Below are 115,343 nucleotides of genomic sequence, written 5' to 3' on the forward strand. Positions count from 1 at the left end.
GCAACACCAAATCCGGGAATAATAAAAATCTCAGCTAATAATAATCCCAAACCAATTACGAAAAGTAATATTTCTAATATAGAAGCTAGCTGTAAAATATATGCTGATCCAAAAAACAAAATTAATGCGATAAGTCCAACCGTTCCTCCAACTCCCCAACCTGGGGTTTTAATCTCTGCCATCAATCCAAAAAATCCAATCATAATAAGTATTGATGAAACAATAGCATTGTTAAGAAACTTTACCACATCTTCTGCCCAGTTAGCAGTTACTACAACCTCTTTAGCACTCTTTAATCCGAAATAATTTAAGGCAGCCTTAAAATCAACAACTACTGTATCAGCAATTTTGTACTTTAAAGCTTCTTCAGATGTAAGTGTAATTAACTTTGTACTATCCACTAGACCAGGGATTTCAACTCTTTCATCAACCATACCTTCAGCAATATCAGTTCTTCTTCCATTTCGTTCCGCAGTAGAACGCATTTCTGAACGCATGTAGGATTGATATTTCTCTCCAACTTTCTGTCCTGATTGGTCAACCACAGTTGCGGCCCCGATTGAACTACCCGGAACCATCACAATTTTATTACACGACAATGCAATTAATGCTCCGGCAGAAATTGCACGATTGTTAATAAACGCTATTGTTAGAATTTTACTTGATATAATTGCATCTTTAATTTGTGTTGCCGCGTCAACTCTGCCACCAAACGTATTAATTTTAAATATTATTGCATCGGCTTTATTTTGTTCTGCTTCGGAAATTACACGAGAAATGTATGGTGCTAAACCTAAATCGATTTCACTGTCAATGTATGCCACATAAACAGTCTTTTGCTGAGCGAATGAGGTTAATACAAAAAGGAGTGCAATTATAAATTTCATTTTATCTTCTCATTTTAATTTTCAAAAGAATTGAATAATTCTTAGTTGAAAATAATGAAATTCAGATTGAGCGGAAAGAGCGGAATAAATGTGAGCCCAAGTACTACTGCAAAATAATATGACCCAACTTATCACGTTTTGTCTTTAAATATTTTTCGTTGTTTGTGTTTGGTAAAATTTCAATTGGAATTCGTTCAATAATTTCAAGTCCGTAGCCATTTAAACCAATAACCTTTTTAGGATTGTTTGTAAGAAGATTTATTTTTTTTATTCCTAGATTTAGTAAAATTTGTGCGCCAATTCCATAATCTCTTAAATCAGCTTTAAAGCCAAGTTCTTCGTTTGCTTCTACAGTGTCTTTGCCTTCATCCTGCAAATGGTAAGCTTTAATTTTATTCTCAAGTCCAATTCCTCTTCCTTCCTGCCGCATATAAACTAATGCACCGGAACCATTTTGTTCAATCAAATCAAGTGCACGATTTAACTGATCGTGGCAATCGCATCTTAACGAGTGGAAGACATCGCCTGTTAAACACTCTGAGTGCATACGAACAAGAAATGGTTTTTCAGAATCAGGTTCACCCTTAACCAAGGCAACTTGTTTTTTCTTATCTAAAAGATTTTTATAAAGATGGAGCTTGAACTTACCATGATCAGTTGGAAAATCTATTTCTGAAATTTTTTCAATTAGATTTTCATTTTTAATTCTATACTTAATCAATTCCTGAACAGTAAATATTTTAAGATTAAACTTTTTCGCTATCGCAATCAACTCGGGTACGCGAGCCATCTCCCCATCTTCTTTTAATATCTCACACAAAACACCAGCAGGATTTAAATTTGCAAGATTACATAAATCAACAGCGGCTTCAGTATGCCCTGCTCTTCTTAAAACACCTTCTTCAAATGAGCGCAACGGAAAAATGTGACCCGGTTTTGCAAAATCATTCGATGTGGATTTTGGATCAATAAGCTTTTTGATTGTATGTGCTCGATCTGCTGCAGAAATTCCTGTAGTTGTTCCTTCAATAGCATCAACGGTAACAGTGAATTGGGTTCCATGTAAAGCTGAGTTTGATTCAACCATTAGCGGAAGGTTTAATTCGTCTAAACGTTTTCCATTAATAGCAACACACAGCATTCCTCTGCCGTGTGTTACCATAAAATTTACAATATCCGGAGTAACATATTCAGCCGCACAAATAAAATCGCCTTCATTCTCACGGTCTTCATCATCAACAACGATAATGACTTTACCGTTCTTTATTTCATCAATAGCTTCTTCAGTACTGCAAAACATAAATAAAATCTCTTAATTTATTTTACTACGCTGCCAATTCCAGAGCGTTCAATTTTAATTTTAACATTAGGAGCAATTTCGATAAGAACAGTTTTTTCTTCAATTCCAACTATAGTAGCATGAACGCCACTGCTTGTAATTATTTTATCGCCCTTTTCAATATTAGAAAGCAGTTTTTCTCTCTCTTTTGCTCGCTTTTGTTGAGGTCTAATAATCATAAAATAAAAGATAGCGAATATTGCACCAAACATTATTACAGTGCTGATTAAACTTCCGCCACCGCCTTCTCCACCTTGTGGCGCCATTGCTAATAATATATCCAATTTATTTTCTCCTTTTGATTTTAATTTTTAATTGATATTTCATTTACAGTTTTATTTTTCCATTCAAGAAAATTTCCATCAATAATAAATTTTCTTGCTTGAGTTACTAATTCAAGATAAAAATACAAATTATGTATCGATGCAAGTTCGAGAGCAAGAATCTCTTCAGCGATGAATAAATGTCTTAAATAAGCACGCGTATAATTTCTACAAGTATAACACCCGCAATTTTCATCTAATGGAACAAATTCATTTTTATACTTTGCATTCCGCATTGAAAGTGTTCCGTTCCATGTAAATACATTGGCATTACGTGCATTGCGTGTTGGCATAACACAATCAAACATATCAACACCACGAGCAATTGATTCCAAAATATTTTCAGGTTTACCAACACCCATTAAATATCTTGGTCTATCTTGAGGCATAAAATCAGTCGTAAAATTAACAAGCTCATACATTTGCTCCATCGGTTCACCAACAGCCAGCCCGCCAATTGCATAACCATCAAAATCTAATTTCAATAAATCATTTACAGATTTTTCCCGCAAGTCTTTATATATCGATCCTTGAATTATGCCAAACTGATATTGTTTGTGTCCAAATATTGGTTTAGATTTTTCAAAAGCTTCTTTATTTAAAACAGCCCAATTACTAGTAAGTTGAACAGAATTTTTTGCATAATCATAATCACACGGATATGGTGCACACTCGTCAAGAACCATCATAATGTCTGAACCAATGCTTCGCTGAATTCCAATTACCTTTTCAGGTGTAAAAAAATGTTTTGATCCATCTAAATGAGATCTGAATTCAACTCCATCAGATTTAAGTTTTCTAAGTTCAGATAAACTAAAAACCTGATAACCGCCGCTATCGGTTAAAATTGGCTTTTGCCAATTCATAAATTTATGAAGTCCGCCGGCCGCTTCAAGAATTTCAGTTCCTGGTCTTAAATACAAATGATAAGTATTTGAAAGAACAATTTGTGCTTTTATTTCATCCGCAAGATAACTTTGATTTACGGCTTTAACGGTACCTTGTGTGCCAACAGGCATAAATATTGGAGTTTCAACTTTTCCGTGATCTGTTTCAAACCATCCCGCGCGTGCTTTACAATTCGTATCTTTTGAATCAATATTAAGCTTTAACAATATGCCTTTTACTCTAATTTTTGTGAGGCAAATTTAACCTAAAATAATGTTTATCCCAATTAGGATATTGTTGAATAGGTTAGAGAAATTTACTTTTTTCTTCTTTTGTCGGGATTCGGCAAGATTCTTTTTTTCCAAAAATCTTATACCTATTCCTCGCAATAAAATTATAAAAAAAATCTGTGAATACAACTGGTAAGTATTTTAGTGGAAAAAGTATTTTAATCAGACCGTTTAGGTGCTTTAATATTTCAAACGCAGCAGTTGATTTTTTATAAATGTTGTTTTCAGAGATCAGAATAAAAGAATCAAAGTCATCCTTTGGTAGATCAAATTTATCAATCAGTTCTTTACCTTTTTCTGATTGAAGAGCAGCAAATTTAAAGAAATTTTGTTTATCACGATCGATAATAAAATTAACCCAGTAGTTGCATAAATTACAAACGCCATCAAATAATATTATTTTTAAATCCGCATTATTGGTTGCTGTCATCAGACTTATAAATCAGTTTAATTAAATCAATCCTAACATTATCAGCTCGAATAACTAAAATAGAATAATTGTTAATAGTAAGTGTTTCATTTGGTTTTGGAATGTGACCAATACTATCAATTATAAATCCTGCAATAGTCTCATAATTTCCTGTAGGGATTTCGAGCTTAAACTTATCATTCAAATGATCTATTTCAACCTTGCCGCTTATTATAAACGAATCTTTAGAAATTTTTCTGCAAATTACTTCATCAACATCATACTCATCTTTAATATCACCAAATAATTCCTCAATTATATCTTCCATAGTAACGATGCCTGCAGTGCCTCCAAACTCATCGATTACCACTGCTATCGAATCATTATTAGTTAGAAACTCATTTAATATTTCTAAACTTTTTTTAGTCTCCGGATAAAATTGAGTATTACGAATAATATCTTTAATCTGTTTCGGAGTGCTGAACAAATCTTTTGCTAAGATAAACCCTTTTATATTATCAAGATCATCTTCATATATAATAACTTTTGAGTAACCTGATTCAATAAATAAATCCACAGCATTTGAGACAGAATCATTAATAGACATTCCAGTAATTTCTGTTCTCGGACGCATTGCCTCATAAACCTTCTGTTCACTAAAATCAAAAACTTTTGAGATGAAAGAACTTTCTTCATCCTTTGCTAAACTGGTTGAGTGAACTTCATCAACAAGAATTTTCATATCTTCTTTATCAAACAGATGAGCAATGTTTTCAGCAGAATCTTTTTTACTTTCGGTGAGCATTTTTGAAAGTTGTGTAGTAAGCTTTATAAACGGATATAAAATTATTGAAAGCAATCGCAGAGGGATTGATACTATTAACAATAGGGAATCAGCACTTTCTCTTGCAATATATTTTGGAATCAATTCGCCAAATACTAACGTAATTACAGAAACAAATAAAAGTATTTTGTAATCACTCCACCCAAACTCACTTGCCAATATTATCGTTGAAATTGATGCAAAAGCGATATTAATAATATTATTGCCGATTAAAATTGTTGAGTAAAACTTTTGCGGATCCTTTACGAAGTAAAACGCAGATTGAGCAGCGATATTTTTTTTTCTGGCTCTTACTTCAATTTTGAGTTTGTTCGCCACTATATAAGCCATCTCGGTGCTGGAAAAGTAAGCACTAAATAAAATCAACACTACTAAAAATATAAAATCCTGAAACATCAATAAGCTCGTGTTACATAAATATTGTTTTTTATTTTCTCAATTGAACTGCCATCAAAATCATATATCAACTTAACTTCTATCTTTTCAACTGTTCTAATCATCTCATTTAATTTTAAACCCGGTTGGATGTTGAATCTATATTTTATTTTTTTGATGTTCTCTCCAGCATGTGATTCATTACTAAAATCAGCAGAACTTATTTCATAAATAATTTTGTTTTCAGAATAAACTGTAATTTTTGAAAGTGATAGATTAATATTTTCAGTTCCATCAAATTCATACTCGCCAGATAAATGAAAAGAACCTGGACCGCCAGGCATTAGATTTATCCATGCCTGCATATCAATAATATCTATTTGCTTTTCAATTTTATTCTTTTGGACCTGAGAATTTGAACATGATATGAATATCAAAAAACTTATGCTGAATAAAATTTTTATTTTGATTCGATTCATTTAAGCTTAAAATATTTTGTAAACAATTAATACAGTGGTAGCGATATAAAGAATTACAGTTAAAATCATTGAAGTATCAGTTAACATTATTTGAGTCGTATTTTCACCTTTTTGATTTAGATATTCTAAATACATAAATCTAAAAATTCCAAAAACAACAAACGGCGTTGTAAAGATTAAATTTTCAGTACCAAATACCGAAACAGTTCTTGCGGATACCGTGTAAAGCGCATAACAAATAATAACACCAGCAGCAGCTACAGTTGCCATTTGATTTGTAAATGTAAGTGAGTACTCCGCCAACACTTTTCTTGTTGGAGTTTTTTCTAATTCAGTAATTTGTTCAAGTTCAGAGTGCCGTTTCATTACTCCAAGAAACAATGAAATAAACATTGTAGTTAAAATCAGCCAACTTGAAACAGGAACATTAATAATTGCAGCACCGCCTAAAACCCTGAGCGTAAATCCGGCGGCGATACTGAACACGTCTAATATTACAATATGTTTAAAATAGAGTGAGTATAAAATATTCAAAAAAATAAAACTTGCTAGAAAATAAATAAATTCGCTTGGTGAAAGGAATGAAAGTACAACCAATAAAATAAATATTACAATTGCAGTTATCCATGCCAATTGTTTTGAAATTTTTCCTGATGGTAACGGTCTATATTTTTTTTGTGGATGAACAGCATCTGCTTTTATATCTATAATATCATTTATGATATAAATAAAGCTTGATGCAAGACAGAATATTACGAATGCCTGTATTGTGGAAATAAAATAATTCTCTTCAAAAAGATGAAGTGAAAACATTAATGGCACAAAGACAAAGAGATTTTTTATCCACTGTGGAACACGCAATAATTGGATATAATCTTTAAACATTAGAAAACTGCTGTTTCTTCATAAGTACCGAACACTTCTTTTAACTCCCCAATCATTTCTCCTAATGTAACATAATTATGAGAGGCTTTTAAAAATTCCGGCATTAAATTTCTTCCATCAACAGCGGCCGATTTAATCGAAGCTAAGCTAGCTTCAACTTCTTTGTGATTTCTGCTTTGTCTTAATTCCGCTAATCTTTTTACCTGCTGTTTTTGAACTTCAGGAGATACGGTTAAGATAGGAATATCAACTTTTTCATTCTCCTCAATAAATTCATTTACGCCTACAATAAATTTTTCTTTACGCTCAACTTCTTTTTGATAACGGTAAGCTGCATCAGCAATTTCTTTTTGGAAGTAACCTGTTTCGATTGCGGCTACTACTCCACCCAACGAATCTATTTGATCAAAAATTGCATTAGCTTCTTTTTCCATTTTATCAGTTAACGCTTCAACAAAATAACTGCCACCTAACGGATCAACAGAATTTATAACTCCGGTTTCATAAGCTATAAGCTGTTGAGTTCTTAAGGCAATCTTAACAGCTTTTTCACTTGGTAAAGCTAAAGTTTCATCCATAGAATTTGTGTGGAGCGATTGTGTCCCGCCGAGCACACCTGCTAATGCCTGAAATGCGGTACGCACAATATTATTTTCCGGCTGCTGTGCGGTTAAAGTACAGCCTGCGGTTTGTGTGTGAAATCTTAACCACCAGGAGCGTGGATTTTTTGCCCCGTATCTTTCTTTCATTCGCTTTGCATAAATTTTTCTTGCTGCTCTAAATTTTGCAATCTCTTCAAAAAAATCTAAATGAGAATTGAAGAAAAAAGAAATGCGTGGTGCAAATTCATCAACATCCATTCCACGTTCAATGCATGCTTCAATGTATGCAAAACCATCAGCAAGCGTGTATGCAAGTTCTTGTACTGATGTTGAACCGGCTTCACGAATATGATATCCGCTAACTGAAACAGGATTCCATTGCGGAACTTCATTTTTGCAATATTCAATCATATCTACAATAATTCGCATTGAAGGTGTTGGAGGATATATAAATTCTTTTTGTGCTATATACTCTTTTAATATATCATTCTGTAGTGTGCCACGTAAATTATTAAAATCAACACCCTGCTTCTGTGCAACTGCAAGATAAAAGGCAAATATCATAGCAGCGGGTGAATTGATAGTCATCGAAGTTGAAACTTTATCCAGCGGGATTTTATCAAACAAAATTTCCATATCCTGCAAAGAAGAAATTGCAACACCGCAAATTCCAACTTCGCCATCACTGATTGGTGCATCTGCATCCCATCCCATTAAAGTCGGCAGATCAAATGCAACTGACAAACCTGTTTGTCCGTGATTTAACAAGTAATGGAATCGCTCATTTGTATCCTCAGGCGAGCCAAATCCGGCAAACTGACGCATCGTCCAAAGCTTACCGCGGTAACCGTTTGAATGAATACCGCGTGTGTATGGATATTCACCAGGAAAACCGATTTCACTTAAATAATTAATATTCTCAACGTCATCGGGACCATAAAATGGTTTTATGTCCTGCCCGCTAACAGTTGTAAATTTCATTCCATTTGTTTTAGCAGATTTAGCTTTTTCATCATAACTTTTTCTTTGTTTTAGATATTCTAAATCAGACATAGGCTCCCTTTAATTATTTAATTAAAAATGATTTCACAATATTTTTATGTTCTTCCAAATCTTCTATCAAACTCTTCCAAAGATATTTTGATTACAATTGGTCTGCCGTGAGGACAAACATAAGGCATTGAAGTTGCAAATAACTGATCAATTAATAACCGCATTTCTTTTTCAGATAACTTATCACCGGCTTTAATGGCTGCTTTACACGAATACGATTTTGCAATATTATCTTTTTCTTCTAACTGCTTCTCGGTTTGATTAGTAACATATTCAGAAACAAACTCGCGTAATATTTTTTCTTCAGATCCGTTTTTAATATCATCAGGAACACCCTCAATCATCAAATAGCTTTTAGGAAGATATTTTAATTTGAACCCAAGTTTTGTTATAACCGGATTCAACTCTTTTAATATTTCATAACTGGCAACATCAAACTGAATCTTTAACGGGAAAAGTAATTGCTGAATAAAAGGCATGTTAGCATCTAATCTTGATAACACTTTTTCATAAAGTATTCTTTCGTGCGCAACATGCTGATCAATTATCATCAGTCCGCTTTTGATCTGAGATAATATATATTTGTTATGAAGTTGAATCAAAAAAGACGTTTCAATTTCTGTTGAAGCTGAATGTTCAATCTGTTTATCAAATTTATTTTCAGCAGTTTCATAACTTGATCCTGAATTCGAATCCGAACTTGGCAATATATTTTTTGTTAACGAACTAAAAACTAAATCAATATCTTCATCAGTTACCGCAGTACGCTCACGCCTTTCTCGACTACTAAAATCAGGTCTATCCGAAAAATCATTTTGCTTAATATTGGTAAATGCATTGAAAGATAATTTTTCAGTTTGCTGAGTTGAGTTTTCAAACGACATTGTTGGAACTAAATCATGACTGCCAATGCTTTTGCGAACAACTGATAAAACAAAGTTGTAAATATCTTTTTCATCATCAAATTTTACTTCAAGTTTTGATGGATGAATATTCACATCAACTTTTTTTGGATCCAATGTTACGAACAATATAAAAAACGGGTAATCACCTTTTTCCAAAATATTTTCAAAGGCAGTAAAAACAGCGTGATTAATATTTTTATTTATCACAAATCGTTTATTAAGAAATAAAAACTGTTCCCCTTTGCTCTTTTTAAATATTGACGGTTTCCCAATGTAGCCTTTAAGCGAAAGATAATCGGTTTCTTGTGTAACTGGAATAAGCGCATCCATCATATTATCTGCAAAAATCTGATCGATTCGTTCTTTCAGAGATCCTTTTTTATAATCAAAGACTAAGTTATCTGAATTGTAAAACTTAAAAGATATTTCCGGATGTGCCAAAGCGATTCTGTTAAATGTATCTATAATATGTTTTAACTCAGTGCTGTCGGATTTTAAAAATTTTCTTCGGGCTGGAATATTATAAAAAATATTTTTTACAGATACGCAGGTTCCTTTTTGAGTTGAAATTTTTTCGGTGGTGATTTCATTTTCGCTTTCAACTTTTAATAAAGTACCTATTTCACTTTCACGAGTTTCGGTTTTAATTTCAAGCTGGCATACTGAAGCGATTGAACTTAGAGCTTCACCGCGAAAGCCAAGCGTTTTAATCGATTCAAGATCTTCCATTGATGAAATTTTACTTGTTGCATGTTTATGAATAGATAAAACAACTTCTTCTTCAGTCATTCCTGTTCCATTATCACAAACCTGAATAAGCGACTTGCCTGCTTGTTTAACTATCAATTCTATTGATGTTGCATTGGCATCGACAGCATTTTCTAAAAGTTCTTTTACAACAGATTCCGGTCTTTGAACTACTTCACCCGCTGCTATTTTACTTGCAAGATTATCGGATAATATTTTAATTCTTGATTGCATTAATTCTTTCTTACGTATCTATATATTTCAAACAATTCGTGATCATTTATTTTTTCAATATTCCATTCATCGTAATTAATTTTGGGAAATTTAACTTCCCCTTCCGCTTCAAATTTCATGAAAGTGATTATCATTTCATCTACAAATAAAATTGCCTGCTTATATATTTCACCACCGCCTATTATAAATATTTTTTCCGGTTTAACTGATTTGCAATACTCAGCAGCCTGGTCAATTGATGTTTTAATCACAACATCATCAAAACTTGTTTTGTAAGATTTATTTCGAGTTACAACAATATTCAATCTGCCTTTTAACGGCTTGCCAAGAGTTTCAAAAGTTTTTCTTCCCATAATAATCGGGAAGCCTAAAGTAGTATTTTTAAAATGCTGAAACTCTTCTTTAACGTGCCAGGACATTTCTCCGTTTGCTTTACCAATCACACCATTTTTTGCAATCGCAACTATGATACTAATGATCAAACCGCAACCTCAAATTTTATTTTGTCTTGAAAATTATAAGCAATAAGCTCAAAATCTTCAAACATTAATTCATCAATTGGTTTCTTTGCGATTTTTAGTTTTGGCAATGGTAAAGGACTACGGGTAAGCTGTAATTTTAATCCTTCAAGATGATCATACTTTTCCATTGCTGAACCTTTTTTAGCATAATAAATATGCGCATCAACAATCGTGTGAGCAAATGAACCAAGCTCTAAATTAGTTTCTTGTGCTATAATTTGAGTTAACATTGAATACGCAGCAAGGTTGAATGGAATTCCCAAAGCTATATCGCCGGAACGCTGTGTTAAATGACAATTTAATTTTCCATCATTAACATTAAAAGTAAAAGTATAATGACAAGGCGGCAATTTGCTAATCACAGCATTTGCCGGATGCCAAGCAGAAATAACCAGCCTTCTGGAATTAGGATTATTTTTAATTTCATTTATTACCCAGCCAACTTGATCAAAAGTCAACGAACCATTTTTTTCACGATGAACAAACGGATTTTTTTCATCAACAAAAACTTCTCCATCCAATATAGCATTTGATTCCGGAACAGGAAATCTTCTCCAGAATCTTCCGTATGCGGTTTGCAATCGTCCATCCTCATCTGCCCATGCATCCCAAATTTTTGTGTGCTGTCTTAAATTTCTGATATGATTTTCACCGGATAGATACCATAGAACTTCTTTCAACAATGATTTCCATTCAACTTTTTTTGTGGTTAAAAGTGGAAAACCTTTTTGTAAATCAACCTTATAAAAAGCTCCAAAATATGAGATTGTATCAATTCCCGTTCGCGATTTTTTATGAGTTCCTTCATCAATAACAAGTTTAACCAGATCGAGATATTCTTTCATCCAAATTATCCTGTATTTCTTAGAATAGATTATAATTTTTGTGTGAATTTACTAAAAAAAGATGAAGAGGTAAAAGGCTATTTATTAAGATAATTAAGCACAATTTGGACAGTTTTGCTTAATCCGTCGTGATAATTTTTGATAGATAATTCATTTGAGGAATAAAAATCGGTTAAATTAATTATATGAACATTTTTGGGGAGAATAATATCCAAAGAAAGATTAGTTGATCCATTAATCAAAAATATCGGAATATTCCGTTTTGAAAACAAATTAAGAATTATTCCAGAACCTTTACCCTCAAAAGATTGATTGTCAAAACTTCCCTCACCTGTTATAACTGCATCAATATTATAGAGTTTTAAATCTTTTAATATTTTTGTTTCAATAAAATCTTTAGCTTTAATTATTTGAGCATCTAAAAATATATTCAACCCAGCTGCTAAACCTCCTCCAGCTCCGTTTAGTTTTTGGGGAAAGATATTTTTTTTATCATCGGAAATTATTTTTAAAATATTTTTGATTCCGGATTTAATAATCTTTAATTCAGCATCTGAAGCACCTTTTTGTTTTCCATAAATTTCAATTGCACCCGGATTATCAATTAAATCTGTATCAACATCAACAATACACTTTACTTGAAATGGAAGTTTAATAATTTTATTTTCGATTTTATTGATATTAATAAAATGAAGTGGGTTCGGTTCAATGGGATTTTCCAGAATATCAAAAAAACTCAATCCAAGTTTTGATAGTGCGCCAATTCCAAAATCGATAGTTGATGTGCCGCCAATTCCTATCCAAACTATTTCAATTTCATACTTTTTTGCATTAACATCTTTGGCAAGATTTAATATTATCTCCCCAAGTATTTCAGTATTTAGTTTTAAAGGTTTTCTTTTTTTTAATGGCATAACTTTTAGACCAAACAACTCTGCCGACTCAATAAAAACGGTTTTATCTTTCTCATCATACAAGACACTAAAATCTTTTACTGTGTTATTATTCTTATCGTAAAGATTATAAACTATTTTTTTTACATTCGAAAAGGATTGGATAACATTTAAAAACCCATCACCGCCGTCTGAAATTGGTTTTTGTAATATTTTATGTGAAGTGTTTTTGTGAAAGTTTTGGCAAATAATTTCAGAAATTTCAACTGAGTTTGCACATTCCTTAAAACTATTCGGAGCGATAAGAATATTCATCATGAATCATCTTTTTAAGAATTGATCAACTCTTTTTGCAATCTCTTCTCCGGTTAATCCGCCTTCTTTTGAATAGTCGCATTTCTTAGGATCAATTGGACATTGTGTATCGCAGTAACTTTGTTCTGGAAGGACTATTTCAGATTTATTTCCAAGTGGTCCCCATAATTGTGATGAACATACTGAAATTGGGCAGAAAACTGATAATGTTGGAATTTGTAATGCTGCACAAATATGCATTGGTCCCGTACTGTTAGAAATCAGTAAATCCAGAATTGAAAATTTGATAATATCTTTTCTTAAGCTTTCTCCATTAAATATATATTGTACTCCAGGCAAATTCTGTAATTCTTTTGGCGGATTAAAATCTGTAATTAGCACTAAATAATTGGTGTTCCGTCTTAATATTACAATCAAATCAAGATAACTTTTTACAGAGAGATTTGGAGCTGAGTTTCCACTTGTTGTATGAATACCGATGAGAATCTGATTATTACTTTTTAATTTATTTTTTAATGCAGAAGCTTGAGCTTTTTCATCGTAACTTAAAAATATTTCAGGACGTAATTCCTGTACTTTAATTCCAATATTTCTAACCATATCCAAGCTGTAATCGGCTTCGTGTCTTAATGGAATATATTTTTTTCTATCAACATATTTTGAAAAAGTTAAAAACTGGTAAAGCTTATGTCCAACTCCAACTCTGTGTTTAATTCCGCAAAAAAAGAGTACATAATTTAATTTTTCATTCGAAAGCAGCATAAATCCGTGAGAAAATTTGTAGCCTCTTATCTCCCGTACTAATTCCCAGAAACCTTTCTCAGTTTTATCAGAATGATCATAAGTAACAATTGCATCCACATGTGGATTATTCAGATAAATATCTTTTGTGTAACGCTTAACTAGAACTGCGACAAAACTATCAGGGTGCTTTTTTTTGATTTCTCGTGGTAGAGGAGTAGATAAAACAACATCTCCAATTCTGTCAATTCTTGCAATAAGAAATCTTAACTGCTTCATTGAATTAAGATTTTCTATTCTTTTTTATTTCCATAATCTTCAACTGAACTTGAAGTTTAGTAACCATATGCATATACGATATGATTATTCCATGAATTCCATCTAAAAAACCTCTTCGAATAATAAAATGATGTAAAAAATAAAAAGCCGGACTGATTAAAAGTGTAAATAAGTTAACAGTTTTCTTATCAACTTTTTCATTTGCTTCGAGCGTGGAGTAGTTATTAATCTTTGTAAAAGCATCATTTAAATTTTTATAAGAATAATGTGCAAAACTATTTTTGAGGTTAGCTAAACTTCCATTAACAATAAACTTTTCGTGAACCATTCTTTCTGATAATTTAGCTTCAGATTTTTTAAATAATCTTAACTGCATATCATTGCCCCAGCCACAGCCACGAATCAATTTGTCTAAAAAATAATTATCTCTTTTAATGTAATAACCACTATATAGGTTTAAATCGAGTCCTAGGATTTCCTTCGAAAGTTCTTCAGATACGCGTTCATCAGCATCAATACTTAATACCCAATCATTTGTTGCCAAAGATAATGCATAAGTTTTTTGTGATGAATATCCGCTCCATTTTCTAATAAACACTTTATCTGTAAAATCTTTTGCAATTTCAACAGTTTTATCTGTGCTTTCAGAATCAACAACAATTATTTCATCTGCCCATTGCACACTTTTTAAGCAATCTTTAATATTATTTTCTTCATTACCTGTAATAATGATCGCAGATATTTTATTTTGTGTGTACATAAATTTTGATTTATTCTATTGTTGTTTCAAATTTAATAAAATTAAGAGTAAAACATTTGAAAAATAAACGAATATGTTTGGTAACATCAGGTCATCCACCTTTTGATGAACGAATATTCTGGAAATTTGGCAAGTCTGTAAAGGATGCTGGATATTCAGTTTCAATCTTCTGTTCCACTCAACAAATTGATAAAACCATTGATGGAATTGTAATTAAAGGTTTTGATGGTATATCGTATTTGAAAAAACAAAAGATAAATGAGTTTTATAATTATTTGAATCAATTCAAACCCGATTTAGTTGTTTGTTCAGAAATGCTTCCTGTTTTTGCTGCATTAAAGTTTAAAAAACAAAATCCGACCATTAAAATCATTCTTGATATCACCGAATGGTTTCCGGAAAATGTTGCTTTTAAGTTTAAGGGAATCCAGCGGTTGATAAAATATTTTCAATTGATTATTCCATATATATACATTCTACAAAAAGTGGATCATCTAATAATTGGAGAAGTTTCTAAAAAGAAACGATATGATTTTCTTGCTGCATCAAAACCTAAAACTATAATTGGGTATTATCCGATTGTTAAATTCTATAATTATAAAAAGCCTGATTTATCAAAAGATGAAATTGTTTTTGGATATGCCGGCGTTATCACTTATGAACGCGGAATTGTAAATCTTTTAGATGCTTCAATTGCAATTGCAAATAAATATCCGCAAAAGAAAATTAAACTTTTACTTTTTGGGAAATTCACATTTCAAAATGAGCAAGAAGATTTCAAATCAAGAATTTCTTCAGCAAATAATATTGATGTTGAAATTGCTGACTGGACAGATTATGATAAAATGAGTGCGGTTATTGAGAGAATGGATATTTGTTTTGATTTACGTGAAAGAAATTTTATTTACAGTAATTCCCTTCCGATAAAATTATTTGAATACATGGCTTGCGGTAAACCATTTATTTTTTCTGAAATAAATCCTATAAAAAATGAGCTTGATTTTCAAAATTTCGGTCAGTTAGTTAATCCAAAGAATGAATTAGAGATTGTTAAAGCTATAGAAAAATATTTAACTAATCCGGAATTACTGAATCGACATTCTTTGAGCGCAAGAAAATTAATTGAAGGAAATATAAACTGGGAAAATGAATCGAAGAAGTTGATAGAGTTGGTTAACCAGATTTTAAGTTGAAATAATTCCTTTTTCACGATAGAGTTTCATTAGATTTTCATTCACACTTTCAAAACTGTGATACTTTTTTACCCAATCAATTCCTTTTTTACCATTTTCAATTCTGAGTTTTTCATTATCTGTCAATTCAGTTAATACTTTGTACAATTCATCAAAATTATTAGCAACCATAAACGGATTTTCAGGCAACCAATCAGCATACTCTTTTGTCATATTAGTAATAGTTGGAATGCCCATTGCAAGGGTTTCAAGACCAGCTTTGCCGTATCCTGTTCCACCCATTGTTCCTCCAACCTGATCAATCGAAATGTCACATTCACTTTTTATTTCAAGAAGCTTTTGTCTTTTAACATTTTCCATCAAAAGAAATTCTATGTTTCTTTCTTTTTTGATTTTTTCGATTACAGAAATTATTAGTTCGGTTCCTTTATATTTTCTGTTAGTTGGCGAGTGAACAATTTTTAAAACATCACTTGTTCGTTCTTTCTTTTTAGGCAGTTCAGAAACATCATAAGGATAGAACAAATACTTTAAATCTTTTTTTAGAGATAAATGATCAAATTCGCTTGTGAGATTTAAATCGGAAATTTCATCAAGTTCTTTTATCAGACCACGAATTCTTAAATCACTTCCGTAATAACAGCAGACAATTTTCTTTCCCGCTCTTTTCCATTTTAACGCCTGTCTTGAATCACGATAAAAATCTAATCCGCCGTCGTAATGAATAATATCAAAATCATTTAGAGAATATTCTGAAATGGCATTTTCTATTTTTGGCTGGATTAAAAAATCATAAAACTTGTAATAAGTTTTTTCAAAAATATTTTTTGATTCAAAATAGTGAGCAGTCGATCTTCCTTCAACTTCAAGCGATTGAACTTTTTGCTTTCTTAAAATTTTAGCTAATGTTTGATTTGGAAGAGGCAGGTTTAAACAAATATCTTCTTGAAAAACTCTTTCGTTTTTATGCAAAGTTACAATTCGGGATTTATCGCCACAAGCATTGTGCATCTTATAAAAATCATAAGGCACACCAGCAAAATTTAGTGGAGCGATGTGAAGAATTTTTAGCATTTTAATATTTTATCCGCTATTAAAATATTTAAAAGATGATATCTTTTCCTAAAGATGTCATCTTTTGTTCTAGATATGATATAATTCAAATAATTAAATGTCTTTGTAAAATGTATCTCTAAAAATGCCGCGTGCACCAAAATTTTCCTTAAATCTACCCAAACCCCAATTCGGTTCCATTATCACAGTAAAAATTCCAAAATCTAAAAACTTAAATCCTTCTGCCTGATATCGTTTCATTATTTCATAAAACAATAAATTAACAGGACGGTATTCCTGGAATTTTTCATCGTGGCTAATGTAAAATGCAAGTACAACATTTTTATTTACTGAAAAGTTACAAACGCCTGCAAGCATTTCGTTGTTTAAAAAAGCTCCCCACAATCTAACTTTTAATGGAAAAAGATTTTTTACTTTTTTTAATTCCTCTAAAGTGTGTGCGGGATTTACACCGTGTCTTAACTTCAAATTCTTTTTTAAGATTTCGTAGTATTCATCAAATCTTTCAGTCTCAACAATTTCAACTCCCTTTTTAAGAGCTTTTTTAGTAGCTGTTCTTGCTTCTGCACGATAAGTGTTTAATAATTGATCGGGTTCAAAATCCAACTGAACAACGCTTGATACTTCTCTTTTTAAATATTGAAATCCATTTCTGACTAAAGCAAAATCAAGATAGTTGGAATATTTTGTTTGATAAATTATCGGAGCCAAAGTTAATTGTATGCGATCTGCTTTTACAGATTTAGCAAGCTCAAGCATCATATCAACAAGATCGTGAGCTTCTTTAAAATTTAACTCGCTGTTGTAAACAAATCCGCCGTAAGAAGCGCCCGGATGTGATGATAAAATTTTCTTTCCATTTCTTTCAATTAATGCGGCTGTAAAAATGGAATGAAGTTTTCCATCCTTGGTTACACAGATTGATTTATCTTTAAATTTATTTTTATCGTGATAAGCAAGAAATCTTCTTTTGCTGAACATTGTCCCATTGTCTGATTGCTCAACAAATTCATCCCATACTTCCGAAGTAATTTTTTTATTATCGAATTGAAAGTAGTCTAACATAATTGTTTCTGTTTAATATGAATTTATTTTAATGGCTTAAAAATAAGATTATGTGGAAAGATATGAAACAAATAAACCCGGTTTCTGATGGAAATCGGGTTTATAAAAAAAGTATTACTTGTTTATCCGGTCTATTTTAGAAGCAGCATTTTCTTACTTTCAGTATATCCATTTATCTGTAAAGTGTAAATATAAACTCCGCTTGGTAAGTTAGCTGCATTAAACTCAACTGCAAAGTTGCCAGCTACTTTAGTTTCATTAACAAGGGTTGCAACTTCACTTCCTAAAATATCATAAACTTTTAGGCTAACTAATCCAGCATCTTTAACTGCAAAGTTTATTATTGTGCTTGGGTTAAATGGATTTGGATAGTTTTGATATAATGCAAAATCCAACGGTTGAGTAATTACTTCAACTTCTGCAGAGTAAGAAAATGTTCCATTAAAATCTATCTGTTTTAATCTATAGTAAAGTTTATCAGAGTTTAGTTCTGAAATATCATCTTCATAAAAATATGAGGTTGGTTCTGCTTTAGTTCCTTTACCTGTTCTAAAGCCAATTGTTATCCAATCAGAGTTTTCAAACTTTCTTTGAATCTCAAATCCCTGATTGTTTAACTCTGTTGCTGTTTGCCAATTTATTTGAACTTTGTTAAGACTATGGGAGGCAATGAAGGAAGTTAGTTCTACCGGAAGCTCACCAGTGAAAACACCAATCCCATTGGTCGTACAAGCATATAAAACACCCTCATCGCTAAAATAAATTGACTTGATGCCCCCGAGTAATCCTATTAGATTAAGTTTTTGCCAATAATTACCAGCATCTAATGATCGGTAAATCCCATCATAAGTAAAGCACAGAAGAATGTTTCCTGGGGTAATAATTATTTTTTTGGTATTCTTATTAATTAATCCATTATTAATAATTATAAGAGTATCTCCTTCATTATAGGATTTGTAAATACCGGAGGGACTTATATAAGCACCATTATTTTCAGCAGCCAAATACATTGTATCTTGAAAAAAATAAATATTATTAAAATAAACTCCACTATTTATTCTTTCCCAATAGGCACCATTATCTGTTGTTCGCCATAATAATTTTAATTCAATTACAATTCCACCTGAAGTATGATAATAGGATGAGAAAAATATTGAATTTGAAGAATTTTGAGTTATACCCAATATTCTATCTACACTCTGCATCGAGGCAAATGTACCAAGAGTATCCCAATTGTTACCATTATCCTCAGATTTGAGTATATAGTTATACCAATATTTAGCCGCGATCACTATATCATTATTTGAAGAAATATCAAAATTAACAATCAATAAATCTGAATTAGAATTAAAACAGTTTAGCCAATTTATTCCATCATCTGAAGATTTATATAATTCGCCTGAGTTAAAGTAGATATTCCCTAAATTATCTTTTTTAATCTTATTAATATTGAGATTATTAAAAGTCGAATCCCATGTAGTTCCGTTATCTGTCGAAATATATAATCCAGTATTAGTTGCAGCTAACATTTTTCCAGAAGAAGAAATTATTAAATCATTTACATTCGAGGGACTATTAATCATCAGCCACTGAGAAAAGGAAGTTTGGAGAGGAATTAAACTTAAAACCAAAAAAATTAATATATTCATTAATTCCTCCCTTAAAACATTTGAAAGAATATTACTTTTCAAAATTTGTAAAAAGTACATTGAAAAGCAACAAAAAAGGCACGATTGCTCGTGCCTTGAATTGAAAAATAACTTCACACTTCTTCCCTCGACTACGCTCGGGATGACAGCTCAGTGCAACAAATAAACTCTATTTCATCAATATCATTTTTTTTGTAGCAGTAAAATTCTTCCCATCTTTTCCAACAGCATTCATTGTGTAATAGTAAATTCCGCTTGAAAGGTTTGAGCCTTCAAAATTTACTTCGTGAACACCACCGGATAAATCACTGTTTAGAATTTCACTAACTTTTTGTCCGATTGAATTAAACAAATCAATTCTAACTTTTGAATCAACAGGCAACTGGAATTTAATTGTCGTACTTGGATTAAATGGATTTGGATGATTTTGATTTAGTACAAATTGTTTTGGTAATCCAACATCAACTAAAACAACATTTAAGTATTCAAATGTTCCATCAAAATCTGTTTGTTTAAGTCTGTAATAATATTTACCTGATTCAATTTCAGTATCAACATAATTATAATTTGATATTTCAGTTGTAGTTCCCTTACCCTTTACAAATGCAATCTGAGTAAAGTTTTCTTCATCTCTGCCGCGTTCAATGGTAAAACCTGAGTTGTTAATTTCTGTAGCAGTCGTCCAATTAAGCACAACACCTGCGTCAGTGGTTTGAGCAGTAAAAGAAACTAATTCAACCGGCACAGCTTCTTCGATCGTAAAATTAACATTCGAAAGATCAAAGAAAATGTTTCCGACAGCTTCAACTTTAATTCTTGCTGTTGTTGATGGTGTGTTTGGAATTGTTACAGATTCACTGCCATCGTTTGGAGTACTTGCAACTAAAGTTGTTGGAAAAGTTTGTCCGCCATCGGTGGAAAGTAGAATTTTAACATTAGCACAATTAACGGGGGCAATATCTGTATTTGACACATTCCAGGTTACAGTTTGTGAAGATTCACCACCCCAGGTAACATTTGTATTTGGAGATGTAACCGTAAATGGTCCAGAATTTCCATCAACATTAAACTGCATTTGAGCATAATTAACACCTCCGCCGCCAAGTTTATTATCTCTTGCTGTTAATCTAAAATTTAAAACTCTTGTATAGGTTGGAAGAATTTCACCTATAACAGTAGTATTGTTTAATAAGTTTAGAAGTCTTGGAAAATATCTTGTAGGCGATGTTGTTGGATTCCAGCTTCTAAAAATTGGAGCGTTGCCTGAAGGAGTTCCCGGCGCGCCAGCTGGACCTAAATCATACTCTTCCCAACAATATGTTAACGGATCACTATTTGGATCAGTTGCAGAACCAGTTAGAGCAAATGGTGTACTTTTCGGAATATAAAATCCACCTGTTGGAACAGTGACAGTTGGGGCACCATTGCCAGTATTAGTAATTACAGGACAACTATTTCCGCTTCCAAAATTTGTATAAGCAACAATTTCATCAAAGTTAACAACGTGAAAATATGCATCGCTGTTGTTTTGCAGGTTTTGCGGTGAACAAATTCCTGCATAAGCCATAATTGTAGAACCGCTGCCGGGTTCATAAGCGGTGGAGGCATTTCTATTCCCACCGCTACAAGAACCGGAACTACCGTTAAAAGAATGATTACCACTGTACTGATGCCCCATTTCGTGAGCAACATAATCGATATCAAACGGATCGCCAACTGGTGCACCAGAGCCGGTAACTCCACCGGCTTTTGATCCGTTTATGCATATAACACCAAGATAAGCAACACCGCCGCCGCCAGTGCTAAATACGTGTCCAATATCATAATTTGCTGAACCAATACGCGCATCAACGGTTGTTTGATTTTGCCCAAGCATTGCGCTGCCGTTTGTATTACTGTATGGATCAGTCGAAGCATTTGTAAATATCAAAGTATCATTATTTGCAACAAGTACCATTCTTACTGCAACTTCTTTTTCATAAACTCCGTTAACACGATTGACTGAAGTAACCACAGCGGCTAGAGCCAATGGCACTGTTCCGCCAAAAAAAGCTGCATATTCACCTGTGCATGCAACTGCTAGTCTGTAAGTTCTTAATTGCGGACCGGTTGGAGTAAGCAGCATTGATTCTTTTAGATAGTTTAATTCCTGCTGCCTGTTCTCATCTGAGATAACTTCACATTCAAAAGTCTTTGAAGGATTAGAAAAATCTTTTGTGTAGTATGAAATAAAGTTTTCAGTATCTCTAAGTGCATAAGGATCGATAAATACATTGCCATTTGGTGATAATATCATTGCGTGAAATCCAAGTGGTGTTAAATCAAATCTTACAACTGCATATGGATCATCAATTCCTTTTCCCATATAGGTTTTAATTTCTGGATATTTTGCAGCAAGTCCGGGCGCCATAATTGGGGATTCAACAATATCAAATCTTTGCATAGTACCATCAGGAATTGGAAGGTAGAGCTTTAAAGATTTTGTTTTTGACGCTTCAGTAAATTCTAATGGTGCATTTGATAGAAACGATTTCATTCCTTCTACGTCAAGTTTGATCGATCTGAATTGTTGCGGAATAATGTAACGTTCTCCAGCAGTAACAATTTGTGAGGCATCAACATCCTGCCAAAGGTTTTGCGAATTTACTTGAGCAAAAATAAACTGTGAAGAAATTAGAAAAGTGAATGTAAGAATCCTGAAAAGATTACTCATACTTGCCTCTTAAATGATTATGAAAGTTATTTAAATAATTAGTTATTGATTATCTGATATGAAGCTAAATAATTGTGATAATATTCACAATAATCATTCCATTTAATTATAGCCATAAGTAGAGATTAATAGACCATCTTGCCCGTAAGTTTTACTTTTTTGTACGTACCCATTTTGAAAATATTCCTCTTTCATCATTGAACCATCGTTGTAATATGTTTTTACCCAGCCAATAAGTTTTCCATTTATGTAGTTTTCAATTTTCTCTAAAGCACCGTTTCTATAATAAGTATTTCTTTTACCGTCTTTCATTCCGTCTTTAATAGTCTGCTCTGATTCTAAAAGCCCATTTTTAAAATAAGTCTTATAATTACCTTCCAAACGATTGAGCACATAATTACCAATGCTTTCTAAATTTCCGTTGGAATGATATGTAAGACAAATACCATTTTTAAGATTGCTATCATAAATAGTTTCCGCTTTTAGGATTCCATTTTCATAGTAAGATTTTTCATTTCCTCTTTTAACTCCATCAACATAATCAGACGAAACACTTAACACTCCATTTTCATAGTACTCAAATGATCTACCAGAAATATTATTTTTTTTAAAATTCCATTCCTCTTTTAGAAATCCGCTTTCATAATATGTTTTCATTGGTCCATCTTTTAAACCATCAACAATATAAGTTTCTTCAGCTAATCTTCCGGAAGGATAATAATTTTTAACAAGCTCTTCTTTGGATTCAATTTTACCGGTATAATCTAACTTAACACGATTTATAAGTTCATCATTTATGTAAGTATCACGTACACGAAGAGTTTTCATTTTATCATAAATTAGAACATCACCTTGTAATTTGTTATCAATAAAAAAAGCTTCAAGTGCTAATGATTTATCATCATGAAAAACACGCGATGTTCCATGCTGTTTTCCATCAACAAATTTTCTTTCAACTTCTACATTTCCATTTAAGTAAAAAGTTTTTGAAATTCCTTGAAGTACACCATCAATATAATTCCACTCGCCCTGTTTCTCGCCGGTTTTATAATAGGTAAAAGTTGTTCCCTGCAAAACTCCGTTGCTATACTGTTGTTCAGACCAGAGCTCACCTGTTTCATAGTACCATTTGGATACGCCTTCTTTTTTTCCATAAATGTAATTCCATTCAATACTCACTTTACCATCAGGGAAATACCAGGTTGAAATACCTTCTTCTCTCCCATTTTCATAATTCCAATCTTTCCACAATTTTCCGTTTGGATAAAATTCTTTATAGTGTCCATCAAGCTGATCATATAAATAATCACCTTCAGTTTTTATTGTTCCATCGGGATAAAAGGTTTTGCTTACTTTTCTATAAGGATTTTCTTGAGATAAAGAAATTTGATTTGTGGTAAAGATTATAAGTAAAAGATAAAATATAATTTTAGAAATTGTTCCGAAGTTCATTTATTCCTGATAAAAATTTTGAGGCAAAGATAAAGTATTTTAGTTAAAACTAAACATCAAAAAAATGGTAAGTAAAAATGATTACATTGTTCTCCCAATAACATCAGCAATTAAACGGATTTGTTTCATCATCTCAGAAAACTGTGCAGGTAATAACGCTTGTGGTCCATCGGATAAAGCCTTTTCAGGATCGTGATGAACTTCAACCATAATTCCATCTGCACCAGCGGCTACAGCTGCACGAGCCATTGGAATAACTTTATCTCTTAATCCGGTAGCGTGGGATGGATCAGCAAACACAGGCAAATGACTGCGTTTGTGGACGACAGGAATTGCTGAAATATCGAAAGTATTTCGTGTGTAGGTTTCAAAAGTTCTGATTCCTCTTTCGCAGAGAAAAACATCTGAATTTCCATTCGATAAAATATATTCAGCAGACATTAGCCAATCTTCAACTGTTGCAGACAAACCACGTTTTAACATCACAGGTTTTTTAGCTGAGCCTAATTCTTTTAACAAAGAATAATTTTGCATGTTTCTTGCACCAACTTGAAAAATATCTGTGTACTTATAAATCAAATCGATCATTGAATTTTCTAGAACTTCGGTAACAACCAATAAACCAAACTCATCTGCGGCTTTACGCATAAACTTTAATCCGTCTTCACCCAATCCTTGAAAAGAATACGGAGAACTACGAGGTTTAAATGCACCACCTCTTAAAATTTTTGCCCCACTTTTTTTAACTAACTCTGCAATTATCATTATCTGTTCTTCACTTTCAACAGAACAAGGTCCGGCAATCACACTCACTTCGTTTCCACCGATTACAACATCTTTTATTTTAATAAACGAGTCATCTTTTTTGAAACTACGGCTCGCAAGTTTAAATGGTTCTGTAATCCTGTAAACTTCTTCAACACCATCAAGAATTTTTATTTTTCGCGTATCAAAGTTCGGCTGAACTCCAATGGCACCAATAATCATTCGTTCTTCACCTTCAGATTTATGAATTGCAAATCCAAAATCTACCAGATGTTTAATAATATTATCGAGTTGCTTATCGTTTATGGTTTTTTCAAGAACAACTATCACTTTGTCTCCAAGTTTAATTCTGTATGAAAATTTTTCTCACCGGCTTTAATTTCAAAATCTAAAAAATCATTTTCCGTTGGGATAGGACAGGTAAAAAGATCACTGTAAGCACAATACGGATTGTACGCTCTGTTAAAATCAATTTCATAAATGAATTCTGGATCATTATTCAATTCAAAATCTAAATATCTTCCAACGGGATAAGTTTCTTTACCCGTTGTTTGATCCGTAAACCAAATACTATTATAGCTTTGTCCTTGCGGTCCAAAACTTTTATAAATATTTAATTTGTGATTTTTGCCTTTATAGTTTAATAAAACGTGGCCTTCAATAATGGCTTTTCTTTCTTCACCACGTGTTCCAAAAATTGATATAGTATCCTGAGCACTATTTTTAAATAGTTTAGATTTAAAAATAAATTCTATTGTTGGTTCAAAATATTTTAACGGTTGAATTTTTGCAGTTGAATCCACTTTAAAAGGAGAATAAGAATCATACTGCATTTCCCAATCTTTATTTTCACGTTCCTGCTGAAGTTTACTTACGTACAATTCATCAATTTGCATTACATTTTTGTTATTGCTGCAAGAAAAAGTAATCAATCCAATTGAAATTAATACAAAATATTTTTTAATCATTTTGACTCATCTTCTTTTTAAGTTCGTTTAATTTATTTAATGCTTCTAATGGTGTAATGTTGTCCAACTCCATTTTATTTATTTCAGTTCGCAATGAATCATCTTTAAACTCAAATAAACTTATTTGGTTATCAGTTTCAGATTTTAATTTTTTCAAGCGCTCTTTTTTAATTTCGTACGGTGTTAGTTCCTTACTTTCAAGATTATCTAAGACTTCTTTTGCACGATTTGTAACAAACAACGGCAAACCGGCCATTTGGGCAACTTGAATTCCGTAACTATGATCAGCTCTGCCGGGATTTACCTTGTGAAGAAACACTACTTTATCATCATACTCACGAACTTCAACTTTATAATTTTTTATTTTTGGAAAAAGCTCAGCCATTTCATTTAGTTCGTGATAGTGAGTAGCAAATAAGGTCTTTGCAGAAATATCAGGATTCTCATGCAAATATTCTGTAATTGCCCAAGCAATTGAAATTCCATCAAATGTACTTGTTCCCCTTCCTATCTCATCCAACAAAATTAGGCTTTTTGCAGTTGCGTTGTTTAAAATATTTGCCGCTTCTTGCATCTCAACTAAAAAAGTACTTTCACCTGCAGTAATATTATCACTTGCACCAACACGTGTAAAAATTCTATCAACAATTCCAATACTTGCTTCTTTTGCAGGTACAAATGAACCAATTTGTGCAAGCAAAACTATCAAGCCAACCTGTCTTAAGTAAACAGATTTACCAGCCATGTTTGGTCCCGTTAGTAAAATAATTTGCTGATCATCATTATCGAGTAATGAATCATTAGGTGTGTATTTATTTCCCGGATCAAGAATTCTTTCCACAACAGGATGACGCCCTTGAACAATATTTATTTTGTTGGTTTCATCGACAACCGGTTTTACATAATTGTATTCCTCTGCACATTGAGCAAAACAGTTTAAACAATCCAACATCGCAATTACTCTTGCGTTTTTCTGGATTATCTCTGCTTCATTCGCAACGATTGCACGTATCTCATTAAACAATTGCGATTCAAGTTCGTTTATCTTTTCCTGCGCATTTAGAATTTTATCTTCATACTCTTTTAATTCGGGAGTTATAAATCGCTCGCTGTTTACAAGGGTTTGCTTGCGTATGTAATTATCCGGAATTTTATTCTTATGAGTATGACTAACATCAATGTAATAACCAAAGACATTGTTAAAATTTACTTTAAGAGATGAAATACCTGTTCGTTCTCTTTCGTTTTGTTGAAGTGTTGCAATCCATTCTTTGCCGTGCAATGAAATATCACGAAGTTCATCAAGCTCAGCGCTAAATCCATTTCGAATAATACCGCCTTCGTTTATTGCTGCTGGAGGCGAATCAATAATTGCAGTTGAAATTTTATCAACAATATTTTCTAAAGGGTCAAGCTGCTCAGAAATATTTTGGAGAGTGGACACTTTTAATCCATTCAACAACTCTTTTATAGCAGGGATTTTTTTTAAAGATGATTTTACAGCAACAACTTCTCGAGGTGTTGCTCTGCTTGTACAGATTCTTGAAATCAATCTCTCAAGATCACCGACTTCGCTAAGATTTTCATTTAAATCTTTTCTTACTTTTTTATTCCTTAGTAATTCTTCAACGCTATCATGCCTTTTTTTAATCGGATCTAAGTCCCTTAGAGGAGCAGAAATCCATTTCTTTAACAACCTCCCACCCATTGCAGTTTGTGTTTTATCAAGAATGGATATTAACGATCCTTCTCTTCCTCCATCGTTCATAGAAAAAGTAATTTCAAGATTTCTCTTTGTTGAGTAATCAAGAATCATATAATCAGATGGATTGTAAAGAGAGATTCTGTTAAGATGAGAAAGATTTACTCGCTGTGTTTCGTTCAGATAATTTAACACAGCGCCGGCAGCAATTATTCCTGCGGATAATTTATCAATTCCAAAACCTTTTAATGTAACAGTTTTAAAATGATTTTTAATAAGTTCGTTTGCAAAATCAAAATTAAAAATCCAATCTTCTAACTTTGTAATTCGCAATGAAGGATTAATTCTTTCAATCAATTTTCCCAAAAACTCTTTATCACGTTTTGGTATTAAAAACTCTGATGGATTAATAGATTCAATCTGTTCTCCTAGCTGCGCAAGTGGAATTTCAAAAACATAATATTCACCAGTAGAAATATCACAAAAAGATAACCCGCAAATCTGATCTAATACAGCAATTGCAAGTAGATAATTATTTTTTTTGTGATCCAGTAGTTTATCCGAAAGAGTTACACCCGGAGTTACAACCTCGACAACTTCTCTCTTAACAATTCCCTTTGCAAACTTTGGATTTTCAGTCTGCTCACAAACAGCAACACGGTATCCGGCACGCACAAGTTTTGGTAAATAATTATCAATCGCGTGGTGTGGAAATCCTGCAAGAGGCGTATCACCGGCAGAACCGTTCGAACGCTTCGTAAGTGTAATTCCTAAAACCTTTGAGGCTAACTTTGCATCATCTTCAAAAGTCTCAAAAAAATCCCCAACCCTGAACAACAAAATTGTATCCGGATGAGCCTGTTTTACCTTATAGTATTGCGCCATTAACGGCGTTTGCTGAGTTTTTGATTTCATAATTGAAAGGTAAAAATAGCGATTTTAGAATTCAAATATTTAATTAGTTTTTAATCAAGATTTGAGCTTGATAATTATTTTTAGTTGAGGTTGTTAAATGTTGATCTAAAAGCAATTTTTTATATATTTGCCACCGAGCAGTTAGATTGATGGGAACTCTAATTATATATCATCAATCTCTTTCCTTTTTAATTTCGTACGGTGTTTTTTTGAAAGAAGAATATCATAAATGGCACTCCCAATTTATTAATCGGGAGTTTGAAATGCTGGTTTTTGGACACACTGGTTTTCCGGTAATTGTTTTTCCAACATCACGTGCAAGATATTATCAAGCAAAAGATTTTGGATTAATAAATGCAGCAGCTTATTTGATCGATACAGGTAAAATAAAAATTTACTGTCCCGATAGTTTAGATAACGAAAGCTGGTATAATAAAAATATTCATCCAGCTGATCGAGTCAAAACTCAAATCGCTTATGAAGAGGTAATACTTAACGATGTAATTGAATTTGCTTTTCAGGATACCGGTTTTAATAAAGTTGGTTTAGGCGGATGCAGTTTTGGAGGATATCACGCTGCAAATATTGCATTTCGTAATCCGGAAAAAGTTGGTTATTTGTTTTCAATGGGTGGTGCATCAAATATCAGAAGATTTTTAGATGGATATTATGATGATAATTGTTATTTCAATAATCCTCCTGATTATTTAAATAATTTGAGTGACAAAAAAATACTTGATAAAATGAAGAAAATTGGAATAGTTCTAGGCACTGGTGATTCTGATATGTGTCTTGATGAAAATAAAACTCTTTCATCAATTTTAACTAAGAAACAAATTCCACATTGGTTAGATGTTAGAGAAAATACCGGACATGATTGGAATTGGTGGAAAGAAATGTTTGTTGAATATTTAAATAAGATTGAAGTGTGATCCGCTTCATTATAAAGGGATAAGTTATTCCCGTGAAAACGGGAATCCGAGAAGTTAGAGTTAGTAAATTCGCACTTTTGTGGGAATGACAAAACAAACTATAAATGAAAATTAATTCAGAAAGTTAAAAATGAAAAAAATTGGAATCTTATTCGGACAAGAAAACACTTTTCCACAAGCTTTTGTGGATAGAGTAAACTCAAAAAAAGAAAGCGGAATTACCGCTGAACTAGCCCACATAAATAAAATTATTCAAGGTGAGTCACTTGGTTATGATGTTCTGATTGATAGAATTTCTCAAGATGTTCCGTTCTATCGAGCAATGCTAAAGAATGCTGCAATTAGTGGAACAGCAGTAATCAACAATCCATTTTGGTGGAGTGCAGACGATAAATTTTTTAATAATGCGCTTGCCACAAAAATCGGAGTTGCAGTTCCTAAAACAGTTATACTTCCGTCAAATCAGCATCCTCCAGATACAACTGAAAAATCATTCCGCAATTTAGCTTATCCATTGGATTGGGAAGGAATTTTTAATTATATCGGTTTTCCGGCTTACTTTAAACCATTTGCGGGCGGTGGATGGAAAAATGTTTACAAGTTAAATAATATGGATGAGTTCTTTAAGTCTTACAACGAAACGGCACAACTTGTAATGATGCTTCAGGAAGAAATAGTTTTTACTGAATATTTTCGCTGCTACTGTCTTGATAGACAAGATGTTCACATTATGCAATATGATCCGAGACAGCCTCATCATTTACGTTATGTAAGAAATCCAAAACCGCTTGAGAAAAAGTTATTGGATAGTGTTCATAACGGAGTGCTTGCACTTAACAACGCTTTGGGTTATGATTTTAACACTGTTGAGTTTGCCATCCGTGATGGAGTGCCATACGCAATTGATTTCTGTAATCCCGCACCGGATGCTGATGTAAATTCCGTTGGTGAAGAAAATTTTGAATGGATTGTTGAAGCCGCAGCCGATATGGCAATAAGAAGGGCTAAAGCTCACAAACCTGAACAGAATAATCTAACATGGGGATCATTTGTTACATCGTTTGCAAACAATAAACCTTTGAAATAAGAAAGAAAAGTTACAATGACAGAAGCTGGTTTGTTTACGCTAGGAGTTGAAGAAGAATTTCAAATTGTTGATCCTGTTACAAGAGAATTGAAATCTCATATCCAACAAATACTTGATGATGGAAAGATGATTCTTGCAGAAAATGTAAAAGCAGAAATGCATCAATCCGTTGTGGAAATGGGAACAGACATTTGCCGTGATGTTTCAGATGCACGTGAACAAGTAACAAGGTTAAGAACCAACCTTGCCAAGCTTGCGATGAAAAACGGATTAAGAATTGCTGCTTCAGGTACTCATCCTTTCTCTCATTGGAAAGATCAGAAAATTACTGAACACCCACGCTATAAAGTAATTGTTGACGATATGCAGCAGGTTGCCCGGGCTAATTTAATTTTTGGTTTGCACGTTCATGTTGGCGTTGAAGATCGCGAAGTAGCAATACATATTATGAATGCCGCAAGATATTTTCTTCCTCATATTTTTGCTTTATCCACTAATTCACCTTTTTGGCTAGGAAGAAACACAGGATTTAAATCTTACAGAAGTAAAGTATTTGATAGGTTTCCGCGCACGGGTATTCCTGATTTTTTTAACGGTGTCTCTGAATATGATAAATTTGTTGAATTACTTATTAAAACTGGTTGCATAGATGATGCAAAAAAAATATGGTGGGATATTCGTGTTCATCCGGTATTCAAGACTTTAGAATTTCGTATTTGTGATATTCCAATGACTGTTGATGAAACGATTGCACTAACAGCAGTTATGCAAGCGGTGGTCGCAAAACTTCACAAACTTATAAAACAAAATCTAGGATTTAGATTATACCGAAGAGCTTATATTGCAGAAAATAAATGGCGTGCTGCTCGTTATGGAATAAAAGGAAAATTAATTGACTTTGGTAAAAAAGAGGAAGTTGATTTTAAAATACTAATAGGAGAATTATTGGAGTTCGTTGATGATGTTGTTGATGAACTTGGTTCGAGGGAAGAAATCAATTACATATATAAAATTTTAGAAATGGGCACTGGCGCTGATAGACAACTTGATGTTTGGGATCAATCACACGATACAAAAAACGTTGTTGACTACATCATTGAACAAACACACAAAGGATTGGATTTAAAATAAATATTATGAATAAATCACAAATTAAAGTTGCTACGATTGATCTTTACAATAATGAACGAAACGAAGGTATGCGCTGTATTAAAGAAATTATTGCTGATGCTGGAAACGATAACCCAAACATTGATTTACAATATGACGTTTACGAAACTCGCTTTAAAGGTGATGTACCTGATTTAAGTTATGATATTTTCGTCTCCTCGGGCGGACCCGGAAGTCCATTTGAAGATGAAGACAAAAAATGGGATAAAGATTATTTCACCTTACTAGATAAAATTTGGAATCACAATCAAAACTCAGATCAAAAAAAATATATTTTCTTTATATGCCATTCATTCCAGATGATGGCAAGATATTTTCAATTTGGTGAGGTTAGTAAGCGATTCATAAATTCCTTTGGTGTAATGCCCTTTGAAAAAACCCAATCTGGTAAAAATGATCCAATTTTAAAAAATCTCACCAACCCTTTTTACGCTGCGGATATCCGGCATTGGCAGGTTGTAAATCAAGATCAAAAAAGATTGATGAACTTGGCGCAAAAATTCTATCTTGGGAAATTCCTGAAGAAGAAAATAAAAATAATCCTGCAATAACTTCGATAAGAATTTCCAACGAAATAGTTGGAACACAATTCCACCCTGAAGCTGATCCTGAAAGTATGCTTTATCATTTTAGACAAGATGAAAGAAAAAAGTTTATCATCGATCGCTACAACGAAGAAAGATATATTGAAATGATTGCTCTGCTTGAGGACCAAGACAAAATAAAACTTACTCGAAAAACAGTTATCCCAACTTTTTTAAATAATGCTATTAATGATTTAATCTCCATTACGGTTTAAAAATGGTTCCAGAAATCAGAAAAAAGTTTAATAGTGATTTTTCAGAAAAGGTTTACAAAGATTTTTTGGATGATCTAAATACAGTTTTAAAATATCCAACAGATTTTAGAGTCTGCGAAACTCCCCTTTTCTTATCACGCGGGTTAACAAGCGAGCTTGTAAAAGCTTGTGATGACGTAATAACTCAAATTCAGCAAACCGGTTTTTTAAAAAGATCAGAAGTAGCAATACCAGAACATTTAAAAGTACCGAACGATTTTGAACATCCTCCATTTTTACAATTAGATTTTGCTGTTACCAAAAACGATGAAGGGTATTTACCTAAATTAATTGAACTTCAAGCTTTTCCTTCTTTATATGGTTATCAGGCTTACCTTAATGATGTAATTAAAAAACATTTTGACATACCGGTCGGATTCCATAGTTACTTTAGTGGGCTGAACAAAGATACTTACCGAACACTGCTAACAAAACTTATTGTTGGTAATCAGGATCCTGAAAATGTGATTCTGCTCGAGATAGAACCAGAAAAACAAAAGACTAGAATTGATTTTGCTGCAACAGAAGAACTAACAGGGGTCCAAACAGTTTGCTTATCAAAAATAAAAAAACGCGGCAAAAAACTATTTTATGCTAAAGACGGTAGAGAAATTCAAGTAAAACGAATTTATAACCGTGTGATTTTTGATGAACTTGAAAGAAAAAATATTAAGTTTGATTTTGATTTTCGAGATGAGATTGATGCTGAATGGGCCGGTCATCCAAATTGGTTTTTTAAAATTAGTAAGTTTTCATTACCTGTGTTAACGGGTAAGTATGTACCCGAATGTTATTTCTTAAATCAACTTGAAAAGTTTCCAGATAATTTAAATGATTTTGTTTTAAAACCTTTATTTTCCTTTGCAGGGCTAGGAGTAGATGTTGATGTTACAAAAGAAAAACTTATTGGTGTTGAAAATAAAAGTAATTACATTCTACAGCAAAAAGTTGATTACGCTCCGTTAATCCAAACACCTGATGATTTTTCAAAAGTTGAAATACGTATGATGTTTTTGTGGGAAAATAAAAATGGAAAACCAGTACTTGTAAATAACCTGATACGTACGAGTAAAGGGAAAATGATGGGAGTTGATTTTAATAAAAACAAAACCTGGATTGGTTCAAGTATAGCGTATCACCCTTAGTCTTAAATGGCCTACAAATCCATCTGAACCGGCAAACAGTATATTTATATTATTTGAAAATAAAAAAGCCCTAAACCAATTTGTTTTAGGGCTTTTTTGCGGGGCCGACGAGACTCGAACTCGCGACCTCCTGCGTGACAGGCAGGCGTTCTAACCAACTGAACTACGACCCCGTTAATATTTGAGTGCCAAATATATAATCTGCCGCTAAAATATCAAAATTTATTCGTCACCAAATGATATTCCCAATGACTTAGCGACAAATACTGCTTGATCATCAGGTTTAACAAGTTTTTGACGAGCAATTGCATCCTCAATTTTTACATTTCTAATCTCGTTACATTTTAAAGAAACCATTCTGCCAAATTTTTTATTCGCAACTAGATCTATTGCAAATGCACCAAATTTAGTTGCTAATATTCTGTCATAGGGAGTAGGACTACCACCTCTTTGAAGATGTCCCAATACCGTAACACGAGTTTCACGTTTGGTTAATTCTTCAATCTTATCTGCAACTACTTTCCCAATTCCACCAAGCTGAATTGGATCAGTACGTTTAATATCACTGCCTCTTGTTACAATTTCTCCACCTAAAGGTTTTGCGCCTTCCGCAACGCAAACCAATGAAAATCGTTTTCCCATTAATTCACGTTCATGGATTTTTTCTGCCACTTTATCCCACGAAAAAGGAATTTCTGGAATTAGAATAATATCTGCACCACCACTTAGACCACCGTTCAATGCAATCCAACCAGCATATCGTCCCATAACTTCAACTACAATAACTCGGTGATGTGAGGATGCCGTGGTGTGCAACCTATCCAGTGCCATAGAAACAACGTAAACTGCAGAATCGTGACCGAATGTTACTTCAGTAGCTTCCAAATCATTATCGATTGTTTTAGGTACGCCAACAATATTCATTCCCATTTTAGAAAGTTTGTTACATATATGCATTGTGCCATCGCCGCCAATCGCAATTAAAGCATCTAATCCCCAAGAATTATAATTCTTTACAGCAGCAGCGCCTTTATCTTGAATTTCAATTTTACCATTAACTTCTACAGGCCAATGAAATGGATCGCCTTTGTTTGATGATCCTAAAATTGTTCCGCCTCTGGAAAGAATACCGGATACATCTGCATTGGTTAGTTCTCTAGCTTTGCCTTCCACCAATCCTTCAAAACCATCGATAATTCCATACACCGACATTCCATAATCTTCGGCAGGTTTTGTTACACCTCTAATTACAGCATTTAACCCAGGGCAGTCGCCTCCACCCGTCAAAATTCCAATTCTTCTTATTCCATTCTTTTTTGCCATTTTTACTATTTGACCTTTTTATTGCTTGAAAATACTTTGTGAATTTTTGAAATGAAATTTAATCATTTTCCTTAAATATCTTTCATCAAATTGATTAAAAACACGTTTTGCAACTATTGTTGCAGCTGCACCACCACCCTTTGGAATTTCAAATCCCAACTCTTTGCTTTTAAAATAAAACCAATCAATTACCTTTGCTCTTGCTAAAATTGAGGCAGCAGCAACTGCAGTAAATCGCTCTCCCTTTGTAGTTTGAAAATGATTTATTTCAATATTTTTTTTCTTTAACTCATCGGAGATAAGTTTTTCATTTCCAAATTTATCACTGATAACATCTGTACACTTACTTTTTAGAACAAGATTCTCAATAGCTTTTGAGTGCGCCCAAGCCATCAATTTATTTAGATTTTTAAACGATTGATAAATCAGGTTGTACTTTTCGGGATTTATCTGGATAATCTCAAAATGACCATCCACAATCTTTTTTATCTTTGGTTCAAGAATCTTAATACTATTATCGGAAATTAACTTACTATCTTTAACACCAATCTTCTCTAATTCGGCAGTTGTCTTTTTATCTATATAAACTGCTCCAATAACTAATGGGCCAAAATAATCACCTTTTCCAGACTCATCAGTTCCGATGTACTGCTCAAAATCAATTTCACTTTTCTTTTCATCTTTAAAAAAAGTTGGATCAAAAACTACATTGTTAATTACTTTAAAGATGTTTGATTCTGGGTTTGCCTGAATAACCTTTTTAATTCCCTTTTTACCAAAATAAATCAATAATTTAGCCTGTTCACTTTTACTGTTTACAGTAACTTCATAATTGTACATTTTTTTGGTCGAATCGGATACAGAGAAGCCATACTTATTTAGTTTAACAACCAAATTCTGGATTTCTTTAAGCGCCAATATGTGGAACGGATCTTGCATATATGTAACTATACTAAAGTTTGTATTTTAGTGATATTAAAATTAGTTTTAGAACCATAGTGATTTAATAGGAGATACAAAATGAAACCAATTATATTTAATAAATTAGCTACAATCATAGCGTTGATACTTGTTTTTTCTTCAATAAACATATTAGGAAAAACTCAATTGCAAGATGATAAAAACTTACAGAGATCGCATCAATTTTAACACAAAAAGTCTTGTTAAGTAACGATCAGGAAACAAAAGTAATTAATATTTTATCGGAATTACAAAATAGTATTTCTTTAAAACCTGAGAATAAAAACGCACTAATAAAAGATGCTCAAACAAAAATTGAAAGTCTATTAGATAAAAAACAAAAAATGAAATATGAAATTATAAAAAACGATCTCTGGAAAAAGATTCAATAATTTTTTAACCCGGTTACAGCCGGGTTTTTTATTGATCAATTACTTTCCCCAGCTAATCACTTCAATTTTAACCTCCTGAATTCCAGCACTAATCATATCAATCTTTTTGCAGCGGCTAATGATAAATCTAAAATTCTGTTTTAAACTGTGGCATTCTATCATTTACTCTAACTTCAACACTTTTCCCGTTTTGTAAATTAGTAACTCTTAATTCTGTATTAAATGGATAAGTTGGATGTGCTGCCGTTAAAGCGTTCATATAATAAATTTCACCGTTTGCAGTTTTGCTTCCATTAAACTCATCTGCGTAATAAGATGCTGTGCCAGTTTCAGTTTCGAGTATTCTAAATCCTTTAATCTCACTTTTTTCATTTTCATTTATTGATTTTGAATACCTTGTACTTAAACTACAACCAACAAATAACCCAATTACACTCAATAAAAACAATCGATATAAAGTGGCAATCTTCATAAACTAAGAAATAATAGAGGCTGCTTTTACAATTGCAGTTTCAGATCTTAATCTGTTTTCAATTAAACTAAATTTTAGTGTTGGATTTATAATTTCAATTTCTTTTTGTGACAATCCACCTTCGGGACCAAATATCATTAAGTAATTCTTTTTCGGATCAAATCTATAGTCTTTTATACTTTCTGTTGATAATTGGTCAAATAAAACTTTTTCACCGCTATAGTTTTTGATTTCCGCAATGGAATTTATAGCCGAAATATTTGGTAAAAATGACCTCAAAGATTGTTTCATTGCAGCAAGAACAAACTTATTTAATCGATCTAACTTAAAACCTTTGCTTACAGTGTTTTCAGAATTAAATAGAACAAAATTAGTTATTCCAAGTTCCGTTGATTTTTCTAACGCAAATTTTAATCGGTCAGGATTTTTAAGATTTGGGATGTAAAAAGTAAAGTTTTGTAATACATTTTTGTAACAATATTTTTTTTCAATCTTTGCTGCAACACTTCCCTTTTGGAATTCAGTTATGATTCCTTCAAAAATATTACCACAACCATCCGTAGAAAAAAGTTTATCGCCAACACTATTACGCATAACTTTTACGCAATGCTGATATTCATCATCAACAAGCAAAAAAGTTTGTGCATCGTCCAAAACAGAAGCACAATAATAAAGCTCTATGTTAGAAAGATATTCCAAGATTTAAAATAAACTCTGATTTCATTTGTTCGTTAAAAGCCATTTCAATTCGTAAAACTTGATAAGGTAAAATTAGTAATGTAATTCCAAATCCGTAACCCGAATTAAATCTATTTATAGCAAGAGGATCACTTTTGAATTTTGCAATTCCCGTTTCTGCAAAAACTTGTGCATAAAAACCAATTCTGTATGATAAAAGTTGATCTGGAATAATTGGAATAAAGGTTAAATCGATATTTAACTCCTCAATTATTGGATAGTAAAATTCCAGAGAACCAAAATAATAATCCCTGCCTTCAAACTTTTCATCATAATGTCCACGCACTCTTTGACTACCTTCTAATCTAGAATAATCATAATATGGTACGTCATCACCAAAAGTAAATCGTGAATTAAATCGCCACTTGCTTATAAGTTTAGAGAACAATTGTCTGTATTCTCTATAATCTACTCTGGCAATGCTATAATTGATATTATCAAATCCCAAACCTTTTTGAGTAAAATTAAAACTTGAAAATATTCCGTCTTTCGGAAATTGATATAGGTCACGTGTATCGTGTTCATAACCAACACCAACTTCAACAACATTATCAATTCTATCATCTGATGCATTTATACCGGCTATAAAAAATGGAGTTTCGATATAATTATAACCACCTGTTAAATAGAAACGGTCAAACAATCCAATTCTTTTCCCTAATGTAAGATTAGCACTTATATCATTTTGATCGAAAGCTCTACCATAAATATTTTCTGCAATTAAACTTCTATTTGAGATATCAGAATATCCAACACGCATTCCAATAAAAATATTTTCATTCCCAAGAATATTTGGGTTGAAATATCCAAGACTAAACCTTGGGTCATACCCAAATCCAATGGAAGCAGTTAAGTCCTCGTTTCTACCCCTAAAATTTCTTAACCTTAATAGAATACCATAAGTCAGTTTATCCAGGTCACCATCTCTCGCATCTAAAAATGGAATAGGATAAATATACCAGCTCTCTTCAACTTCAATCGTTAATAGATTAATGGAATCTACAATGGTGGGAATGAAGTAAACGTGATTAAAAATTCCTAAACTATAAACTCTTTCACGATTAAAATAAGCGTTATTTTTTGCTAGTGTATCTCCTGGGGCAAAATTTAATTCTCTAAAAATTATAAATTCTTCAGTAATATCGTTTCCGCTTATTGCAATTGAATCAACAACAAATGGATATAATTCGGAATTGAATAATGAGTCTGGATTTTGTGGAAAGATATATGACGAGAAAACAATAACGACTTGCAATATTAAAATTGCTGGTTTGGTTTTTCTTTTTAACACTAATCGTTATTGTTTTCTAAATCAATTTTATAAATAATTATTTAACCGCTTTGATCACACTTATAAACCTAATTACTGCTTACACTGTCTTCAGCATAATCTGAAATGGGCAAACAATTGCAAACAAGATTTCTATCACCATAAGCACTATCAACGCGACTGACGCTTGCCCAAAATTTATTTGTTCTTGTCCAATGAATTGGATAAGCTGCTTTTTCTCTTCCGTATGGATAATTCCATCTATCGGAAATTACCATTTGTGCAGTGTGTGGTGCATTTTTCAGTACATTATTTTTTTGATCTGCAATTCCAGTTTCTACTTCTTTAATCTCTTCTCTTATGCTGATTAAAGCTTCACAAAATTTGTCCATTTCAGATTTTGGCTCACTTTCGGTTGGTTCTACCATTAAAGTACCCGCAACCGGAAATGAGACAGTTGGTGCATAAAGCCATAATCCATTAATCTTTTAGCTATATCTTCAACTTCGATATGAGAGGATATTTTAAATTCACGCATATCAAAAAATCAATTCGTGTGCAATTCTTCCATTTTTTCCGGAGTACAAAACTTTGAAATAAGTTTCTAACTTAGCCTTAATATAGTTAGCATTTAAAATTGCTATTTTGTAGCGTTTGTTAAACCGGCTTCGCCCATCATTTTAATATAAGCGTAAGAAATTATTAATACATTTGAACTGCCAAATGGAGCTGCAGAAACTGCATTTATAGATTTACCTTTTTCAATATCAACGATCGGATGACCAGGTAAAAAAGGAGCTAAATGTTTTGCAACCGCAATCGGTCCCATTCCAGGGCCACCACCACCATAGGGGATACAAAATGTTTTGTGCAAGTTAAGATGACAAACATCAGCACCAATTTCACCCGGACTTGTCAATCCTACTTGTGCATTCATATTTGCACCATCCATATAAACCTGTCCGCCATATTGATGAATGATTTCACAAACTTCTTTTATTGATTCTTCAAAAACACCGTGAGTGGATGGATATGTTACCATCAATGCTGCGAGGTTATTTTGTTAACTTCAGCTTTTGCAAGCAAATCGCTTACATCAATATTTCCGTGACTATCACAATTTACAACAACCACTTTCATACCTGCCATTACGGCACTTGCGGGATTTGTTCCATGAGCGGAAGATGGAATCAATGCTATGTTTCGTTGTAATTCACCTTTATTTTCTAAGTAAGCTTTGATCACTGAAAGACCCGCATATTCACCTTGTGCGCCTGAATTTGGCTGTAATGATACTGCGGAAAATCCTGTAATCTCTGCAAGATCTTTTTCTAAATCACTAAACATTTCTAAATATCCAGCGACTTGTTCTTTTGGTGCAAACGGATGAATGCTTGCAAACTGTGGAATCGTAACTCCAATCATTTCAGTGGTTGCATTTAATTTCATTGTACAAGAACCAAGCGGAATCATAGAATGAACAAGTGATAGATCTTTATTTTCAAGAAGTTTCATATATCTTAAAATATCAGTTTCAGATCTATAAGAATTAAAAACAGGATGTACTAAATATTTTGATGTTCGAATTAGTTCTGTTTCAATAGTGGATTTTAACATACCATTGTTTTCTGAAGTAGAAATTGAAATCTGCTTTTTATCCAAAACTTCTGCAAAAATATTTATAAGTTCTATTACATCTTGGTAAGTAGTAATCTCGCTTAACGAGATACTTACACAATCTTTGATAAAATAATTTAGATTTATTTCTTTGCTTAGTGCTGTAGTTTTTAATTTTTCAATTGTTATGCTATCAACCTTAAACGTTATGGTATCAAAATAATTTTTGTTAACCTGATTCATTCCAAATTGTTTTAAATTATCACTAACAACTTGTGTTAAATTATTAATTCTTTGCGCTATTGATTTTAGATTTTCCGGTCCATGATATACCGCATACATCCCAGCCATTACAGCAAGCAAAACCTGTGCAGTACAGATATTGCTTGTGGCTCTTTCACGTTTGATATGCTGCTCTCTTGTTTGTAATGCCATTCTAAGTGCTCTGTTGCCTTGCGAGTCAATTGAAACACCGATTATTCTTCCAGGTATAACTCGTTTAAATTCTTCCTTTGTAGCAAAATATGCTGCGTGCGGTCCACCATACCCCATTGGAATTCCAAATCGCTGGGTACTGCCAACGGCACAATCCGCACCAAATTCTCCCGGAGGAGTCAATAATAATAAACTCATAAAATCTGCTGCTACAACTTTATAAATTCCAAGTGCAGTGGCTTTTTCAAAGAAAGCCTTGTAATTATAAATCTCTCCGTTCTGTGCAGGATATTGAACCAATAATCCAAAAAAAATATTTGTAAGTTCAACTGATTTAAAATCATCAACGACTAATTCTATTCCTAATGGTTTGGATCGATTTTTCAAAACATCAATTGTCTGTGGATAAACTTCATTTGAAACAAAAAATTTATTTGAGTTTGATTTATCTTTTTTTCTGTTGTGATAAAACATCAACATTGCTTCTGATGCAGCTGTGCCCTCATCCAGCAAAGATGCGTTTGCTATTGGTAGTGAAGTTAAGTCTGTAACTACTGTTTGAAAGTTGAGCAGAGCTTCTAATCTACCCTGAGCAATTTCAGCTTGATATGGTGTGTATTGTGTGTACCAGCCCGGATTTTCTAAAATATTTCTTTGAATAACGGGTGGAAGAATTACAGGAGAATATCCCATCCCAACATAACTTTTATAAATTTTATTTTTTGATGCTAATTGATTTATTAGTTTGATGAACTCATATTCACTTAAAGCATCATCCAACTTCAATTTTTTATTAAGTCTGATATTTTTTGGAACGGTTTCATCAATAAGTTGTTCGAGTGAATTAACTCGCACAATCTAACCATTTCATTTATTTCTTTATGATTTGGTCCAATATGTCTTGATTCAAATTTATCCGGATGTTGAAAAGATTTCATTTACAAACTCATTTTTATTTTAAGAAAATTAAAAAATACTTTCATTTTGAGGTTCAAAATTAAGGAAAATCTTTGTAAATCTGATTGACAGAAAGAGATATTTTAGTGCAATTTTTGTTAAACTAAGTTTGTGGTTTATTTAATGAGGAATTTTTTCAAGAGTTGCTCTTGCGGCATTTTGTTCGGCAGTTTTTTGTTTTTCCCGGTTCCAATACCAAAATAATCTTCGCCAACACTCACTTTAACCGTAAATATTCGATCGTGCTGCGGTCCTTCTTCTTTGATTACAATATAATTAGGGGCTTCAATTTTATTTGCTTGAGCATATTCCAATAGCTGACTTTTGTAGTTTTCATCAACCAAATAATCTCCTTCTCTTACAATTGGAAGTATTAAAACTTTATGAATAAATTTTCTGGAAATCTCTAAACCGTGATCCAAATAAATTGCTCCAATTATAGCCTCAAATGCATCTGATAGTACCGTTTTAGATGCTCTTGCAAATGTATTTGTTAAATTTTGATTTATTAAAATAAAATTAGCTAATCCTATATCTTCTGCAGCATCCGACAAAGCAAAACGGTTTACAAGCCGGGCTCTTATTTTTGTTAAGAAACCTTCATTTTCTTTCGGAAAATTTTCAAATAGATATTCCGCAACAACAAGACTTAAAACGGAATCTCCTAAAAATTCTAATCTTTCGTTTGAGGTGTCATCCTCCTCAAGTTCTTCTAAAAATGATCTATGCATTAAAGCTTGAATGTAGTGTGATTTGTCTTTAATTGGATAACCAATTAATTCTTCAAGCTCTGTAAATTTATGTGGGGTAAGTATTTTTTTAACCTGGTGGGAATTATTGCTTTCTTCCCGAAAGCCAAAGTATTTAAGCAAACGAGAAAAAAAGAACTCAAAACTATTCCTCAAATTTCTTAAACAATAATGATGCATTGTGTCCGCCAAATCCAAAAGTATTACTGATTGCGGCATTTATTTCTTTTTCAGTTTGTCTTTTTGCACTGTAATTCAAATCACATTCAGGATCAGGATTATCAAGATTTATTGTGGGTGGTATCAAACTATTATTCATAGCTAATACTGTAGCAATAGCTTCAATAGCACCTGCAGCTCCTAATAAATGCCCGGTCATTGATTTAGTTGAACTAACGACAAGTTTGTAATATGTTCGCCAAATAACGTTTTTATAGCTTTTGTTTCATTAATATCATTGTGTGGTGTTGATGTTCCATAGGCATTAATATAATCAATATCATTTAATAAAAGTCTCGCATCTTCTATAGCAATCTTCATCGATCTTACTGCGCCTTCACCGCCTGGAGCAGGAGCAGTTATATGATGCGCATCTGCAGTTAGGCCTATTCCTGCAAGTTCAGCATAAATTTTGCGCCTCTATTAATTGCGTGATTAAGATCTTCAAGAATTAATGTACCAGCACCTTCGCCCATAACAAAACCGCTTCGGTCTTTATCAAATGGACGTGAGGCTTCTAAATATCTATCATTCCATGTGGATAATGCTCTCATCGCATTAAATCCGCCCATGCCAATTTCAGTTATTGAGGCTTCACTACCACCACCAACCATAATATCCGCAGCGCCTCTTTCAATTATCATATAAGCATCTGATATGGCATCTTGAAGCTGTTGCACAAGCTGATGTAGTTGCATAGTTAGGTCCTTTTAGTCCAAAACGAATGGAGATTTGCCCGGCAGCTAAGTCTGAAATCATCATAGTGACAAAAAATGGACTTATGATCCCAGGGTTTTTATCCTGAAAATATTTCCAATGTTCATTTTGAAGCGTTTGCAATCCACCGATCCCACTTCCATAAATAACGCCTGCTCTCTCTAAGTTAATTTGGTCTAAGTTGATCTTCGAATCTTCAATGGCTTGAACGGAAGCAGCAATAGCAAATTGAGAAAATCTGTCTAATCTTTTAACAGCTTTTTTATCAAAATAATTATCGGGATTAAACTCTTTTACTTCGGCAGCAAAATGGGTATCAAATTTGGAAGCATCAAAGTGGGTTATTGGAGCCACGCCATTTTTCCGAAATTAGGCCATTCCAAAATCTGGAACATTTAACCCTATTGGCGTTACCGCACCAATGCCAGTTACAACAACTCTTCTTCTATTCATAAAACCTTATTAGCATAAGCTGTATGTAATATGTAAAATCATATAAATGGAAAGGAAGTCGGGCTCTTACACCCGACTTTATTAAACTTAAGCTAATTTTTCTGAAAGATACTTAACAGCGTCTCCCACTGTTCCGATTTTTCAGCATCTTCATCAGGAATAGAAATCTGAAAAGCGCTTTCAAATCCCATTACTAATTCAACAATGTCAAGTGAATCAGCGCCTAGGTCATTTGTAAATGATGCCTCAGGAGCGATTTGAGATTCTTCCACACCTAATTTATCAATAATGATCTCTTTCACTTTAGCTTCAACATCCATAGTGTTCTCCTCTTTTAGTTTTGTATTTAATTGAGTTATTATTTATTGGTTTAAATTTAATGAAAATAAAATCTAAGAAACAAATAGATTTGTAAATTACATTGTCATTCCGCCATCAACCGAAATAACTTGACCTGTAATATAATCTGCATCTTTACTGCATAAAAACGCAACAACTTTAGCTACATCTTCTGGATTACCTAATCGAGCCATCGGAACATTTTGAACTAACTTTTTAACTTGCTCTTCGGTCAATTTATTAGTCATGTCTGTTTGAATAAAACCGGGCGCCACAGCATTAACCGTAATATTGCGAGATGCTAACTCGCGAGCCATAGATTTTGTAAAACCGATTACTCCTGCTTTTGAGGCAGAATAATTTGATTGCCCGGCATTGCCTATCAATCCAACAACCGAAGCGATATTTACAATTCTACCATATCGTTGAGCGATCATAGGTTTGAAACTGCTTTTGTGTAATTAAAAACACTTTTAAGATTTGCATTAATAACATCATCAAATTCTTTTCACTCATTCTTAAAGTAAATTGTCCCTGGTAATCCCGGCATTATTAATTAATATGTCAACGCCACCTAATTTTCTATAGCTGCTTCAACAGTTGCATTAGCTTGTTCTAATGATGAAGCATCAGCTTTAAAACTCATGAATCTTAATTCCAGGAAAGTCAATTTCACCCATTAATTCATCAGCACATTCATCACAACTGTTATAAACAAAAGCGACATCAGAAAATAAAACCCCACAGCAGCTTCTCGAAGCAAGTTCTTTTACAATTGCTCTGCCGATTCCTCTTGTACCACCTGTTACAATTGCGCGCTTATTATGTGATTCAACTACTTTACTTGTCATTTTTTTTCAACTCCGGAAAGATGTTCGGATAAATATTCATTTTTATACTTTTCAAGTTCTATAAATTTTTCTTCTCCAAAGAAATGAATCAATTCTTCTCTACACGCCTCAAAGATACTTGTTTCTTTAATAGGATCTTTACTGCAAGTTTTTAATCTATCAATATGTTCATCATCGATTGTAAGCGCACCTTCAAAAACTGTAAGTGGAAAAAGCACACAATAAATTGGTTTGTACTTCCACTTATGGGCGCCTTCATTCATAGCCAGTTTTTGAAGAGTACATAAACCATTTTTATCCAAGAATGTACATTTACCGTCGATTACTTCTGTACCGACAGCTACACCTGATTCAAAATCTTCATCTTCTTCAGGTGCCTCAAACCATTTATCAATATCTTTAGTTTGAGTCTCATCCAACAAAGGAATGATTTTATCTTTAATACTTAAAATATATTCGTGTTCTTTAAGATCAGTGTAAACGCCGTAATTGCAACATTCACCACCACACTTACAGGAAAATTTAAAATTAAAAATCTGTGGATCAATATAAACACCGTTAATTTCTCTAGTAAATTTTTGATTAATCTTTGATTCCATTATAAGTACTGCTCCAAATCTTCATATTTATCTATTCCAAATAATTTTACATCTGGATTTATTCGCTTAACCAATCCTTGTAAAACTTTTCCTGGTCCAATTTCATAAAATTCGTCAAAGCCATCAGCTACCATATTAGTTATTGTTTCTTCCCATCTTACAGGAGAAGTAACTTGATTATGCAAATGATTTTTTATTTCATCTTTTTTTGTAACTGGTTTTGCTGTAACATTTGCATACACAGGAAATTTTGCGTCGTAAAATGATGCAAAAACTAAAGAATCCATCAAAACATCTTTAGCTGATTGCATTAATGGTGAATGAAATGCGCCGCTAACAACAAGCTCTTTGACTAATTTAGCACCATTCGCTTTGCATAATTCCATCGCTTTTCTAACGCCATCAATTGAGCCCGATATAACAATCTGATCGGGCGAATTAAAATTTGCACATTGTACAATTCCGAATTCAGATGCTTCTTTACAAAGAACTACAACCTTGTTTGCTTCTAATCCGATAATAGCTGCTAGAGTTCCGGGATTATCAATCCCCGCTTGTTGCATCGCTTTACCTCTAGCTCGTACAAGTTTAATTGCATCATAAAACTGAATTGCATTTGCTGAAACTAATGCTGAGTATTCTCCAAGTGAATGACCGGCCGCGCCTTCAGGTTCAAGTGTTCTAATTAAACTTGAAAGAATAACACTGTGCAAAAAATTGCTGGTTGTGTAAACTCAGTCTGCTTAAGCTGTTGTTCTGGTCCGTTAAACATTATGTATGATAGATTAATTCCAAGAGCATCATTGGCGGTTTTAATCATCTCTTTGGCTTCTACAGATTTTTCAAATAAATCTTTAGCCATACCAATATATTGTGATCCTTGACCAGGAAATAAAAAAGCTTTTTTTGACATTGAAATAGTTTATGTTTTATAAATTAAATTGCCCAAACAACATGTATTGCGCCCCATGTATATCCAGCTCCAAAGGCTGATAATATTAAATTATCACCTTTTTTTACTTTTCCGGCTCGATAGTATTCAGTTAAACATAATGGAATTGTTGCAGCCGTTGTATTACCATATTTATCAATATTAATCATCACTTTGTCTTTACTAATTCCCATTCTTTGTGCTGTTGCATCAATAATTCTTAAATTTGCCTGATGAGGAACAAGATACGCAATGTCTTCTGATTTAAGATTGCTTTTTTCCATTAATTCAGCAGAAACATAAGGCACCTGTTTGCAAAGCAAAAGAAAACCTGAGCAAGCCGCAGATAAATCAAATCCCCATGCATTTATAGCACCAATTTTATTTTGTACCAAACATGCAGTGGCAGGAAAAAACATATCTGGTGTAACAGTTGCAACTATAATTGCATCAATTTCTTTTGGATCAACATTATGTTTTTCAAATAAATCTAATGCTGCGCGAGCTGCTAAATCGCTTGTGGCACCATCTTCTAAAATTCTTCTTTCGCTGATTCCAGTTCTGGTTTTTATCCATTCATCATTTGTTTCAACAATTGATTCAAAATATTTGTTATCCAGTACTTTATCAGGAGTGTACATCCCAACCCCTGTTATCATTGCATTAAATCTTTTATCAGACATTAATTTTCCAGTAATTATTTTTTAGAATATTGTTTGATAGAATTTTCTATCTTTTAATGAGGTCTTTATTATACATTTCTCTAGCTTTAAAACCATGTTTTTAATTGCTTTTAGGAGAACTTGATCCGTGTCCTATAATACTTATTCCATTAACGCCAAGCAACGGTACACCCCATGTTCCTGATAATCCAAAGACTTTAAGGATTTTTTAAGAGTTTCCTTTGATAATCCAACTTTTAACTTGTCAAAAAACTTGCTTCAGCAGTTTCCGTTAAAAGATGTTTAAGAAGTTTAGGAACTGATTCACCAAATTTTAAAATAATATTTCCAACAAAACCATCACACACAACAACATCAACTTGCTTTGTTAGTATATCACGACCCTCAACATTTCCAATAAAATTTAATTTGGATTCTTTAAGAAGTTTAAAAGCATCATTAGAAACTTCATTGCCTTTACCCACTTCTTCACCCATGCTTAATAGTCCAACGCTTGGATTTTTAATTCCTCCCATTTCTTTTGCATAAATAGTCCCCATCACAGCATATTCAAAAAGATGTGATGGTTTTGCATCTTTACCGGCACCAACATCGTACAAATAACAAACACCATAAACATTTGGCATTTCAGCCCCTATTGTTGGACGTCCTACACCCGGAATTCTACCCATTACTAATGTTGAAGCGCTCATCATCGCACCGGTGTTACCGGCACTTACAAAAGCGTCTGCTTTTCCTTCTCTAACAAGCTGTGCACCTTTTACGATTGACGAGTTTGGTTTTAATTTAAGGGCGGAAGTTGGTGAATCACCCATACCAATAATTTCATCAGTATGGATTATAAATTTTTCATCAAATGAAAGTTGATTGGAATTTATAACCGAGAATATTTCTTCCTTTTTACCAACAAGAAAAAGTTCAAAGTCGTTCTTTTCATTGTAAGCATCAATGGCTCCAACTACAGCATTTTGAGGGGCGTAGTCGCCCCCCATTGCATCAACAATTATTCTGCACTTAGAAATTTTAGCTTCTGATTCAGCCATTAGATAAGTAAGCTATAAAAAATTAGCTTTTAGGAATAAACACAGAGCGTTCATTGTAGTAACCGCAGGAAGGGCAAGCACGATGAGCAAGTTTCATATCACCGCAATTTCCACAAGTGCTTAATGAAGGTGCTACTGCCTTATAATGTGTCCTACGCTTATCTCTACGACTTTTAGATATCTTACGTTTTGGATGTGCCATATTATCGTTCCATTATATTTAATTGAGATTTAATTTATCTTTCAAGTTCATAAGAGGTTTCCACCTCGGGTCTATTTTTTGTGTACTGCAATTACATTCTTCTTTATTCAAATCTTTACCACATCGGTAACACAATCCTTTGCAATCTTCTTTACAAAGTTTTTCATCGGAATTGAAAGCAGTGCAAATTCGCGAACATCGATCGTAATATCAATCTTATCTGCATCTCTGTTTAGATAGCTTACATTTAATGATTCCGTTTCTTCCGGCGCTTCATTCATTAGATAAATCATTTTGTAATCACTCGTTAAACTTGCTTTATACTCAGTTCCACATCGATCACATTCATATTTTACTTTAAATTCTGAAGTTACCGAAACTATCAACTGATCGTGCAATTTATTTAAGATTACAGAAGATTTATACTTTCCATAAAATGGCTTATCTAATTCCAAAACATCAACTTTGTCCTCAAAAACAAAATCGTGTTCCCCAACGTTTAAATTTGATATTTTTATAATCATCTTGCAAAATCACGCAAAAAACGAGGCTAAATATATAACTGAACCATTATATAATCAAACAATGCTAAAGCTCAAATATTAAGCTTTTGGAACAATTCAAGCTGTTATAAAGATAATCAAAATTTTTATTGATAAAATCAGAGTAAAACTAAACTATCTAATTGAATACACAGTGATTGAAATATTTACTTTGAAAATCAAATCTACAAAACCTGCAATTCAATTTATGGAATTAGTTAAAAATATTTTTGGGTTTTTCACTGCCAAATCAATAATTTGAAACAGATTTTTAATAATAGTTATCATTGCCAAAAATTAAATGTTAATAATCTTTTCTGCATTAGCCGCAATTATTCCAATGTCAATCTATTTAGTATTGATTTGGAAATTCGATCGATACGACCGAGAGCCATTTAAACTTGTTTTTATAAATTATCTTTTGGGGCGCACTTGGTGCTATTGTGCTTGCATTACTCTGCAGTTTTATTTTTACGGCAATCGTTTCATTTTTTATAAAAGATAATATACAGCTTAGCAGATTTGGTGCTGTTGTTGTTGCCCCGATTGTAGAAGAAATTACTAAAGGTTTGTTTTTACTGATTACAATTACGAATAAGAAGTTTGATAACATTACCGATGGAATTGTATACGGTGGGGCAATTGGACTTGGATTTGGGATGACTGAAAACTTCTTGTACTTTGTAACTTACGGCGATTCAGTTGCAAACTGGATGATGTTAGTGGTTATAAGAAGTCTATTTTCTGCTGTGATGCACTGTGTTTCAACTGCAACGCTGGGAGCATTTCTTGGATTGGCAAAATTCAAATCATCGCCTAAAAAAATTTCTTATACAATTGCTGGATTAACGTTTGCAATGATGATACATTCAATTTGGAACATAAGTCTAAGTTATGATAACATTGCACCAATCGGATTTCTGTTTATGCTTGTTGCAATAATAATTTTTATTTCTGTTTTTTCTATTTCATTAAGAGGTGAAAGAAAAATAATTTTTAATGAGCTTAGAGAAGAAAGTGAAAACGGAATAATTCCTGAATCACATCTGATTATATTAAGCTCACCTCAACGAGAAAGAAAAGGCTGGCTTGATGAACGTAATCGTAAAGCATATATTAAAGCAGCAACAACTCTTGCATTTCGCAAGGTTCAGTTAAAAACTCAAATGGTGCTAGCAGAGCTTACTATGAACTGGATGTTGATAATTATAGAGACTTTATCAAAAGATTATTACAAAATGATTAATCAATGAACTCAAAAGCTGTTTATATTATCCCATCCGATTTATTTAATCCGCAAAGCGTAGATAAAAGCTTAAATGAAATTGCAAAAGAAGATATTATCTATCTGGCAGAATCTCTTTATCTAAATATTCTTGAAAATTTGCAAGGCAAAGAAAACAAGTTTGATGTTTATTGTATTTGGAGCAATTATGAAAGGGATTATTTACCTGAGGAGTTAAAAAAAAATAATTTAAATTTTATTTATACAGATTTATCAGACAAAGTTCTTCTTTTTGAAAAATTATCAACTAAAGAATTTTTATCTCATAAAAATAACCTTATAGTTAGTTCTGATGTAATTGATTTAAAACCTAATGATTATTATCAGTGTTTTAAGTTGTTAAGTTCTGAAAATGAATCCCTTGTGATTGCAAAAATAAAGATGGATTTATTGCTGCGTTTGGGTTTAACAAATACTCTCAAGATATATTTAACAGTTTAATATCAAGCAAGTTTGATTACAATATTTTTTTAAGTAAAATTAAATCCTGCGAACATTTTATGCATATTATAAATGATGTTTTAATGGTTAAAAATATTAATAACTTTAAGCAGCTTTATGTGGAGTTATCACAAAAGAAAAGTATAGCATATTGTTCACAACAAATGCACGAACGCTTTACACACTTGTTTGTTGAATATAAGGATTTATTAAAATGAGTAAGATTGGAATTTTGGAGGAACTTTTGATCCAATCCATAACGGACATTTAATTACTGCACAATCAGTTAAAGAAATAAGAAATCTTGAAAAGATAATTTTTATACCGGCATTTATTTCACCGCACAAACAGGATGCTGATCCATCAAGAGCAAAGCATAGATTAAATATGTTAGAACTTGCAATTAAGGATATTCCTTTTTTTGAGTCTTCTGATTTTGAAATTAAGCAGCATACAATTTCTTACACTATCGATACTTTGCGTGAATTCAAAAAGTATTATGATGAAATTGATCTGATAATTGGGTATGATAACATATTTCAGTTTCACACCTGGAAAGAACCTGATGAAATTTTTTAAGTTAGCTAATGTTGTTGTTCTTAAAAGAAAATCCTCACACCCAATTGACTATATAGATAAGTATGTTGAATCTGCCCACTTTGTGGAGACACGTGGTATCGAAATAAGTGCAACAGATATTCGTAATCGTGTTGGCAATGGTATGCCGATTTATTACCTCGTACCTGAAAAAGTTTTAGATTATATTTTTAAAAACAATTTCTATAAGGAAGAATAATTGAAGATTCTTGTTACAGGCGGAGCTGGATTTATCGCTTCGCAAATTGCAGATGCTTTTATTAAAAATGGACATCAGGTTGTAATACTTGATGATTTATCGACTGGATTTGAAAAAAATATAAATCCAAAAGCAAAGTTTATTAAAGCAAATATTGGTGATAAAACTTTGGATAAACTTTTTGAAACAGAAAAATTTGATATTGTAAATCATCACGCTGCGCAAATGGATGTAAGAAAATCTGTTAAAGATCCGGCATTTGATGCAACAACAAATATTCTTGGTACGATTAACCTTTTACAAAATTGTGTAAAGTATGGCGTAAAGAAATTTATGTTTGCTTCAACAGGCGGCGCTGTTTATGGAGAGCAAGACTACTTCCCTGCTGATGAAAAACACAATCAGCAGCCAAAATCACCTTACGGCATTTCTAAACTTGCAGTTGAAAAATATTTATATTTTTATCATTCAGAACACAAATTAGATTATACAATTTTACGGTATGCAAATATTTATGGACCGCGACAAAATGCCATGGGCGAAGCCGGAGTTGTAGCTATCTTTTCTACAAAACTTCTTAAAGGAGAGCAACCAATAATTAACGGTCACGGTAAGCAAACACGTGATTATGTTTTTGTTGGCGATGTTGTAAATTCAAATTTATTAACTCTTAAAGATGAATCGTCAGATGTTTATAATATCGGAACCGGAATTGAAACAGATGTAAACCAGCTATTTCATTTTATTAATAATATTGCTGATGCAAAAAAGAGGAGTTGCACGGTCCAACCGCCGCTGGCGAACAACTTAGAAGTGTAATTACTTCAGATAAACTATTTAATAAGTTTGGCTGGAGACCTTCAACAAAATTAGAAAATGGATTAGAAACAACTGTAGATTTTTTAGAACTAATATAAAATGATTGATAAAAATCTGGTTGAAAATATTTATAAAGGAGATCGGCGTTCAATAGCTCGTGCTATTTCAATAATTGAAACTGGTAATCCCATTTCATCAGAATATTTAAAAGAGATTCACTCAAAAACTGGTAAATTTTATCGGATAGGAATTACAGGCCCGCCTGGGGCAGGTAAAAGTACAATTACAAATCAACTTACAAAGTATTTTAGAAAGCAAAATAAAAAAGTTGGAATCATTGCAGTTGATCCAACTTCACCGTTTACCGGTGGTGCCTTGCTCGGTGACAGAGTTAGAATGACCGACATTGGAATGGACAGCGGCGTATTTATTCGTAGTATGGCCACTCGAGGAAGTCTTGGTGGTCTATCTAAAAAGCTATTGATGCCGCAGATATTTTAGACGCTGCTGGATTCGAAAGAATAATCTTTGAAACTGTTGGTGTTGGACAATCTGAGCTTGATATTGCTCAAGCGGCTGATACTACAATTGTTGTGCTTGTTCCGGAAAGCGGTGATTCAGTTCAGGCAATGAAGGCTGGTTTGATGGAGATTGCTGATTTTTTTGTTTTAAATAAAAGTGATAGACCTGGCTCACAGCAAGCTTATACTGCACTTCAAACTATATTAATGATTAAAGATCACGATGAAAATTCCTGGTTACCAAATATTATAAAAACAGTTGCTTCTGAAAATAATGGAATTAAAGAAATTGCAAATGAGATTGAGCGACATAAAAATTTTATGAAAGAAAAAAATCTTTTTAATCTTAAAAGAGAAAAACAAGCTAAAGTAAGAATTAAAGAAATTGTTGAACATAAATTAAAAGATGAACTTTGGAGTGAAACCGGACAAAATTCTTTAAATTCCTCCTTAGAGAAAGTTATACTTGGTAATTTTTCTCCATATCAAATAGCAGAAAAAATTATTGAAGAGTTTAAAAACAGAATTTAATCTGGAGTTATAATGGAACCAAATCCTTTTTTATCTGAGCTTACCGAAAATCAGATAATCATTCGAGATACTATTAAAGTCTTTGCTGAAAAAAATATTCGCCCTGTAATAATGGAATACGATGAATCACAAAAATTCCCTATGGAGATAATGAAGCAGCTTGGGGAACTAGGTTTTCTTGGAATTCTTGTTCCTGAGGAATATGGCGGTGCAGGTTTAGGTTACGTTGAATATGCCATTATAATTGAAGAACTTTCAAAAGTTGATCCATCAATAGGACTTTCTGTTGCAGCTCACAATGGGCTTTGCACAAACCATATAAATCTTTTCGGATATGAATCTCAAAAGAAAAATATTTGCCAGATCTTGCGAGCGGCAAAAGATTGGAGCCTGGGGATTAACGGAATCTTTTTCCGGCAGTGATGCAGCAGGTTTAAAAAGCGTCGCAATTAAAGATGGTAACAACTGGATTTTAAATGGAAGCAAACAGTTTACTACTCATGGCACAGTTGGTGAAACCTACGTTGTAATGGCTATTACAAATAAAGATGATAAGAAGAAAGGTATCTCAGCTTTCATTCTTGAAAAAGGGATGGAAGGTTTAATAATTGGAAAGAAAGAAAATAAACTTGGAATGCGCGCAAGCGATACAACGCAATTAGCTTTTGAAAATTGTATTGTGCCAGCAGAAAATCTTTTAGGCGAAGAAGGAATGGGATTTATAAACTCGATGAAGGTATTGGAAGGCGGAAGAATTTCAATTGCAGCTTGCTCAGTTGGATTAGCGCAAGGCTGTTTAGATGCTTCACTAAAATATTCACAGGAGCGCAAACAGTTTAATAAACAACTTTTTGATTTTCAGGCGATACAATTTAAACTTGCTGATATGGCTACGAATATTGAAGCGGCAAGAATGTTAACTTTCGCGCTGCGGCAATGAAAGATGCAGGAATACCAAACACAAAAGAAGCAGCTGAAGCAAAACTTTTTGCAAGTGAAATTGCAGAAAAAGCAAGCAGCGAAGCGGTACAAATTTTTGGCGGATATGGATTTATAAAAGAATATCCGGTAGAAAAATTTTATAGAGATGTAAAACTTCTCACAATCGGAGAAGGAACATCCGAAATACAACGTATTGTTATTGCAAGGGATTTGTTGAAGGATTAATCGTATGAAACAAATCGGGACAGAATCCAATGAGAATGAAATATTTCTTAAACGTGAAGATTTTCAAAAAGATTTACTGCGCAAACTAGAAGCGACAAAAGACAAAGTAAAATTAGGTGGTGGTAAAAAATCTATTGAAAAACATAAAGCTAAAGGAAAATTAACCGCACGTGAAAGAATAAACTTACTTGTGGATGATCCGAAAAAGTTTTTCGAACTAAGTACGTTTGCTGCTTATGGAATGTACGAAGAATACGGTGGAGCACCATCTGCAGGTACAGTATACGGGATTGGAAAAATCCACAATCGTAACTGTGTTATTGTTGCCAACGATGCAACAGTAAAGGCCGGTGCATGGTTTCCTATCACTGCAAAAAAGAATTTACGCGCCCAAGAAATTGCAATGGAAAATCGCATTCCAATTATTTACTTAGTTGATAGCGCTGGAGTTTTCCTTCCTTTGCAGGATGATATTTTCCCTGACAAAGAACACTTTGGAAGAATATTTCGTAATAACGCAAAAATGTCCTCAATGGGTATTCCGCAAATAGCCGCCATTATGGGACCTTGTGTTGCTGGCGGAGCGTATCTTCCAATAATGAGTGATGAAGCTTTAATCGTTGAAGGCGAGGGTTCTGTTTTTCTTGCTGGTTCGCATCTGGTTCGTGCAGCTATTGGAGAAGTGATTGATAATGAAAGTCTCGGCGGCGCAAAAGTTCAATCAAACATTTCCGGCGTTACAGATTATATCATGAAGAATGATGAAGAATGTATTGCCCAAATAAGAAGTTTAGTTGGGAAATTTGGGAATAATAATTCTGCAGGATTTGATCGAATTGAGAGTAAATTACCTAAATATCCAACCAAAGAAATTCTTGGAGTTATTCCCGAAGATACTTTAAAGCCTTATGATACTTATGAATTACTTTCACGCATTGTTGATAAGTCTGAAATTGATGAGTACAAAGCCGGTTATGGAAAAACTATAATTACTGCTTACGCACGAATTGATGGCTGGGCAGTTGGGATTGTTACCAATCAAAGAAGCGTGGTAAAAACTGAAGAAGGTGAAATGCAGATTGGAGGTGTTATCTATTCTGATTCTGCTGATAAAGCAACAAGATTTATAATGAATTGTAATCAGAAAAAAAATTCCACTTTTATTTTTACAAGATGTAACCGGATTTATGGTGGGAAGTAAAGCTGAACAAGGCGGTATAATTAAAGACGGCGCAAAGATGGTTAATGTTGTTGCAAATTCAGTTGTACCAAAAATTACGATCATAACCGGGAACAGTTTTGGTGCAGGTAATTATGCAATGTGCGGCAAAGCCTATGATCCCAGATTTATTTTTTCTTATCCAAATGCAAAAATTTCTGTAATGGGCGGCAACCAAGCAAGCAGTGTTTTATTAGATATAAAACTAAAGCAAGAAGAAAAAAGCGGAAACAAGTTTACTGATTCCGATAAAAAGAAATTGCTGAATGATATCCAAAAATCTTATGACGATAAAAGTACTCCGCTATATGCAGCCGCAAGATTATGGGTTGATGAAATAATTAATCCATCGCAAACTCGTGAATGGATTTCTATGTGTTTGGAAGTTTCAAATAACAATCCGGATTTACCTAAATTTAACCCTGGTGTGATTCAGACTTAACAATATTACCATATAAACACTAAACTGCATTTAATTCTTGGTATTCTAATTTTCTTAATAGTAAAAATGAAAACTAGTGTAATTCTAATAACTCTATTTTTATTAAATCAAAGTTTTTCACAACAAAGTAATCTTTCAAAATCGGTTAATCATATTACAGAATATATTGCTTCAGAAAGATTTATAGAAATAAGAAAAACCAGCAACGATTTGATAGCAACAGATTCAATTTTTATCAATGCTCTCATCTTTTGTGATGGAAATATTTCTGATGCTTTATTAACCTTAATGCTAGCTACAGTTCCCTATCGTGAAGTTCCTGTTCAAGTACCAATAATTAATTCCCTAATTTACTATCCCCTAACCAGTGCTGATGAGGAAACTTTTCTAAGAAAGAATGAAAACCTTCCTCGATACTTGTTTTTTGACTCGCCAAGAAACGATTACGGTGATAAGGATAAACTTGCACATTTTTTTGGAAGCGCTTTCTTATCAAATGGATCCAACATTTTTGACTTGGGAAAGCTAATTGGTTATTTTGTGGAAGCTTTTGAGGAAAGTTTTAAAGTTCAATCAAGTGTTGATATACGTGACTTAGATGTAAATGAATATGGCAGATTATTCGGAAAATTACTTAAAGAAAATAGAGATATACTTCCATCACAAATATTTTTATTTCGTTCATTAAGATTTTTGAGAGTTAATTTATGAAATCAGTTTTAATAATAGATGATGAAATCCAAATCTGCGAAAGCATAAGATGATTCTTGATTACGAGGGTTATGCTGTTGAGTTTACAACAAGCGCTAATGAAGGTTTGGAAAAATTTTCATCAAAAGAATTTTCTGCAGTCCTTCTGGATATACAAATGCCTGAAATGAATGGATTTGAAGTACTAAAAAAAATAAAGGAACAAAAACCAATATCTTCAGTTATTATTATCTCTGCACACGGAAGTGTTGAAAATGCAATTAAGGCAACGCGTCTTGGGGCATTTGATTTTCTTGAAAAACCTATTGATCGTGATAAACTTTTAATTAGTGTTCGAAATGCGACTGAGAACGCTTCTCTTAAAGAAGAAAATGAAGAAATTAAAAAAGTGTGGGTTGGGGATGGCGAAATACTTGGCAAAAGTAAAGCCATCCAGAATATTTTAGAAATGATTGATAAAGTGGCTCCACTTGATACTCGTGTTTTAATTACAGGCGAAAATGGAACCGGTAAAGAATTGGTTGCACGAGCTATCCACAAAAAAAGTGAAAGAAAAGACAAACCATTTGTTGAAGTTAACTGTGCTGCAATTCCTAATGAACTAATCGAATCAGAATTGTTTGGGCATGAGAAAGGATCTTTTACCGGTGCGGTTCAGCAAAGAATTGGCAGATTTGAACTTGCTAACAACGGAACTTTATTTTTAGATGAAGTTGGAGATATGTCTCATCAGGCACAGGCCAAAGTCTTACGTGCAATTGAGGATGGAAAGATAGAACGAGTTGGAAGCGGAAAGAAAATTAGTGTTGATGTTAGGTTAATTGCTGCAACAAATAAAAATCTTAAAGAAGAAATTGAAAATGGAAATTTTAGAGAAGATTTATTCCATCGATTAAATGTAATTCCCATAAACGTTCCCCCGTTAAGAGAAAGAGCCGAAGATATTCCTATTTTATTGGAAAGATTTACTAATGAAATTTCATTAAAACATAAAAAGCCAATAACCAAGTTTGCGGATGATGCAATCCAAATACTTAAAAATCAATCGTGGACAGGAAATGTTCGCGAGTTAAGAAACATAATTGAGCGTATAATTATTATAGTTGGTAAAAAAGAAATTACATCAAAAGATATTGCATTTATGTTTTCTGGTAATCAACATTCAGTTGATGAGCTTGTTGATATTAGCAACTCATTCCAAGAGTTTAAAGAAAAAGCTGAGCGTGTTTTTATTCTTAAGCAGCTTAGGGCAAACGATTGGAACATAAGCAAGACTGCAGAAATATTAGAAATTCAACGAAGCCATCTTTACAATAAAATGAAAAAGTATGAAATTGAGAAAGATGAATAATGGTAACCATCTTTTCTAAAATTATTAATAAAGAAATTCCCGCTGATATTGTGTTTGAATCTGAAAATGTTTTAGCATTTAAAGATATAAATCCTCAAGCGCCTGTTCATATTTTAATTATACCAAAAATTGAAATATCAAAAGTCACTGATATTAAAGGTACTGAACATGCAAATCTTCTTGGGAAAATGATTGATGCGGCGAACAAAATTGCAAAAGATATGGGAATAGCTGAAGATGGTTTTAGATTAGTTTTTAATTGTGGTGATAATGGTGGACAGGAAGTTTACCACCTGCATTTGCATTTACTCGGTGGACGAAAAATGAACTGGCCGCCGGGTTGATTTTACTGCTCTAGACTTGAAAATAATTCTCCATTCCTTTTAATCTGATATCTTCTTCCGTATTTCCAAACAATAAGGATTCATATCCAAATTTATCACGAATTCTTGTAACAGCTCTTAACATTTTTTTTCTTTTCACTTCGTCATCTTCAAACAAATATTCCTGCTCACTCAATGGAGAAAAATTAGTAATTCCCACACCTATTAATCTTACTCCAACTCTTCTTATGCGAGCTTTCTTCATCAAATCCCAGGCAGTTTCAAAAATTATTTTATCGTCATCTGTTGGTTTAATTGTTCTTGCACGAGTCAAAGTTTGAAAATCCGTATAGCGCAATTTTATATCAATTGTTGAAGCTTCCCAGCCCTTCTTTCGTAATGATTGAGCCACTTTACCTGTTAGATAAAATAATGTTTTTTCTATCTCATTTTCACTTGTAACATCATTGCCGAAAGTTGTTTCACGGGAAATACTCTTTCTCGTTCGTTGAATTGTTAAATATTGAGTCCCTTCTCCCTGGGCCTTACGCCAGAGATCAACACCATATTTACCAAATGCTGTTGCAAGATAATCTGCAGGAAGATTCGTTATATCACCAATCCTATATATCCCCCTTGCATTTAAACTTTCTTTAGTTACTTTACCAACTCCTGGAATAGTTTCGATAGGCATTGGAGAAAGAAATTCTTTTTCCATACCAGGAATTATGTAAGTAATTCCCTTTGGTTTCATACAATCAGAGCCAATCTTTGCAACAGTTTTATTACTTCCTATTCCAATGGAACATGGCAAACCAATACTATTCCAAATTTCTTTTTGTAATCTTGTTGCAAAGCCAAACATTGAACCGTACATTTTTTGTGTACCGGTCATATCAAGATAAAATTCGTCAATAGAAGCTTGCTCAATTAAAGGAACATATCGCTCTAACACATTTTTCACTGCTTTTGAAAATCGAGTATATTCATCACCGTGCCCATGTAAATATATTCCTTGTGGGCAAAGTTTATAAGCTGTTCTTATCGGCATTGCAGAGTGTAAACCAAAAGCACGTGCTTCATAAGAGCAGGCAGCAACAACTCCTCTTCCATACTTAGGATCACCACCCACAATTACAGGATTACCGTTAAGTTTGGGATCGAGAATTCTCTCTACAGAGACAAAAAAAGCATCAAGATCTAGGTGAAATATTGTACGCATAAAAAACCAAACTCAGAATAAGCTAAATTATTATTTCAAACTTGCAGTCCGTTATTTCTGCAACTTGTCCTTCTGGAGCTAATGTTGATCTAAATGTTCCATTAAGTTGACCATTTATGTGTAGTGCTCCATCCATATACTCAACATCTTTTATATTAATCTTCAAAGATAATGAATTGATTTCCCAGCTAACTCTTTCACCTTTATTGAAAACACCATAATGAGCTACCTCAAAATAATCTTTATCATCTCCTGTTGGACCATCAAACCACATCGATAATTCTTTTCCAGAATTATTTTTATTATTTCTAGTTCTGATCTCAATCCTAGTACCATCAAGAGTTTCGGCATCGGACTTTGATGATAGTTCCTTAAATCCAAGTTCAAGGTTTATCATCTGTTGAATAATTGAATCTTCTTTTTCTGCTTTAATGCTTAAAATTATTCTATTATTCTTGTGAATTGAAACGGCATTTATAGGCAGATCAATTTTTTCACCATTAAAAACTAAACTAATGTTTCCATTATTACTTTGTTGAGCTTGCAGGAAGGGAACTAGAAAGGAGAATAAAAATAATACTTTTTTCATTTTTACCACCTCTTAATTTTAATTGAACTTGAGAAATAAATATAGCTATGACTAATTAGTATAAAAATTATAGAGTCCTCAAAATTATTTTACATTATAATTACAATATTAAATCTGATTTTATATAATCAAGACCAATCTCTTCCAATCTTGGATAAGCTTTAACAATCGTTGGAGGCATTTCCACTTTATTTTTTTCTTCAAGTAAATGAATCAATTCAAATGCATTGGCTACGGCATCGCCTTGTGGATGATTATTCATAATCACATTTACTTCTTTAACTTTATTTTGGATTGATTTTATTCTTTGCTCTATCTCTACCAATTCACCTGGTGAATAAAGATAACTATATCGCGAGCTCTGTTGCTCATAAGTTTGTGGTTTACCAAAATTAGTAAGTGATTTTTTCCACGCTTCAGTATTTCTTCCATGAAATCGGATATAAGCTTTATCGTTTGTAATGATAGGATCAAACTCAATTGCCTGCCCAATCTGTGGTTGATCAATTGTACAAAAAGTTAAATCATTTTCTTTAAAGAATTCGTAAGCGCGATTATTATCCCAGGAAGAATGCCGAACTTCTACAAAACAATCTACATCAGAAAATATATCTCTGAGTTTTTGGATCTGTTGAACTGAATTTCCATCAAATGGAAATGAATAAGGAAACTGAATAAGTAATCCACCAAGTCTTTCGGATTTTCTCAATTGATCAAGATTATACCTTATTGCCTTTATATTCTGTTCATCAAACTTTCTTTTGTGTGTAAAATCCTGATGCAACTTAATATGAAAGATAAAATCATTTGCATCTTCAACTTTTTTTATCCAGCCATCAACAACCTTTGGACTTATGTAAGTATAGTAAGTTGAGTTTACTTCAACACAATTAAAGTAATGAGAATAGAACTGCAGCCAATCAAATCCACTGGATTGATTTTTAGGATAAAAATTTGGCACCCAATCTTTATAAGACCAACCAGCAGTGCCTATGTTATATTTTGGCGAGCTCATTGTTATTTTAATTAATATTTAGTTGAACGCCAATTGAAGCACTGAATGAACGAGTTAATCCATCAACATTTACTTCTCTTTTTATAAATGGGATTGCAAAATCAGTAATTAAAGAATAATTATTATCAATTTGATATTGAACTTGAGTAAGCAAATTAAATTGTGTTTGATCACTACCCTCAATATCAATGTAAGATTCGATTGGACTCATCGCTAAAAGATTAACTGTATTTGATTTTCCTAATCTTTTAATAAATAAAATTTGCGGTGTAATTGTAAATTTATCCAACAAAAAATTATACGAAGCTCTGACCAGTAAATCATCACCACGTTTTAATTTTATAAGGTTATCGTTTCTACTTCCTGCCAATTGATAACCTATTCCTAACCCAATATTTTCATATGAATAATTTATTGTAAAAATAAAATCATTAGTCCCAAGTCCTGATTGATAAGCCATCGGCAAATTATTTTTACTTTCATCACCGGTAGCAAATTTAGCCCCAATTGAAGCACTTAAAGATGATTTCTCATTTGATAATAAATTTTGAGTTACACTAATTAATAAATCACCTATTCCATTAACATCACCTAAAGGCCCGGATTGAATGTGATATGGGATTGAGAGTTGGAGTAATGTTTTCTCAAGTACATTATAAACAGCACCAACTTGAAATGAGTGATATTTTACATCATCATCTTTTCCGCTTGAACCAAATTTATATGATCCTGAAATACTAAATAAACTGTTATTTTCTTGTTCCATTGAATGCCCTCCAACTGAACAAACACCAGCATCGGAACATTGTGCTATACTTAAGAATTTATTTCCTGCAAATACAAATATTATTAGTAAAACTAATACTGTGCTTTTCATTTTCTTCCTTTAGTTATTTTCTTATAAAAGAATAAATATTGTTAATTGAATATTCAACAATAAAATTATTAACCCGCCCGCTTTTCCATGCTACGATAAATTCCAACAACAATTCCAACTATTTTAAAAGAAGGATATTTTTTATCAATAACAATTGGTTTATATTCCGAATTTTCTGAAACAAGTTCAATCTCACTTCTTTTTTTATAAAATCTTTTTACTACAGCTGCATCATCAAGAATTGCAACAACAATTTGCCCGTTCTTTGGTTCAAGATTTGGATTTACAATTACAATATCTCCGCTAAAAATATGTGCATCTTTTAGGCTATCACCTTTTACCCGAAGCAGAAAAGAATCCTGAGGCATTCTGGCAATTGTTGGAAGTTGAATAGTATCAATGGAATCAGGATAGATCGTTAATGGATTGCCGGCAGCAACTTCACCTAAAACAGGTTTGGGAACAAAATATTTTTCTTCTAACGTTAATTCTATTCCACGGGAAAGTTTTGGATTTTTTTTGATATAACCTTTTTTTTCAATCGCTTGTAAATGCTGCTGAACGGTCGCCCTGTTTTTATAGCCAAAATGCTTTGCAACATCTGCTAGTGTTGGTGGAATTCCCTTTCCTTTTATTTGATCAATCAGAAAAGCCAAGATGTTTTTTTGAATTGTAGTTAGCCCTTTTTGCATATTATCACCTATTTAGAGAATTTGCCATACATTTGTATGCTAACTTAATCCGGAATGAGAAGAATGTCAAGGCAGGAATAAAAAATCCTCTTAATCTGTATAAGAAAAAGAGGAATCAATAAATAATTAGAAAAACTTTCAATGTCTAAGGAATATCTTTTCCAAAGATTCAATCATTTTTTCTTTAAATATAGGCTTCGAAATAAAATCATCAAATCCAGCAGCAATAAACTTCTCTTTATCACCAGGTAAAACATATGCAGTAACTGATATTATAGGAATCGAACTAAAAGCAGGCATTGTTTTGATAATCTTTAGTGCATCAAGTCCATTGTACTCCCCTTGCAAATTAATATCCATGACAATAAAATCAAACTGATGATTAAGTAATACTAATTGGGCTTCTTCAAAACTTACTGCAAACTTTACATCACGCAATTCTTTCATCTGAACTTTAAAAAGAATCTGTGAATCCACCTGATCTTCAATATAGAGACAACTAAGTTTTGTTAAGTCTAATATTTTTGCAGGTTTTTCTTCCTCAATACTTTCAGTATTAGCAGCAAATTCATCCACAATCGTTTCTGAAATATTTTCATATTCTTCAGGTTCTGTTTTATCAAAAGTATTATCGACTATCTCTTCAGATTTATTTTCATCTAATATTTCAAAAGATTGAATTTCTTCAAGCTTAGAATCATATTCTACTTCTTCTACTTCTTCGATTTTGGATAGAAGTGCTTGTGAAATTGGGGAAACCGGTTTAAAGATATCATCAGTGTTTTCATCAGCTGATTTTTCCGTAGTAACTTCTTCAGGAATATCTCTTATTTCTTCTTGTAAAAACTCTTTTTCACTAACTGCTTCAATTAACTTTTCAGATTCATCAACTTTCTCAATTTCATCCTCTGTTAATCTATTTACAGTGTCTGTTGCAATATTTTCAGATGAGGGAATTGATGAAATAATCTCTTGCACAGAATCAAAATTTTGCTTTTCTGAACTTGTAGATAACTCAATAGGGAAAATAAATCCGGTTTCATTTCTATAAGTATCAGTAGCAGATTTATAGAATTTTCCACCAAGAAACTTTAAAAGAATTCGTGCCAAGTAAGTGGTTAACTTAGGCAAGCCAAAATCTTTAGGATCTCTATCGTTTCCAAATACCTGTTCAAGAACATTTGCTACATATTCAGATGGATTGCCATACTGATCACTTATACCGATCAGAAAAGAATCAGACTCAACAGCAAATCCGGAGAAATAAACTTTTTTATCCTTACTTAATCTTGATACAACTTTAATTAATGAAAGTATAAAATTTTCAAATTTCTGTTTATCAGATTTAAACTTTAGGGATGAAGAAATTTTACCATATGCAAATTGAATATCATTAATTCCAGTTATGTCTTTTATATTTTCATCTAATTTTTCAATAACATCTGTAATTGTAACATCTTCAATCTTTAAAGGCGATTTATTCTGCATAATATCAGAATATTCAACCACGGCGTTCATTGTATCCATCATTTTGATACGATTCTGGTTGATTATTTCTGATGCTTCGATTTGTTCTTCGGTTGGATTTTCTGTACTGCTGATTAGCTCTTGAGAAAATCCAATAATTACATTAATTGGAGTTAAAATCTCATGAAACATTCCGGATAGAAAATTTGAATCAGGCAGCATTACTTTTGGTTTAGTTGGTATTTGTTTTTCAACAACAACTTCCTTTACAACCTCCTTAATAACTTCTTTAATAATCTCTTTAGGCTGATCGAAACTGAATTTTTCAGATAGGGGTTTTACAATAATAGTAAACGAATCTACACCACCATCAAAATCCAGAACTGGTGAAGCTAATATTTCGGAATCAATAAGATTTCCAAGTGAGTTTTTAAATTTAGATTGTAATACTACTGAATCTTTTAGGTGTGATTGGAAAATTGAAGTGTTAACAATGCCACGATCTTCATCACCTACAAGGCTGGCAAATGATGATTGCAGAATTTCATTATTTGTATAACCAAGGTTTTGAAATACATTTTGATTTGCAAATGTTATAAAACCAGAAGCATCTGTACTGAATATCAACAAATCAGATTCATTAAAAACAATTTTTAGTATCTGATATTGCTTATCCTTTTCAACACTATCCGTTATGTCTTTAACAATATTAAAGTGAGCTTCCTTATCATTAAACTTAAAAGAAGTTTTACTAATCTCAACAAGTACATTTGTTCCATCTTTTTTTCGATGCCTGAATGGTTTGCTAAATCTTGATTCTGAAGCCTCATCACCAAAAGAATCTAACAATGTTTGAATATCCTCCGGGGCATAAAGATCCGTTAAATCCATTTGAAGAAATTCATCGCGGGTGTAACCGTATAGCTTTACTGTCGCATCGTTTACTTCTAGAAACTTTAAATTTTCTTTTTCATAAACAAATATTGGCTCAGGATTTTTTTGAATTAAAATATCGAACATTATTCCTCTATGCATTAAAATATTTTGGAGCTCATCTTCAAAATTTATTGGTTCAGTTTGTGATTCAATAGTAACAAAAACATTCGGTTTATTATTTTCTTTACTAGATATTTTTAACAGTAACAGTTTATCATTAGAACCTAAAGAATTTTTAGGCACTAAGTTTTCATCAAGTAAAATAAAATCTTCTGCTAAATCATTATCAAAAAATAATTCAATTTTATTGATAAGATTGTCTGAAAAAACTTCATCAAAATTTTCATCAACTATCTGCCTAATACCTGGTTTAAAGAGTTCTACAAACATATCATTTGCAAACTTAATCACTCCAATAGAAGATAGATAAGCCGCAGGTTTTGGAAAACTCTGTATAAGACCTTTAAAAAATTCTTCTCCACCCCAAAAGTTATAATAATCATACTTATTATCAACAATTAGACCAACCATTGCAAGTATTTTATTAAAATTATCTACTAACGGGACCTGGATAATGCTGTTAATAACCTCAAAATTTTTATTTTTTTTGCCTAATCCTTCTAAAATTATTTGCTGAGCATTATATAAAACATAATGATCTATCATTTTATAGATTGCTTTTTGATTCGGCGGTAAAAATGTCTCATGCATTTTACCCGCTGCAAAAGTATTTTCAACTCCTAAAATCCCTGAATAGGCATCATTTATAATAATCAATTTACCATAAACATCTTTAATCCATATAGGGAAATCATAATTATCTATTACATTTTTAGCTCTTTTTAATGATATGATAGTAAAGGGAATCTCGCTATGTAACTCAGTGATAATACTTTTAAGCGGTGCGTCACTAGTTGAGATTATATCATTTGAAGAAGCTATCTTAATCCTGCTTAATAAATCATTGCAATTAGTATTATCGATGTTTCTAAAAACCAAAATTGCATTAATTGTTTCATCAGTCTTAATTGGTTCTATTAAAATATCGAAATCTAATTTATTTCCAGATTTTAAGTTGATTGAAGTTGTTTTATATAATTTTTTTTGTAATGAGTTTAAGACCGGTCCGATAAAATCAGTTAGCTTTTGAACAGTTTCTTTTTCAAAAACCTGCTCTAAGGAAATATGAAAATCATCAATTATAAAAAGAGTAGAAGCTTTTTGGTTAGTAAAAATAATTTCAAACGAATCATCCAAAATTATTAGCGGGTCGCCGTGGTAGTCGGAATTTCTGCCAAGAATATCAAGCCATTCTTTATTTTTTATTTCCACCTGATAAAAACCACTTTGTTAAAATGTTGAGATAACAACTTCATTGGAATATTCTGAATATCTATTCAAATCATATCCTCTAATTCTGTATGTGAACGTTTTATTTGTTTGGATATTGAAATCCAGATAAAGATTATTACCTGCAGCAATTCTACGCAAAAGTGCAAAATTACCTGAATCAGTTTTTCTTTCAATATCAAAATACAAAATATTATTATCCGTACTACTCCAATTTAGCTGAATAACGTTTACCGTGCTATTATAGTTTGCTGTTAGATTTGTTGGCGGTACTAAAATTCCAGAAGTTATTTTAATGCTTGCAGTATTACTAAAAGCAGAATCTTCATTTGAATATGCAGCTATTCTATAATAATAAGTTAAACCGATTGTTAACCTATTTCCGGTGTCAACAAATGTTGTTGTGTTTTTTACTAGAGCAGCAATTTTATTAAACTCAGTATTATTAGTACTTCTCTCAACTGAAAAATAATTTTCATTATTACTATTGTCTATCCAGCTAAGATTAACATTTGAAATTCCTGTTACATTTGCAGAAAGATTTGTTGGAGGGTAAAGGTTTCCGAAAGTGCTAATACCAGCAGAGTTTATTTCATTACTAAAATCTGAAAAGCCGGAACTTTTGAATCCACGCAATTTATAAAAATAAATTTTAGTTGTATCAATAATTTCATCGTTCGTGTTGTTTGATTTTCCGGAAAGTTGCTGATGCCGTAAATACTCGCCATTAAAATCAATCTTCCTCCAAAGTTCATAACTTTCAACATTTCGCGATGAATCTTTCCAGCTAATATTAACAGATCCATCATTTAATTTTAGAAGTGAAACATTATAAGGTGTATATGGAACTCTGCTGTCATTTGTGACTAACACATTTGAAACAATGTTACTCTTTTCTGATGTGCCGTCGTTATCATAATAGATTAAATATAAATTTATTTTTTTATCTATATAAGTAGAATCAAATTGAATAGAAATTATTGGGGCACTTCCATCGTTGTTTGGCGGAATATTTTTATTAAATGCTCCATCAATGTATAATTCAAGAAATTTTATCGCGAAAGGCTGAGATATGGAATAAATAATCTCACTGCTCCCTTCCATCAAAGTTCCATTATTTGATGGTGATGAGATTTGAATTTTTGAATTTGTTTGATTTATGTTTTTATTTGGCTCAGTGCTTAGATCAGCACAGGATTGGTTAATAAAAATCAAAACCGAGAACAATAGTGGTAGTGTTTTTTTTGTGATTACCCAATTTTTCATTTTAGAAATTTTTAATTTAATAAATCAGTCTAGTCAACATTAAAACTGAGCTTGATTTTATTGACTGAATTAGGGTGAATGCTATCTAACTTTATCTCAACAATATCTGCTATATCATCAAAATCATAATCTAATGAAGTAGTACTAAAGGTAATAATCATTGATTTTTTATCAATTTTATTATTAATTGTTAAATAAACTTTTAAATCATTTACTTCAACTGAGTTTTTATTGGTGATTAAAATTTCTATTTCGTTTTCAGATATAAAACTAATCTGCGAAGAAATTTTATCTCTTATATTCCACCACTTTTGTAATGAGTTTAAAGAAGCAAAATTATATTTATCAGTTTTAAGCTGATTTATCTCTTCAATTAATTCATAGTCTAGATCTGTTTTACAATTAAACTTTGGATTGTAATATAAAAAGTTAAGACTGCTTTGTGAATATCGAATTGAATTATTTTTAGTAAACGGAATTGTCAAAATATTTTTGCCAATTAATTTTGGAAGTCCGAAAGTCTGATTGCTATAAAGAACTTTATCAATTCCATTTTGATTAATAGAATCCAAATCCACTACATTTAGAAATTGCTTATCAACAAAAATAGAAGTTAAATTAATTTTATAATTTACATTAAACTTTATTAATGCTTCATTAAGATCATCTTGAGTTAGGTTGCTCATTGCAGATAAGTCTAGGACGATTTCATTACTATCAAATTTTTGTAATACTTCTTTTGAAATTATTTGATCGTCACTAACAAACAGAACTGGTTTGATATTGTTATTGTGCAAATCATCAATCAAATCTGGTTTAAGTGCGTTATTATATTGGATACTTGTGATAATAGGCGCAGAAATACTATCAGCAAAATTGTCGATGTATACATCAGGTTTATCGTCCATCCAATTGATTGAGTTTGTAATCAAATTTTTGAATGCTGATAAATTAACTTTGCCGCCAACAAGATCTGTAATATCAAAACCTATCCACAAATATTTTCCCGTGCCTACCGTTCCAAAAAGTATGGAGGATTTTGGCGTGCTTAATTTATTTTCAGAAAAATTAAATCCATATTGATAAGATTTATTCTCAAAATTATCAGATTGCAATACTTGATTAATAGTCGAGATTTGTAAAACCGAGTTGTCATTCAAACTAAAATGATTTAATTGATTTGGAATAATCGAATGAATAAAACTAATACTTTCAGAAGATACAGATTCAATATCAATTAACTTAAATAGAGTCTTTAAATTCTGAAAATTATTATGGCTGCTATTTTCAAAAAGTAATTTTGATCCAGCATTGATTATTGACTTACCATCCGCTAAATATTTTTGTAATTTTTCTATTTGACTATCTGAAATAAAATTTACTGATGGCAAAATCAAAACATCAAAATCATCACTAATCCCTGATTCAATATCTTCATCATAAATAACTTTGTACGGAATATCATATTGCATTAAAAATAATTCCCACGAAGTTATAACATCAACTACCTTAGTACTATTTATATAATCATACTTTTCCGATAATCCGGAATAAAGAATTGCAATTCTTGGTTGATTATAAAACAATTCTTGCGGGAATGAGAATCCGGTAAAAACAATTACGATTAAAAATATTTTAAGATGTTTACGCAAATTTTATAATTCGTTTTTAATTTTTACAATGCAACCTGATCATAATCAATATAGTATTGTCTTGATTCACCGGGCTTTAAATCATCAATATACAAATACACCATTTGTGAACCTTCTGTGTGTTTTACGCTTGCAGTTTTTGTTCCGATAATCTCGGAACCAATTGTAATGTTTTTTGCATAGTCATTCAGATCAAGATCAATTACTAAATTATTAATTGATTCAATTCCCGGGTTAGAAACTTTTAGGGCAACACGAGTTTTGCCTCTTCTATCAGCTTTTATTTCAATGTAATCCCTTTTCTCATACCATTTTTGAATTTCACTTGCAGTTGCAATCCAGAATTTTTTCTTCTTTAAATCCTTAATAACATCTTTAACAATGTTTGCGTAATCACTTCGGCATTGATACTCTGTATGTAGTTTTAATATATACATTCCACCTTCAAAAAGAACACGATCTAAATCTTCTTGATAAGTGTAAAATTGAAATTGAGGAAGAGTCAATCCAAAATCTCTGATAATTTCATAATCATCTCGAGCTGTTTTGGTCATTGTTACAATACGATTATCACCACGAATTATGGTTTTAGGTACAGATCGATCCGTAAGTGAATCAGTAAGCACATATTTATAATTAGAATTGATAACTGCATTTAAAGTGTTCTGATCAAACAAACCATAGTATGGTAAAAATCCGGAGACCGTGCTTGATGAAATTTTTTCAAGTGTTTCTTTTGCAGCCCTTATTTTTTTTAATTGTTCGTCGTAAGAATTGAGTTTATTAAACTTATCATTTACGGAAGCCATATATCCAATATCAACTAAGGCCGCTATTTCACCATAAGATGAAATTTTTCTTACAAGTTCTTTATTAGATTCAGCAGTTTGCGGATCAACAAAAAATGTTGCAGATATTCCTTCGTTTCTAAAAATTGGTAAAACATTATTGATATTGTTTACATCGTTTGAAAGAACTGGAGCAACAACAGCCGCGGCTTCATAACCTGTTGGCCAATCTCTAACGTAAGCAATGGGAAAGTACATTAACCATTTTATTGAATTATTAAAAAGTCTTTCAAAAAAAACATAATCTTCCTGCACACCAATTATAGAATTCAATTCAAATCCCATCCACATAAATCTGCCTTTTCCAAAATTACCATAAGCTATTCCAGCAGATTTTTTTATTTCTTCACGCACAAGTCCGTCATCCATCCTGTAATTGTACCAAAAACTAACTTGAGTTGTTCTTGGATCTAAAACTTCAACAGCCATTGGTCTATCCCAAGTCGCAACTTTCAAAGGAAAGCCGGTTGGAATATTTGCTGTTATTGGCAAGCTGCCGCAAACAGTATGTATCTTAGAAAATTCATCTGGTTTAAGCTCGTGAGAAAATTGAAGTCCAAAAACCTGATTAATAAATTCCCATCCGCGCCATTTTCCATCATCTGAAAAAGAACCAATTCCACCGGTCGCAAAAATGCTTCCGCCGTTTTCTAAGTATTTTTTTAATTGTAACGCTTCTTTTTCGCTTATTGATTTTGTACCGGGTAAAACTATTAATTTATATTTTTTACAATTACCATCTTCAATAGTTTGATCTGAAATAACTTCGTATTTAAGATTTAGATTACTCAAAAATTTTTTCCAGGTTGATATGTTGTCGTTTAACCAAGTACTGCCAACAGGTAAAGTATTTTCTGTGTACTTAGAATAGAGGACTGCAACTTCAGGTTCTTTACCATAAAAAAAGTTTTCTATGATATTTGAGTTTGGTAGTATTTCTGACGTATCAAAACGACCGTAGATTCCACGTAGGATAAAAAAATAAACAAGAATCGCTGATATGATCATAACGAAACCGGAGACAAAGATAAAAAATTGATTTATCCTGATACCAAATAAGTTTTTTACCGCCACTTTACTTCCCCTGAACTTCTATCTTCCTGCGTAGGTATGTACCCATCAGAAGTGTACTTCAGGAACTTATTTTCATCGCTAAATCTTTCTTGCGGTCTTATTCGAACTTTTTGTTTTTCAAATTTCTCTTCTTCTAATTTATAACCTCGTGGTTCAGGTGTATATTTTGATTGTGATGGTTGTCGTTGTTTAGTGTATTCTTCCCTTGTAATACCGGGTTCAACAGATAAAGTTCTGCCGTGCTCATTAACTACTGTCTCTTTTGAAAAAACTGCTTCAGAGGGAACTACAAGTTCAGCCTTTACAGATGATGGTTTTGTTTGATAAGCATACTGCGGTTTTCCTTCACGAACTTTGTAAAGGATATACGCCCCGACCGCCAATATGAAGGTGCATATTGTTGCTACGAGAATAATTGTGGAGAGTATCGGGATAAGTTCCATTTGATTTCCTAATTCGTATTAACTGCAATGTTTTCTGATTTTGTTGAACTAATTCTATCCAATTTTCCCCAGGTCATTCTAATACCAAGAAACTCTTCTATAGTGGACATGGTCTTACAAATATCAATAATTAAAATAAAAAACATTCTGTAAATGATTGCATACCAGACCAATCTAAATTCTTCTTTTTCGACCGCAACACAATAAAGGGCTGTAACAAGATCCAATATTGCTAATCCAGCCCACCAGAAAAATATCAAGTGAGAAAATCCAAAAAATAAAGCTGCAAATATAAAAAAAGCATTTGCTGCAATATTCATTGTAGGCCAAATTAAAGCTTCGTAGGACATAGACCATAAAATAAATGTATGCCCTAAGTTTACAGTTGGATTTAGCATTCTCTTTTTATGTTTTCTTATTGATTGAAGAATGCCTCTTGTCCATCGGTATCTTTGTTTTAAAAGCTGCTGCAAAGTTACAGGGGCTTCTGTGTAAGATATAGACTTTGGTTCGTAATATATCTTCCAACCTTTAGCCAAAACTTTTAAAGTTAAGTCAGCATCTTCAGCATAGGTATCGCTGGAATAAAATCCAGCTTGCTCAATCGCTTTTCTTCTAAAAATTCCAATTGGTCCCGGAATAATATTTACAAGCTTAATATAACTCTGCGCACTGCGAGCCATGTTGAGACCTTCAATATATTCAAGTGCTTGAAGATCGGTAAAAAATCTTTTTCTGTTCAAAACTTTTACGTTTCCTGCTACTGCACCAATTTTAGGATTTTTGAAATGTCTTACTGCCATTTTAACAGATTCCGGTGCAAGCTGTGAGTCGCCATCCATACAAAGAACAAAATCAGCCTTGGAAAAATAAATACCTGCATTAAGTGCACGCGCTTTTCCCAAATTCGGTTGATTGATTAATGAAATTTTTATTTTGCCGTACTCACCATCCTGAAATCCAACCATTGATTCCGCAACTTGCTTTGTATCATCAGTTGAACCATCGTTAACAACTATAATTTCATAATTCTGATAATCAAGTTTTAGCAAAGACAAAATTGATTTTCGAATTATTTTACCTTCATTAAAAACAGGAACAATAATAGAAACAAATGGCGCATAACCGTTGGTTTCCATAAAAGTATATTCGTTAAGATATAAATACGCCATCACCAAAATGGCAAAGTATCTAACAAGAAGAATAAAAAGAAAAATGACAAGAGCAATTATAGTTGAATACTCAAAGAGTGAGCTGTAAGATAAAATTGTGTAAGGTAAAGTATAAACGATTACTAAGATCAGTAAAAGAGAAACTATACCGCTTACAAGTATTCTTCGTAAATATTTTTGCCCTAAGTCTTCTCCTTTTTTTTCATCTTCCCTGTTTGAAATAGTAACTCTAGCACGATCGACAAGTTGATTTATTTTCATCTAACCAATAAACAGTTTGTTGTAAATTTTCAATAATAATGCCATTATTTTGATTTTTATTTAGCTTTTATTCTATGTTAATACTTTTAATATATTACCAATATTGGACATTGTTTTATTCTGTATCATTATCAAACAAGACTGATAATTGCGATTTAACAACAATAATTAATATTTAGGGTTTATAAGCCCCAAATTAGACTTGCCTGAATTGCATTTGAACGATAACCGGTGTCAGATCTGTACGAACTTCCAGTAGAATATCTCGTTTGTAAAACAAGATTTTTAATTATTTGATAACTGATTGACGTGTAAAATTCAGAAACTATAAAATCATTCTGAGGTATTAATCCAATTTTTCCGCCTATGATAAAATTAAAAACTTCATCATTATAAATCGTCCAATTACTCCAAAGTGAATGTGATTCAAAATTCTTAGGGCTCCAATAAAATGGGGTGAATTCTTTTAATGAATAAAAGTAATATTCATATCCTGCTGTAATATCAGATTCAAAAACTTTTCCTAATCTTGCGACTAACTGATTACCTGAATTGTCATCTGAAACATCCAGATAAGAATATTTTCCTGAAACAATTAATCCGTTTTTAAATTTGTATTCTCCATTTAATCCAAATTGATACGCATTTAATCTATTGCCAACTAAGAATGGAGAATAAAGTATGAACGCAGCATCAGAATAATTTATATAGCCAGAAATATTAAACACATTTTTTTTCTGCGCGGTAAGTGATATCTCAATAATATTTTCTCTTAAATCATTTGTAAAATAAGTTTGTCCAAAAGATCCGCTTCCAGAAAATGTTTCATTAAATCTAACATAGGCTGAGCCTTTTATCTGATTGAATCTTAAATCACGATCAATAGAAGATAATTTGCCACGTGATCCCGATAAGCCAATGGTCAGGTAATTTGTAACACCTAAATCAAACCCAACACCATAGTTTGAATAGCTAAAATCAGTGTTATCCGTAAAGTATGATGCTCTTGGAATTAGCTGGATATATGTTGGAAATCTATCGAATGAAAATTTATTACTGCCGCTAAGCCAGCCTAAACGCGTTTTAAGTATATGGGAGTCTGGAGACTTTTTCAAAAGATCTTCGTATATACTTCTAGCGTTTTGAAACTGCCCATTTTGTAAATAAGCATCCCCGAGAAATAACTTTGTTTCAATATCCTCAGGATTTTTTTGAGTAAGAGTTTTAAATTCCATTAACGCTGAAATCGAATCACTACACCATAAATAAACTTTGGCACGTTGTTTTTCTATTTCATAATCGTTGCCGGATTTTAGCAGATCATTATAAATATTTATTGATTTATTTAATTCTGAATTCGCGATGTAAACATCAGCTAACTCAAGTTTAACTGATTTATTATTCGGATCAGTTATTAAATATTCTTTAAAAGATTTTATAGCTGAGTTGTAATCTTTCTTAGCAGAGAAAACTCTTGCCTCTTCTAAAATTTTATAATTCTGAGCTAACTTGTTTTGAGTTTTTAGACCATTAAAACTTTTGTGAAGCGTCAAATACGTTTCAGAGGTACTGTCATTCAAAGAGATTCGGCTAATAAGATTTTCAGCTTCTGAAATTTTGTTGGAGTTGATATAATGGTTAGCCAATCCAAACATAGCTTCCAAGTTTTTAGGATCTTTAATCAGCACCCTTTCGAAAAGAGATTGAGTGTATTCTCGATCGTTATCTAACCAGTAATTTATCAGAGCAGCCAAAAGCAAATAGTCTTTGTTATCCGGTGAGGAAACGATGATGTCTTTAGCAATCTCAGCCGCATCACAAAGATAATTTTGCCACATTAATATCTGAGCTAATTTATATTTTACTTCCAAATCACTCGGATAAATCGACAAATAATGTCTATAAATATTTTCAGCAGATGTGTAATCGTTGTTTAAGGAATAAAACTTGGCCAATTCCAACAAAGCCATTTTATTGGTTGGATCTTTAATTAGTTGATCTTCAAAATATTTTATTTTTTCAACGTAATAAGATTTTTTTAAAGTGTTAAGTTTTATTAATAAATCCTTAAATCGTTGCTGATCTGAAAATTTAGAAGCTAAAAATTGTAACTGTTGGTTCGCCTCTTCAAATCGGTTTACCGATATTAATTTTTCAATCAATTTAAATCGGTTTTCACTATCAGCAGGATTTTTTTTAATTACACGATATAGTCTATCAATTTCGTATTCTTTGGCAGTTGGAACTAATCCATAATTAAATCTAGAAGTTGTATCGTTGATAGAATAAATATATCCTTTGCCTCTAGCCAAATCCAATCCATCCATTGCTTCCTTAAAATAGGGTCTGATCTCAAGTGCTTTTATAAAAGCATCTTCTGCAATTTTATTTTTGCCTAACCACAAAGTAAAGTAGCCGTAGCGCGAAAATAATCTGTGATCATCAGGAAAATTTTCTGTGTAGGATTTTAAAATCGGTTCGCCTTTGGAGATGTGGCTATTCTTTGCAAGTATTTCGGAGTATCTAATAATTTCATCAGATGAAGCAGTTTCTTTTTCAAGATAAAGATCGTACCAAATTTCAGCTTCGCTCCAGTTACCCAAATTTTTATAACACTTACCTATTTCAAGATAATTTTTTGCAATGTTTGGATTGATTGCAATTTCCCGTTTGTGCCCCTCTATTTTATTGTAAAGGAGTTTATACCAATCTGATGTCGCTCGATTTAGATTTGATGATATTTCGTCATCGGTTGGATTTATTTTTTTTGCTGTGCGATAATCATAAACAGCGTACTCATAATTTCCTCTTTTTTCATAACACATTCCACGCAGATTAAACCCATATGCGGAGTTTGGATTGGCAGAAACGTATTTATTTAAAATATCGATTGCCTCGCCATAGCGGCCAGAATTGATTAACTCTACAGCTTCAGTTTTAAACTTTACAGAAGTATTATTTTGAGGAAATAAAGTGGGGCTGAAATAAATTAGTGTAAGAAAAAGTAATTGATAGAAAAATAATTTCATCTTTTATTGGCAATTCTATCTCTGATTTAATTGTGTTCTTACTGCTTCACTATCAAATTCCTTAAAAACATCATCAGCGCTGTTCATTGCATCATTAACTCTTAATATAAGATAGGAAACATTAGCAGAACCGCCACCATTTAATGTTTGATGAACTTTTTTAATAAGATCATCAACTAATTTGTCATCAGATTTTGTGATAAGAAGATAAATTTTATCATCAATTGTACACATTTTATCTTTTTTATGAACGGCTACTTTTACGGAATAGCTTAATTGATCAAAAGTAATTCTTGATTCTGATTGACTTAATGGGTTTAGCCTAAGAGATAATATTGTAAACTTCTGTCCGGTTGTTTTATAAAGTGCAATCTGATTATTAACAATCAACTTAAAATCATTTATGCTGTAAATGTTTGGAACTAAATACAGTGGTGTATTAAATTCACTTGATTTATTTGGCATCAATTCAGTGATTTCGGGTAATTGATTTTCTCTTGTTGCACGTTTCGTAATTTTAAAATCAGTTGTGATGCCTTTGTATGGTTCAATAAAATAATTTGCTTTAAATTTACCTTCAGTGTGTCCAATGTTAGGGGTGATATCAATAATGCCAGGCTGTTGTTCTTCACTCTCTTCTGATTTATGGAGTTGAATAATTCCAGTAGCAAAAGAATTTAAAACATTAAATATTTGTTTTGAAGATTGAGCCGCTGGTTCACGCAAAATTAATAAACTCGTAACGCCAAAATCTTCGATTGATTCAATCATCGAACCAAATGCATCTCTAAGAGTATTCAAGTTTTCATATTCAACGTAAGGTGTAATCTCATCGAAAATAATTCTTGTTGGATTATATTGATTGATTACAGAAATAATATCTCTCAAATAATCTGTTAAAAATTCATCTCGACTTTTAAATTCGGTGGTTTCAGTCGGTTGAGCTACACGCACAACGATAATAGTATTTTGATTTATATAATTTTCTAGATCGATATCAATTGATGCCGCATGGATCATCAAATCTTTTGGGCGAGAGTTTGTGAAGTAAAGACAAATTTCTTTGTTTTTAGCAGCTTCAACAGCGTATTGGAGACTAAGGAGAGTTTTGCCGGATTTTTTTTCACCGACTAACAAATAGGTTCCGCCATGATAAAAACCTCCCCAGGCACTATCAACAATTGGGATACCGGAACGGAATAATTGGACGCTTTTTTTCATAGTTTAATTTTTCAGCAATATTACCAACAATTATACCGTTTGTTAGTTGCGATTATGCTCAAAATTCGTATAAAAGAGATTTTTTTTTGGACTAAACAGAGACAAAAAAAATGACCTGTATTATTATGCAACAAGCACATTTTATGATGAAATTAGAAGTTTTTTAATTGAATAATTGAGAACAATTAATTGCTAAAACATCCAAAAACAAAAAGCGCTGTGGCGTTGCCAATAATTGTTGGTTCGTTAGTTATGTAATCAAATCTGTCATCATAATATTTAACTGAATCGGAATTAAACTGGTTGTAAGTAAAATTTGATCTTTTAATTTTATATTTTTCCAAAAGTTTTAAAGGTGCAGGACCTTCCGAAAGAGCACCGGGTAAATAACCACTGTTAAAAAATGCAATTTGTGAATGCAGATTCTGTGGAAAAACTTTTCCAATATTGTAAATAAAACTTATACCCCAGGGGTTTCTTCCCAAAATATAATCTCGTTGAAAAATACCAAGCGAATCAAATTCAGTTGAACCGGTTAATTTTTTGTAGAGGATGGATTGCAAATTTACTCCAAGAAAAGTATTTGTTGTTCCCCAAGAATAAGCTAATCCTTCACGAAGAAGTGAGCTATCACTATTTTGTTTAAAGTATTTAAGATTTTGATAAATATATTTTCCAAAACTCGAATTGTGGAAAGCAATTTTATAATGCGCTAAAGAATTAATATCACCGACACTCCACCAATAATCTGATCCGGCTTTTCTTCCATAATTTATTGCTTCATCAAGATACTTCTGATTTGCACTACTATTAAAAAGCTCTATCGCAGCAAGTGCAAGTTTTCCAGAAAATTCTTTTTCGAGATAATGATTTGAAAAGGCTGAGTCAATATCCTGCACATTATTTCTAAGTGAGTAAAATCTTTCAGCGGTTGTAAGGCAATTATCTGCAAATTCATTTTCATAAAATTTCTGTTTCCAAATTCTGGATGCTAAAGCGAGAGTGGCAGCATAAATTCCAATTGTATTTTTCCCAATGCTCACAAATGCCGAACGTTCAAATTGCAAACTATCATTTTCGGGTAATCTCCAGCCGATATTATGATCAGTTTCATTTTGCACTTGTGAAACTAATGTATGATTATCAACATTGCACCTCAGTAGCCAATCAAGCCCAACTTTTGCTTCTTCCAAAATATCGGAGACATTATTAGTATCCAAATCATATCCAAATTTTTGCGGATCAAATTCATAACTAAAAAGTAATAGGTAAGTTGTTAATGCCGTTGTTTTTAAAAACTTTACATAATCGCCTGCATCATGCCAGCCGCCCGTTAAATCACGTGCAGTTGAATCTTTATAACCTATAATTTTTGCAGCATCCGAAAGATGACATGGTTGGTGCAGTATTGGATTTGTTGGCCCACAGCGTTGTGCTTTGAAGAATAGACTCAGTGAATCTCTTACATCATTAAATATTGAATTATCAATCTGGAAAGCATAAGATTCCAAATCCAACAATTTAATTTTGTAGTTCCCTTTTGTTTGTAGGTTTGAAAAATCAATTTCATAACAAAAATTAAAATTTCCATAAACTGAAGGCTTATCTTTTATGCTTCCTTCAAATTTAATTTCACTGGATTTATTTTCAACAACAAAAAATTGTTTACCATCCAAATTAATTTTTGAAAGTACAATAGCGGTTTTTATATCTTCAGGTAAAAATCCGACTTGATTTGTTCGGATAAAAATTGAATCGGTAAGAGAAGTTTGGCAGTTAACAAACAAAATTTGTAAAAGTATTAAGAAGATTAAAAAACTTAGTTTCACAAATCTTTTTTTTATAATTATAATCTCCTTTTAACTGCCTTAAAAAATCTATTAAACGTTTTGTTCTTCTTTTTTTAGATAATTAGTTTTAAAAATAAAATCCCATAATGGTGAGCTTACGCCATAACCTTTATCAGGATTTTGAAAATGATGTTTAATATGATGATTCTTTATGGCCAGCCAAAACTTGCTGCGCATATTAAAATGATGAACCGCGTAGTGAGTCATATCGTAGAATAAATAACCTATTAAAAATCCAGCAAAAAATGGATTTATATAAATATTACCAATAAGAAATTTAAATAAAAAATAAAAAAATGCTGCAATTGGAATGCTAACCGATGGCGGCATAACTAATCTTTTAGAATCACTAGGATAATCGTGATGAACACCGTGAAAAATAAAATGAATTCTTGCGCCAAGTTTGCTCTTCAACTCCCAATGGAATACAAATCTGTGAAGTAAATATTCTGTTATTGTCCAGATGAATAGTCCAAAAATAACTACCCCGATTATTGAAAAAGTTGATAGTGAAAATTCAAAAATTGCAAGATATAACATATAAAGAATTATCGGTATAAAAATTACAAGTGGGACTGTAAAATGCACCTTAGAAAGCGATTCTAAAAAATCATTTTTAAACATTCTAACAGTTTCATCTTTATTGGAAATAAATTTTTTTGCCATTACAAATCCTACTAAAAAAATTAAGTACAAATTTAATAATTACAGACTAAAAATTAAAAATCGTTGCTTTCAAATATAGCCTTATTTCTCGGAGTAATTTTTAGAACATCTCAAATATTATCGTTTACATTTGATATTAATCACTAAAGTTTTCATATTCACAAATGATTTTCTGAAATTCCTTAACTCCAGGAGGTTTGATGACTCAGAACGGCGAACGCGAGCAATGGGGAACTAAATTAGGTTTGATCTTAGCCGTAGCCGGTAACGCGGTTGGATTAGGCAACTTTCTAAGATTTCCGGTTCAAGCTGCACAAAATGGCGGCGGTGCGTTTATGATTCCCTACTTTATATTTTTTATTTTACTCGGGATCCCGCTAATGTGGATCGAATGGGGTATCGGCAGACACGGCGGAAAATTTAGGCACGGCAGTGCACCTGGAATGTTTGATGTTCTCTGGAAAAACAAACTTGCAAAATATTTTGGAGCAGTCGGACTTTTTATCTCAATTACAATTCTCATTTACTATACTTACATAGAATCCTGGACTCTTGGGTTTAGTATATTTTCGGTTCTTGGATTATACTCAAACGAAACTAAGGAAACGATGACCGGTTTTCTTTCAAGTTATCAGGGAATTACAACTTCGCAGACGTTCAGTTCCATTTGGCCAGCATATACTTTGATGCTAATTACATTTGCAATAAACTTTGCTGTGCTCTATAAGGGAATATCAAAAGGGATTGAAAAATTGGCAAAGATAGCAATGCCCTTGCTTTTTATTTTTGCAATAATTTTAGCAATAAGGATTTTTACACTTGGGACTCCTGATCCTGCATTCCCGGAAAATTCTGTTGCAAACGGATTTGCTTTTATATGGAATCCTGATTTTTCAGCTCTTGGTAATCCCAACATATGGTTAGCCGCTGCGGGGCAAATATTTTTTACTCTATCTGTTGGAATGGGAACGATTCACGCCTATGCAAGTTATTTAAAACCAAATGATGATATTGTGCTTTCAGGACTTGCAACTGCATCCACAAATGAATTTGCAGAAGTGGTTCTTGGCGCATCAATTGCAATTCCTGTTGCAGTTGCTTTTTTTGGATTAGAGGCAACCAAAGAAATTGCTGCAGGTGGATCATTTAATCTTGGTTTTGTTTCAATGCCAATAATTTTTGGTAGCTCGCATTTTCCGATGGGTGAATTATTTGGATTTATGTGGTTCCTGTTACTTTTCTTCGCAGGAATAACTTCATCCGTAGCAATGGGTCAGCCCGTAGTTGCATTTCTAGAAGATGAATTTGGAATGGATAGAAAAAAAGCTGTTACTGCTTTGGCAATTTCGGTTCTTATAGCGGTGCAATTTGTAATATTCTTTTTAAAGTTTGGATTTTTAGATGAGATGGATTACTGGGCTGGAACATTTGGTCTTGTTGTATTTGCTTTGATTGAAACTGTTTTATTTATGTGGGTTTTTGGTGCTGATAAAGCCTGGAAAGAAATGAATCAAGGCGGCGATATACAAATTCCTTTTTTCTTCTATTATGTAATGAAATACATAACTCCTTTTATTCTTATGATTCTGATGGGATGGTGGTTCATACAAAGTGCAATACCAACTTTATTATTACATAACGCTGCTCCGGAAAATGTACCGTTCATTTGGGGCGCAAGAATCTTAATGGTTGCCATTGCAGTAATTTTAATGTTATTGGTTAAGAAAGCCTGGGAAAATAATCATAGTGAGGTTAAGTAATGGGAATTACAACAAACGGTATAATTTTTTTAGTATTAGCCTGGACAATAATAATTACCATGGTGGTTTTTTCATTTTATAAAGTTCTTAAGGGTGAAAAAAAGAATTAAAAAAACCCGATTCACAATTAAATCGGGTTTTAATCACATAATTATTTAAATATATTATCCATCTTCATACTCATCAGATCTTTCATTTTCTGCTTGCATTCTATGTGCAAGGTTGGACTCTGATGAGGCAATTGCGAACCTGCCTTCTTTAATAAATTGATACAATAAATCGTTTTCAATCAGATAACCAAATTCCTTTTTGAATGTATCGATTGACATTCCTGCAGTTGCCGCAAGCTTTGCAATTTCGTTCGGATCATCAAAATCAGCCTTGTTAAGTCTTAACATATATCTGCGTGCGATGTAAAAACTTTCAGATGCCGGATCAACCATTCTAATTTTAGTTTTTAAAGTTTGCGGATCGATAATGTCTTTAAAATACATCGGAACAAAATTTCCATTTTGAATTGAAACCATTGCTCCGCTTCCGCCATCAAGAATAAACTGTGCTGCAGAAAATCCTAAATCTCTAGTATATTCCATATCAAATGGAATAGGATCCGCGCAACGTAATTCGTAACCAATATTTTTTGCAACCACAGTGGCTTTCAATCCAAATTCCTTAAGTCTATCCTGAACTTTGGATTTTAATATTTCTCCAAAATTTATTTCAGCAATTCTAATATTATCGTGCGCGTCTCTTTCCACTTCAACTAAAGATTCAAGATCAGCAGGATCTAAATGTTCAACCAATCCTTCAGCAATTATTGCAACACCATCCGGCTTACCATAACTCAATCTTTTTATAATTGCACCAACAAGAATATCTACAATATGACTGAACTTAATCTGCTTGTTTGCAAACTCTTCTGGAATAAGAGTAAGTGTTGCACCCGTTGCTTTCCCGATTCCGAGAGCAAGATGCCCTGCTTTTCTACCCATAGAAATTACAAAGTACCATCGTGAAGTTGTTTGTGCATCAACCATAAGGTTTTTTACAACTTCAACACCAATGTGTCTTGCTGTCTGAAATCCAAATGTTGGAATACCGTGTGGAAGATCAAGATCGTTATCAATTGTTTTGGGAACGTGAACAACTTTAATTCTGCCGGAAGCCATTTCATTAACTTTTAATGCACTGAATGCAGTATCATCACCACCGATTGTGATTAGTTTATCAACGTTTAATCTTAGTAAAGATGTAACAGCATTTTCTAAATGTTTTGGATCCTTGGTAGGATTTGACCTTGAAATACCGATGTACGATCCTCCTCTAAAATGGATACGGCTTACGTTCTGAATGTTCAAATCTCTAACGTGTGTAATATCGCCCTGCATTATCCATTTAAACCCATCTTTAATTCCAATTACGTCAATACCTTCAACAGCTGCACGAATTGTTGCTGCGCCGATAACACTGTTTATTCCAGGTGCAGGGCCACCACCAACCAGTATTGCTAATTTTTTTGGTGCGATAGACATTTTTTTTCAACTCCTAAATAAAACAATCTTTGCAATAAATATTAATTAATAAATGACTATAATACTTTAAGCTTGGCAAATTTTAACATAAGCTGCTTAACATTATTTCCTTCAAAATGTACGGTTGCTTTTGTCATATCGCCGGTTCCAACGACATCAACAACTTTACCAAGACCAAACTTATCGTGCATAACGCGGCTGCCAATATTTAAAGCTTTTCCATCCTGATCAAAATTTTCATACTCAACTTTTTCAAAATACTCGTAATACATCTCTTTTTTTGTTTTACGATTTGCTTTTCTTCCGAGTCCGCCATTAGTTTCTTTATACGTTGTGGGATCAAGTTCATCAATAAATCTTGATCTGCTTTGATATGCCACTTCCCCAAATCTATATCTTGAGCGTGCGTGAGTAACATAAGCTTTTTTCTTAGCTCTTGTTAAGGCGACGTAAAACAATCTTCTTTCTTCATCAACAGATGCATCCGATAAGAACTTGCTTGCGATAGGAAAAATATCTTCTTCGCAACCGCTAACAAATACGATTGGCCATTCCAATCCTTTTGAAGCATGTACGGTTAAAAGAGTTACGCAATTTTTTTCTTCAGAATAGTTGTCGATATCTGCAATCAAAGAAACTTCCTCAAGATATTGCTCAAGTTTTGCATCCTGGTTTGCTTCAGAAAATTCGCTTAATGATGCTAATAATTGGTTTATGTTTTCCATTCGCTGCATTGATTCTTGAGTGCCTTCTTCTTTGAACATTCTTATCAATCCAAGATCATCAACCATGGCACGAGTAAGTTCGCCAGCAGAAAGTTTATCCTTTAAAGAGCTATACTTATCAAGTAATGTTTTAAATCCTTTAACATTTTTTTGGATGCGTTCTTTAATATCAATAACCTCAAAAACTCTTCCCATCGTCTGGAAAAGAGAGATTTCGTGTTTTCTTGCAAATGCTATCATCCTTGTTACAGTGGTGCTTCCAATTCCGCGTTGAGGAAAGTTCATTATTCGCAACAAACTTTCTTCATCATTCTGGTTTGATATTACTCTAAGATAAGCAACAACATCTTTAACTTCTTTTCTTTTATAAAATTCTACTCCGCCAATAATTGTATAAGGAATTTTTTCTCTTCTAAAAATATCTTCCATTGCACGTGACTGCGAATTTGTGCGGTATAAAATTGCAAAATCGTTAAAGACTAATTTTTTCTTTGTCAGTTCGTGTTTTATATACTTGGAAATTTGTGAGGCTTCATCTTTTTCATCAGCACATTTAAGTAGAACAACTGGTTCGCCTTCTTCATTCTCAGTCCAAAGCGTTTTAGCAACCTGATCTTTATTATTTTTTATAACGGAATCAGCAGCTTTAAGAATAGTTTTTGTTGATCTATAATTCTGCTCTAATTTAAATAGTTTGAACTTTGGAAAATCTTTTCCAAAATCTCTCATATTTCCTATGTTAGCACCGCGCCAGCTATAAATACTTTGGGCATCATCACCCACAACAGAAATCAATCCGCTTCTAGAAACAAGTAATTTTAATAACTCATACTGAGCTTTATTCGTATCCTGAAACTCATCAACAAGTAAATATTCAAATCTGGATTTATACTTTTGAAGGATGTGTTTCTTCTCGTTAAAAAGCTCAATCGGTTTAAGTAAGAGATCATCAAAATCCATTGCATTAAATTCAATTAATCTTTTCTGATACTCTACATAAACATCAGCAATCTTTTCTTCAACAAAGGAACCAACATGTTTGCTTCTAAATTCTTTTGGAGTAATCATGTGATTTTTAAGGAAACTTATTCGGTGCCGAACTGAATTGGTAGTAAGATTTTCAATATCAATATTCAAGTCGGTTAAAATATTAGAAACCAATGACGTTGAATCTATTGTATCATAGATTGAAAAATTACTTCTGTAATTAATATGTTTAGCTTCAGTACGAAGTATTTTGGCAAAGACGGAATGAAAAGTTCCCATCCACAAATCATCAGCCTTTTTGCCAATAAGTTCTTTAATTCTCTCCTTCATTTCATTAGCGGCTTTATTTGTAAAAGTAAGCGCAAGAATTGACTCGGGAGTAAAATTTTTCTTAAGCAAGTGAGCGATTTTATATGTAAGAACCTTGGTTTTGCCGGAACCAGCGCCGGCCACTATCATTTGAGCTCCATCCAGATACTCAACCGCCGCAAGTTGAGCAGGATTTAAATCCTTAAATTGTTGCATAGTTCTTTCTAAATTTTGCAAAAACAGGTGCAAATATATAAAATTCGACCTCGAATGGAAAGTTGAGGTCAGGTAAATATTTCTTAAAATTTATCGATAATTATAAATAGTTAAATGAATAATAATTTTACAGCTATTTCTAATTGATTAAATGGCACATTTATGGATAATTTGTGACAATAAAAAATTCCTTTGAGCAATCAAATTGTTTGATTAATTATGGATAAAATAATGTCAGAAAATCACAGCGAAGTTCAACCAACAAAAAGTAGCCCTTCCTATTTTGAAAACAGCACTTCCTTTGAATTCCAAAAAAAATACGAAGTTTTTATGAATGCCATACCTGATGGGTTAATTTTAATAAAGGATGGTAATATTAAATATTCTAATAAAATATTTGCAGAACTGCTAGGATATACTGTAAACGAACTCTGTTCATTAAATATTCGCGATTTAGTAGCTCCTAATCGTTTAAACGAAGTTTTAGATCGTTATGAAAGAAGACTTAATGGAGAGGCCGTTCCGACAAAATACAAAACTGAACTTATCCACAAAGATAAAATAACCATTATACCAGTTCAGTTAAATGTTGGGGTAGTTGGATCTTTAGAAGAAAAACTAGAATTTATAATTATTAAAGAATTCACTGAAGCATCAAAAGTAGAGAACAAATTCATCAAAGAATTACAACTTCAGGAATATTTTATGGACTACATTCCAGATTCAATATATTTTAAGGATCTGGAAAGCAGATTTATTAAAGCAAATAAAGCTACCCTAGTTAAAATGGGTGTATCAACACTCAATGAAATTATTGGTAAAACAGATTTTGATATATTTAATGATGATCATGCTATTGAAGCCAGAGAAGATGAGAAAAAAATAATTGAAACCCGTAAATCAATTATTAATAAAATTGAAAAAGAAACCTGGCTGGATGGAAAAGTTACATGGGCTTCAACTACAAAAATTCCTCTTATTAATGAGAATGATAATGTCTACGGTACTTTTGGTGTTACAAGGGATATAACTGAACAGAAAAAAATTGAGGATGTAAAAGATTCACTATTAAAAATTTCCACAGCTGTCACATCTCTAGATAGCATCAATTTATTATACGCTTTTATTCACAATGCTGTAAGTGGATTGATGAGAGCCGAAAATTTTTATATCGCAATACATCATCCGGAGGCTGATACAATCAGTTTTCCATATTTTGTTGACGAAGTAGACGAATCTCCCATCGAACGAAAGGTTGGACGAGGATTAACCGAATATGTTTTAAGAACAGGTAAAGCACAATTGATTGATGCAGAAAGAGATCTTAAGTTAAGAGAGGAAGGAGAAACCTCCTTGGTTGGTGCTGCAACTGAAATCTGGTTAGGAGTGCCACTAATAGTTGAAGGTAAAACTTTTGGAGTAATTGTAGTTCAGGATTATTCTAGCGTTACGACATACAAGGAGGAAGAAAAAGAAATTCTTACATATGTTTCAGAACAAATTGCACTTGCTATTGCAAAGAAACATAGTGAAGAGAAGATTATCCAATATTCAGAAGAACTAAAAGAATTAAATGCTTCTAAGGACAAGTTTTTTTCAATTATCGCCCACGATCTTAAAAGTCCGTTTCATGGTTTGCTTGGTTTAACTCGCATGGTTGTAGAGGAATATGAATCAATGAGTGAAACTGAAGTTCGATCATACATGAAAATAATAAAAGATTCTACAGAAAGCACTTACAAACTGATAGAAAACTTACTTGAATGGTCAAGGTTAGAATCCGGCAGGATGAAATATAATCCTGCTCTTCAAAATATGTTTATGATTGTTGAAGATACTCGTACACTTCTAAATCAAAATGCCCGGGTAAAAAATATAAACTTAAGGAATAAACTTGATCATCAAAGCTTTGTTTGCGGTGATGATACAATGCTTCAATCTTTGGTCCAAAATCTTATTTCTAATGCAATTAAGTTTACTCCTGCTGGGGGAAATATTGAAGTATCTGAAAACAGATATGACAACTATATCGAATTTATAGTTATGGATTCCGGAGTTGGTATCAAAAAAGAGGATATAGAAAAACTTTTTAGAATTGATGTGAGTTTTACAACAAAAGGAACTCAAAATGAAAAAGGAACGGGTTTGGGATTAGCACTTTGTAAGGAAATTGTAAATATTCACGGTGGTAATATTAAGGTTGAAAGTAAATTGGGTGAAGGAACAAAAATTATATTTACATTAAATAAACCAAAAGCAAATTAAGAGATAATGACCAAGGACTACAAAGATTCTGATGAAGATGATCTTTCAGCATTTGCAGATTATCTTGCTGAATTTAAATCCGTTATAGGTTTTGATGATGAGACTTGTGTTGTTTGCGGAATAAATATTTCAGATTCTATTTCCATCCAAAAATCACCCTTTGTTCAATACAAATCAGTAAACAAAGAATCAGAACTTTTAATTGTAACGAATGAACTCTATTCAAAATGTATTCCTTACAAGATTGAGAAACAGCTTGATTCAACAACCCTTGATGTAATTCAATACAAGTATATTGTACTTATTCCATTTAAATATTTGAATGAAATATAAAGAAAAGGCCTGATTTCTCAGACCTTTGTTGAATAAGATGAATATCATCTGGATTATTTTAGCAAAATCATTTTTTTAACGGAGTTAAAATTTTCAGATTCCAACCTGTAATAATATACGCCCGAAGAATATCTGCCTGCATCCCAATTAAATTTATGAAATCCTGACTCTAAAAACCCATTTACAATGCTCTCAATCTTTTCACCAAGAGAATTATAAATAATCAGTTTTACATTTCCAGAAATCGGGATAGCAAACTTTATGGTGGTTATCGGATTAAATGGGTTTGGGAAATTTTGTTCAAGAGAATAGGTAATTGGAATACCAAGCTCAACCTCAATCTCTTCGGAGTATTCAAATGTTCCATCATAATCCAATTGTTTTAATCTATAATAAATTTTTCCATGAACTGGGGAATCATCAGTAAATGTATAATAAGAAGGTTCCGTTGTAGTACCACTTCCCTGTTCAAATCCTATTTTTTCCCAACTATTATTAACTGAACCTGTTTTTCTCTGAATTTCAAATCCCTGATTATTTATTTCAGTAGCAGTTACCCAATTAAGATTAACTTTTCCATTTTCACAACTTCCGGAAAAACTAAATAGTTCAACAGGAACTACATCAATTCCACCTGAAAATAAAATAACTCTGCCATCTCTTGAACAAGCTGCGAATTCATTGCTCAAATTTCCATCTACATCATCAAGATCCACAACGTGTTCCGCTGCATTTGCAGTTGATCCAGTTCCGAATGCATAACTAAAAATAATATTTCCATTAACCCCATTATAAACGTGAGCAACATCATTTAAAGATGCAGAACCAACTTCAGGAATTCCATCAGCGTTAAGATCACCCAAAACATCTTTCCCAAGTATATTCCCACCGGTAGTATTAGACCAGATAATATTTCCAGTTGAACCTTCGAGCATAAAAATACTCTGATTAATTCCGCTTACCAGAACATCCGGATACCCCGATTGATTTACATCTGGTACAATTTTAAGGTCTTCAATAAAAACATTTCCAATACCTGTGAACCAAATCTGATTTCCGTTATCACCAGAAATGCAATAAACGCTTCCGGTTGTGGTTCCGACTACAACATCAGTACCAAAAGGATTTCCCAAATTTGTTATTTCACGGACAGACCATGGGGTCCCAAACGTCGGAAATGTCCATGTAATATTTCCATTTTGATCAAACCCAATGACTTCGTTTGAGGAACCTAACCTAGATCCAACCGCACCACCAGTATTTGTGGAAGCAACCATATATTTTAATTTTTGTTGAGATTGTTGATTTATTCTCCAGATTTCATTTCCATTTACCCCATTTAATAAATAAACGGAAAATCGTCCTGAGCCTGTCGTTTCATTTCCACTTGCTGAAACTAGTACATCCGGCACACCATCGCTATTAAAATCACGTTTTACATCAAGACCCATAATATCACCATCATCAGTGGTTGAGGAATTTCCAAACTCCCAAAGCACATCGCCTGTTATTCCATTAAGAGCGTACACAAATTCATTACCTCCACCTGTACCAATCACAACATCCTGATGATTATCACCATTAAGATCAGAAACAATTTGCAACCCTTGCTCATAATCAACTGAACCCGTATTTATGGATCCAAAATAAGTTGAATATTTCCATAGAACATCTGAGGTTCCAGAACTGTTTCCATTAAAAACAAGAGTCCAATAATTTTCAGTAGATACTATTAGATCCTTAATTCCATCTCCATTAACATCCTGTATTTTTTTCATTGATCTGGGTGTGTAATCTTGAAAACTGGTTCCTGGATTGTCAGGTATCTGACCTTGCCAATAAATATTTCCTAATGTGGGATCGACATTTATTGCACTACCGATCATAGGAATATAAATTAAACTACCATTTGAAGCATTTGAAAAAACACTTATAGAATCAGTAAAGATGTTTGTGTTAGTTGGATTAAACCATACTCTAAATGTTGATGACGACAATGGATTAATTGTAAATGGGGTTGATAACATTTCAAAGTAAAAATCAACAGAGTTCAGTTTGATGGAGTCAATCATTAAAAGATTTGAACCAGCATTATTCAAGGTCAGCTCTATATAGGATGTAGAATTAATCCTTTTAGCACCAAAATTAATTGATGCGGGATTGGAAGTTAAATATGGGGCAGTAAAAACCCCATTTCCAGTGACTAAAACTTTTGAATGAGTAACAATAGGATCATTGTGATAAATCAAAACTGAATCATTGTAAATTACATTTGCAGTAGGTGTAAAAGTTAATGGGATGTTTATTATTTGTCCGGTTTGAACAGTAATTGGAAATGATGATGGAATCGAAAAGACATTGTTCCCAATTGTAACCGATGATAGAATCAGATCTGCAGAACCATAATTGAGTACAGAAATATTTTGAGTTACGGTTGAGTCAATCATTACATTTCCAAAGCTTATATTAGGTGTAAGTATTGTAATTCCTGGCGAACCGGAACCGTCTAAATCGTATTTAAATAATTGTCTGCCACTGCTAGCACCAACAGGTTCCGCAAGTAGCCAAAAATTATTTCCATCCCAAGCGAGGCCACGTGGGTTTTGTCTTAAACCTGGTTGTTCTGGTGGATTAAATGTAAAGAGACTATCTTTATTATCTAAACTAACTGCATAAATCTTATCAACACCTTGAAATCCATCGTTAACAAAAAAAAGTGTATCCCCTTTAATAGTTATTCCTTGAGGCTGAAGCTGTCCTGGTGCAAAATTTAAGAAGCTGATAGTATCAACAATTTGCTTAGTAGTTGTGTTAATCTTGTAAAGAGCAACATTAACATCTGGATAGTAGACAGAGATCCATAACCCAGTTCCATCCCAGGCAGCGCCTCCAAAATACCATGAACCGCCAAAAAGTTGTGTTGATGTTATTGAATCTAAAACATTTCCATTGCTATCAACTTTAAAGAGGTCACATCTTGCTGTTTTTCTTTCTACGTACCAGAAATTAATACCGTCATGTCCTAGGCCCTGTGATTCGCGCATGGAAGGATAGTTAATCAAAACTGTGTCAGCTAACATACCAGTATCATCAACCGCATAAATAACACCACGCCCGGTGGTTGAGCTTGATGATATCCAATATTTTGAATCCTCATAAACTAGCCCATATCCTGAACTCCAAAATGTTCCAGTTGGTAGATTTACAGTATTAACTAATGTTTGGGAATTTGTAAGTGAGGTGATTAAAAGGACTAAAAGGAATAGATTTTTCATACTATTTTCCTTTCCAAATATATGTTAGTAAACTAAATTAATTTCTTGGATTAGCTTTACACCATTCCTTTATATAATCGGCTATAGCTGTGGTTGTTGCACCGGGTGTAAACAATTCCCCCACACCAATCGCTTTTAACTTTGCAATATCTTCTTCAGGAATAATTCCACCGCCCGTAAGAAGAACATCATCCATTTCTTTTTCTTTTAACAGTGTGATAAGCTTAGGAAATATTGTCATATGTGCACCGGATAGAATACTTATGCCAATTACATCAGCATCCTCTTGCAATGCTGCTTCAACGATCATTTCGGGAGTTTGTCTTAATCCAGTATAAATCACTTCCATACCAGCATCACGTAGTGCTGCTGCAATAACTTTTGCTCCACGATCATGTCCATCTAATCCGGACTTAGCAACAATTACTCTAATTTTTTTATCCATTTAACAAACTCTCATATTTTGTAATAGCTTCTTTAATCTTTTCAGAATATAATTTGATTTCATTTTCTTTATACTCGATAGTTCTCGGTCGCATATGAAAATCATTATCATATCTAGGTATGATATGATAATGAAAATGAAAAACCGATTGACCGGCACTTAATCCATTGTTAGAGATAATATTAAAACCATCTGACTTTAGAGCACGTTTAACAGAGCCGGCTATATATTGTGTTAGCTTTGTTAATTCCGCAAGTTCATCAACGGGGATTGTTAAAAAATTATCGAAATGTTTTTTGGGTATGACTAATGTGTGACCATAGTTTACTGGGTTAATATCCAAAAATGCAATCACTTTATTGTCTTCAAAAACAATATCAGCTTCAGAAATTTTAGATGCAATATCGCAAAATATACAATCCATTTTATGCTCGCTTTTTATTTCTTAAACAAAGTTAAATTATTTTGTGGATAACTGCCAATAACTTTACATTATGAAAGATATTCCTTCGTTCTACTAAACACACCAAACAATCCCCCAGTGTGAACAAATATATTTTTTTTACCCTTACCTGGTTTTAAATATTTATTAAAGTAAGCAATAAATGCTTTACCAGTATAAGCTGGATCGAATAAAATACCTGTTTCAGTTGCAAACTTTTTAATCAATTTTAATTTTGATTTAGTAATTTTTTTATATCCCTCTTCAGAATAGCCATCAAGTATAATAAGATTTTTGGGATTGATTTTGCACTTTAATTTGTAATCAAGTATGCAGCCCTCAGCTAGCTGCAAAATATGTTTTTCCATTTCTTTTTTACTCATCAAAACATGAACAGCAACAATTTTTAGGGTTAGATTATTTAGTGCTGCGCCAACTAGCATTCCAGCAGCAGTTCCTCCGGAACCACATGCTGCAACAATTGAATCAATTTTTGTAAGGTCAATTTGCTTCTTAAGTTCATTAATAAAATTAATATATCCCCAAATCCCAAGTGTAGTTGAACCTCCGCCTGGAAATACATAAGCATTTTTTTTCTTTATAAGAAAAGCCAATCTTTGCTTAAACATTATATCATTAACATTTTCATATTCCTTTTCATTAAAATATTGGATATCTGCTCCATACATTTTATCAAGAAAAAGATTGCCATTTGCATTTGAGGTACCCTTTCCCCATAAAAATAATTTAGTATTCAATCCGATTTTTTTAGCAGCAATAACCGTTGCACGCGCGTGATTTGATTGATCACCACCAGACGTAAAAATTATATCAGCTTTTTTGCTTTTCGCATCTGCAAGCAGGTACTCTAGTTTTCTAACTTTATTGCCTGATAGTTCACATCCCGTTAAATCATCACGCTTTAATAAAAAACTTTTTCCTTCAAATTTTATCTCTTCTAACGGAGTTGGAATTTGTGCGAGAGAAATCTTCTTTGGTACGCTCATTTTTGCAATTCAATCTTTTTTATTTTCGAATAAACCTTTCTTGCCTTTGCTAAATCTTCCGGCGTATCAACTGAAAAGCTATCATATTCAGTCTCAACAATTTTAATTTTAAATCCATTTTCAAGCATTCGTAACTGTTCAAGTTTTTCCCAATTCTCAAGATCAGTTGGAGCAAGCTGTGTGAATTTTAATAGATATTCTTTACGATAGACATACAATCCAATGTGTTTGTAAAAATCTGCTAATTCAAAAATATCTTTTTCATCTTTTGCCTCGCGTACAAATGGAATTGGTGAACGTGAAAAGTACAGAGCAAAATTCTTGTAATCAAAAACGACTTTAACTATAGATGGAGATTTTAATTCTTCAATACTGGTAATCAATTTTGCTAATGTTGATACTTTTACTTCAGGCGCGAATAATAATGGTTCAATAGCCTGATCTATCATCATTCCACTAATAAAGGGTTCATCACCTTGAATGTTTACAATTATATTCGCACGAGGAAATTCTTTTGCAACAATTGCGATTCTATCCGAACCAGTGGGGCAATCTTTTGGTGTCATAATTACGGCGGCACCAAATGCTTTGGCAGCTTTTGCAACCTGTTCATCATCAACGGCAATTACAATCTGATTCATCAATTTTGATTTACAGGCGCCTTCATAAGTGTGTTGTAAAAGAGATTTGCCGCCGATATCTGCAAGTGGTTTACCCATCAACCTTGTAGAAGCAAATCGTGCTGGAATAACTCCGAGAATGTATGGATTGTTTTTTTTCGGTTTCCCCTTCTTTGCCATTATTTATCACCAATTACTTTCGGAACTTTAAAATAAAGATCATCTTTTGCAGGTGCATTCTTCAAAGCATCTTCTGTTGAGGTTGATGGTTTCAATTCATCCTCACGAAAAGTATTTGTTTGTTCAACGGGATGTGAAAGGGGTTCAACATTTTCAGTGTTCAGTTCATTCAACTTATCCATATAACTCAAGATTTCGTTCATCTGAGGTGTAAAACTTTCTAACTCCGCATCAGAAAATTTTAATCGTGAAAGTTCAGCAATTTTTTCAACATCTTTTTTTGTAACAGCCATTAATTATATTCCTTTTGATTGCTGATAATAATCTCTCTTACTTTATTCATTAATTCAAGTTCATCTTGTTTAGTTTTGATATTCTCTGTTGGAATTGGTTTATCGAAATGTAAATATATAGTCCCGCTTTTTAGTTTAAATGTTCCTTTTGGTAAAACATTTTTAGTCCCATTTATAGTAATCGGGACAATAGGATAACCACTATGAGCCGCAAGATAAAATGCACCTCTTTTAAAAGATTGAACTTCACCTGTTTCACTTCTTGTTCCTTCAGGAAAAACCAAAACAGAAATGTGTTTATTGTCCATGACTTTTTTAGCCTCAATTAAACTGTTCATCGCGGCTTTGGGATCTTTTCTATCAATAACAACGTAAGGTCCCAAATATAACTGCCAACCAAAAAAAGGAATGCGTGCAAGTTCTTTTTTGAATATCATACTAAGACGATTTGGAACTCCCCATTGAAGCGCTGTAATATCAATTTGGCTTGAATGATTTGATGCAAACACATAAACGGCTTTAGGATCGATGTTTTCAAGTCCGGTTATTTTAACGCGAATTCCAGATATCAATAAAATTCCACCAGGAAAAATTTTCGCGATATAATGATATACCGTAAAACTTCTATCCAGAAAAATAAAAATCAATCCGAAGATAGAACAGATAAAGGTATGGATTCCAATCAAAAATATTTTAAGATATGTAATCAAATTAACACGTCCACTAATTCTTTATTATTAACCTCAACAATACCATTTTCGTTAGCAAAATTTTTAATTGCGTTAGTTCTGTTTTTGATTGATGGATGTGAATAAAAAAACCACTCAATAAATGGATGTGGTTCTCTATCACCGAGATTCTGATCGGTTAATTTATTCAATGTGCTAATAAAGCTATTGGGTTTGAGTGTAAATTCAATCGCATACCTATCTGCTTCATACTCATATTTTCTAGAAAGGATGTTTCCAATTGGAGATTGGATTAAGCCAATAATCACTGCCCACAAACTAAGCAATGGTAGTGCTGCAATTTGAGTGATGCTTTCAAAATCAAACCAGTTTAAAGAATTTTTATATAGAATTGAAATAACAAAAAAAGTTAGAAAGCTTGAAACAGTTCCGAATAAAATATTTTTTACAATGTGCTTATGTTTATAATGACCGAGCTCGTGTGCTATAACAGTTTCGATTTCATCTTTAGAATAATTATTAATCAATGTATCACCCAAAATAATCCTTTTGGTTTTTCCCAATCCTGTAAATGCTGCATTTGCCTTCTTAGTATTCTTACTCATATCAAATGTAAAAACATTTTCAATTTTTATCCCTGCACCCTTTGCAAGATTACTAATTCTTGTCTTCAATTCTTCATCATTTAATGGAAGAATTTTATAAAAGATTGGAAGAATGATAATTGGAAATATTTGAGATAGTACTACAGATATTAAAAACATCACAGATGCAAACACCAACCACCACAAATCACCAAATTGATTTATCACAAAGAAGAAAAGTAAAAGAATCGGAACGCCAATTACAAATCCCACTAACATTGATTTAACATTTTCTATAAAGTATTTATAAAAAGTCTGGTTGGATAATTTGTATTTGTGTTCAAGGTAAAATCCGGTGTAAATATTAATCGGCATAAAAAATACAGAGTTAAAAATTCCCAGGGCAAAAACAAAAAGCAAAAACACTAAATAGGAGTTTGAGGCAAACGTTTGGATATAGTTTTGAAGTAAACTGCTATAATCTAAGGCGATAAAAAGACAAAGTAATATAAAACTAATCACAGTTTTCGCAATACCTATTGCGAGCTTGGTATTATTGTATTTTTTGGAATCCATACATTTAAAAATAGTAACTGAATTTCTTGCAATCAATTTAATATTTTCTATTAGATATAATAAATATTTTTCCTAAGTTTATGTAGTAAACAAAACAAAGAGAGGATAAAATGAAAAATTTTCATTTATTAATTTATACTTCGTTGCTTTTTGTGTTTCTTTTTGCATTGCAAACTAATGCTCAAATTACGCTTCAAGTTGGAGGCGGTTTAGGTTACTCTGTGCCAACAGGTGATTACGGTGGATCTGTATCCGATTTCTATAATGGGACTAAGTACGGGATGAAATCAGGCATAAATTTTCACGGCAAAGCACGAGTTGGGATCCTATTCCTTAATGCTTTTGGTGAAGTAGGCTACACAACTTTTAGTGGTGATGGAGATGCCATATCAGGTGGTGGAACTATAAAAAATTCACAAAAAATTGTTTCTATGAAAGTTGGACCGGAATTTCCAATTAGCATTCCTCTTTCTCCAATTACTCCTTACTTACAAGGATTTGTATCGTTAAATACTTTTTCTGGAGATGTCGAGTTTACTGGTGTAAGTGGTGTCCCAAGCGGTAAAAAGGATTTAACAAGTGCAACAAGAGTTGGACTAGGCGGTGGTATTGGAGTTATGTTTAGTTTAGGTGGATTAAAATTGGATGCAAACATACAATATCATCTGTTAAATTTTGCAGGCAAAGAATACAAAATTGAAAATGTAACTTCTCACACTCTTTTAGATAATTACACAAGTCTTAACGATGATAAAGATGCTTTAGCCGGAACAACTATGGATCACTTTATTTCAAATTCACGTGGTATTAGTGCAATGGAATTTAAATTAACCGTGTTGTTTGGGTTGTAGTTCTTTATAGAAATTAACTAAAAACCCAATTCCACTTTGGAATTGGGTTTTTAGTTTTAAATAATTTGGTAAATTACTTTTTACTCACCCGGAATTTCTTTTCTTAATTTTATAGGCTCAGTTTTCTTTTTACGCATCTTTAAGTTTAGAACTTCAACAAAAACGCTAAACGCCATTGCAAAGTAAATATATCCTTTTGGTACGTGCTGGTGTAAACCTTCTACGATCAATGAAAAACCAATCAAAAGCAGAAAACTTAAAGCAAGAATTTTTATAGTTGGATGATTTTCTACAAAATCACTAATCGCACCTGAGAAAAACATCATAAAAATTACTGCAATTATTACAGCAATAATCATCACCACAAGATCATTCGCCATTCCAATCGCAGTTATAACAGAATCAAGTGAAAACACAATATCAAGTAAAAGTATTTGAATTATTACACCCCAAAACGAAACTTTAGTTTTTATATCGTGATGCTCTTCTTCGCCTTCTAACTTTGAATGAATTTCTAATGTGCTTTTTGCTAACAGGAACAAACCTCCAAGAATCAGAATTAAATCTCTACCAGAAATTCCTAATTCAAAAACGGTGAAGAATGGTTCAGTTAATTTTACGATCAATGAAATTGAAAAAAGTAAAAGTATTCTTGTTATCATCGCTAGAGAAAGTCCAACTAGTCTTCCTTTTTTTTGCTCTGCTTTAGGAAGTTTGCCGGAAAGAATTGAAATGAATATTATATTATCTATTCCAAGTACAATTTCTAGAACGGTTAAGGTTAATAATGCAATCAGTGCTTGTGGATCGGTAATCCATTCCATTTATATTTTTTCCTGTATTAAAATTTATTGAGCAAAGTTAGAAAGTGATTATATGAAAATGAAATTTTTATACTGTTAAAATAGATTACAAACAGATTCCCGCTTTCGCTGGAATGACACTACAAAAAGGAGGCAGCCTCCTTAAAAAATAAAAAAGCCCTTCCAAAAAGAAGGGCTTAAATACTAAAAATGAAAAAATAAAATTATTGTTTCTTTATTTCCTTCTTTACTTCTTTTTCAATTTTCGTTTCTTTTTTCATATCACAGCAAGAAGAATTTTCGCCGCATTTTTCTTTTTTATCCATTTTGGTTTTTGTAACAACGATTTCTTTATTAACAGTTTCTTTTCCATTTGATAATGCTGTTGTAGTAGTATTTTCAACTTTATCGCCAGATTTCATTGTCATTTTATCTTGCGAACATTTGTCTACTTTAGTTGTTTCTCCTTTTTCTTTGGAGCAGCAATCTTTTGATTGAGCATTGACTGAAAAAGCAAAAACGGTTGCTACAGCTAGAATTACAAGAAGATTTTTCATAATTACCTTTCTTTTTTTATTATTTTATTCCTAGAAAGCTAAAGAAAACACAATAATTTACAAATGCTAATAGTTAGATTTTGCTAAATTTTTCTAAAATATTCTTCCAGAATCCAACCAACTTTTCCATCTGCAAGCCTTATTTTGGCCCAATTATCAACTCTATCTTCTAATCTTACCTTCAATCCTTCGTGAATGATGAATTCATCTTTTGAGGAATTATCTGGTGCAGATTTTACAGTTACAACCGTAGAAATAATTATTCCGTCTTTAATATTGAACTCCTTATTCAGTTTAACCATTAACAGGATTATTATAAGAATTAATAAAACAGACATCCCAACTCCACTAAAAAAAGAGGCTCTTTGTTGTGTAGTGGAATTTGAAAAGAAATAAGCAACGACACAAAGAAGTAGTAGTATAAAAATTGTGTAAACAAAAATAGTCCAGCCATTAATAGTGAATGAAGCAAGCAAACCTTCCCATACATTAAAAATAAAAAATGGAGGCAGCGTATCTACTTTATCTTTTATATTCAGTTTAACAAGTGTAAGATTATGTTTTACATCTTCATCACTTGGTGAAAGTTTTAATGCTTTTTCATAGTACAAAATTGCGTATCCAACTTTACCTAAACGATAATGTGCATTACCAAGATTGTAATAAAGCGAAGTTCCTTCATAACCTTGTTTTATAAGTTTATTATACTCATCAATAGCAAGTTGATATTGATTGTTTTTATAAAGCTCATTCCCTTTCTGCATAACAGATTTAATATCTGCTTTTATAACTGATAAAGAAATGAAAATTAGTAACAATATTATTTTAAAGATATATTTTTTCATTTTGCAATTGATCTCTCAATATCAATAACCACAGCAGAAAATGAGTTGTACATTTCAGTCATTGCTTGTGAAGGATTTGTTCCTGGTGCAAACCGAATAAACTCACATTTTTGAGCATTAGTTTTCATCTTATCAACAAGATCAGTAGAAATATTTCTTTTTGTTAATTCATCAGCAGCTTTATCCAGAGTAAATTCTGATTTGGGAATACGAAATTTATCTTCAAGATATCCGAACAATGCCTGTGATATTTCGGAATAAAAAAGTTCAACATTATTCTGATCAAGAAGTTTTTTAGCTGATTTAAATCTCTTGCGTGCAACTTTTTCTGCTTTAGAATACCGCAACAATTGTTGATTTCCGGAAAGTTTATCTTGTTTCCTTTTCCATCCAATCAAAAGAAGGGCAGCAAACAATGGAGTTATTGATGCAATCCAAAACCCAGGTTTAAACAAAATTATATCACTTTGTTTTCCAATATCATCATAATTTGTTTTAATAAAACGAATATCATTTTCGAGCTGATTAATATTTTGTTGATTTGCAAAATCATTTGCCCCGTTTTGGCCTTGCTCAATAATTACACTAAATGATTTTGATTTTATGATGTGATACGTTTTTGATTCGGAATCAAAATATGAAAACTCAATAGCCGGAATCTCGCGGCTTCCAGCAATTCGTGGAATTAAAAGATACTCAGCGTTTTTGGTACCGTTAATTTTTCCGTTTCTATTTATCTGCTCATCAACTTTTGGATCATACTTTTCAAAACCATTTGGTAATTCAAACGGAGGTAATTCTAAAAGCTTAATATTTCCCGAGCCAGAAAAATTAAATTTTAAAGTGATTGGTTCGTTGGTTTTGGTTCTAGCTTTATCAATAGAGGCATCAAAATCAAACTTGCCAACAGCACCTCTAAAAGAGGCTGGTTTGTTATTTTCTGGTAACGGGATTACATCAACTTTAAGCGTGTTGGATTTTGCCTGGTACTCAACAATCTCAGAGCGCCCAAATGGATCGCCAAAGAAATCATCCCAAACATTATTTGGGTTTTTCTTCTTCTGAACCTGAATTGGTATTGTAAGTTCAAAAGGTGTAACTTCTAACTTACCTGTTTGGCTTGGAAATAAAGCTGCTCGTTTTAATAACCCAACGCTATACTGCTGTCCATCAATAACTTCTCTGTTGAAAGAAATATTGCGTGCAGTTTCAAGTTCCTCAGCCCAAAATCCTTGGTATTGAGGTAGCTTATCTACTGACATTTGTGCTGCAATATTTAATCGTGTGTAAAGTTTATAAGTGACTGTAACCTGTTCGCCCAAATAAACTTTATTTTTATCTATAGATGCACGGATGAATAAATTTTTTGCGATCTCTTCGTTTGATACTTGGCTATTGGAATCATCTTTGGGTTTTTGTGAACCTTTTACTATTGTAATTTTTATAGGCTCTGTTGTGATTGATTTATCTTCATATTGAATTGATGCACTGGCAATTGTAAAAGCGCCTGTAGTGTTAGGCATTAGGATGTATGACAAAGTTAGTGATGATGAAGATACACCATTAATAATCTGCATGCTGGTAGATTGATTTGGACCGGAAAGAACCCTAAAATCTTTTAAAGATGGCGGATTGAAATTTTTTAATGCATTAAGATTTTTCCCTTCAAATGTAAAGCGTAATTCAAAACGATCATTTTCTGCAACTTTATTGTTATCAACAGTTGCAATGAATGATTGCGCTTGAACAAACGGAATAAATAATAAAAACATTCCAACTAAAAAGGATTTTACCATTACCAGTCTTTATCCGTTTTTTTAACTTTGCCAGATTTTTTTCTTAATAACTTCTGTAAATCTTTTTCATTGTTTTTTAAAGCATCAAGAATACGCTGAGCTTCCTCTTTTGATATTTTTACATCTTTAGGCTGCTGAGGCTGTTTAGTGTTATCCTGCTTTGATTCTTGATCTTTAGGCTGTGGATTCTGCTGCTGATCCTGTTTATTTTGATCTTTGTTTTGCTGATCCTGATTTTGATTCTGCTGATTCTTTTGATCATCTTTTTTCTGATCATTTTTATTATTCTTATCGTTTTTATCCTTGTCTTTGTCCTTATTCTTAAGCATTTCAAGAGCATATGATAAATTATACTTCGTGTCCTGATCATTCGGATTAAATTTTAGAGCGTTTTTATAAGCTTCAATACTTTGTTCAAGTTTATTTGATTTTAAAAGTGAGTTACCAATGTTGTGAAAAATCTTTGCCTTGCTTTCATCGTCTTTAGCGCCTTCAAAAGCATTAGAGAAAGATTTTATTGCATCATCATATTTCTCTTGTTTGTAATAGGATGTCCCTAAATTAAAATTGGCATCAAAATTTTTCGGTGAACTTTCAACAACTTTTCTAAAATCAACTTCTGAATCAGCATATTTTTTTTCTTCGTACTTATCAACTCCATCATTTAAAATACTTCGGTTAGATTGTGAAAATCCATTTGAGTATAAAAACAAAAACGATAGTAAAAGTAAAATGTTTTTTAAGTTATGTTTATTCATTTTCCTTCTGATTCAATTCCTAATTTTTTATTCAACCTTGTAAAGAAAGGTGAACGTTTATCAGTTATAAAGATTTCAATTAGCAGCAACAATATTGCCGGTATTAAAAAGTAATAAAAACGATCTTCGTAATCAGTAACTTTTTTTACACCATATTCAGATTGTTCCAGTTTAGAAAGATCATTATAAATTTTATCAAGATAATCTTCATAATTATTTCCTTGATAATATTCCCCATTTCCATCTTTAGCTATTTTCTTTAAAATAGTTTCATCAAGCTTTGTTAAAACGGTTTGCCCACTGTTATCCTGCTTAAATCCAACTGAATTACCTCTATTATCATAAACTGGAATCGGAACACCATTTGGAGAGCCTAAACCAATTGTATAAATCTTTATATCCTTATCCGTTGCATCTTCAACAGATTTATCTATATCGCCTTCGTGATCTTCCCCATCAGTTATAACGATAATTGCTTTATCTGTGTTTGCAGAATCAAATGATTGAACGGCCATAGTTATTGCAGATGCAATCGCTGTTCCAGGCTGTGGGACTGAGTTAAAATCAACGGCAGAAAGAAATAAATTTGCAGCAGAGTAATCTGTAGTTAATGGAAATTGTATGTACGCTTCACCGGAAAAAATAATCAATCCAATTCTATCGCCACGTAATTTTTGTATAAGATTTGAAATCTGATACTTTGCTTTTTCCAATCTGTTGGGTTTGATATCTTCAGCCTGCATGCTTCTTGATACATCAAGCAAAATGTAAACATCAATTCCGGTTTGCTTAACTTCCTGCATCTTAGTTCCAACTTGTGGATTTGCAAACGCAAGAATAAGTAAGGCTAATGATGTTAGAATTAACCCAAATTTTATTTTCGATTTTATTCCACTAAAAGAATACATAATAGATTTCTGCAAATCTATTTCAGCAAATTTCTCAAGCAGCCTTTTCCTGTTCCTGTTAAATAGGATGTAAAGAACAATTAATACTGGAATCAACCAAAGTGCATTTAAATATTCCGAATTAGCAAATTTAAACATTATGGCAGTTTCCTTAATATTGTTTTGGAAGCTATCAATTCTAGCAACAACAATACAACTCCTATTCCCAGCCATCCGGCAAAAAGTTCTTTTGCGTTCCGGTATGATGTAATTTCAATTTTTGTTTTTTCCATCTTGTCAATCTTATTATAGATATCTTCAAGTGCACGATTATTAGTAGCTCGGAAATATTCACCGCCAGTTTGTTCAGCAATTTTTTTTAATATTGCTTCATCAATTTCAACAGGAACCATTTGGTATCTGGTACCAAATGGAGTTTGAACAGGATAAGGTGCTTCACCACGCGTTCCAACACCAATTGTATAAATTCTTATTCCAAAAGTGGATGCAATTTCTGCTGCTGATATTGGGTCAACTTCACCAGCATTGTTTACTCCATCAGTTAAAAGAATTATCACTCGGCTTTCAGCATCGCTATCTTTTAATCTATTAATCCCATTTGCTATTCCATTCCCTATTGCAGTTCCATCTTCAATCATACCAGTTCTAATATCACCAAGGAGATTTCTAAGAACAGAATAATCAATCGTTAGCGGACACTGTGTAAAAGCCTCGCGAGAAAAAATAACTAAGCCAATCCTGTCTGTAGTTCTCGCGCTAACAAATTTATCAATCACGTTTTTTGCAGCAGACAAACGATTTGGTTTGAAGTCCTCAGCAAGCATACTGCCGGAAATATCCAGCACCATCGCAATATCAATTCCCTCTGCGTTAATGCTTTGTCCAGCAGAAAAATTTTGTGGACGTGCAAGTGCAATAATTAAAAATATTAATGCAAGCATTCTTAATGCAAATGGAAAGTGCCTTAATCTTTCCCTAAAAGTAGCGGGAATTTTTTCAAACATCTTTAAAGATGAATAACTAATTGCCGCTTGTTTCTTTCTTCCTTTCCAGATGTACCAGGCGATTAATAATGGAATAGATGATAGGAAATAAAGAACCCAAAGGTATGCAAATGAAATATCTTTAAACATTTGCAGCCTCTTTTAACTCAGGTTCAACTTCACTTTCTTTTTGAACCGACATTGTTCTGTGAATTATTTCGTTTGCTTGAGTCATCATTTCAAAGTTTACACTTTCAAGTGGTGTGAATTTTGCAAACTTCACCAAATCTGCATTATTAAAAAATTGTGCTGTAATATCTATTACTTTGATACCTTGCGGATGTTTACTTAAAAGTTTTAATGATTCTGTAGTTGTTCGTTCTAATGCAGGCAAGCTGAATTGTTTTTCAAAATATTCACGAATGATTTCTGTAATCTTTGAATGATAATCTTTTACAAATCCTTTTTGCCACAATTCTTCTTTTTCAAGTTGATCAAGTTTGCGAAGTGCTAACTGATGCGAGAGAAGTTTTTCCTCTTTCTTTTGAATCATTATTTCTTGTTTACGTTTTAAATATTTCTTGTAAACAAAATAATATACTAACACAGAAATAATCGTAAATGCAATCAAAATGTAGATTAGAAATGTGAAATCAAACGGTCTGATAGGCGGTTTAATATCCTTTATTTCCTCCTTAACATCTACATTAACACGATGAACATTGAATGTAATACTGTTCGATAAAATAAATTTTAAAGTGGTATCACCCTTTGTTCTGTATTCAATTTTTATAGGTGGAATCGTTACTTCCGCTGAATCGAAACGAGATAAGACGAAAAGGTATTTTACTGTTTTTCCATTTTCATTTTCTTCCACTATTGGATCAGAAACTCCAAGTACATCAGTATTCTTTAATGAATCTTTAAAAAATGGATTTATGATGTAAACATTTTTATCCATTTCTAAAGAAAGAGAGTATTTAATTTGATCACCAATCATGTAATCAGAAGTATCAGTAGAAGCAGTTGCACTGATCTGTTGAGCAAAAAGTCTGAAACTAATTGTAAAAAACAGAATTAAGAAAATATTTTTTACCATCTTTTCTCACGTCTTCTAAAAAATTGCACCAGAGGTTGGATGTAATTAGATCCTGTGGTTAATTCAATTCTGTCAAGCCGGCTTTTTACAAAAATAGAATTTCTCACTTTCTCACTTGCTTTGCGATCAGAAATCATTTGTGAACGAACTCTTTTACTGCTGGTATCGATCCATCGCTCAGCTCCGGTTTCAGAATCAACAAGTTTTACCAATCCAATGTTCGGAATTTCTTTTTCGCGTCTATCATCTAAAACAATTCCAATTAAATCATGTTTTCTTCCAACAATTCTTAAAATCTTTTCATAACCTTCATCCATAAAATCAGATATTAAAAATGCAATTGATTTTTTCTTGATTGCATTATTCATGTATTCTAATGCGCCTTTAAGATTAGTAGCCTTACCTTCCGGTTCAAAGGATAGAACTTCACGAATAATTCTTAAAACGTGTTTCTTCCCTTTTCTAGGTGGCACAAATTTTTCAATTTTATCAGTAAATAAAATAAGTCCAACTTTATCGTTATTCTTTAAAGCAGAAAATGCAAGTATTGCACTTAACTCAGCAGCAATTCTTTGTTTGGTTTTGGAAATTGATCCGAACATTAATGAACCACTTAAATCAACCATAAGCATTACAGTTAGCTCTCGTTCCTCTTCAAATACTTTAATGTATGGATGTCCGAATCGTGCGGTTACATTCCAATCGATGTTTCTGATGTCATCACCAAATTGATATTCACGCACCTCAGAAAATTCCATTCCGCGTCCTTTAAAAACAGAATGATATTCACCTGAAAAAACCTGATTGACAAGTCCTTTAGTGCGTATTTCAATTTGTCTAACTTGTTTTAAAAGTTCTTTAGTAAGCATAATTATGGAACAACTACTTTGTTCAATATTTCTTGAATTACATTTTCACTTGTAATTTCTTCAGCTTCTGCTTCATAAGTAACAGCAACACGATGTCTTAAGACATCAAGACAAATAGCTCTTACATCTTCAGGAATTACATAACCTCTGCGTTTTATAAATGCCATTGCTTTAGCACCGATAGCAAGATTAATTGTAGCTCTTGGCGATGCTCCATAACTAATTAGTTCAGCAAGATTATTAATTCCAAACGCCTTGGGATTACGTGTAGCAAAAACTATATCAAGAATATATTTTTCAATTTTTTCATCAATATAAACTTCATTTAATAAGTGGCGTGCTTTTAATATTTGATCAGGAGAAACAACTGGATTTATTTTAGTTTCTACCAAACTCATGTTCTGCCTCATTATCGCAAGTTCTTCGGCTCTTTCAGGATAAGTGATAACAACCTTTAGCATAAACCTATCTACCTGTGCTTCTGGTAAAGGATAAGTTCCTTCTTGCTCAATTGGGTTTTGGGTCGCAAGAACTAAAAACGGTTCTTCAAGTTTAAAGGTTGACTCACCAATAGTAATTTGTCGTTCTTGCATTGCTTCTAACAAAGCGCTTTGTACTTTTGCGGGTGCACGGTTAATTTCATCAGCAAGAATAAAGTTTGAAAAGATTGGGCCTTTACGAATAAGAAAATTTCCATCTTTCTGATTATATATTTGTGTACCAATCAAATCGGCGGGAAGTAAATCCGGTGTAAATTGGATTCTTTGAAACTTTGCTGTCATTGCGGCAGCTAAGGTTTTAATGGCAAGAGTTTTTGCAAGTCCCGGAACGCCTTCAAGTAAAACGTGTCCGTTGCCAAGTAATCCAATTACCAATCTTTCAACCATTACTTTTTGGCCAACAATAACTTTACCGATTTCACTCATCAGTAAATCAATAAAAGCACTCTCGTTTTTTATTTTTTCATTTAATGCAACAATATCCAAAGCAGAACCTCTTTATTTAATAAAAAAAATCTTTGAATTTAATTTCGATTAGACGCTGCCAAACTTATAAATGTTGCATTTTTCATGCAAGAATTTTTAGATGGATTAAAACAAAAAGGACGGCTATCACACCGTCCTTTTAATTAAATGATTAACAAGTTTAAGTTACTTCAAAAGAATCATTTTTCTTGTTTGAACTAAATTATTCGACTGAAGTTTATATAAATAAACACCTGAAGAAAGGCTGGAAGCATCAAACTGAATTTCATAACGACCTGCAGGTTTTTCTTCATAAAGTAATGATGCGACTTCATTTCCAAGTATATCATAAATCTTTAATGTAGTAAAAGATTTTTCTGAAATAGAAAAACTGATTTTTGTTGTTGGATTAAATGGGTTAGGATAATTCTGATCCAAAACAAATTGTGTTGGTTGATTGGTTTCCTCATCAACACCAACAACAACATTTTCCGACAACCATCGAAGACTGCGAACAGCGATAGTATCACGAATTGCCAGCTCTGTGATTTGTTCTAGCCCGGTAGACATATATACAACGCGATAACCATCAGCTTTTGCTCTAACACCAGCCATATCGGGACCATTAAAATATGTTAAGAATCCGACTGCACTTGTATCTCTTGCAGAAATCTTATCTAGCGATCTTGGGTAAATATCGTTTGCAATAAATTGTAATCCATTGGAAATAATATCATTCGTTATCCCCTTTATCAAAAATAAAGTTGATGCATTAGCTACATAATTTGCGTGGAAATAGTTATGGTAAAAATCCTGAGCAAATTGGCTTTGACCGGATGTTTCGAAAATATCACTTCCAATATTCTGTCCGGTAATAAAAAGATTTCCACCACCATCTAAATAGTTTTGGAGTTTATTAACTTCTTCTTGATAAAATGCTAGACTGGAGTTACTTCCCTGCCAGACAACTATCTCAAAATTAGATAAGCTAACACTTGCTGGTTCCAATGCCGATCTTGAGACTGCGCCGTAGGTTCCCGTATAAATATTATCCAAAGAATTTGTAACATAAGATTCATATTGTCTATCGCCAGCATTTATTACAAGAATATTATTACCACTCGAAGTAACGCTATTCATTATAACTGTACCGGATAAACCAGGATTATTTTGAGAAGCAAACTCAACCAAAGTTTTACCAAATCCATCAACGCCTTGTGGATTTACTGTAACCTGAATTACAGCGGAATCACCTGGGGCGACCTCAACTGAGTCAGAAGTTCCAAAAGTTGATGTTCCATTAGTTGTTGTATATTCACCCGTCCAGCTTGCTGGTGCATCAAGTGAACAATTGATTGTGTATTTATCAGTCATAACTCCAATGTTTCTAATTACCGCATCAAAAACCGCTGGCGTAGAATTATCTGCAATTACATCTGGACTAAAAGAGTTAATCTGTGCAACAAAGTTTGGAATCAATTCAAACATTTCAGATTGATAAACTGCTTTTGTTGTTTCATTTTGGATAAAAGCCACAACACGTAAGCTATCCATATTAACTGATGCTAAAAATGCAGAGGTTGGAATGTATTGTAGAATTATTTCAACAGAATCACCAGGGGCCGGAACTACTAAAGTTGTTCCATTAGCGTCAGGCATCATTTTTCTTGATACACTTGAAAAGTGAGACTCACCATTTGTACCTGGAGGGGCAGGAAAAACAACAGTCTTTTCAGTTAATGCAACTCTAAGTTTTGTTGTACTAAAAGTAGTTACATCAGTTGGATCTCTTAAAATTTTAACTCCAATTTCAATTAGATTATCTGATAAAGCTCTTTGTGTCATAGTAATCTTAAATGGAGAAAACTGTGAGTTGCCTGTGTTAACATTATTTATAAAAGTTGTTTGAGAGGTCGCTGTGGTAACACCATTTACATCAATTGCGGGAACTGCATTAACACCATAATAATTTGTTCTTACTGTGTTATCAGGTTGATTTAAAATGTACATCGGATCTCCAGCACCAGGCCACCAAACATTATAAATTATCTGTGAAATAGTACCACTTTGCAACATTCCAGTAGTTGTTGCATTATACCATGCTGTGTTTAATGATGCACAGGGGGCACAAGAAGCATTTGTAAATCTTTCAACCAAAGATTTTTTATCATAACCGGAAAGATTTAAAGCAAATCCTAAAACCAGAATTAGTAGCAATGCTCTTTTCATAACTTATCTCCTTATAGTTTAAGGTTTAGATTTAATAAATATTTTTCTAATAGTTTAATTTTATTAAAGGATAGATCAAATTCCTCTCATCACATAAGAAAAATATGGATTCATCTTTAAATAAGAAAGGATTATTGATTATTTAATTATTGGAATCAACTTTATTGTTTATAAAACGATAGTTAGTATTGAATCATTTTTAACGAAATGGTAGGGATTGAATCATAAAAAAAAGGACGACAAACTTGCCGTCCTTTTAGTTTAGGAAAATATATTAATTGATTTTATTTAATTAAAATCATCTTTTTGGTTGCTGTAAAATTAGATGATGAAATTCTGTAAAAATAAACACCGCTGGATAATGCACTTGCATTAAAATCAACTTGATGATTACCTGCCGCAATTTCTCCATTTAATAATGTTGCAACTTCCTGCCCGATACTATTAAATATTTTTAGCGTAACATTAGCTTGTTCAGGAACGCTGAATCTAATAATTGTATTAGGATTGAATGGATTTGGAAAATTTTGAGCCAATTCGTATTTATCAACAGCTCCTGGTAAACTAGTTACATTTGTTACTAAATGTTCAGCATCAAAATAGATTCCTCTTGGACCATTTGCCCAGTAAGCAAAAGCAGTTTTAAGATTACCTCCATCTCTATATATAGTTGTAACAGCAGGATGAGTGCTTGTAATCCCTTCACTATTTTGTTTATATAGTGTAGTACCTAATCCAATTCCAGGGGCACCACGTCTTACGTTTATAGAGTCATTCGTAGTTCCATTTGTTCGTTCAGAGAACATTGCACAAAAATCCTCAGAACTTCCAGTAGAATCTGAAGTTACATACGTATAATTTGTATTCACACTTGGCGTAGCTCTATTATCTAATAATAAATCTGTACTCCAAGAATCGCCCGAATTTAATGAATAATGATATTTAGCCTCGCCATCTTTAGTACATGTAATCACCATTCTTTTATCAATACTTCTTGGGCTTTGTTTAATTGCTATCACAGGTTTTTTGTAATAGGTACCTGAAACATTTGTTAAAAAATTAGTTTTGAAAGTTGTACTTAAAGTCCATGGTGCAATTGTAATTCTTACTTGAGACTGGGTAGTAGAAGGGAATACTCTCTCTGACACAATATAAACAGAGTCTGAACCTGATGAGCTTGCTTTAAATTGTGCAACGGGATAATAATCGTTCCAAGTAGCAGCGTAAATATCAAGAGTAACACTTGAGTGAGTATCACCCCAATTTGTTGTCCTAAAGACTCTGTAAGAAATCGAAGTATCTGCATTATTACTATACTCACCAACAACACATCCAAAATAAGTAAGACTTCCATAATACTGACCGTCACTTACAGCTGATACATAATTAAATTCGCGTCCGGTTGTGGGAGTTTCAATTGATTTAAGTATATACTCTTGATTTGTCGCATTAGGTTTAAATTGAAAATATGCTAATGATGCTCCGTCATTGTTATCATTTGCGGCTAAAGTATAATAGATGATTACTCTAATAGAATCGTCTATTCCAGGACTTTTACCTTCTACAAGCATTGATAGAGTCTCAAAATGAGCACTTAGTGAAGGGTAATAAACCCCACCTTTGTTTGCCCAGGTAGCTCCGCCATTTGTAGATTTGTAAACGTTAATTCTTCTTTGTGTGGTTGTATTTATAATGGAAGCTAAATATAAATTACCATCATCACCCAACTTTACATCTAATGTTCTTGGGAATTGAAAACCTCCACCAGTATCAGAAGCTACCAAAACATCACCCGGTAACCAATCATATTCTGTTGGAAATAATTCTCCAATTATTGGTTCAGGCAAAGGAATTGAGTTTTGATTAGATTCAGAATTAATAATTTTCACTCCAGAACGATATTGAGAATTAATAATTTGATTAATTCTGTTTGCCTCATCAACATCGTTATTAAGACGAGCTTGTTCTAGTTGATTAAGAAGTTCCTGTGGAATTTCAATATCTGGTGTAACGGTTTTTGATGCTAGCCAGTTAGATTCCTCTTGTGTAATTCCGGAATTAGCAGTCACACCTGATTTGCTATCCTGACCGAAATCAGAATTTTGCGCAAACAAATTTATGTTGATTGTTGCAGAAAAAAGAAATAAGAAAAAAAACAGTGTGATTTTATTCATAATGCACCCTTAGGTTTGTGAAACAGATATTGTTATTTATTTTTGAGTATGCTTCTCAAAAAATCTTTGAGGCTTTTATTTTAAATCGAATAAGTTCTATCAAATAATAACTAAATTACACATGTAAACAAACAGTAATTGTCAATTATTAATGAATGTTAAAAATTTAAATAGTCTCTCTAAATTATATTTCGTTTTAATTTTTTATATACTCATTAGTGCAATATTTTTTCCAATATTATGCCAAAATAAAAATATTGCTATCGTTTCAAATCTTAACCTAAACGGAAAATTTAACCGAAATTTTTTAGATCAACTTACTTTAATGCAAAATAAAGAGGATGATATAAATGTCGCTTTAATTTTTGTTAATACCTCAGCAATAGGAACCGTTTATGAAAAGAGCCAAGTTGACTCAGTACTTGGAGGTTTAAAGATGCCTTATAAAATCATTACGAATGCTAACAATTTAAATAAGAGTGAAGATTTTATATTAAGTCAAGATAATAATCTTTTAATTGGAGTAAATTTATTTTCATCAAATAATTCAATCAGTCAAATTATTAAAATTGAATCACTAAATATGGTAGCTGAAGAACAAGATTTAATTAGTTCTGATAAAGTTTATCTTTTTACAAGTAATTCTTTGAGCAGCACTCAGAACAGTACTTATCTATTAAATCAATTTAAGAACAAATATGTTTTTTCATTTTATCCAACTGAAAATAAATTTTCTGCACAAACAAATCCACTAACGGAAGTAATTGAAATTGGGATTCCACCCTCAGTAACAAACGAAGAGATAAATTTCTATCTTATAAAAGAAGAAGCAGATACAATTACGATTTTTAAAAGAAGTGATAAAAGCGAATTATCAGAAAAATTATATTCTATTTTTTTACACGATTTAAAGAAATTAAATCTACTTATTGAAGAACAAACAATTAATTCCTCTCTCTCTAATACTTTTGAAATAGAATTTCAGTCATCAACAACTACACAAAATATAGTATCTGATAACAGAATTTATACAATACTTGATAATGGTTTGATCTATTTAAATGATTATAGAGGTAAAGAAAATTTTGTAACTGAAATTATTGGAAACATAAATTCTACACCTGCTCTTTATAAGGATTTAATTTTGGCGGCAACATTTGAAGGTGATCTTTATTCAATTAATTCAAACAACGGAGAGGTTTTACAGGTTGTTGGGATTGGAGAGAATATTACTTCTAATATTTCATTATCCGAACTTGAAATCCAAAACTCAAAAAAAATTGGTGGATTGCTGGGAACAATAGAAGGAAATATTTTTTGTTACGATGCTTTTACTTTTGAGCAACTTTGGAAAAACAACATTTCAAAATCACCAATTGTTTCTCAGCCGCTGGTGGTAAATGATAAGGTGATTTTTATAAATTCCAGTTCATCGCTCTATTGTGTTAACTTAAAATCGGGATCAATTAATTGGAAGTATGAATTTGCCGACAAACAAAATTTTCCGCAAAGTTGTTGGCCGCTAAGCGATGGAAAAAATGTTTTTGCTTTTACTCCGGATGGAAATCTTATGGCAATTGATTTGTTACTTGGCAAAAAAAACTGGTCGATTAATTTAAAAGGAAAGTTGAATCAATTTTATATCTCTTCTGATAAAGCAAAATTATTTTTGATAGATAATAAAGGGTTGCTGACAATCTTTTCTGCAAAGGATGGTAAAGAAATCGGAAAAATAGATTTTAAGAAATCTAATTTATTTTCATTTATCATTACTGAAATGCAGGATAGAACTCTTGTCGGATTCTCGGATGGCTCTTTATACTCTTTAAATTCAAAACTAACTGAGCAACAACTTATTTCATCAGATCAAATCCCAATAACCTCAATCAATGCAATCAATAATGATGAGTTTACGATAAAAAATATTTTCGGAAAGATTGCATTTTATAAAATCAAATAAGGAAAAATGAAATCAAGATTTAAAGGGATCATTTTTGATGTTGATGGAACATTAACATATACCAATCAACTTATTTTTAGTTCGTTCAATCACATCACAAAAAAATATCTTGGCAAAGCATATTCTGATGATGAGATAGTAGCATTATTCGGTCCAACTGAAGACGTGATACTTAAAGATATTTGTAAAGATGAATATGAAAACGCCCGTATAGATTATTATACTTACTACAAGGAAAATCATGATATAGCTCGATTGTATGATGGAATAAAAGAACTTTTGATAGATGTCCACAAATCAGACATTTTACTTTCTATCTTTACAGGAAAAGGAAGAACATCTGCATTAATAACTTTGGATGAGCTTGGGTTAACTGATTACTTTGATATGATTGTAAGCGGTGATGATGTAGAAAATCATAAACCTTCACCAGAAGGAATAATAATGTTTTTAAACAAACATAATTTTAATCCATTAGAAGTTTTAATGATTGGTGATGCTCCTTCAGATATAATTGCCGCTAAAGAATGTGGAGTTGAAATAGCATCTGTTGTTTGGGATAGTTATGCTGAAGATGAAGTGAGAAAATTAAACAGCCAAAATATTTTTCGCACAGTTGAAGAATTAAGAGATTATATTTTCAAAACGTAAAGAACGGTCTCCCAACCGTTCCTTAATTATTAGTCTAAAATATCCTTAAAATTTAAACGGATAAATAAACGAAACTCGTGGTTCAATTCTTTTCTGTGGTTCAAAAGAAATTATTTTATCATCGTTACCGCGTATTGGTGTATAAGTCCAGCTATAAAGAATTGAAACAAGTATGTATTCAACTGGTTTGTATCCTGCCTCAGTATACAGGTAAGATCTGTCATCAAGAGTAAAAATATCCTTTTCACTTTTAATATTTATTTTATCATATCCAGCACGAATTACAAATGGGGCACCTTCTGGTTCGATAGCTGCCCTTAAATTCAGTTCCCCGCTTTCAGATTCTTTATCAAGTCTTTGATAGCTTCCGTAAACATCAAACAAGTTTAAAACGCGAACTAATAGATCACCATAGAATCCATTTCTGTTTTCAGAAATACTATTAAGTAATTGTGCTTTGCTCGTAAAAGTTGCAGTTGCTGAATCGACTTTAAATCTTTCAACTTCATAAAAAGAATTAAAGTACGCTGGAATATATTTCCCATTGTTAAAACGTCTTTCCAGTTTAGCATTAATCGATAGTATGGAACTTAAATTAAAATCGAACATAACCCCGGTAGCGATTCCACTGCCAAAATCTACGATCTTAGAATAATCTGCATATAGAGTAATATCTGCAAAGCTGGAGTTAAGCAATGGCAATCCTAAATCAAATCCTAAAATGCTAATAGCTCCTTTATCTTTGGATGCATTAAACTCTTTAAGGTTTTTATTATAGGTACCTTCCAAGATACCTGCATCAGAATTAAAATCTGAAACATAAGAAACACCAACTTCAAGATTACCAATGATTGGAATATCGCCGGCTGGTGTAAATTGTAATGGACGAACATATCCTCTTAAACCAAATACTCCTGCTGGTGAAAAAGATCCCATTATTGACTCGACACCAAATTTTCCAAAATCTATATCAGCAACTAAACCAATCCTTCTGTTATCATAGGTTGGACTGTTATTATAATGCTGCATTATACTACCATGTCCAAGAGTGTAATAATCCAAAGCACCAACCTTTATAAATACAGGATCGTTCTTTAACCCATATCTTATATAACGAATAATACTTAGATAATCGGAAGTTTCATTAAAATTTTCTGTTCTCAACTTTCCCTCGGAATCAAAATCAAGATTCAAATCTAACCCCACTCCAATATCCGAAAAAGAAATTTCGGGTCTAAAACTTACACGATAATAAGGTTTACCATCAATCCAATTTAGTCCAAGCCCGCCATTAATAACACCCTCATCAGGTCGTGGATATTTATCCCATTGCGCAAATGATTGGGAAGATATAAATGTAAGAAAGATTAATAAATAAATCGATTTCATATTCTTCTCTATTATTTTGATTGGTAAAATTTTACTTTACTATCACGAGTTTTTGTGTAATAATATTATTTTAAAAGTAATATTTTTTTTATGAACGAATAGTTTTTAGAGTTGAATTTAACAAGATATGTTCCAGAAGAAAAATCATCCATTTGTAGTTTATATGAATATGTTCCTGGATAAAGTTCACCACTAAAAAGCAATTTAATTTTTTGACCATTAACATTATACAATTCTAACATAATGTAGGAAATTTGA

89 protein-coding genes, 1 tRNA gene and 13 pseudogenes (2 of these 103 cut by a window edge) are annotated in these 115,343 nt (G+C 32.5%); 24 read left to right on the forward strand and 79 right to left on the reverse strand.

The annotated features are described in order from the left end of the window. The 15 genes from IPJ23_03270 to IPJ23_03340 all read right to left on the reverse strand — a co-directional run. On the reverse strand, positions 1–887 hold the 5' portion of the coding sequence (locus tag IPJ23_03270) for a nodulation protein NfeD (GenBank protein ID MBK7629730.1). The gene continues 430 nt to the left of window position 1, outside the view; 887 of the gene's 1,317 nt are visible here — the first part of the coding sequence; its start codon is at positions 885–887; its stop codon lies off the left edge, out of view. 103 nt (positions 888–990) lie between these two features. After that, entirely contained in the window at positions 991–2,187 is a 1,197-nt protein-coding gene (locus IPJ23_03275) for a bifunctional 3,4-dihydroxy-2-butanone-4-phosphate synthase/GTP cyclohydrolase II (GenBank protein MBK7629731.1), read from the reverse strand. A gap of 17 nt (positions 2,188–2,204) precedes the next feature. Continuing rightward, a complete protein-coding gene (yajC, locus tag IPJ23_03280) occupies positions 2,205–2,492 on the reverse strand; it encodes a preprotein translocase subunit YajC (GenBank protein ID MBK7629732.1) in 288 nt (95 codons plus the stop codon). 38 nt (positions 2,493–2,530) lie between these two features. Further along, entirely contained in the window at positions 2,531–3,664 is a 1,134-nt protein-coding gene (tgt, locus tag IPJ23_03285) for a tRNA guanosine(34) transglycosylase Tgt (protein ID MBK7629733.1), read from the reverse strand. Between the two features lie 79 nt (positions 3,665–3,743). After that, positions 3,744–4,157, reverse strand: coding sequence for a thiol-disulfide oxidoreductase DCC family protein (locus IPJ23_03290; GenBank protein ID MBK7629734.1), 414 nt, complete (start codon positions 4,155–4,157; stop codon positions 3,744–3,746). Continuing rightward, positions 4,141–5,376 (reverse strand): HlyC/CorC family transporter, encoded by a 1,236-nt coding sequence (locus IPJ23_03295; protein MBK7629735.1) that lies wholly within the window; start codon positions 5,374–5,376, stop codon positions 4,141–4,143. The genes IPJ23_03290 and IPJ23_03295 overlap by 17 nt, the downstream gene beginning before the upstream one ends. Beyond that, entirely contained in the window at positions 5,376–5,792 is a 417-nt protein-coding gene (locus IPJ23_03300; protein ID MBK7629736.1) for a hypothetical protein, read from the reverse strand. The genes IPJ23_03295 and IPJ23_03300 overlap by 1 nt, the downstream gene beginning before the upstream one ends. 48 nt (positions 5,793–5,840) lie before the next feature. Continuing rightward, positions 5,841–6,719 carry a decaprenyl-phosphate phosphoribosyltransferase gene (locus tag IPJ23_03305; protein ID MBK7629737.1) on the reverse strand — a complete coding sequence of 293 codons (879 nt, stop codon included), beginning with the start codon at positions 6,717–6,719 and terminating at the stop codon, positions 5,841–5,843. Beyond that, positions 6,719–8,374, reverse strand: coding sequence for a methylmalonyl-CoA mutase family protein (locus IPJ23_03310; protein MBK7629738.1), 1,656 nt, complete (start codon positions 8,372–8,374; stop codon positions 6,719–6,721). The genes IPJ23_03305 and IPJ23_03310 overlap by 1 nt, the downstream gene beginning before the upstream one ends. 44 nt (positions 8,375–8,418) lie before the next feature. Further along, complete coding sequence (gene mutL / locus IPJ23_03315; protein MBK7629739.1) at positions 8,419–10,260, reverse strand: DNA mismatch repair endonuclease MutL; 1,842 nt, start codon at positions 10,258–10,260, stop codon at positions 8,419–8,421. After that, entirely contained in the window at positions 10,260–10,742 is a 483-nt protein-coding gene (locus IPJ23_03320; protein ID MBK7629740.1) for a dihydrofolate reductase, read from the reverse strand. The genes mutL and IPJ23_03320 overlap by 1 nt, the downstream gene beginning before the upstream one ends. Further along, the gene (thyA, locus tag IPJ23_03325; GenBank protein MBK7629741.1) at positions 10,739–11,626 is read right to left on the reverse strand and encodes a thymidylate synthase; all 888 of its coding nucleotides are present in this window, start codon (positions 11,624–11,626) and stop codon (positions 10,739–10,741) included. The genes IPJ23_03320 and thyA overlap by 4 nt, the downstream gene beginning before the upstream one ends. Before the next feature lie 77 nt (positions 11,627–11,703). Next, complete coding sequence (locus IPJ23_03330) at positions 11,704–12,834, reverse strand: glycerate kinase (GenBank protein MBK7629742.1); 1,131 nt, start codon at positions 12,832–12,834, stop codon at positions 11,704–11,706. 6 nt (positions 12,835–12,840) lie between these two features. Then, on the reverse strand, positions 12,841–13,854 hold the full coding sequence (locus IPJ23_03335; GenBank protein MBK7629743.1) for a lipopolysaccharide heptosyltransferase family protein: 1,014 nt from the start codon (positions 13,852–13,854) through the stop codon (positions 12,841–12,843). A 4-nt stretch (positions 13,855–13,858) separates the two neighbouring features. Beyond that, a complete protein-coding gene (locus IPJ23_03340; protein ID MBK7629744.1) occupies positions 13,859–14,614 on the reverse strand; it encodes a glycosyltransferase family 2 protein in 756 nt (251 codons plus the stop codon). A 56-nt stretch (positions 14,615–14,670) separates the two neighbouring features. Here IPJ23_03340 and IPJ23_03345 point away from each other — a divergent pair, with 56 nt between their 5' ends. After that, positions 14,671–15,807 (forward strand): glycosyltransferase, encoded by a 1,137-nt coding sequence (locus IPJ23_03345; protein ID MBK7629745.1) that lies wholly within the window; start codon positions 14,671–14,673, stop codon positions 15,805–15,807. On the opposite strand, the gene IPJ23_03350 is transcribed toward IPJ23_03345, so the two are convergent. The 8 genes from IPJ23_03350 to mutS form a co-directional block, all read right to left on the reverse strand. After that, the gene (locus tag IPJ23_03350; protein MBK7629746.1) at positions 15,799–16,881 is read right to left on the reverse strand and encodes a glycosyltransferase; all 1,083 of its coding nucleotides are present in this window, start codon (positions 16,879–16,881) and stop codon (positions 15,799–15,801) included. The two genes, IPJ23_03345 and IPJ23_03350, sit on opposite strands and share 9 nt — an antisense overlap. 93 nt (positions 16,882–16,974) lie before the next feature. Further along, positions 16,975–17,946 carry a GNAT family N-acetyltransferase gene (locus tag IPJ23_03355; protein ID MBK7629747.1) on the reverse strand — a complete coding sequence of 324 codons (972 nt, stop codon included), beginning with the start codon at positions 17,944–17,946 and terminating at the stop codon, positions 16,975–16,977. Positions 17,947–18,077: 131 nt separating this feature from the next. Further along, the gene (locus IPJ23_03360; protein ID MBK7629748.1) at positions 18,078–19,595 is read right to left on the reverse strand and encodes a T9SS type A sorting domain-containing protein; all 1,518 of its coding nucleotides are present in this window, start codon (positions 19,593–19,595) and stop codon (positions 18,078–18,080) included. Between the two features lie 169 nt (positions 19,596–19,764). Next, positions 19,765–22,308 (reverse strand): hypothetical protein, encoded by a 2,544-nt coding sequence (locus IPJ23_03365; protein ID MBK7629749.1) that lies wholly within the window; start codon positions 22,306–22,308, stop codon positions 19,765–19,767. 102 nt (positions 22,309–22,410) lie between these two features. Continuing rightward, positions 22,411–23,760: a toxin-antitoxin system YwqK family antitoxin gene (locus tag IPJ23_03370; protein ID MBK7629750.1), complete on the reverse strand. Its 1,350-nt coding sequence runs from the start codon at positions 23,758–23,760 to the stop codon at positions 22,411–22,413. 81 nt (positions 23,761–23,841) lie between these two features. Continuing rightward, positions 23,842–24,855 (reverse strand): 3-deoxy-7-phosphoheptulonate synthase, encoded by a 1,014-nt coding sequence (aroF, locus tag IPJ23_03375; GenBank protein MBK7629751.1) that lies wholly within the window; start codon positions 24,853–24,855, stop codon positions 23,842–23,844. Next, positions 24,852–25,493, reverse strand: a complete 642-nt coding sequence (locus IPJ23_03380) for a DUF1684 domain-containing protein (protein MBK7629752.1) — start codon at positions 25,491–25,493, stop codon at positions 24,852–24,854. The genes aroF and IPJ23_03380 overlap by 4 nt, the downstream gene beginning before the upstream one ends. Then, positions 25,486–28,080, reverse strand: coding sequence for a DNA mismatch repair protein MutS (gene mutS, locus IPJ23_03385; GenBank protein MBK7629753.1), 2,595 nt, complete (start codon positions 28,078–28,080; stop codon positions 25,486–25,488). Before mutS ends, IPJ23_03380 begins: the two co-directional genes overlap by 8 nt. Positions 28,081–28,373: 293 nt before the next feature. On the opposite strand from mutS, the gene IPJ23_03390 reads away from it, so the two are divergent. From IPJ23_03390 to IPJ23_03415, 6 genes are all read left to right on the forward strand, one after another. Beyond that, positions 28,374–29,042, forward strand: coding sequence for an esterase family protein (locus tag IPJ23_03390; protein ID MBK7629754.1), 669 nt, complete (start codon positions 28,374–28,376; stop codon positions 29,040–29,042). A 130-nt stretch (positions 29,043–29,172) separates the two neighbouring features. Beyond that, entirely contained in the window at positions 29,173–30,129 is a 957-nt protein-coding gene (locus IPJ23_03395; GenBank protein MBK7629755.1) for a hypothetical protein, read from the forward strand. Positions 30,130–30,144: 15 nt separating this feature from the next. Continuing rightward, positions 30,145–31,260: a carboxylate-amine ligase gene (locus IPJ23_03400; protein MBK7629756.1), complete on the forward strand. Its 1,116-nt coding sequence runs from the start codon at positions 30,145–30,147 to the stop codon at positions 31,258–31,260. A gap of 5 nt (positions 31,261–31,265) precedes the next feature. Then, on the forward strand, positions 31,266–31,850 hold the full coding sequence (locus IPJ23_03405) for a hypothetical protein (protein ID MBK7629757.1): 585 nt from the start codon (positions 31,266–31,268) through the stop codon (positions 31,848–31,850). Between the two features lie 65 nt (positions 31,851–31,915). After that, complete coding sequence (locus IPJ23_03410; GenBank protein ID MBK7629758.1) at positions 31,916–32,098, forward strand: hypothetical protein; 183 nt, start codon at positions 31,916–31,918, stop codon at positions 32,096–32,098. A gap of 2 nt (positions 32,099–32,100) precedes the next feature. Continuing rightward, a complete protein-coding gene (locus IPJ23_03415) occupies positions 32,101–33,282 on the forward strand; it encodes a hypothetical protein (GenBank protein MBK7629759.1) in 1,182 nt (393 codons plus the stop codon). Positions 33,283–33,381: 99 nt separating this feature from the next. On the opposite strand, the gene IPJ23_03420 is transcribed toward IPJ23_03415, so the two are convergent. The 3 genes from IPJ23_03420 to rnhC form a co-directional block, all read right to left on the reverse strand. Beyond that, positions 33,382–33,455 (reverse strand) — tRNA-Asp (locus tag IPJ23_03420). A gap of 49 nt (positions 33,456–33,504) precedes the next feature. Next, the gene (locus IPJ23_03425; protein ID MBK7629760.1) at positions 33,505–34,605 is read right to left on the reverse strand and encodes a 6-phosphofructokinase; all 1,101 of its coding nucleotides are present in this window, start codon (positions 34,603–34,605) and stop codon (positions 33,505–33,507) included. Between the two features lie 18 nt (positions 34,606–34,623). After that, entirely contained in the window at positions 34,624–35,544 is a 921-nt protein-coding gene (gene rnhC, locus IPJ23_03430; protein MBK7629761.1) for a ribonuclease HIII, read from the reverse strand. Positions 35,545–35,765: 221 nt separating this feature from the next. Here rnhC and IPJ23_03435 point away from each other — a divergent pair, with 221 nt between their 5' ends. Then, positions 35,766–35,957, forward strand: coding sequence for a hypothetical protein (locus IPJ23_03435; protein MBK7629762.1), 192 nt, complete (start codon positions 35,766–35,768; stop codon positions 35,955–35,957). A 127-nt stretch (positions 35,958–36,084) separates the two neighbouring features. Here the strand turns inward: IPJ23_03435 and IPJ23_03440 are convergent, their stop codons facing one another. From IPJ23_03440 to IPJ23_03505, 14 genes and pseudogenes are all read right to left on the reverse strand, one after another. Beyond that, on the reverse strand, positions 36,085–36,429 hold the full coding sequence (locus IPJ23_03440; GenBank protein MBK7629763.1) for a septal ring lytic transglycosylase RlpA family protein: 345 nt from the start codon (positions 36,427–36,429) through the stop codon (positions 36,085–36,087). A gap of 3 nt (positions 36,430–36,432) precedes the next feature. Then, positions 36,433–37,128, reverse strand: coding sequence for a 16S rRNA (uracil(1498)-N(3))-methyltransferase (locus IPJ23_03445; protein ID MBK7629764.1), 696 nt, complete (start codon positions 37,126–37,128; stop codon positions 36,433–36,435). Next, on the reverse strand, positions 37,112–38,458 hold the full coding sequence (locus IPJ23_03450) for a BamA/TamA family outer membrane protein (protein ID MBK7629765.1): 1,347 nt from the start codon (positions 38,456–38,458) through the stop codon (positions 37,112–37,114). The genes IPJ23_03445 and IPJ23_03450 overlap by 17 nt, the downstream gene beginning before the upstream one ends. 68 nt (positions 38,459–38,526) lie before the next feature. Next, a pseudogene (gcvP, locus tag IPJ23_03455) lies at positions 38,527–41,427 on the reverse strand (aminomethyl-transferring glycine dehydrogenase). Positions 41,428–41,562: 135 nt separating this feature from the next. Next, complete coding sequence (gene rnc / locus IPJ23_03460; protein MBK7629766.1) at positions 41,563–42,318, reverse strand: ribonuclease III; 756 nt, start codon at positions 42,316–42,318, stop codon at positions 41,563–41,565. A 22-nt stretch (positions 42,319–42,340) separates the two neighbouring features. Beyond that, positions 42,341–43,584: pseudogene (gene fabF / locus IPJ23_03465) on the reverse strand (beta-ketoacyl-ACP synthase II). A gap of 87 nt (positions 43,585–43,671) precedes the next feature. Further along, positions 43,672–43,904, reverse strand: a pseudogene (locus tag IPJ23_03470) (acyl carrier protein). 96 nt (positions 43,905–44,000) lie between these two features. Then, positions 44,001–44,774: pseudogene (gene fabG, locus IPJ23_03475) on the reverse strand (3-oxoacyl-[acyl-carrier-protein] reductase). Beyond that, positions 44,771–45,373, reverse strand: coding sequence for a DUF3109 family protein (locus tag IPJ23_03480; GenBank protein MBK7629767.1), 603 nt, complete (start codon positions 45,371–45,373; stop codon positions 44,771–44,773). Before IPJ23_03480 ends, fabG begins: the two are co-directional and overlap by 4 nt. Continuing rightward, positions 45,373–46,286: pseudogene (gene fabD / locus IPJ23_03485) on the reverse strand (ACP S-malonyltransferase). The gene IPJ23_03480 and the pseudogene fabD overlap by 1 nt, the downstream one beginning before the upstream one ends. A 23-nt stretch (positions 46,287–46,309) precedes the next feature. Further along, on the reverse strand, positions 46,310–46,945 hold the full coding sequence (locus IPJ23_03490; GenBank protein ID MBK7629768.1) for a hypothetical protein: 636 nt from the start codon (positions 46,943–46,945) through the stop codon (positions 46,310–46,312). 142 nt (positions 46,946–47,087) lie between these two features. After that, positions 47,088–48,030: pseudogene (gene plsX / locus IPJ23_03495) on the reverse strand (phosphate acyltransferase PlsX). Positions 48,031–48,052: 22 nt separating this feature from the next. Beyond that, the gene (rpmF, locus tag IPJ23_03500) at positions 48,053–48,232 is read right to left on the reverse strand and encodes a 50S ribosomal protein L32 (protein ID MBK7629769.1); all 180 of its coding nucleotides are present in this window, start codon (positions 48,230–48,232) and stop codon (positions 48,053–48,055) included. Between the two features lie 18 nt (positions 48,233–48,250). Then, positions 48,251–48,756 (reverse strand): annotated as a pseudogene (locus IPJ23_03505) (DUF177 domain-containing protein). A 461-nt stretch (positions 48,757–49,217) separates the two neighbouring features. Here IPJ23_03505 and IPJ23_03510 point away from each other — a divergent pair. The 10 genes and pseudogenes from IPJ23_03510 (at position 49,218) to IPJ23_03555 (ending at position 58,401) form a co-directional block, all read left to right on the forward strand. Continuing rightward, positions 49,218–50,027, forward strand: a complete 810-nt coding sequence (locus tag IPJ23_03510) for a PrsW family intramembrane metalloprotease (GenBank protein MBK7629770.1) — start codon at positions 49,218–49,220, stop codon at positions 50,025–50,027. After that, positions 50,024–50,500, forward strand: a complete 477-nt coding sequence (locus IPJ23_03515; GenBank protein MBK7629771.1) for a hypothetical protein — start codon at positions 50,024–50,026, stop codon at positions 50,498–50,500. The genes IPJ23_03510 and IPJ23_03515 overlap by 4 nt, the downstream gene beginning before the upstream one ends. Positions 50,501–50,752: 252 nt before the next feature. Next, a pseudogene (nadD, locus tag IPJ23_03520) lies at positions 50,753–51,296 on the forward strand (nicotinate (nicotinamide) nucleotide adenylyltransferase). Then, positions 51,297–52,213: pseudogene (locus tag IPJ23_03525) on the forward strand (NAD-dependent epimerase/dehydratase family protein). A 1-nt stretch (position 52,214) separates the two neighbouring features. Continuing rightward, positions 52,215–53,167, forward strand: a pseudogene (gene meaB / locus IPJ23_03530) (methylmalonyl Co-A mutase-associated GTPase MeaB). Positions 53,168–53,179: 12 nt separating this feature from the next. Then, positions 53,180–54,334 (forward strand): annotated as a pseudogene (locus IPJ23_03535) (acyl-CoA dehydrogenase family protein). Between the two features lie 4 nt (positions 54,335–54,338). Then, positions 54,339–55,995: pseudogene (locus tag IPJ23_03540) on the forward strand (acyl-CoA carboxylase subunit beta). 66 nt (positions 55,996–56,061) lie between these two features. Beyond that, on the forward strand, positions 56,062–56,706 hold the full coding sequence (locus IPJ23_03545) for a hypothetical protein (protein ID MBK7629772.1): 645 nt from the start codon (positions 56,062–56,064) through the stop codon (positions 56,704–56,706). Continuing rightward, positions 56,703–58,057, forward strand: a pseudogene (locus IPJ23_03550) (sigma-54-dependent Fis family transcriptional regulator). The gene IPJ23_03545 and the pseudogene IPJ23_03550 overlap by 4 nt, the downstream one beginning before the upstream one ends. Then, positions 58,057–58,401 carry a histidine triad nucleotide-binding protein gene (locus tag IPJ23_03555; protein MBK7629773.1) on the forward strand — a complete coding sequence of 115 codons (345 nt, stop codon included), beginning with the start codon at positions 58,057–58,059 and terminating at the stop codon, positions 58,399–58,401. Before IPJ23_03550 ends, IPJ23_03555 begins: the two are co-directional and overlap by 1 nt. A gap of 10 nt (positions 58,402–58,411) precedes the next feature. Here IPJ23_03555 and dinB read toward each other — a convergent pair whose 3' ends face one another. From dinB to IPJ23_03630, 15 genes are all read right to left on the reverse strand, one after another. Further along, on the reverse strand, positions 58,412–59,602 hold the full coding sequence (gene dinB / locus IPJ23_03560; protein ID MBK7629774.1) for a DNA polymerase IV: 1,191 nt from the start codon (positions 59,600–59,602) through the stop codon (positions 58,412–58,414). A 22-nt stretch (positions 59,603–59,624) separates the two neighbouring features. Next, a complete protein-coding gene (locus IPJ23_03565) occupies positions 59,625–60,191 on the reverse strand; it encodes a hypothetical protein (protein ID MBK7629775.1) in 567 nt (188 codons plus the stop codon). A gap of 100 nt (positions 60,192–60,291) precedes the next feature. After that, entirely contained in the window at positions 60,292–61,206 is a 915-nt protein-coding gene (locus IPJ23_03570; protein ID MBK7629776.1) for a DUF72 domain-containing protein, read from the reverse strand. Positions 61,207–61,213: 7 nt separating this feature from the next. After that, positions 61,214–62,083, reverse strand: coding sequence for a hypothetical protein (locus IPJ23_03575; protein ID MBK7629777.1), 870 nt, complete (start codon positions 62,081–62,083; stop codon positions 61,214–61,216). 68 nt (positions 62,084–62,151) lie between these two features. After that, on the reverse strand, positions 62,152–62,775 hold the full coding sequence (lexA, locus tag IPJ23_03580) for a transcriptional repressor LexA (GenBank protein MBK7629778.1): 624 nt from the start codon (positions 62,773–62,775) through the stop codon (positions 62,152–62,154). A 138-nt stretch (positions 62,776–62,913) separates the two neighbouring features. Beyond that, a complete protein-coding gene (locus tag IPJ23_03585) occupies positions 62,914–66,510 on the reverse strand; it encodes a PAS domain S-box protein (protein ID MBK7629779.1) in 3,597 nt (1,198 codons plus the stop codon). Between the two features lie 18 nt (positions 66,511–66,528). Continuing rightward, the gene (locus IPJ23_03590; protein ID MBK7629780.1) at positions 66,529–67,794 is read right to left on the reverse strand and encodes a fibronectin type III domain-containing protein; all 1,266 of its coding nucleotides are present in this window, start codon (positions 67,792–67,794) and stop codon (positions 66,529–66,531) included. 29 nt (positions 67,795–67,823) lie between these two features. Further along, positions 67,824–69,446 carry a hypothetical protein gene (locus IPJ23_03595; GenBank protein MBK7629781.1) on the reverse strand — a complete coding sequence of 541 codons (1,623 nt, stop codon included), beginning with the start codon at positions 69,444–69,446 and terminating at the stop codon, positions 67,824–67,826. A gap of 23 nt (positions 69,447–69,469) precedes the next feature. Next, positions 69,470–71,302: a polysaccharide deacetylase family protein gene (locus IPJ23_03600; GenBank protein MBK7629782.1), complete on the reverse strand. Its 1,833-nt coding sequence runs from the start codon at positions 71,300–71,302 to the stop codon at positions 69,470–69,472. A gap of 56 nt (positions 71,303–71,358) precedes the next feature. Further along, positions 71,359–71,811, reverse strand: coding sequence for a hypothetical protein (locus tag IPJ23_03605; protein ID MBK7629783.1), 453 nt, complete (start codon positions 71,809–71,811; stop codon positions 71,359–71,361). Positions 71,812–71,819: 8 nt separating this feature from the next. Continuing rightward, on the reverse strand, positions 71,820–73,244 hold the full coding sequence (locus IPJ23_03610) for a glycosyltransferase family 2 protein (protein ID MBK7629784.1): 1,425 nt from the start codon (positions 73,242–73,244) through the stop codon (positions 71,820–71,822). Positions 73,245–73,426: 182 nt separating this feature from the next. Beyond that, positions 73,427–76,273 carry a tetratricopeptide repeat protein gene (locus tag IPJ23_03615; GenBank protein MBK7629785.1) on the reverse strand — a complete coding sequence of 949 codons (2,847 nt, stop codon included), beginning with the start codon at positions 76,271–76,273 and terminating at the stop codon, positions 73,427–73,429. A 15-nt stretch (positions 76,274–76,288) separates the two neighbouring features. Further along, positions 76,289–77,494 carry a hypothetical protein gene (locus IPJ23_03620; protein MBK7629786.1) on the reverse strand — a complete coding sequence of 402 codons (1,206 nt, stop codon included), beginning with the start codon at positions 77,492–77,494 and terminating at the stop codon, positions 76,289–76,291. A 185-nt stretch (positions 77,495–77,679) separates the two neighbouring features. Beyond that, positions 77,680–79,323, reverse strand: a complete 1,644-nt coding sequence (locus tag IPJ23_03625; GenBank protein MBK7629787.1) for a glycoside hydrolase family 9 protein — start codon at positions 79,321–79,323, stop codon at positions 77,680–77,682. Positions 79,324–79,374: 51 nt separating this feature from the next. Next, the gene (locus tag IPJ23_03630) at positions 79,375–80,010 is read right to left on the reverse strand and encodes a sterol desaturase family protein (GenBank protein ID MBK7629788.1); all 636 of its coding nucleotides are present in this window, start codon (positions 80,008–80,010) and stop codon (positions 79,375–79,377) included. A 200-nt stretch (positions 80,011–80,210) separates the two neighbouring features. Between IPJ23_03630 and IPJ23_03635 the strand changes: the two genes are divergently transcribed. Further along, positions 80,211–81,770, forward strand: a complete 1,560-nt coding sequence (locus IPJ23_03635; GenBank protein ID MBK7629789.1) for a sodium-dependent transporter — start codon at positions 80,211–80,213, stop codon at positions 81,768–81,770. Positions 81,771–81,934: 164 nt separating this feature from the next. Here IPJ23_03635 and IPJ23_03640 read toward each other — a convergent pair whose 3' ends face one another. Together IPJ23_03640 and IPJ23_03645 are read right to left on the reverse strand one after the other, a co-directional pair. After that, the gene (locus IPJ23_03640) at positions 81,935–83,302 is read right to left on the reverse strand and encodes a 6-phosphofructokinase (GenBank protein ID MBK7629790.1); all 1,368 of its coding nucleotides are present in this window, start codon (positions 83,300–83,302) and stop codon (positions 81,935–81,937) included. A gap of 56 nt (positions 83,303–83,358) precedes the next feature. Then, positions 83,359–85,539, reverse strand: coding sequence for a UvrD-helicase domain-containing protein (locus IPJ23_03645; GenBank protein MBK7629791.1), 2,181 nt, complete (start codon positions 85,537–85,539; stop codon positions 83,359–83,361). Between the two features lie 219 nt (positions 85,540–85,758). On the opposite strand from IPJ23_03645, the gene IPJ23_03650 reads away from it, so the two are divergent. Both IPJ23_03650 and IPJ23_03655 read left to right on the forward strand, forming a co-directional pair. Beyond that, the gene (locus IPJ23_03650) at positions 85,759–87,804 is read left to right on the forward strand and encodes a PAS domain S-box protein (protein ID MBK7629792.1); all 2,046 of its coding nucleotides are present in this window, start codon (positions 85,759–85,761) and stop codon (positions 87,802–87,804) included. Positions 87,805–87,810: 6 nt separating this feature from the next. Then, on the forward strand, positions 87,811–88,137 hold the full coding sequence (locus IPJ23_03655; GenBank protein ID MBK7629793.1) for a hypothetical protein: 327 nt from the start codon (positions 87,811–87,813) through the stop codon (positions 88,135–88,137). 53 nt (positions 88,138–88,190) lie between these two features. On the opposite strand, the gene IPJ23_03660 is transcribed toward IPJ23_03655, so the two are convergent. The 8 genes from IPJ23_03660 to IPJ23_03695 all read right to left on the reverse strand — a co-directional run bounded on the left by IPJ23_03660 (position 88,191) and on the right by IPJ23_03695 (position 96,248). Further along, on the reverse strand, positions 88,191–91,412 hold the full coding sequence (locus tag IPJ23_03660) for a choice-of-anchor D domain-containing protein (protein ID MBK7629794.1): 3,222 nt from the start codon (positions 91,410–91,412) through the stop codon (positions 88,191–88,193). Between the two features lie 37 nt (positions 91,413–91,449). Next, complete coding sequence (locus IPJ23_03665) at positions 91,450–91,857, reverse strand: cobalamin B12-binding domain-containing protein (GenBank protein MBK7629795.1); 408 nt, start codon at positions 91,855–91,857, stop codon at positions 91,450–91,452. After that, positions 91,850–92,281: an HIT family protein gene (locus IPJ23_03670; protein ID MBK7629796.1), complete on the reverse strand. Its 432-nt coding sequence runs from the start codon at positions 92,279–92,281 to the stop codon at positions 91,850–91,852. Before IPJ23_03670 ends, IPJ23_03665 begins: the two co-directional genes overlap by 8 nt. A 68-nt stretch (positions 92,282–92,349) precedes the next feature. Continuing rightward, complete coding sequence (locus tag IPJ23_03675; GenBank protein ID MBK7629797.1) at positions 92,350–93,306, reverse strand: pyridoxal-phosphate dependent enzyme; 957 nt, start codon at positions 93,304–93,306, stop codon at positions 92,350–92,352. Further along, positions 93,303–94,106, reverse strand: coding sequence for a 3-deoxy-manno-octulosonate cytidylyltransferase (gene kdsB, locus IPJ23_03680; GenBank protein MBK7629798.1), 804 nt, complete (start codon positions 94,104–94,106; stop codon positions 93,303–93,305). Before kdsB ends, IPJ23_03675 begins: the two co-directional genes overlap by 4 nt. Continuing rightward, positions 94,106–94,399: an Asp-tRNA(Asn)/Glu-tRNA(Gln) amidotransferase subunit GatC gene (gatC, locus tag IPJ23_03685; GenBank protein MBK7629799.1), complete on the reverse strand. Its 294-nt coding sequence runs from the start codon at positions 94,397–94,399 to the stop codon at positions 94,106–94,108. The genes kdsB and gatC overlap by 1 nt, the downstream gene beginning before the upstream one ends. Next, entirely contained in the window at positions 94,399–94,971 is a 573-nt protein-coding gene (locus IPJ23_03690) for a 1-acyl-sn-glycerol-3-phosphate acyltransferase (GenBank protein MBK7629800.1), read from the reverse strand. The genes gatC and IPJ23_03690 overlap by 1 nt, the downstream gene beginning before the upstream one ends. A 134-nt stretch (positions 94,972–95,105) precedes the next feature. Beyond that, entirely contained in the window at positions 95,106–96,248 is a 1,143-nt protein-coding gene (locus IPJ23_03695; GenBank protein MBK7629801.1) for a M48 family metallopeptidase, read from the reverse strand. Positions 96,249–96,358: 110 nt separating this feature from the next. Here IPJ23_03695 and IPJ23_03700 point away from each other — a divergent pair, with 110 nt between their 5' ends. After that, positions 96,359–97,099, forward strand: a complete 741-nt coding sequence (locus IPJ23_03700; GenBank protein MBK7629802.1) for an outer membrane beta-barrel protein — start codon at positions 96,359–96,361, stop codon at positions 97,097–97,099. Positions 97,100–97,179: 80 nt separating this feature from the next. Here the strand turns inward: IPJ23_03700 and IPJ23_03705 are convergent, their stop codons facing one another. The 12 genes from IPJ23_03705 to IPJ23_03760 form a co-directional block, all read right to left on the reverse strand. Then, positions 97,180–97,923: a TerC family protein gene (locus IPJ23_03705; protein ID MBK7629803.1), complete on the reverse strand. Its 744-nt coding sequence runs from the start codon at positions 97,921–97,923 to the stop codon at positions 97,180–97,182. A 203-nt stretch (positions 97,924–98,126) separates the two neighbouring features. Further along, positions 98,127–98,459 (reverse strand): hypothetical protein, encoded by a 333-nt coding sequence (locus IPJ23_03710; protein MBK7629804.1) that lies wholly within the window; start codon positions 98,457–98,459, stop codon positions 98,127–98,129. An 83-nt stretch (positions 98,460–98,542) separates the two neighbouring features. Beyond that, complete coding sequence (locus IPJ23_03715; protein MBK7629805.1) at positions 98,543–99,304, reverse strand: tetratricopeptide repeat protein; 762 nt, start codon at positions 99,302–99,304, stop codon at positions 98,543–98,545. Further along, positions 99,301–101,100: a protein BatD gene (locus IPJ23_03720; protein ID MBK7629806.1), complete on the reverse strand. Its 1,800-nt coding sequence runs from the start codon at positions 101,098–101,100 to the stop codon at positions 99,301–99,303. Before IPJ23_03720 ends, IPJ23_03715 begins: the two co-directional genes overlap by 4 nt. Further along, the gene (locus IPJ23_03725; GenBank protein MBK7629807.1) at positions 101,100–101,858 is read right to left on the reverse strand and encodes a tetratricopeptide repeat protein; all 759 of its coding nucleotides are present in this window, start codon (positions 101,856–101,858) and stop codon (positions 101,100–101,102) included. Before IPJ23_03725 ends, IPJ23_03720 begins: the two co-directional genes overlap by 1 nt. Further along, positions 101,855–102,904, reverse strand: coding sequence for a VWA domain-containing protein (locus tag IPJ23_03730; protein MBK7629808.1), 1,050 nt, complete (start codon positions 102,902–102,904; stop codon positions 101,855–101,857). Before IPJ23_03730 ends, IPJ23_03725 begins: the two co-directional genes overlap by 4 nt. Beyond that, on the reverse strand, positions 102,904–103,899 hold the full coding sequence (locus IPJ23_03735) for a VWA domain-containing protein (GenBank protein MBK7629809.1): 996 nt from the start codon (positions 103,897–103,899) through the stop codon (positions 102,904–102,906). Before IPJ23_03735 ends, IPJ23_03730 begins: the two co-directional genes overlap by 1 nt. Next, a complete protein-coding gene (locus IPJ23_03740; GenBank protein ID MBK7629810.1) occupies positions 103,892–104,848 on the reverse strand; it encodes a hypothetical protein in 957 nt (318 codons plus the stop codon). The genes IPJ23_03735 and IPJ23_03740 overlap by 8 nt, the downstream gene beginning before the upstream one ends. Beyond that, the gene (locus tag IPJ23_03745) at positions 104,842–105,717 is read right to left on the reverse strand and encodes a DUF58 domain-containing protein (protein MBK7629811.1); all 876 of its coding nucleotides are present in this window, start codon (positions 105,715–105,717) and stop codon (positions 104,842–104,844) included. Before IPJ23_03745 ends, IPJ23_03740 begins: the two co-directional genes overlap by 7 nt. Positions 105,718–105,719: 2 nt before the next feature. After that, positions 105,720–106,643 (reverse strand): MoxR family ATPase, encoded by a 924-nt coding sequence (locus IPJ23_03750; protein ID MBK7629812.1) that lies wholly within the window; start codon positions 106,641–106,643, stop codon positions 105,720–105,722. Positions 106,644–106,868: 225 nt separating this feature from the next. After that, positions 106,869–107,297: a T9SS type A sorting domain-containing protein gene (locus IPJ23_03755; protein ID MBK7629813.1), complete on the reverse strand. Its 429-nt coding sequence runs from the start codon at positions 107,295–107,297 to the stop codon at positions 106,869–106,871. Between the two features lie 1,898 nt (positions 107,298–109,195). Then, entirely contained in the window at positions 109,196–111,085 is a 1,890-nt protein-coding gene (locus tag IPJ23_03760) for a T9SS type A sorting domain-containing protein (GenBank protein ID MBK7629814.1), read from the reverse strand. 325 nt (positions 111,086–111,410) lie between these two features. Here IPJ23_03760 and IPJ23_03765 point away from each other — a divergent pair, with 325 nt between their 5' ends. Then, positions 111,411–113,045: a PQQ-binding-like beta-propeller repeat protein gene (locus IPJ23_03765; protein MBK7629815.1), complete on the forward strand. Its 1,635-nt coding sequence runs from the start codon at positions 111,411–111,413 to the stop codon at positions 113,043–113,045. Between the two features lie 6 nt (positions 113,046–113,051). Beyond that, on the forward strand, positions 113,052–113,696 hold the full coding sequence (locus tag IPJ23_03770; GenBank protein MBK7629816.1) for an HAD-IA family hydrolase: 645 nt from the start codon (positions 113,052–113,054) through the stop codon (positions 113,694–113,696). A 45-nt stretch (positions 113,697–113,741) separates the two neighbouring features. On the opposite strand, the gene IPJ23_03775 is transcribed toward IPJ23_03770, so the two are convergent. Continuing rightward, positions 113,742–115,085 (reverse strand): hypothetical protein, encoded by a 1,344-nt coding sequence (locus IPJ23_03775; GenBank protein MBK7629817.1) that lies wholly within the window; start codon positions 115,083–115,085, stop codon positions 113,742–113,744. Between the two features lie 65 nt (positions 115,086–115,150). Continuing rightward, positions 115,151–115,343: the final stretch of a T9SS type A sorting domain-containing protein gene (locus IPJ23_03780; GenBank protein MBK7629818.1), read on the reverse strand. It continues 485 nt past the right edge of the window; 193 of the gene's 678 nt are visible here — the last part of the coding sequence; the start codon falls outside the window, past its right edge; the stop codon is at positions 115,151–115,153.

It is taken from the genome of Ignavibacteriales bacterium, from assembly GCA_016709765.1.
Classification (GTDB): domain Bacteria; phylum Bacteroidota; class Ignavibacteria; order Ignavibacteriales; family Ignavibacteriaceae; genus IGN3.

Coding starts and splice junctions, on each gene's coding strand:
- rnhC (MBK7629761.1), bottom strand. CDS start 35,544: ATGCAAGATCCGTTCCACATATTGGCGCTTAAAGAAATCCAGAATTTG.
- thyA (MBK7629741.1), bottom strand. CDS start 11,626: ATGAAAGAATATCTCGATCTGGTTAAACTTGTTATTGATGAAGGAACT.
- IPJ23_03515 (MBK7629771.1), top strand. CDS start 50,024: ATGAACTCAAAAGCTGTTTATATTATCCCATCCGATTTATTTAATCCG.
- IPJ23_03605 (MBK7629783.1), bottom strand. CDS start 71,811: ATGGAACTTATCCCGATACTCTCCACAATTATTCTCGTAGCAACAATA.
- IPJ23_03750 (MBK7629812.1), bottom strand. CDS start 106,643: ATGAGTGAAATCGGTAAAGTTATTGTTGGCCAAAAAGTAATGGTTGAA.
- IPJ23_03655 (MBK7629793.1), top strand. CDS start 87,811: ATGACCAAGGACTACAAAGATTCTGATGAAGATGATCTTTCAGCATTT.
- IPJ23_03615 (MBK7629785.1), bottom strand. CDS start 76,273: ATGAAATTATTTTTCTATCAATTACTTTTTCTTACACTAATTTATTTC.
- IPJ23_03570 (MBK7629776.1), bottom strand. CDS start 61,206: ATGAGCTCGCCAAAATATAACATAGGCACTGCTGGTTGGTCTTATAAA.
- IPJ23_03480 (MBK7629767.1), bottom strand. CDS start 45,373: ATGGAATCAAAGATTAATCAAAAATTTACTAGAGAAATTAACGGTGTT.
- IPJ23_03700 (MBK7629802.1), top strand. CDS start 96,359: ATGAAAAATTTTCATTTATTAATTTATACTTCGTTGCTTTTTGTGTTT.
- IPJ23_03730 (MBK7629808.1), bottom strand. CDS start 102,904: ATGTTTAAATTTGCTAATTCGGAATATTTAAATGCACTTTGGTTGATT.
- IPJ23_03555 (MBK7629773.1), top strand. CDS start 58,057: ATGGTAACCATCTTTTCTAAAATTATTAATAAAGAAATTCCCGCTGAT.
- IPJ23_03405 (MBK7629757.1), top strand. CDS start 31,266: ATGAATAAATCACAAATTAAAGTTGCTACGATTGATCTTTACAATAAT.
- IPJ23_03660 (MBK7629794.1), bottom strand. CDS start 91,412: ATGAAAAATCTATTCCTTTTAGTCCTTTTAATCACCTCACTTACAAAT.
- IPJ23_03350 (MBK7629746.1), bottom strand. CDS start 16,881: ATGCTAAAAATTCTTCACATCGCTCCACTAAATTTTGCTGGTGTGCCT.
- IPJ23_03635 (MBK7629789.1), top strand. CDS start 80,211: ATGACTCAGAACGGCGAACGCGAGCAATGGGGAACTAAATTAGGTTTG.
- IPJ23_03410 (MBK7629758.1), top strand. CDS start 31,916: ATGCTTTATCATTTTAGACAAGATGAAAGAAAAAAGTTTATCATCGAT.
- IPJ23_03775 (MBK7629817.1), bottom strand. CDS start 115,085: ATGAAATCGATTTATTTATTAATCTTTCTTACATTTATATCTTCCCAA.
- IPJ23_03735 (MBK7629809.1), bottom strand. CDS start 103,899: ATGTTTAAAGATATTTCATTTGCATACCTTTGGGTTCTTTATTTCCTA.
- IPJ23_03370 (MBK7629750.1), bottom strand. CDS start 23,760: ATGAACTTCGGAACAATTTCTAAAATTATATTTTATCTTTTACTTATA.
- IPJ23_03545 (MBK7629772.1), top strand. CDS start 56,062: ATGAAAACTAGTGTAATTCTAATAACTCTATTTTTATTAAATCAAAGT.
- IPJ23_03415 (MBK7629759.1), top strand. CDS start 32,101: ATGGTTCCAGAAATCAGAAAAAAGTTTAATAGTGATTTTTCAGAAAAG.
- IPJ23_03355 (MBK7629747.1), bottom strand. CDS start 17,946: ATGTTAGACTACTTTCAATTCGATAATAAAAAAATTACTTCGGAAGTA.
- gatC (MBK7629799.1), bottom strand. CDS start 94,399: ATGGCTGTTACAAAAAAAGATGTTGAAAAAATTGCTGAACTTTCACGA.
- mutL (MBK7629739.1), bottom strand. CDS start 10,260: ATGCAATCAAGAATTAAAATATTATCCGATAATCTTGCAAGTAAAATA.
- IPJ23_03295 (MBK7629735.1), bottom strand. CDS start 5,376: ATGTTTCAGGATTTTATATTTTTAGTAGTGTTGATTTTATTTAGTGCT.
- IPJ23_03425 (MBK7629760.1), bottom strand. CDS start 34,605: ATGGCAAAAAAGAATGGAATAAGAAGAATTGGAATTTTGACGGGTGGA.
- rpmF (MBK7629769.1), bottom strand. CDS start 48,232: ATGGCACATCCAAAACGTAAGATATCTAAAAGTCGTAGAGATAAGCGT.
- IPJ23_03330 (MBK7629742.1), bottom strand. CDS start 12,834: ATGAATATTCTTATCGCTCCGAATAGTTTTAAGGAATGTGCAAACTCA.
- IPJ23_03770 (MBK7629816.1), top strand. CDS start 113,052: ATGAAATCAAGATTTAAAGGGATCATTTTTGATGTTGATGGAACATTA.
- IPJ23_03705 (MBK7629803.1), bottom strand. CDS start 97,923: ATGGAATGGATTACCGATCCACAAGCACTGATTGCATTATTAACCTTA.
- IPJ23_03695 (MBK7629801.1), bottom strand. CDS start 96,248: ATGGATTCCAAAAAATACAATAATACCAAGCTCGCAATAGGTATTGCG.
- IPJ23_03310 (MBK7629738.1), bottom strand. CDS start 8,374: ATGTCTGATTTAGAATATCTAAAACAAAGAAAAAGTTATGATGAAAAA.
- yajC (MBK7629732.1), bottom strand. CDS start 2,492: ATGGCGCCACAAGGTGGAGAAGGCGGTGGCGGAAGTTTAATCAGCACT.
- IPJ23_03765 (MBK7629815.1), top strand. CDS start 111,411: ATGCAAAATAAAGAGGATGATATAAATGTCGCTTTAATTTTTGTTAAT.
- IPJ23_03675 (MBK7629797.1), bottom strand. CDS start 93,306: ATGAGCGTACCAAAGAAGATTTCTCTCGCACAAATTCCAACTCCGTTA.
- IPJ23_03575 (MBK7629777.1), bottom strand. CDS start 62,083: ATGAAAAGCACAGTATTAGTTTTACTAATAATATTTGTATTTGCAGGA.
- IPJ23_03715 (MBK7629805.1), bottom strand. CDS start 99,304: ATGAAAAAATATATCTTTAAAATAATATTGTTACTAATTTTCATTTCT.
- IPJ23_03275 (MBK7629731.1), bottom strand. CDS start 2,187: ATGTTTTGCAGTACTGAAGAAGCTATTGATGAAATAAAGAACGGTAAA.
- IPJ23_03610 (MBK7629784.1), bottom strand. CDS start 73,244: ATGAAAATAAATCAACTTGTCGATCGTGCTAGAGTTACTATTTCAAAC.
- IPJ23_03290 (MBK7629734.1), bottom strand. CDS start 4,157: ATGACAGCAACCAATAATGCGGATTTAAAAATAATATTATTTGATGGC.
- IPJ23_03335 (MBK7629743.1), bottom strand. CDS start 13,854: ATGAAGCAGTTAAGATTTCTTATTGCAAGAATTGACAGAATTGGAGAT.
- IPJ23_03725 (MBK7629807.1), bottom strand. CDS start 101,858: ATGAATAAACATAACTTAAAAAACATTTTACTTTTACTATCGTTTTTG.
- lexA (MBK7629778.1), bottom strand. CDS start 62,775: ATGCAAAAAGGGCTAACTACAATTCAAAAAAACATCTTGGCTTTTCTG.
- IPJ23_03305 (MBK7629737.1), bottom strand. CDS start 6,719: ATGTTTAAAGATTATATCCAATTATTGCGTGTTCCACAGTGGATAAAA.
- IPJ23_03395 (MBK7629755.1), top strand. CDS start 29,173: ATGAAAAAAATTGGAATCTTATTCGGACAAGAAAACACTTTTCCACAA.
- IPJ23_03710 (MBK7629804.1), bottom strand. CDS start 98,459: ATGAAAAATCTTCTTGTAATTCTAGCTGTAGCAACCGTTTTTGCTTTT.
- dinB (MBK7629774.1), bottom strand. CDS start 59,602: ATGCGTACAATATTTCACCTAGATCTTGATGCTTTTTTTGTCTCTGTA.
- IPJ23_03440 (MBK7629763.1), bottom strand. CDS start 36,429: ATGAAGATTGCCACTTTATATCGATTGTTTTTATTGAGTGTAATTGGG.
- IPJ23_03650 (MBK7629792.1), top strand. CDS start 85,759: ATGGATAAAATAATGTCAGAAAATCACAGCGAAGTTCAACCAACAAAA.
- IPJ23_03600 (MBK7629782.1), bottom strand. CDS start 71,302: ATGATCATATCAGCGATTCTTGTTTATTTTTTTATCCTACGTGGAATC.
- IPJ23_03380 (MBK7629752.1), bottom strand. CDS start 25,493: ATGATTAAAAAATATTTTGTATTAATTTCAATTGGATTGATTACTTTT.
- kdsB (MBK7629798.1), bottom strand. CDS start 94,106: ATGGCAAAGAAGGGGAAACCGAAAAAAAACAATCCATACATTCTCGGA.
- IPJ23_03640 (MBK7629790.1), bottom strand. CDS start 83,302: ATGTCTATCGCACCAAAAAAATTAGCAATACTGGTTGGTGGTGGCCCT.
- IPJ23_03490 (MBK7629768.1), bottom strand. CDS start 46,945: ATGTACACTCCTGATAAAGTACTGGATAACAAATATTTTGAATCAATT.
- IPJ23_03745 (MBK7629811.1), bottom strand. CDS start 105,717: ATGCTTACTAAAGAACTTTTAAAACAAGTTAGACAAATTGAAATACGC.
- IPJ23_03340 (MBK7629744.1), bottom strand. CDS start 14,614: ATGTACACACAAAATAAAATATCTGCGATCATTATTACAGGTAATGAA.
- IPJ23_03740 (MBK7629810.1), bottom strand. CDS start 104,848: ATGGTAAAAAATATTTTCTTAATTCTGTTTTTTACAATTAGTTTCAGA.
- IPJ23_03400 (MBK7629756.1), top strand. CDS start 30,145: ATGACAGAAGCTGGTTTGTTTACGCTAGGAGTTGAAGAAGAATTTCAA.
- IPJ23_03590 (MBK7629780.1), bottom strand. CDS start 67,794: ATGAAAAATTGGGTAATCACAAAAAAAACACTACCACTATTGTTCTCG.
- IPJ23_03630 (MBK7629788.1), bottom strand. CDS start 80,010: ATGGCAAAAAAATTTATTTCCAATAAAGATGAAACTGTTAGAATGTTT.
- IPJ23_03665 (MBK7629795.1), bottom strand. CDS start 91,857: ATGGATAAAAAAATTAGAGTAATTGTTGCTAAGTCCGGATTAGATGGA.
- IPJ23_03390 (MBK7629754.1), top strand. CDS start 28,374: ATGCTGGTTTTTGGACACACTGGTTTTCCGGTAATTGTTTTTCCAACA.
- IPJ23_03365 (MBK7629749.1), bottom strand. CDS start 22,308: ATGAGTAATCTTTTCAGGATTCTTACATTCACTTTTCTAATTTCTTCA.
- IPJ23_03565 (MBK7629775.1), bottom strand. CDS start 60,191: ATGAAAAAAGTATTATTTTTATTCTCCTTTCTAGTTCCCTTCCTGCAA.
- IPJ23_03760 (MBK7629814.1), bottom strand. CDS start 111,085: ATGAATAAAATCACACTGTTTTTTTTCTTATTTCTTTTTTCTGCAACA.
- IPJ23_03720 (MBK7629806.1), bottom strand. CDS start 101,100: ATGGTAAAATCCTTTTTAGTTGGAATGTTTTTATTATTTATTCCGTTT.
- IPJ23_03620 (MBK7629786.1), bottom strand. CDS start 77,494: ATGAAAAAAAGCGTCCAATTATTCCGTTCCGGTATCCCAATTGTTGAT.
- IPJ23_03670 (MBK7629796.1), bottom strand. CDS start 92,281: ATGGATTGTATATTTTGCGATATTGCATCTAAAATTTCTGAAGCTGAT.
- IPJ23_03645 (MBK7629791.1), bottom strand. CDS start 85,539: ATGCAACAATTTAAGGATTTAAATCCTGCTCAACTTGCGGCGGTTGAG.
- mutS (MBK7629753.1), bottom strand. CDS start 28,080: ATGGCGCAATACTATAAGGTAAAACAGGCTCATCCGGATACAATTTTG.
- IPJ23_03360 (MBK7629748.1), bottom strand. CDS start 19,595: ATGAATATATTAATTTTTTTGGTTTTAAGTTTAATTCCTCTCCAAACT.
- IPJ23_03755 (MBK7629813.1), bottom strand. CDS start 107,297: ATGGCTGGTGTTAGAGCAAAAGCTGATGGTTATCGCGTTGTATATATG.